Source organism: Hydrogenoanaerobacterium saccharovorans (assembly GCF_003814745.1).
GTDB lineage: Bacteria > Bacillota > Clostridia > Oscillospirales > Ruminococcaceae > Hydrogenoanaerobacterium > Hydrogenoanaerobacterium saccharovorans.
Genome location: NZ_RKRD01000001.1, coordinates 288,357 through 403,699, shown reverse-complemented (window position 1 = coordinate 403,699; position 115,343 = coordinate 288,357). Strand labels below are relative to the sequence as shown.

The window sequence follows — 115,343 nt, the reverse complement described above, 5'->3', positions numbered from 1 at the left end:
TGCAACACCCATAAAGCCTCTGCCGTTGGTCATATTTTCGGTAAACATCTGCGAATAGCCAATGGAAAGATGGGCACCCGCCATACCGCCGAGTATACCCGAAATCAACATAACCTGATATTTCATTTTATTAACATGAATACCCGCTGTTTCGGCAGCCATTGGGAAGCGGCCGACAGAGCGCAGCCTCAAGCCCCATACCGTACGGTAAAGCAAAAAGCTCATTACAAAAACCATAATAATGCCGAATATCTCCATCATTGACCAGTTGTTAAACAAACCGTTCAGGTATTTGTTATTGTCGAACAATGCAATGTGTAATTTAGGGATTGCAATGATTTTGGGGCTGGTAAAACTGCCTGTGGTACCCAAAAACTGTTTGATACCGAATTTAGTAATGGCAAGTGCCAGCATATTAATTGCTGTACCGATTGCGCAGATATCTGCTTTGTATTTGATGTGTGCAAACGCCATAATCATAGACATTACCGCACCCGCCACCATCGAAACGAGCAGTGCCAGCAGCCAGCTGCCGGTAAAAAAGCTGACACATACCGCTGCAAACGCACCTGTAAGCATAATGCCCTCGGTACCAATGTTAATGATATCTGCCTGCTGAGTAATTACCGCTGCAAGTGCTGCAAACAAAATCGGAGTAGCGGCTCGAATGGTAGCATAAATCAGCGTAAAGTCAAAGATTGAACTCAATTCCATTTAATAGCCCTCCTTTTTAATTTTGTTTACCGGGCAGTGCCGATTGTTCTTCTTTTTTTGCTTTGCGGCGTTTGTTAAATACAAACAGCGCTTCCATCGTTGCAAACACAATAAAGATTGCAATAATAGTATCTACAATGGACTTTGGTACACCGGTGTAACGCTCCATACCCAGTGCGCCCGATTTTAATACCGCGAGGAAAAATGCCATCAGCGGCACCATTTTGATATCGCTTTTTACAATCAGTGCTGCGAGCATGCCATCCATTGCGATACCGGAAGAGAAGTTATCCAAGAAGTAGCCGTATACACCCAGGATTTCGATTGCGCCCGCAATACCGCCTACCGCACCCGAAAGCAGCATGGCACGAATCATGGTTTTTTTCGGGTCGATGCCCACATATTCGGCGTGCAGGGGGTTCAGCCCTACACTGGTAAATTTGTAACCTGTTGTCGAGCGCGACATCAGCCAAAAGATAACTACCACTACTACAATTGCTATAAACAAACCTGTGTGTGCCTGGCTTGGCTTCATAAACTGGGTGAGTTTTACGCCATCTGCCACTGCAGGTGTTTGCGGAACGCCGGTTTTTGCGCTGAGCGGCCCGTTAACCAGATACGATGTAATAAATTTTGCGACATAGTTCATTAAAATGGTGACGCAAACCTCGTTGACGCCCAGCCTTGCCTTTAACGAACCGGGGATGTATGCCCATGCAGCGCCCACCACCATAGCAGCGGCAAAACAAAGGATGAGGTGAATGGGTGCAGGCAGCCCCTTAAAGGCGAAACCTACCCATGCCGCAGCCATTGCACCGAGGTACAGCTCGCCCTCAACGCCAACGTTGAACACGCCCACGCGCGACGAAATGACAAATGCGATAGAAGTGAGCAGCAGCGGTACAAACTTTTGCAAAGTTGTACCGAGGTTGAGCTTGCCCACAAATGCGCCCTTAAACAGCTGAAAATATGCTTCCAGCGGGTTGTACCCCAAAATGAGCATAACCACTGCGCCGATGAACATAGATACCACGATAGTAAGCAGAAGATTAATATACTTATTGTTTATTTTCATGATAATGCTTCGCCTCCTGCCTGAACTATTTTATCCGAACCTTCAGAGTAACCGCCCATCATGAGCATACCAATGTTATCTTCGTTGGCTTCCTCTGCGCTCATCATTCCGGTTATCTTGCCCTCGTACATTACAATGATGCGGTCGGACAAAGACAGTACCTCCTCAAGGTCTGCCGATACCAGCAGAATGCCTTTGCCGTTTGCTTTTACCTCGTTGAGGATTTTACGAATCGATTCGATTGCACCGATATCAACACCGCGGGATGGCTGTGATGCAATGAGCAATTTACCGTCTGCATCCACCTCACGCGCAACCACTATTTTTTGTGCATTACCGCCTGACAGCGCCTGTGTCAGCGCTAAGGGGTTGCGGGGGCGAACATCAAACTTTTCAATGAGTTTTTCAGAAAAGCTGCGGATTTCTTTGTGGTTTTGTATAATACCTTTTGCAAACGGTTTTTGGTCAATTTTCACCGCAACCATATTATCCATAATGGTCATACGGCGGTTCAGCCCACGCAGGTTTCTGTCTTCGGGGATGTGGGTAAGCCCTGCTTCGCGGATTTTTTTCGGCGACCGATTGGTGACGTCCACACCATCCAGCTTTACGGTGCCTTTTTCTACTTTACGCAGGCCAGCAATCGCCTCAATCAGTTCGCTTTGCCCGTTGCCGTCAATGCCGGCAATGCCCACAATTTCGCCTGCTTTTACATCGAGAGAAACCCCTCTTATTTTAGAAAGCTCTTTCTCACCTGAGGTCCATAGTCCATCCACCTGTAAAACGGTTTTGCCAACCTCTGCTTTTTTCTTGGCTACATTCAAGAACACTTCACGGCCTACCATCATTTTTGCAAGCTCTGCCGTATTGGTATCCTCTTTGTTCACGGTATCTACAAATTTGCCTTGACGCATTACTGTAATACGGTCTGAAATTTCCATAACCTCGTTGAGCTTATGCGAAATAAATACGATGGATTTGCCGTCTGCTTTTAGGCTGTTTAGAATTTCGAAAAACTTTTTGCACTCTTGCGGTGTCAGTACTGCGGTAGGCTCATCTAAAATAACAATTTCTGCCCCGCGGTACAGGGTTTTTATAATTTCAACTCTCTGTGCTTCGCCCACAGAGATTTGGTCAATTCGTTTGTTCGGTTGAATATCCATATTATAAGTATCTATGTACTTTTGGATTTCTTTTTTTGCACTGTCAAAATCAATAATCATGTTCTTTTTCGGCTCAAAGCCCAAGATAATGTTCTCGAGTACCGTCAGCTCGTTGACAAGCATAAACTCTTGGTGAACCATGCCGATGCCATGTTCAATTGCGATTTTGGGCGTAAGGCCGGTTACCTCGCTGCCTTTTATTTTAATAACACCGCCGTCGTTTGCATAAATGCCGTAAAGCATTTTCATCATGGTCGATTTTCCGGCACCGTTTTCACCAATCAGCGAGTGTATCTCGCCTTTTTTTAAATTGAATTGTCCATTGCTGACTGCTTTTACCAACGCAAAGCTTTTTTCGATATCGGTCATTTCTACGATATATTCGTTCACCGACTCCACCCCTTCCGCCTGCTCTGGGCTACCGTACATTTCGTGGTTATTTATGAAGTGGCCTGTTTTTTAAAACAGACCACTTCGATGTCATTTTCTGTTCGTTGTATGAACTTATTTTCTGCCAAAACCTTCGTATGCATTAACTTTGATTTCACCGGATTTTACTTTGGCTTCCAGTTCGGTAATCTTGTCCAAAATATCCTGAGGGAATTTATCACCAAGTGCGGTTTTCATAGTAGACATATCGGTGAGGCTTACACCGCCGTTGCTGATATCCAAATAAGTGGTTTTTCCGCCCTCAAAAGTGCCTTTTACAACCGATTCAATTGCAAGATAGGTTGCCTGATCCACACGTTTGAGCATAGAGGTAAGGATAGAACCGGGGTAAACATCATCTTGATTGAGGTCAACGCCAACTGCAAATTTGCCCTGCTCTTTTGCAGCCTCCAAAATACCTGTGCCTGTACCGGATGCAACGTTCATAACAATGTCGGCACCCTGGCTGTACTGCGCAATGGTAAGCTCTTTGCCTTTCAGGGGGTCGTTAAAAGTACCTGCGAAAGATTGGAGAATTTTAATTTCAGGGTCGACGTATTTGGCACCCTGCTCGTAACCGATAAAGAAGTCATGCAATACGGGGATATCCATACCGCCGACCCAGCCAATGGTTTTGTCTGCATTTACACCCGGAATATCTGTTTTGGTTGTAAACATTGCAGCAGCAGCACCGGCAAGAAAAGAGCCTTCATTCTGCGCAAAGGTTGAAGATACGATGTTGTCGCCTTCTACAACGCCATCAATCAAAGCAAATTTGGTGTTGGGGAATTCGGGGCAGTGTTTCGTCATAATCTCTTGGAACTGTGTAGAAACACCAATAACAAGGTCGTAACCGTCTGCTGCCATTGCAACAAAGTTCGATTCCCACTCTGTGGGTTCTTTGGATTCCATTTCTTTGAGTTCGATACCGAGTTCTTCTTTCGCTCTCAGTGCACCTTCATGTGCTGAGTCATTAAACGATTTGTCACCGAGGAAACCTGCATAAATCAGTGCAACTTTTAGGGGTTTATCAGCGGGTGCCTTCGATTCCGATGTGCCGGACTCTGCAGGTGCCGAGCTGCCAGAGGATTTGCTGCCGCAACCGGCAAACATTGCCATTACCAAGGTTAGTGCGAGCAAAACTGCTACTAGTTTTTTCATTTTCGTTCCTCCCTAATTTTAGGTTTCATTTATATGCATTTGCCAAATTGGCAAATTTCATATTGAATAAATAAAACGTTTTATTTCAGCTTGCGTTTCAATCGTTGATATTGATAAAACATTGTTAAAAGCTTATTTTGGATAGATAAAACGTTTTACTTGATTTATTTAAATATTATCACATTTTTTCAATTTGTCAATATTGCATTTTAAATTTTTATATAAACAGAAAATTTTAGTCATTTAGCACTAATCACCTTACCGATACATAGAAAAACTGACCAAATAATTGCTTTTGTCTTAAATTTTTTGCATTTTAGCTTTTTTATCAGCAGTTTAAGCCTGTTTACTATTTTTGTCTTTACCTGTATAATAAATTCATATTTGGCAAATTGATAGAAAAACAGGTGAGGTAAAGTGCGTACAACAATCAAAGATATTGCTGCCAAAACCAATTTGTCAGTGACAACGGTTTCTTTGGTGCTTAACAACAAGCCTTCTAAAATATCGCAAAAAACCAAAGAATTAGTGCTTAAAACTGCAAAAGAGATGCACTACCGCCCCAACCAACTTGCAGTAAGCCTTATAAAAAAACGTACCAAAACAATAGGGCTGATTGTATCGGATATCCGCAACAATTTTTTTTCTTCGCTTGCAAAAGGGATTGAAGACGAATGCAGAAAAAACGGTTGGACGCTGATTCTTTGCAATACCAGCGACAATCATCAGCGCGATATTGAATACATCAATGTGCTTGCCAGCAAAAGCGTGGATGGAATTCTTTATTGTATGTCGATTGACAGCAATCTTGAAAATTTTAAACAGAGTTACGACCTACTGGGTACACTGAATATTCCCTTTGTTATGATTGATCGCTCGTATCCCGTGCCAAACCCCGCCATTGTTCGGCTGGACCATATTCGGGGCGGTTATATGGCAACGCGCCACCTGCTGGAGCTTGGGCACAGGCAAATTGCCTGCGTTACTGGGCCTAATTATTTGGAGGATTCACGCGACCGACTGCATGGTTATAAAAAAGCGCTTGATGAAGCCCATATCACGTTTGATGAAAGTTTGATTTTTGAAGGCGGGTACGATATGAACAGCGGAATAGCAGCTGTTGATGCTTTATTTGGCAAAAAATTCACTGCTATATTTGCTTTTAACGATATGATGGCATACGGCGTTTACAAAGGATTGAAAGCGCACGAGCTTCACGTCCCCGCTGACATTTCCGTCATCGGTTATGATGATATTTTTCTTTCAGAAATCTTAGAAGTGCCCCTTACCACCATCAAGCAGCCGATTGGTTTAATGGGTTGTGCCGCAACCAAAAAACTGATTGCTATGATTGAAGACAAGCCTCTTGCAGAAAAAACCACCATCTTTGAGCCTGAACTCATTGTACGCAAAAGTACGGCAGCATACAAGAATTAAACAAATGAAAAAGCCATAAAAATGATGTGGAAAATCACATCATTTTTATGGCTTTTTTGCATATTTTCCTATCAATGTATCTATAGCTACATCAAGGTCATTTGAAACAAAAATGCGTTCTATATCTGCTACGGACATTTTTAATTTTCGTAAAAGAACAATTTGCTTGAAATAATACATACTGTAAAAAAAGAGATAGTGTCACCATATATCATGCTATAACATAAAATAAATAAATTGACGATAGTTTCGTTAACACAATATAAGGAGAGACCATTATGGAAAATTATTCAGGTATGCCTATGAATCCCATGTCTGAAAACATGATACGCCCGGAAAATATGGCAGGAACAGAAAATAAAATGCCGCAAGAGAATATAAACTCTGATTGTTACATAAGAGTGTACCCACACGTTCAAGACATGGTTAATTCAATCAGTGACGAGGACATGTATTATTTAACAGAAGAAGACATAACTTATTTAACAGATGAAGTGGCTCGCAGAAGTAATATAACCAACGATCCTCCAGCGGGGCATAACCCGTTTTCAGCAAGAGACTTTGCAAGAGCTCTCATTATTGGGAGTCTGTTTGACCGGCACAGGAGGCACAGAAGGCGTAGATTCAACCCGTTTTTTCCCTTCTTCTTTCCGTTTTAATATATTGTAAATCGAAAGCCGAGGCGTGTAGCAAAAAAACTCTGCATGCCTCGGCTTTCCTTATCTTGTAGATTATCCCATTCTAACTCATAGCATTATAATAATGAATATTTCACAGCATAGTTAATGGAATTATAAGCAATAAAAAAACCGCTTAAACGCAGTGTTTAAGCGGTTTTTGGCGGAGATGGAGAGACTCGAACTCTCGCGCCGGTTTCCCGACCTACTCCCTTAGCAGGGGAGCCCCTTCACCAACTTGGGTACATCTCCAAATTTAGCTGCCAATAAAAATATTATGTTTTACAAAAAGTAACTGGCGGAGAGGGTGGGATTCGAACCCACGGCTCTTGCGAGTCACTAGTTTTCAAGACTAGCTCCTTAAACCGCTCGGACACCTCTCCATTTTTCGTGACGCAAATTATAATACCATAAAATAATCATAAAGTCAAGGAAAAACCTTTTGTTCCAGTGATATCTACCAATTAAACAATGGTATATTCAAAATTTTGCCACAGTAAACGCATTCCCTCATCTGTTTCGGGGGGCAGCAACGCCATAGCAACGGTATTTTCTATCCCCTGTGCAGATACCAATACCGCATAGTCGCCGTTAATCTGCTTCACAATATATTCAATGGGGTTCATAGCGGTACTCCTTATGTAAAATGTCAATAATACTATTATAACACTTTCTAAGTAAAATCCAACCCATTTTTTAAAATTCATATTTTTATACTCCTAGTTGTTTTCGTATCCCAAACTTGTATGTACCCCTACCACATGGTATAATAATAAGGTTAACATAAACATGTTATCAAACCATCATTTGCTAGGAGGAGTTTTAATGAGCAAGGGTAATTTCTACATTACCACCCCAATCTATTATCCGTCCGACAAACTTCACATCGGACACAGCTACTGCACAGTAGCAACAGACACCATGGCGAGGTTTAAGCGAATGCAGGGGTTTGATGTCATGTTTCTCACCGGTACCGACGAGCACGGGCAAAAAATCCAGCAAAAGGCTGAGGATGCCGGTGTAACCCCACAGCAGTATGTCGACCACATAGTGGATGGCATTAAAGATTTGTGGAAGCTGATGAACATTTCGGAGCACCGTTTTATCCGTACCACGGACGATTACCATGTGGAATCGGTTAAAAAGATTTTTAAAAAGCTTTACGATAAAGGCGATATCTATAAATCTGTTTACAAAGGCAAATACTGCACGCCTTGTGAATCTTTTTGGACAGAAAGCCAGCTGGTTGACGGCAAATGCCCCGACTGCGGGCGCGATGTGATTGACGCCGAGGAAGAGGCATATTTCTTCCGTCTTTCTAACTACGCGGACAAGCTTGTTAAATACTACGAGCAACACCCCGATTTTGTAGAGCCTGCATCCCGCCTCAACGAGATGATTAACAACTTTATCAAACCAGGGTTGGAAGACCTTTGTGTGTCGCGTACCACTTTCGATTGGGGTGTTCCCGTCGATTTCGACCCCAAGCACGTGGTTTATGTTTGGATTGATGCACTGTCAAACTACATCACCGCACTGGGCTACGGCAACGATAAATACAATGACTTTGATAAATACTGGCCTGCCGATGTGCAGTTTGTCGGCAAAGAAATCACTCGTTTTCACACCATCATTTGGCCGGCTATGCTGATGGCACTTGACCTGCCCCTGCCGAAAAAGGTATTTGGTCATGGCTGGCTGCTGATTGACGGCGGTAAAATGAGCAAATCGAAGGGCAACGTGGTGGACCCTGTTGTACTTTGCGAACGTTACGGCGTGGATTCTCTTCGCTATTTCTTAATGCGTGAGTTCCCGTTTGGCTCGGACGGCGTGTTCACCAACGAAGCGCTCATCAACCGTATCAATGCCGACCTTGCAAACGACCTTGGCAACCTTGTATCGCGCACTGTTTCGATGGTGGAAAAATATTTTGGCGGCAAACTGCCGGTACAGCGCAAAGCCGATGTACTGGATGAGGAACTTATCGGCATGGCTAACGCACTGAAGGCAAAATACGATGCTTCGATGGAGCGCTATGCATTTCAGCAGGCTCTCATTGATGTTTTTAAACTGATTTCACGTACCAACAAATATATTGATGAAACGGCACCGTGGGTTTTGGCAAAAGACGAAGCAAATGCACCCCGTCTTGCAACGGTAATGTACAATCTTCTTGAATCCATTCGTATTGCAGCGGTATTGCTTTGCCCTGTAATGCCTGCAACTTCTGAAAAGATACTCAACCAAATTGGTGCTGCACAAGAACTGCGCACTTACGATAGCACTTCGGAATTCGGCAAACTCCCGTTGGATGTTGCTGTAACAAAGGGCGAGACGCTGTTTCCCCGCATTGATACAGCAAAAGAGCTTGCCCTGTTGGAAGAAGAACACGCTGCAAAACAAGCGGCAATTGCAAAAGCGCAGGCACCCAAGGCTGAGGCAAAAAAAGCTGTGCCGGAAGGTGTTGCAACCCTTATTACCATCGATGATTTTGCAAAAGTTGCGCTCAAAGTTGCTCAAATCAAAGAATGTATCAAGGTAGAAAAATCGGACAAACTGCTGAAATTGCAGTTGGACGACGGTACCGATACACTGCGTCAGGTAGTTTCGGGCATTGCATCATGGTATGCGCCCGATGATTTAATCGGCAAAAAAGTTGTGGTTGTATCCAACCTCAAGCCCGCTAAATTGCGCGGGGTAGAAAGCAACGGGATGATTCTTGCTGCAGATGCGGGCGAAAACGACGTTAAGGTACTGTTTGTGGATGAAAGTGTGCCCAACGGATCTACCGTCCGCTAAAATACACATTGTATAAAACGCATTAAAAATTATGGGGGCGGAGATTCATCTCCGCCTTTTTTCAACCAAGGGGGTTTTGCGATGTATCAAAATATCTTTGATTCTCACGCACATTATGACGACGAACGTTTCGAAGAAGACCGCCATGAACTACTCAGTAACCTATTTGCAAACGGTGTGCGCGGGATAGTCAATGCCGCTTCGAGCATGGAATCTTGCCAAACTTCGTTGGCTTTGGCACAGCGTTACCCGCAAGTATATTGTGCCGTGGGTGTTCACCCCGATGCGGCATACTGTTTTACAGAAGATGACCTTACAACACTCTCGCAATTGGCAAAGCAGCCGAAAGTGGTTGCTATCGGCGAGATTGGCTTAGATTATTACTACGACGATGCTTCCCCGCGAGAAGTACAGCGGGCCGTGTTTGAGCGTCAGTTACAGCTTGCAGCTGAATTGAATCTCCCTGTCATCATACACGACCGTGACGCTCACCAGGACACAATGGAGCTTCTGCACAAATACCGCCCGCACGGGGTACTACATTGCTACAGCGGAAGTGCCGAAATGGCAAAAGAAGTGCTGAAACTGGGAATGTACCTCGGTTTCACCGGTGTGGTAACCTTTAAAAACGCCAAAAAAGCAATTGAAGCGGTACAAGCCATCCCGCTTGACCGCTTGCTGATAGAAACAGACTGTCCTTACATGGCACCCGAACCCAACCGCGGCAAACGATGTGACAGCGGCATGCTGGTGCATACCGGCAGTAAGATTGCCGAAATAAAAGGGATTCAACCACAACACCTGTTTGATATTACCTGTCAAAATGTGTGTGAACTGTTTCATATCTCTATAGAGTGACCTTTAAACATAAAAAATACAGGGAGTAATTAAATTACTCCCTGTATTTTTATTTCGATGAACTTTCAGAAGAAGCAGATGATGAACTGCTGTTTTCAATATCCTCGCCTGATGATGTATCTTCTCCGTTTTCAGCGGCACTCTCGTCTTCCGAGGCAAGCTCGTCCTCATCAATGCTAGACACCTGCGGTGTCACAAGCTGTGCCTGGCTTGGGTCAACCCCTTGGGTATCGGGGCCGTCTTTAAGTGCTACAATGTTGTAGCCGCCCTTCACCTTTTTCAGTTCTACCAGCATGATTTTATCCGGCTCGGGCTCGTAGGTATTGCCTTCTGCGTCGGTCTGCCACAGGTTGCCCGGCGGGATATAGCCAACTTCAAGCGTATACAAATCACCTTTATGCGTAATCTTTAAAATTTTGGGGGTGTAAACCGCCATCTGTGTTGCAACGGGGATATTGTAAGCCTTTAGCTCCTCGTCGTAAACATAGCTGATTTCATAGTCACCAAAGCTTTTATGCTGCAACTTTACATCCGGCCCAAACAGCTTTGCTGCCTGAACATCTACATCGGTTGCAGGCAAAATAATCATGCCGTAATCGTCTTTTACAAACTGGTCACGGTCTTTTGAAAGCAGCGTGCTCCAAACCGACGATTGCAGCAGCATCAGCGGGTCTGCATTTTGCGGCGAATCAAAGGTTAATGGGTCAAACATAATCACCGGCAGAATAAAATGCTCCAACTTCTGCTTTTCTTTGGTGTTATCCAAAATCCTACCGGTCATGTTAATACTGGTAATCGCAACGGTAATAAACCCGATTACCGCCATTGCAAAAACCACAATACCGATGGTGCCAAGCGTTTTACGTTTTCTGCGGTTCATGGTTGTCTTTACAATACTCGATCTTTTATTTTCCATCCATACCTCCCACGGCAGTCGCCGCTTGCAGCCATTTTGGCCGATTGATAATGCTCAGTCTTAATTTTTTAAAGGGTTCATCGAATTTGCCCTTCGCCATAAACCAAATATTTATAGGTTGTCATTTCACGAAGCCCCATAGGCCCACGTGCATGCAATTTTTGTGTGGAGATACCAATCTCTGCACCAAAACCAAACTCGCCGCCATCGGTAAACCGTGTAGATGCATTGACGTAAACCGCCGCCGCATCAACTCGCTGCATAAATTTTTGGCTGTTTTCGTAATCGCGGGTAACAATACATTCGCTGTGGCGGGTGCTGTAACGCGTAATGTGTGCAATTGCATCGTCCACATTATCTACCACACGCACCGCAAGAATATAATCTAAAAACTCTGTAGCATAATCTTCTTGGGTTGCAGGTGCAACGCCCTTAAGAATTGCGCGGGTACGTTCACATCCAAGCAGCTTGACATGTTTTTTGGCAAGTGCCTGTGCCGCCTGCGGCAAAAATTTTTCGGCAATATCCTTATGCACCAATAATGTTTCTGCCGCATTGCAAACCGAAGGGCGCTGTGTTTTTGCGTTTACAATAATATCGGTTGCCATAGTAAGGTCGGCATTGTAATCTACATATACATGGCAGTTGCCTGTGCCTGTTTCGATTACCGGAACGGTGGCATTCTGCACCACAGCCCGAATCAGCCCCGCACCGCCGCGCGGTATGAGTACATCGAGGTACCCCGAAAGGCGCATCATCTCATTTGCACTCTCACGCGAGGTGTCTTCCACAAGCAAAATGCAGTCGGCAGGCAGCCCAGCCTGTGCAATGGCGTCGCGCATAATGTTTGCAAGTGCGGTATTCGAGTAAATCGCCTCTTTACCGCCGCGTAAAATACAGGCATTGCCCGATTTAAGGCACAATGCCGCTGCATCTACCGTGACATTGGGGCGTGCCTCAAATATAATACCGATCACGCCCATTGGTACACGTGTTTTTACTATACGGATACCGTTTGGACGGGTAGCACCGCCGAGTACCTCGCCTACGGGGTCATCCATCATAGCAACGCTGTTCACCGCAGAAACAATGCCATTCAGGCGTTCCTTGGTGAGTGTCAACCTATCTATCATTGCGTCACTCATGCCGTTTTCGCGTGCCGCCACAATATCTTCTGCGTTTGCTGCTATAATTTCATCGCAGCGTTTTGTCAGCTGTGTACCGATTGCGTACAGTGCAGTATTTTTAAGCCCTGCATTTGCGGCAGCAAGTGTATAAGACGCCTGTTTCGCACGTTCGCCCAGTTTTTGCATGTCAGTCATAGATGGGCCTCCTTTCTCCAAATCTGCATCTGTCAATATCAAATTAATAATTACGTATTCCTACTTTTGTACTTTATTGGCTACAAAATGAGTTCCCAACGGTTTGCCCTCAAACAGGTCGTAGAGCTTTTTCGGGTTTTTACCGTTGATAATCGCCATATCCACACCGTTGGGGCAGGCAATTTGCGCGGCATGTATTTTAGTGAGCATACCGCCTGTACCGCGGTTAGAGCCCGCTCCGCCTGCTTTTTCGGCAATGCTTTCATCCAGTTCTTCCACACGCGGTATCAGTTTTGCATGTGGGTCTTTACGGGGGTCTGCATCATATAGCCCGTCAATATCGCTCATAATCACCAGTGCATCGGCGTTGGTTAAAACCGCAACCAGTGCAGAAAGCGTATCGTTATCGCCAAACTCGATTTCTTCAACCGAGACAGTATCATTTTCGTTTACTACAGGGATGGTGTTCATCTGCATCAGCCGCTCAAAAGCATTGATACAATTTTCTTTTCGAGCATCCGATTCAATCACATCGCGGGTAAGCAAAACTTGCGCCACATTGTGGTTGTATTCAGAAAAAAGCTTATCGTACATATACATCAGTTCGCACTGACCAATGGCGGCAACCGCCTGCTTGGAGGGCGTATCGCTCGGGCGATTTTTCAGCCCTAATTTACCCACACCAACCGCAATTGCACCGGAAGATACCAATATAATTTCTTTCCCGCTGTTTTTGATGTCGGACAAAACCTGAACCAACTCTTCTATCCTGCGGATATTAACAAGCCCTGTTTCATGTGTCAGGGTGGATGTTCCAACTTTAATTACAACTCTTTTTGCGTCTTGAAAACAACTCACAATGTGTTCCCCTTTTATGTTTCAATTCTTTTATTATAACACGGAAAGGCAAGTGCCTGCAAATGGCAAACATCAGCAAGAAATCCCCGCCGTTTGCAGTAGATCCACACGCAACTTGACGATACGTTGTTCATCCATTTCTGCAACTGTAAGCCGCAGTGTGTCGTACACAAAACTTTCACCCACCTGCGGGATGTGCTCGAGGATTTCGAGTGCCCATCCGCCTACCGTGGAGTACTCGCATTCAAAATTCTTACACTGATACCCTATTTCTTCAAAGAAATCTTCAATATTGCAATCGCCCTGCACTTCGCAGCAGGTATCGGATATGCGCACTATGTCATGGGTAACCTCGTCGCTCTCATCCCAGATTTCACCTACCAGCTCCTCCAAGATGTCCTCCATTGTCACAAGCCCCAAAGTACCGCCATATTCATCGGTAACAATCGCCATGTGCAGTTTTTGCCGTTTAAAATCACTCAGCAGGTCAGATATCTTTTTAGAACGGTGCACATAGATGCAATTTCGAACCAAATCCTGGATATCTATGTTGTTTTTATGCACAAAGCAGTTGAGTAAATCTTTACCGTAGATAATACCAATAATATTGTCGATGGAGTTTTTATATACAGGGATGCGTGAATACCCATGCTCAACAGCGGCATTTAAAATGTCATTCAAATCATCGTCTATATCAATTGCTGTCATATCCACACGGGGGATGAGAATTTCTTGCACGGTAGTATCATCAAAATCCAGCGCCGATTGGATAATATCGCTCTCTTGCTCGTCGAGTACCCCTTCCACCTCACTGTTTTGGATGATAGTCTTCAGCTCTTGCTCCGTTACAGACGGGTCGGTCTCTGTACGCTTTGACTTTACTGTTTTTTGCAGCGTAGTAAAGAACCATGCAACCGGTGATAGAACAATCTGTATAAAGTAAAGCGGCTTGGCGACGCGAAGCACAATGATTTCGGCATGCTCTTTTGCATAGCTTTTCGGCAGTATCTCGCCAAAGATGAGCACCAAAACAGTAAGTACAATGGTGGATACCGCAGCACCCGACGCGCCAAGCAGTACCGTTGCCGCTACAGTGGCAATCGAAGATGCCGAAAGGTTTACCACATTGTTACCGATAAGGATGGTGGATAATATGCGGTCAAAATTATCGACTATGCGCAATGCCAGTTTTGCATTGTCATTCCCGTCATCCGCCATATTTTGTATGCGGATTCTGTTCATACACGACAGCGCCGTTTCTGATGCAGAAAAAAATGCCGAAGCGGCAAGCAATAAAATCAATATAAAATACAAGACTGGACTGGGTGTGTCCAACTACCATCAACTCTACTTTCTCATTTTTAAAATTTTTGTCTTATATAAATATGTATGCGTAATTGTATTTTAGCAAACAAGGCGGAATTTCTCAACAGTTAAACAAAATAATTTACAGACCTGCAACAAAAAAGGGCATGAATACCGGTGTATCCATACCCTGCATTTTATTTTACACATAAATCCACTATCAATGTTACCAAAATGGGGGTTGCAATGATGACCGGTGGTTTTATCGCAAGCACAAGCAATTTTATCCGCTGAGTGCGGGTTACAGCAACCGTCTCCTCTTCCTCTGCCTCAGGCAATTCACTCGGTGGTGTATCCGGGTCGCCATCGGTTAATTCGGTCGCTTTGTTTACTGTTGCAGGGGGTACTTGCCTTACATTATAAACAGCCAACAGAACGGGCACCACAAGAAGCGTCCAGTATACGATGTTGATTTGTAAGAAACCTACAAGATTGACAGCCACATATGTAAGCGGACATGCCAAAAACCAAATAAGCGTATACAGCCGTTTGATTTTTTTGTCCTGTTTCTCAAGCTCTTTATCCAACGTTTTTTCGACATAGGACTACTCCCCTTTTTCGTTTCTGATGCTGTTGCGGTAGCTTTTTGCAAGCTGTTCTGTTTTATTCTCGCCAAAGCAGTAGTACACTTTATTCTTCAAATTATCGGGCAGATATTGTTGCGCCACCCAATGGTTGGGGTAATTATGCGGGTAAAGGTAGGTAAGCGCACGTCCCAGTTTTTGCGCCCCCGCGTAGTGCCCGTCCTTTAAACTTGCGGGAATGTCACCTGTTCTGCCCGCCTTTACATCTTCCATTGCTGCGTCGATTGCTACGATTGCAGAATTGGATTTAGGCGCGGTGCACATCAAAATCACAGCTTGTGCAAGCGGAATGCGTGCCTCGGGCAAGCCCAATTGCAAAGCAGAATCAACGCAGGCTTTTACGATAGAAACTGCCGATGGGTACGCAAGCCCAACGTCTTCACTCGCCATCACCAACAGGCGGCGGCAAGGCGAAAGCAGGTCGCCTGCTTCAAGCAGCCGTGCCAAGTAATGCAGTGCCGCGTTTTCGTCCGAGCCACGCACCGATTTTTGCAGAGCCGAAAGAATATCGTAGTGGGCATCGCCGTCACGGTCGTACTTCATTGCACTGCGTTGGCTTACTTGCAGCGCGTCTTCCATGGTTACCACGCGCGCACCTGTTTCGTTTGTCGGTGCCGCGAGCGTGCACATTTCTACCGCGTTCATTGCCTTGCGCACGTCTCCGCCGCAGCTTTGCGCAATGTGCTGTGCCACACCCTCCTCCAAAGAAATGGCACAGCCAAGCTCTTTTTCCATTTCACCAAAGCCGCGCATTACCGCAGGGATAATGTCCTGTGCATCAACAGGTTTGAATTCAAACACTGTGCTGCGGCTGAGGATGGCGTTGTAAACGTAAAAATACGGGTTTTCGGTGGTGGACGCAATCAGTGTAACCTGCCCGTTTTCTATAAACTCCAGCAAGCTTTGCTGCTGCTTTTTGTTGAGATACTGAATCTCATCCAAATAAAGCAGAATACCGTTCATCCCGCCGAATGTATCACACTCGGCAACCACATCCTTAATATCCGCGGTGGATGCAGTCGTTCCGTTTAGCTTAAACAGTTTTTTGCCTGCTGCTTGTGCAATGATACGAGCAACGGTGGTTTTACCCACCCCCGATGGGCCGTAAAAGATGAGATTGGGGATATTGCCGCTTTCCACAATGCGCCGCAGAACCTTATCGCTGCCCAATATGTGCTTTTGCCCCACAACCTCATCCAAGCTTTGGGGGCGTATTCTGTCCGCAAGCGGTGACGACATCATCTCATCTCCTCATCTTTAATAATCTTTCAAACAATCATCTGCGTTTTATTCGTACAGAGGGTATTTTGCGCACAGAGCATCAACACCTGTGCGGATTTCATCGGCTTTGTTCTCAAAGTGGGTAGCGGTTAGGTAGATAAATTCCGCAATCTTCTCCATATCCTCTTCGTTCATGCCGCGGCTTGTCACTGCGGGGGTACCAATACGAATACCGCTGGTGATGAACGGGCTCTGCGGGTCGTTGGGGATGGCATTTTTATTCACGGTAATGTACACTTCATCCAGCCTGTGCTCCAGTTCTTTGCCGGTAATATTCATATTGCGCAGGTCGAGCAGCATAAGGTGGTTGTCGGTATCGCCCGATACTAAATCGAAGCCTTTTGCTTTTAATGCATTTGCAAGTGCCTTTGCATTTTTAACAATCTGATGCTGATAAGTTTTAAACTCCGGTTTGAGTGCCTCGCCAAAGCATACCGCCTTGGATGCAATGATGTGCATGAGCGGGCCGCCCTGTGTACCCGGGAAGATTGCCTTGTCAATGGCTTTGCCGTACTGCTCTTTGCACAGAATCATACCGCCGCGCGGGCCGCGCAGGGTTTTATGTGTGGTGGTGGTAACAATGTCTGCATACGGCACCGGCGAGGGATGTTCGCCTGCGGCAACCAAGCCTGCAATATGCGCCATATCCACCATAAGCAATGCGCCAACCTTATCTGCAATTTCGCGCAGTTTTGCAAAATCTATGGTTCTGGGGTAAGCAGACGCACCCGCTACAATCATTTTTGGTTTGTGTTCTTCTGCAATTTTCAGTACATTGTCGTAATCGATCATGCCGCTTTTTGCATCCACACCGTAAGATACAAAATGAAAGTATTTACCCGAAACGTTCACGAGGGAACCATGGGTAAGGTGCCCGCCGTCTGCAAGGCTCATGCCAAGCACGGTATCGCCCGGCTGCAGCAGAGCAAAGTATACGGCAAAGTTTGCCTGTGCACCGGAATGGGGCTGCACATTGACATGCTCTGCACCAAACAGTTTTTTGGCACGTTCAATTGCAATATCCTCGGCAATATCAACACATTGGCAGCCGCCGTAATAACGTTTGCCTGAGTAACCCTCGGCATATTTGTTGGTAAGGATACTGCCCATTGCAGCCATCACCGCAGGAGAAACAAGGTTTTCAGAGGCAATCAGTTCAATATTTCTGCGCTGACGTTTCAGCTCCTTGTCCATTGCTTCTGCTACCTCGGGGTCGTATTTTGCCACCAGTCCGATGGAATTCATCATATCCGCGTACATAGTTCATCTTCCTCTCAAATTATTTCCGATTTCTACACACAATTTGTAATTATTATACCGCGAAAGCAGTCGATTCGCAAGTAAAATGCCCATACACCTTGTAAGTAGTACCAATGACTTTTATTGACTATCCCTCCCGCTACACCTATAATAGGAAGCAAGAATAAGGGGGGCGCAGAGTTGTATGAGTAAGCAAAAGATATTGCAGGTTTTGGAGCAGCAAAAAGGGAGTTATGTATCGGGCGAAGAACTGGCAGGCATGCTGGGCCTTTCACGGGCAGCTGTTTGGAAGTCCATCCGCTCACTCAAAGAAGAGGGTTACCATATAAACAGTAAAACCGGCAGCGGCTATTATTTGGATGAAAGCACCGATGCACTGCTTGAGAGTAAAATACGTGCTAATTTGCATACACAGCGGCTGGGCAGCCCGCTTACCATATACAAAACAGTCGATTCCACCAACATCCGACTGCGCACTGCCGCTTACGACGGAGCGCCCGAAGGCGCTGTACTTATTGCAGATGAGCAAACCGCCGGCAAAGGCAGGTTGGGCAGAAGCTTTTACTCGCCCAAACACAACGGCATTTATATGAGCGTTTTACTGCGCCCCGAACTGCCGTTTGATAAAATCCATTTTCTCACCATGCTCTCTGCCGTTTGCGTGGTTGAAGCAATACAAACAGTTACCGGACTTGTTCCGCAGATAAAATGGGTAAACGATATTTTGTTGGACGGTAAAAAACTTTGCGGCATCCTTAGTGAAGCAACCGTTGAGGGCGAAAGCGGCAAGCTGAATTTTGTAGTGGTGGGGATTGGCGTAAACATTGGCAGCACGCGGCAGTTCCCGGCTTTGCAAGGCAACGTTCCCGGCGCTTTGGGTGATTTTTCTTCGGCGGAGTTCTCGCGCTGTACACTGATTGCAGAAATTTTAAATAACTTAGAGAAATATTATTACCCCTATATCGAAACACAAGACAACAGCGCATTTTTATATAAATATAAAAAATGCCTGTGCTTACTGGGCAAACCGATTACCGTTGTACAGGGCAGTAAAACCTACCCTGCCACTGCGGTTGACCTTACACCGGAGGGCGGCTTACTGGTGCGAACAGAAAGCGGAGAATTTACAGAGCTGACTTCGGGTGAAGTAAGCATAAGATTATAATTTAAATATTAAAGCGTTTGAAGCAGTTGCGGCTTTCAGGCGCTTTTTTATTTGCACCCTCCATCCTGTTTTTACATAGAATGTGAATGATAGCCCACCATAGGCTTCAAAATTACCAAAACAAAAAGGAGCAGAAATTTCTATGGAAAATATGATTATGCTAAGCAGGATGGAAAGCGCCCCCGCCTTGCCAACCATGCCTGTTGTGCCTACCCCTCGTATGCCTGCCCCACCGGCTCCACAGGCACCGCGTACTGTGGCCGCACCGCCTGTTGTGCAGGAAGCACCTAAAATGCCCCCCAAACCAGAAATGTCTAACGTACATGGAGCAAACCAGATGAATAACATGGCTGAAATGTCCAATGTTCGCGGAACGCAGATGAGTAATATGCCTGAAATGTCTAACGTACGCGGAACACAGATGAGTAATATGCCTGAAATGTCCAACGTACGCGGAACGCAGATGAGTAATATGCCTGAAATGTCTAACGTACGTGGAACACAGATGAGTAATATGCCTGAAATGTCTAACGTACGCGGAACACAGATGAGTAATATGCCTGAAATGTCCAACGTACGCGGAACACAGATGAGTAATATGCCTGAAATGTCCAACGTACGCGGAACACAGATGAGCAATATGCCTGAAATGTCCAATGTTCAGGGAACAAACCAGATGAATAACATGGCCGGTATGCAAGAAATGCGTCAAATGGCAGCAACAACAATGCAAGATTGTTATATGCCTGCTTTGGCAATGGCATATGTCCCTATGCAAAAATGGCGCGGTATTTACGAACCTGATGTGGCGTTTGCCAGAGCTACTCTCTTTTCCGAGCTTGACAAGCCATTTATCGGTGAGGAGGTTCGATTCAGATGACCAATGAACAAAAAGTATTGTCTAATCGCCTAAAAGTAAGTGGTTTTATTCTGCTTGAAGTTGGTCTTTATCTTGATACACATCCCACCGACCAAGACGCACTTGCTTACTACAAAAAATACAACGACATTTATGACCAGACAAAAAAAGAGTACATCGAGAAATATGGTCCCATCATGCAAACCGACTATAACGGAGGCGACCGCTGGGATTGGGTAGACGGTCCATGGCCTTGGGAACATCAGGAAGAGGAGGGCTGACTTATGTGGAAATATCTAAAAAAATTACAATATCCTGTTAAGATTAAAACTCCGAATCCTGCCAGTGCCAAACTCATCCTTGCACAACTCGGCGGACCCGACGGAGAAATGGGTGCTGCAACTCGTTACCTAAACCAACGTTATGCAATGCCTTACGATGAAGGAAAGGCAACTTTAACCGATATTGGTACTGAAGAATTAGCACACGAAGAAATGATTTCGGCGCTTGTGTACCAGCTGACACGCAACCTTACACCAAAGCAAATCAAAGAGAGCGGATTTGATACCTACTTTATCAATCATACTACCGGCATCTACCCGAGCGATGCAAACGGTACGCCCTTTACCGCGGCAACACTGCAGTCTACCGGTGATACGATTACCGACTTATTTGAGGACATGGCAGCAGAACAAAAAGCCCGCACTACCTATGATAACATCCTGCGCCTTGTTGATGACCCCGATGTACGCGATGTCATCAAGTTTTTGCGTGAGCGCGAAATCGTGCACTTCCAGCGCTTCGGCGAAACCCTGCGTATCGCACAGGAACGTCTTGATTCCAAAAACTTCTATGCATTTAACCCCGCATTTGATACGCCCAGAAGATAATCCCAGATGAATATCCCCCTCGTTCTTATGGCAATTACATAGGATGGGGGGATATTCTTTGTTGAAGAAACACTAAAAAAGAATCCGTGCGGTTTGCACGGATTCTTTTACATAAGGCATTTTTGCAGAAACATACGAATGTTGCCCTCTTCGCTTTTTCGGTCTGCCCCATGTCTCCCCATACGGTCGCATAAGCCAAGCAAAGCAATTTCTTCAATATCGGTTTGATTTTTCATCGTTTCAATATCCGCAAACGGCATGGAACGAACCACAAAAAGAATTTGCATATGCCACCTTACCAGGTTTGCCACTTGTTCAATAAAATGCTCATCCTCAATAAATTCCAGCAAAAACTGTCTTGCTTTTTCGGCGCCTACCTTATCATGGTCGTAAGATATAATTCGGTCTTTTTTCATTCGCGTTGTATATGCTTTGCCAATATCATGCAGCAAAGCAGCCCACATAAATGCATGAGGGCTTTTGCTATTCATTTTTACTTTTGCTGCCTCATCAATTACCAACATAGTATGGTTCCATACACTGCCCTCGGGATGATGCTGCATGGATTGCGGGGTGTTTTTGAGTTTGCTCAGCATTGTAAACGGAAAAACCGAAAAAAACAGGTTGTCTTGTATTGCATTAAAATATTCAGAGGGCTGCTCATCGGTTAACAGATGCTCGTTCATTTGTTTGAACATTAATTGCTTGTCACTCATTTTTTCTTCTCATCATTAGTGTCTTTTAAGCCAAATACCGCTCTTGCACTTTCCGCTTGCGGGTCATGCTTAATGTTTTTTGAGTGAAACTTGCCGTCCGATTTTTTGCCGTTTTTGGTGCTTCTTTTACTATTATCAACGTTCATATTCATTCTCCAATCCAAAGATTTTTATTAGTTTATGAATTTCAAGCTGTTTTATGAAACCGAAATCAATATTTGTACCAACCAACGCTACAGCCGTTTTTCCAGTTCATTCAAATCGGTTATCGGCGGGGTACATGTATTGTTTTCACAAATATAATAAGCGGTTTTACCGTCTTTCAGCCCGTAATCCTGCAAAAACTCTAAAATCTGCCCAGTTGAATCGTCTTCGGTAGGTTTTTTCACCAAAACCACTGTGTTAGGCAAAAAGTGCTTGCGCAGCACTTCCTTCAATATATGCAAATCTTCTTGATTCTTCGCCACACATACAACTTCTCGGGTTGGGTAAAGGGCAAGCATTGCAGCCATCAGCCCAAAGCTGAAGCCTGCAGGATAATGCTCCATACCGGATGTCAAAAAATTCAGCTGCTTTTCGGCAAGCTCTTCAAGCCGAGGTTCACCTGTCAATTTAGCAAGCCGTATCAATACATATCCAGTAACCGAATTACCGGAAGGAATTGCACCATCGTAAGTTTCTTTGGGGCGAAGAATAAGGTTTTGATTGTCTTTACCATAAAGAAAGAATCCGCCGTTTTCTTCATCTGCAAACAGCTCTGTTATCTGCTGAATATAAAACAGCGATTTTTCCAAATATTCCGCCTTAAAGGTTGCTTCGTAAAGCTCAAGCGATGCCCATGCAGTAAAGGCATAGTCATCCAAGTACCCTATTCCCATTGTTTCGCCATCGCGGTAACGTACACTCAGCCTACCATCTTTTAAAGTGAGGTTTTGTGTGGTAAACTCCATCGCTTTTTCTGCTGTTTGAAGGTAAATTTCATTTCCAAGTACCTGATACGCTTTTGCAAATGCACCAATCATTAAAGAGTTCCATGATGTCAAAATCTTATCGTCTTTGTGCAACTTTGTACGGGTAAGGCGATAATCGTATATTTTTTTGCAAAGAGCTTCGATTCTTTCGTCCGATTTACTATAGGCATAGTTGCCGATTAAATTGGGGATATTGCTGCCCTCAAAGTTACCCTGTGGGGTAATATCAAAATAGCCGTTAAAATAGGCTCCTTCATCTTCGCCCAGTATTTCAATAACCTCTCTCGGTTCTAAAACATAATATTTGCCCTCAATCCCCTCGCTGTCTGCGTCTTGTGCACAGTAAAAACCACCTTTTTCGCTCATCATTTCTCGTTGAACGTAAAGCAGTGTCTTTTCGGCAATGCGCCGATACAGCTCGTTTTTGGTAAGCTGGTATGTTTCTAAATAGGTTATGGCAAGTAAGGCATTATCGTACAACATTTTTTCAAAATGTGGAACCAGCCATCGCTCGTCGGTAGAATAGCGCGAAAAACCAAACCCGACATGGTCAAACATCCCGCCCTTATACATTTGCTTTAATGTTTTTTCTACCATAAGCAATGCATTTTTTTCTCGTTCCAGCACACTCCATCTCAGCAAAAACATCAGGTTGTGAGGGGTGGGGAATTTAGGTGCTTTGCCAAAACCGCCATACTGTGGGTCAAAAGATTTTAACAAAAGGTTATATGCTTGTTCGACAAGTGCTTTTGATAATATTCCGTCGCTCGTTTGCTGCTCCTGCCTTTTCATATACTCAACGATTTTACCGGCAGACTCCAGCAGTTTGTCTTTTTCTTGTTTCCATTGCTGCGATACCGCCTCTAAAATCTCCATTAATCCTGGTATTTGGTAGCGCGTATGCTTGGGGAAATAGGTACCCGCAAAAAGCGGTTGTTGGTTGGGAGTCATCAAAATCGTCATTGGCCACCCGCCCGAGCCTGTAAGAGCTTGGCAAACATTCATGTAAACCGAATCAATATCGGGGCGTTCTTCTTTATCCACCTTAATTGCAATAAAATTGCGGTTGAGCATTGCCGCAACCTCATCATCTTCAAACGATTCGCGCTCCATCACATGGCACCAATGGCAAGTGCTGTAGCCAATGCTTAAAAAAATGGGCTTGTTTTCTTTTTGAGCCCGTGCAAATGCCTCATCACCCCACGGGTACCAATCCACAGGGTTGTATGCGTGCTGCAACAGATAGGGGGATTTTTCTGCTATCAGACGATTTGTTTTTTTGTTATCGGGTGCCATCTTATCACCTTTTAATATTTATTTTTGACCTTGGTTGTTAGTATGTGCAGTACCAAGCAAAAAAATAAATATGCAGGGCATATTCTACTATGAATACACCCTGCATGTTTTTATTTGTTCTTTTTTAAAATGTCAAAATCTCGCTGAATAAGCCAATGTCTTCTTGAAGTTGTAATACTGCTTGTTCTTCATCCCGCTCACGAATGGATTTGATTATTTTTAAATGTTCTTCTATGCCCATTGAAAATTCTGTTTTGTGCCATCGGTTCCAATGAAACTGTGCATAAGCTCGCGTGAGAATATTCATGCTGTCTTTCAGTTTATCGTAAATATACCGATTTTGAGCATACGAATTTAAACGAAGATGAAACCTGATGTTGTTGTTCCAATGCTTCCAAATATCCACTTCATCGGCAGCAGTACAATTTTGCCGTGTATACATCTCCAACTCATCAATGTCGGTATCCAACATTTTTTTAACGGCTGTGCGAACACATTGGCTTTCCAAAATAACTCGATACTCGATTATATTTTTGATATCCATTTCTGTTATTCGAACAAGTTCATACCCGTAACGCGGAATGCTCCGCAGTATCCCCTCATTACACAATTCAATCAATGCATCCCGTACAGGAGATTTACTTACCTCATACTTTTCAATCAGTCTTTTTTCTCTGATAATCGTATCCTGATTGTAATTGCCTTGTAAAATATCGCTCAGCACAGCATTATAGATTTTGTTCTTCAGCGAACCGCTTTCTGCCATTGTGGCTCTCTCCTTGTACGCATAGAGCAGACATCCTGCAAATACTCTACTTATTTAATGGTTATTTTCCAATCATAATATTGAGGATTTCAACATCTGTGGCTTTCATCCCCACTCTACCCATCCTGCCCAGATTTTGAATGGTACGCTCCACATCCCCCTGCACCAAACCCTCGCCCGATTGAAACACACGATTTTTTCTGCCCATCAAAAAGCCCATAATGCCCGCATCAACCGCAGATGCGATTTTTGCCGCACACGATGGCTTTGCACCGTCGCAAACCATTCCCCCAATGTTGCCGATGGTGTTAACAATGGTTTTTGAAATTTCGTTATAACCCCCGCCGTACAGGTATGTAATACCGCAACCCGCCCCGCACCCGGCACTGGTTGCACCGCAGTAAGCCGAAAGGCTGCCGATATACTTTTTTTGGTGAATGGATACGAGGTTGGCAATTACCAAAGCACGGTACAGCTTTTCTTTACTTACCCCAAGTTCATGCGCATATTCGATTACAGGCAGCGAAACGGTCATCCCTTGATTACCGCTGCCCGAATTGATGACAACCGGCAAGGCACAGCCGCTCATACGGGCATCCGAGCCCGCAGCGCTTTTTGCCCGTGCGCGCACCCTCACATCATTGCCGTAAAACTCCAGTAACGTTCTGCCCACCTCGGTACCGTAGCTGTTTCGCAGCCCTTCGTCTGCAATCGCTGTGTTCATTTCAATTTGTCGGTCTAAAATCTCCTTGATGTCCTCAATGTGCACGGTATTGGCAAATTCAACAATCTCTTTTATATTTAGCAAAGATTTATCGCCGGCTTCTTCTGCTTGCGAGATATCATCCTGTGAAAAAATGATTGTTCCGTTTTTCGTAATCTTAGTAATATGTGTGTGCTTGCTTTTGATTTCTACCGATGCAGATTGTTCCCCCGCCCACACTTTTGCAATGATGTATAGATTTTCTTCGTTTTCAATCAGGTCGCATCTGCAATAACCGTCCGCAACCAGTGTTTTGGTTTCTTCAATATGCTCGGGTGTTATGGACTGGAGCACCTCTAAATTTTTATCTGCCCTACCGCCTACAACACCCAGCACCGCCGCAACATCAATGCCCTTTAATCCCCCCGAATTTGGTACGGTAACGCCTTTTACATTTTTAATGATGTTGCCGCTGCATTGCATTTCGATGAAATGCGGCTTGCACCCTAAAACATCGCGCGCTTTTGCTGCCGCAAATGCAATTGCAATCGGTTCGGTACAGCCAAGCGCCGGCACCAGTTCACTTTTTAAAATTGCCAGATATTGATTGTAAGTGTGCTTTTCCATGTAGCGATTCGTCCTCTCTTACATTAACGACAGATAGAATGATAAAGCCCCTCAAAAATCAGCTTACCTACTACAGAACCTCCATCAATCAAACCAATGCTTTTTTCACCGTAATAAGCTGCCCTGCCATGCACCGATTTCATCGCCTTTGTGCTCTCTGAGCCTTCGGCTGCTGCATCGTATGCCGCTTTGAAGGCTGTTTTTGCATCTTTTGCACTGTTCGCCTGTAGAGCCTTTACTGCAGGGAACAACGCATCCAATATGGTTTTTTCACCGGGCTTCGATTTTGCTTTATCCATAATTTTTTCTACACCCGCATTGAGTGCATCGGCAACTTCGGATAGAGTTGCTTCTTCTTTGCCTTTGAGTGACTTTGCCATTCCCATCAAGCCAAACGAGGTGATGGTACCCAGCGACGATGGCGCAGCTTCATTAAAAATCGTACTGGATTTCAGCAGAAGTTTACCAAGGTCTTTTTCATCAGCAGCAGCAAAATAGTCTGCCACTGCTTTATAGCCGTTGCTCATTGAAATGCCCAAGTCTCCGTCACCGTTTTGCTGGTCAAGTTCTATCAGATAATCCTTATTCTCCGTCATCACATCGCTGATAAAAGCAAATGCTTGTTTTAAAGATACTGCATTCATTTCTTTCCCTCCTACTTGTTTGCGTTGGTGTAAAACGGCGTAGATGCGGGGCTTCGCAGCAGTTCTTTCAGCTGTTCGTCTAATTTAAGCACTGTTATGGACAAACCCGCCATCTCCATAGAGGTTGCAAATTCGCCGATATGAGGCATATAGACAGTGATGCCTTTTTCTGCAAGCAAATGATGCACCTTGCGGTAAACAATCAGCTGTTCCTCAAGCGGGGTTGCACCCAACCCGTTTACCATAACCGAAACTTCATCGCCTTTTTGCAGCGGCATATCTGCGAGAATCTTATCCAAAACAGTCTGCGCAATCTCGTCGGCAGTCATCATTTTGCGCACTTCAATACCACGCTCGCCGTGAATACCCATACCAATTTCTATTTCATCATCCTGAATAGAGAATGTCGGCTTACCCACCTCGGGTACAATACAAGGCGAAAGTGCAACGCCCATGGTTCTGATATTTGCCAAAGCTTTTTCTGCAACAGCAGTTACTTCATCCAAACTCATCATTTTTTCGGCTGCTGCACCTGCAAGCTTAAACGCATAAACCATACCGGCAACTCCTCTGCGTTTATCTGCTGTTTCTTTGGGGCTGGACGCAACATCGTCTTTAACGCGCACCGTTCTGGTTTCCACATCATCGAATTCCACCAATTCGCATGCCATATCAAAGTTCATATTATCGCCGCCGTAGTTGCCGTACAGGCACAGCACACCGCTGCCGTAATCGCATGCCTTTATCATATCCGCCATCTTCTGCGATGAGGGGGATGCAAACACATTGCCCACTGCACAGCCATCCAGCATCCCCTGCCCCACATAACCCAAAAATACAGGGAGATGCCCGCTGCCTCCTGCTGTTACAATACCTACCTTGCCCTTTTGCACTGGGGAGTTGGTGAGAATAACCCTTTTATCATCGTTTAAAAGTTTAACGCGGTCGCCATATGCAAGAAGAATCCCCTCTACCGTTTCATCTACAAAATTTTCGGGACGATTGATAATTTTTCTCATAGCTTCCTCCGTTTTCTCCCAAATTACAGATCAAACTGAACCACCGTGTTGTTTAACCTGCGCTCGGGTTCGTTCTATTTTGTTGTTATGCGCCCAAATAAGCTCGTTTTACTTCCGGGTCGTTTAATAGGTTTTTGCCTTTGCCCTCAAGAATAACGTCACCGGTTTCCAGTACATATCCCCTATCTGCAATCGAAAGAGCCATAGATGCGTTCTGCTCGATGAGCAGAACAGTTTTGCCCTTATCCCTGATTTTGAGAACCAGCTCAAAGATTTCTTCTACTATAATCGGTGCAAGTCCAAGCGAGGGTTCGTCCAGCATAATAATATCGGGGTCCATCATCAACCCTCTTGCAATGGCGAGCATTTGCTGTTCACCGCCAGAAAGGCTGCCGCCGCCCTGTGTTGTACGCTCTTTCAGCCGTGGAAAAAGCGTATAATTCATTTCAATCAATTCTTCAATTTTATCTTTTTTTAACGACGGGTTACCAAGTGTACCGGTAATTAAGTTCTCGTAAACTGTCAGTGCAGGGAAAATCCTTCTGCCCTCGGGTACATGGCTTAAACCCATTTTAACAATTTTATCGGGTGCTTTTCTGGTAATGTCCTCGCCTTTAAAGGTAATTTTACCCCTCGCTTTTTCTACCAAGCCCGAAATTGACATTAGGGTTGTGGTTTTACCTGCGCCGTTACCCCCGATGAGAGTAATAATTTCGCCCTGTTTCACCTCAAGGCTAACGTTCTTGAGTGCGGTTATGTAGCCGTAATTTACCGAAAGGTTTTCTATTTTAAGCATTTGCTTTAACCGCCTCTCCTGCAATAATACCCTTGCCGAAATATGCCTCATGCACATGCTGATCCGCTTTAATTTCATCGGGTGTGCCTTCTGAAATTTTTTGCCCGAAATTGAGCACCAAAATACGGTTGCATGAGTTCATAACAAACTTCATATCGTGCTCAATTACCGCAATGGTATAGCCGTCTTGGTTGAGCTGCTTGATAAAATGCATCAGCTCTTGTGTTTCCAGCGGGTTCATGCCTGCTGCGGGCTCATCGAGCAGCAAAATTTTGGGGTCAAGGGCAAGTGCTCTTGCAATTTCAACCTTACGCTGTATTCCGTAGGCGAGGTTGCCAGCCATCGTATCTCTGTATTCAGCCAAACCCACCTTTTCTAAAATCTCAAGCCCTTTTTGCACCGCAAATTCTTCATCTTGTTTATACGTTTTTGTGTGCAGAATAGAATCGAACATATTGGTTTTGGTGTGGATATGAAAACCGATTTTCACATTCTCCAACACAGACATGTATTTAAACAACTGGATGTTTTGGAAGGTTCTCGCCATGCCTTTTCGTGCAATTTGCTCAGAGTGCAGCGATGATATCTTCTCGCCGTCCAACCAGATTTCGCCCTTTGTGGGCTGATAGATACCGGAACAAATGTTGAAAAAGGTGGTTTTCCCTGCGCCGTTTGGGCCGATGATACCAAAGATATCCCCTTTGTTGATGGACATATCAACCCCCTCAACCGCTTTTAACCCGCCAAAATATTTACATACGCCTTTCGCTTCAAGAAGAGCACTCATGCGCGCACCTCCTCTTTCTTTTGTCTCACAGATTTTGGTTTGGATATTTTACCGCCTGCGAGGATACTATCGGACGCACCGACTAATCCCTGGGGTCTCCACCACATCATTACAATGATAAGAATTGCGTAGGCAATCATTCGCCACTGACCAACCGGTCTTAAAATTTCGGTTAAAAAGTTGACGATAACCGAACCAAAAATGGGACCGACCAAAGTACCCTGACCGCCGATGATAACCATGGAGAGAATGTTAAAACCTTCATCCAAGCTAAAGAACGTAGAATCGATGAACCTGACATAGGGGGCATATGCAGCACCCACAACGCCCGCCCAGAAAGCACCGTACATAAAGTTGAGTGCTTTGTATTTCGAGGTTTCAACCCCTAAAGATTTGGCTGCGAGCTGATCTTCTCGAATCGACATCCATGCTCTGCCCAACCTGGATTGAATCACCCTGCTTGTGACAAACACAAACAAAACTGCAATTGCAAGAAAGATATAGTAATATGTTTTTGAGTTTTTGATTTCAAAACCAAAGAGGACAGGAACCGGAATGCCTTTAATGCCCATCGGCCCACCTGTCAGCCATTCCCAGTTCAGTGCAATCAGGCGAACGATTTCAGAAAAGCCGAGCGTTACTATCGAAAGATACATGCCCTTCATTTTTAAAGTGGGCAGTGCAATCAGTAAGCCGATAACCGCCGTAACTAAGCCTGCAACCGGCAGCAAAATCCAAAAATCGAGCCCCAGTCTGGTTGCCAGAATTGCCTCACAATAGGTGCCGATGCAGAAGAAACCGGCGTGTCCGATGCATGTCTGCCCACTGTAGCCGTTGATTGCATTGAGCGAACCGGCAAGTGTTGCGTACATCAGGATACGGCACAGTATCCCCATCACATAGCTTTTTGGGAAAAACACCGGAACAAAAAGGAGCAGTACCAACAATACCAGCAGACAGGCAAGCTTATGTTTTTTGGTAACAGCCTTACATTTTTCAATTATTTCTGACATTATGGGCGTACTCCTTTCTTGGAGGCAAAGCCTTCCGGTTTGATGATGAGTACCAAAATGAGGAAGCCAAACGCAAAAATATCGCGGAAACTGGCTGACGAAACGGTGATACCAAGGTTCTCAATAATGCCAATGCACAAACCGCCCAACGCAGAGCAGCGAATATCGGTTAGCCCGCCCAAAACCGACGAGGAAAATGCCTTCATACCCATAGAGCCACCCATGGTAGCGCTTAGAGTTTGATAATATATTGCAAGGAGCATACCTGCAACGCCGCCAAGCCCGCAGCCGATGCAGTTACCGATCATCGCGGTTCTTTTCACATTTATGCCCATCAGATAGGCTGCACCTTTATCTTGGCTGACCGCACGTAATGCAATGCCCCATTTTGTCTTATTAAAAAACAGAGAAAGAAGAACGGCCAATACAACAACCGTTATAATTACAATAACCTGTACCATAGAAATTTGCACTGTACCAATATTGAAAAATTGGTTTTCAACCACATTCAGCATTGGTTTTTGATTTGGACCAAAGATGATTTGAGCAAGGTTTTTAATCAGCATACTGGCACCGATGGTGCAAATAAGCGATATATGCCTTGGTGCATTAAAAAACCGCTCGTAACAAACCTTGTAAACAAACATACCGATCAGCCACGATGCAAGAAAGCTTGCAAGAACGCCTAGCAGCAAATTGTTTCCCACTGCCTCGAAAACATAAAAAGACGCGAATGCACCAATCATAATTACTTCACCGTGTGTGAATGTAACCATTCCTACCACGCCAACAACAACCGAGTATCCAATTGCCATCAGCGCGTATATGGCGCCTTGACACAATCCGTTGATTAACTGATTGAGAAAATACTCCATAAATACTCCTCCCGAAACTTAGTTTAACTGCCTGATACTCGAAGTGCTTTGCAATCGCAAATATTGCAAAGCACTTCGGTAACAGATTTTTAGAAGAATGTCGTGGTAGAATTACTCTTTTGAGTAATCAAAGCCCTCTTTGACAACGTATTTGCCGTTTTCGACGCCGCAAATGAGGTACTGTCTTGTAATATCGCCTGTTTCGTTGAATTTAATGGGGCCTGTTACACCCTTCATTTCAACTTTGGCAAGGTTGTCGCGGATGGTTTGTCTGGTTACTTCGCCGTCTCCGCTTGCTTTAATCGCCTCTGCAATCAGGTTAACACAGTCGTAAGCACAAGCGGGATGGATGGTAGGCTCAAAGCCTGCTTTAGAAACAAACTCGTCTTTCCAAGCGGTAATATCGGCATCCGCAGGGTCAAAGAAAAACGGTGAGGTGAGAAGCAACCCCTCTGCATTTTTTCCACACAGATCAATCAACTGCTGTGATGTACCCGGGCCCAGTGTAGTGATAGGAATATCCCAACCTGAGGATTTGATTTGGTTGATAATTTGGGGAACCGCACCCTGATCCATAATACAAATCGTATCGGGGTTTGCAGCTTTTAATTTTGTAATTAAGGAGGAGAAGTCTTTTTCGTCCTGTACATAACTTACCGTTTCAACAAGTTCCAAACCTTCAACATCTGCCTGTTTTTTAAAGTTATCGTAGCAGGATTTGCCCCAGTCGCTGTTGATGTAGATAACACCCAATTTTTTAGCACCCATATATTTTTTAAGGATATATTTTGCATAGAAGGGGGCTTCGCCGTCCTGACGACCCATGATGCTGAAGCAAAAATCGCTCATGCCTGCATAATCGGGGTTTGAAGCTGTGGGAGAAAGCTGAACAATGCCTGCCTCATCAACAATTGGTGCGTTTGCCATGCAGGCACCCGAGGTAAAGTCACCTAAAATCGCCATCACCTCTTCATCGTCGGCAAATTGTCTTGCAAGGTCAGAGCTTTCTTTTTGGTCGCCCTTAGAGTCTTTGACTGAAAGCTCCAACTTGTAGCCGTTTGCACCACCGGCAGCGTTGATTTTGTCAACCGCCATCTGCATAGCAACTTCAAAGCCTTTTCCGTATTCGGCATTTGTACCGGTTAACGGGGCAAGCACACCAAGCTTGATTGTGCGTTTTTCAGCAGGAGCCGAGCCGTCCGCCGCCGGTGCAGAACCGGATGACGGAGTGGATGCGCACCCTGTAACCAATGCTGCAAGCATCAATACGCTAAGAACCAGTGCAAGTAACTTTTTCATGATTTTCTCCTCCTTGATTGTAGTCTTGTTTGTTAACAAAACCAATTATCTTATGGGACTATTTATGAAAATGCAATTTGCAGCAATCACAGCCTTTTGCAATGGTATCGGTCAAATCCAGTTTTAAACCCATAGCCTCTGCAATACCTCTGTCGCCGTCCATTGCAATGTCACAAAGTTTTGCACATCTTTCATCGCTGAAACCAAGCTTTTTCCATGCATTTACCAACGCGCAGTAGTGGAAGTCCACACTTACATCGTCATAAGTGGCTTTGATGTTATCCATCTCAAATGTTTTAATACCGATTTCACCCAAAAAAGCATCTTTAAAATCTTCGCAGTTGTTAGGGTCTTTACAAGCTGCTTTAAAGCCTGCGCCATGAATACCGCCGCAGCGTTTAATTGCTTTTCTTGTGAGGCCTTCTGCATCCAGCCCTGCTTTTTCTGCCTCGTCGTAAATCAGCCCCATCCAGGTTGCTCTGTGCTCGATTTGAGCTCTGTTGATATCAATTTTCTCTTCGCTGATTTTTGCTGTGTTTTTAATGTTAGACATAGTTTTACTCCTCCAAAATTTAGATTTATTTTGAATCGCAATTCCAGCGTTTCATGCATTTTGTACTGATTTGCTGTAATTTCAGGCTTTATTAATATATCTTTAATATGTTACTGATAATATCAGAGTAGCGACTAAAATGCAACATGTTTACCTCAAATTCCATAGAATGCATTAATATTTTGCAACTAAATTGTGCATTATTTTTATCAGGCTCGTTTTAATACCTGTTTCTTCGCAATATCAAATATTGACAATCTCATTTTAGCTGTTATCATAAAGATATATTTAATATTGGAAAGGTATGTAAGGTGTTGTCAAAATGGCAAACGAAAGCAGCTTAAAATCGAAAATATATGCAGCCGTATTCGACAGTATTATTAAAGGCGAATACGGACCGAACGACGTACTCAGCGAAAAAGGATTGGTAGAAAAATTCAATGTAAGCAAATCACCGGTGCGTGAAGCTTTGATTGAACTTTGCAACGAAGGGGTTTTGCGCAGCATCCCCCGCTATGGTTATGAGGTCATCCGCCTTACCGACCGCGATGTGCAGGACATTCAGCGTTTTCGCTTGATTTTGGAGTGCGGCTGTCTCGAACAATACTGGGACATGATTACTCCAGAACATATCGAGCATTTAGAGCAGATGCTCGCTGAAGATTATCAGGGAAGTTTAGAGCACGATGCTCTCATCCATTGGGCAAAAAATACCAAATTCCATCTTGCACTCATCTCATGTTTTCACAACGAGTACATTTATCGCAGCCTAAAAGCCTCTTTAACTACTTTAAGCCGTGCTTATGCACAGTTTTACTGGGATAAATGGCATAAAACTGAGTTTGTCAGCTTTGCAGGAGGGCATAAACAGTTTTTGGAACATTTGAAAAACAATGATAAAGAAGCTGCTGTGCGCACCCTGCAAAAAGATATCAGCGGGTTTGAGGACTTGGATGCAAAATAGTATAAAAAACAGCGGAGTAAAAACTCCGCTGTTTTTTTATACGATATAGATGATTTTAGCATTGCCTAGTTTCTCTTTTATTTGCGTGCGAAAAAATTCTTCTGCTTCTGCACGTATCTGCGGGCGGTAGCAGTATTTGCCGCGCCCGCGCACGGTCATTTGTTCTTTATCGTAAAGTTCAACTGCATTGGGGAATGCTTCGTTATTAATCATGCGGTGTACATAACTGTACGTCATAAAAATAATCTCGATAAATAAATATTTTTTTGCTTTTTCAGAAAGGCTCTCTTCCAGCTGAATAATCAATTCCGAGTACATTCGGCGCCAGTCATCCACCAAAACTACAGGAGCAATCAGAATACCGGCGGGGTAACCCGCCTCACACATCCGGTTGATGGCATGAATGCGATCTTTAAGCGGTGACGTACCAAACTCTATTTTGCTGATAATTTCCTGCGGGTTGACACTCATACGAAAGAGTACACGTCCGTTATGGTTCAGGCTAAGTAACGGTTCTACCATATCAAACTTTGTGGGGAACGTGATAAAGCCTTTCTCACTTTTGCAAAAATGATGAATCGTCCACTCAAGATTTGATGTGATGGTGTTCTCTAAAACCAAATCGCTGTTGCTCCCAATTTCAAAGGTGAGTGGGCGGTCGCTGTTATTTGCGGTTTTAATCAGTTTATCCATCATCTGTTCGCGGTTTACAAACAACCGCAAATAAGAGCATTTGTTGTAGTTGCATACCAAATAGCAATACAGGCACATGGCGCTGCATCCCGATGAGGTGTACGGCACAAGGTAATCGGATATTTTATGATTTTCTACGTACTTGTGCGTTTTTCTTGTACCTATAATCAAATTGCGTTTCATCTTTGCAAACTCAGAATTCTGTTTTGTTTGCATTTCTTCAATACGGTTATGGCTTTCTATTTCTATCCAGGGGATATCTTTAAACTTTTCGTGCAGTGCCTTGCCAAGCTCATAATTCAAACTATCAGGCTCATAATACACGCTGTCAAACTTCATACTATCACTCCTTACTGCAATAGTATAAGCAACTTGCGCTATTATATTGTGTTTATTCTATTTTTTTATTATTTTACCCTCGCGCAAAACGATTTCGGTCATATCAATGCCGAACTTACGCTGACACTTTTTGATAAGCGGCAATTCTTGCTGCGTTACGATTGATACCGAAAGCCCTTCAGATTCACCTCGCCCGGTTCTGCCAGCACGGTGCAAATAATCCATGGGGTCATCCGAAATGCTGATGCTGAACACAGCAGATACCTGCTCGATATGCAGCCCCCGTGCAGCAATGTCGGTTGCAATCAAAAGCGGCACCTTGCCGCTTGAAAAATCGGCAATCGCTTTTTGGCGCTCCTGCTTGTTCCCTGTTCCGTGAATAAATGTTGCATCTAATTTGTGGTACTTCAGCTTAGCGGCAGCAACCTCTGCTTCTTCGGGCTTATTGATGAACACGAGTGTACGTTGCGGATGAAGTATAGAAATCAGTTTACGCAATGTCTCCAATTTCTCGCGTGACTGCACCACAATGTATAAATGCTGTATCTTTTCGGGTATTTTGAACGTGTCAGCAGTTTTCACCAGTTCAGGCTCTTTTGCAATCATACCCGCCTGCTCCAAAGTTTTTTCAGAAATACTGGCAGAAACCAAAACGATCTGTGTATCTCTCATCACCGCTTTGCGAATTGCCTTTACCCCTTCGATATTCTGCTTGTCCAACATTTTGTCTGCTTCATCAATAACGATTGTATTTACTGTATGTGCCGTTATTTTTTTCTTTTGAATCAGTTCTATAATTCTTCCGCAAGTGCCGATAATAATTTGCGGTTTTTCGCGCAGCTTTTCGATTTGCCCTTTTATGTTTACGTTGCCAAATATCACCAGGGATTTTAGGGGAACACCCGAATTTTCAGCCAATGCCTCTACCTGACGGTGCACCTGCATGGCGAGCTCCTGTGTGGGCACCAAAACGAGCAGCTGTAATGTTTTGGAAGGGGCTGTTTGTTTGGCGAACAGCGGCAGAAGGTACGCAAGCGTTTTACCCGACCCTGTCTCCGACTGTATGACAACATCTTTATTCTCCATCAGCTTCGGAATTGCCATCTCTTGAATCGCAGTTGGTTTATCTATTTGCTGTACGGCAAGCGCTTTTACAATCTCATCTTTTAATCCCAATGCTTTAAAATCCATAGTAAACCTCATTTTTCTTATAAATTAGTTGTATTAACATGATATCCAAATCTAATGTGTTTTTCTTATCAGTGTATCTGTCTTTTACTTTGATGTCAATAAATCAGCATTCTTTTCGATTTGAAATTGTTAATTGGCAAACTTACAATCAACAACAAAAACCCCTGCCGTTGGAGATCGGCAGGGGTTTATTGTTACGGGTTTATTAACTTTTAAAAGCTAATTATTTGCGTTTTGCAACAGCGATACCTGCAACAGAAACTACAGCCAAAGCAACAGCCAGGCCTACGAAATCGTTAGCGCCGGTATCGGGGTTTTTCTCACTGCCGGTAGAAGGTTTCTCTGTTTCAGAGCCTGTACCAGGAGTTGTGGTGTCAACAGATTTCAGCTCTATGTCAGAAACAACATATTTGCCGAGTTTGTTGGTTTTGATGGTGAATGCAGCAGCATCTTCATCATATTTAGCATCTTTCAAAGCAACCAATTTGCCGTTCTCGTTAGAGTAGATGTAAGGAGCTACCATTTTGCCGTCTTTGTTCTCAATCATCTCAGCAGGGATGGTGAGAGTACCGGTTCTGCGGAAAGTTTTGTTGTTGCCTGCGAAGTAGTAAACAGAGAGGTTAGCCTCGGGGTTTTTGTCCTCAAGAGCAGTGTCCTCAGTGTCCAATCTCAGGAACAGGTCTTTCTGACCGGAAGCATTTACTGCAAATACTACATCATCTTCAAATACCATCTCAACATCTTCGCAATCGTCGAAGCTGACAATCTGGCCTTTGATTACGCTGTAAGTAGCAGCATTATCTGTCTCGTAAGCGATATCTTTAGCAACTGTAGCTACAGTAGCATCCAATTTGCCAGAATCGATTACATAGTTTTCTTTGCCGTATACGTTTACAGACATCTCAAAAGCTACGCCTTCCATCTGGAATTTGTCAGCTGTTTTGAATGTGATGTAAGCTTTCTTTACGTCACCGTCTTTTTTGATTACGAAAGCAGGTTTGGAAGCAATGTAGGAAGCGCCTTCGTCGATTACAGTTCTGATTTTGTAGTTATCAAGATCAGACAGAGAATCGATGTTGCCGTCTGCATCGTTTACAAGCATGTAGTAAGTAGCGTTTGCTTTCAGTGTGCCGTCTTTGTTCAATTCGCCGTCAACCATTTTGTCATCTTTGTAGGTAAGCAATTTTGTGTCAACATGAATGTTATTCGCTTTGCCTTTTGCATCAGCTGCAATGGCAATCGTTGTCATGCCAAAAGCAAGAACAACCGCAAGTACAAGAGCAAGTACTTTTTTCATTGTGTATTCCTCCGTTTATTTTTTGTCTGCTAAGGGAGCTCTCCATTTCCCCCTTAACGTAGTTTTAGTATACATGCACAGGTTACAAATGTCAATACTTTTTAGTCTCTATTTGTAACTTTTTTGTAACCAATCATTTTATAAATGCATATATGTTTAAATAAAAATGGTATTAAAACGAAAAGTTGTGTAGTTTTTAAATAATATGCATCCGCACATATTACAAATTGTTATTATTCCCAAGATGTTCCTAAATTAGTTTTTCTCTGTCATTTAACCAGTTTTTTCAGGATATTACTATTATAAAAAGCACCTGAGCTGTATACACTCAGGTGCTTTTTTATACAATTCTTTACCAAATTAAGTCCAGTGTTTTTACGTTCAGCCGGTAAGTAACATCCTTGCGCTCTACTATGACATGAATTTTTTCTTTCAGCTCATCATCCTCCAAAACTTTGCCCAGTAATTCTTTGGTGGGGTTGATGGCAATCGGGTTGCCTACAAGTTTAAACATCGAAAAATCACCCGTGGTATCTCCATAGGCATAACTTGCAGAAAGGTCAATCTCATGTTTTTGCGCCATTTCAAGCACAGCTTTGCGCTTGCTTGCAGAATCCCACATCGGTATAATCTCCCCATTGTATACACCATTGCTGCCCACTTGGTAAATAGTGCCCTTGTAGTCATCCATGCCATATTTTTGCGACATTTCACGTACTAATTCTACCGGAGAGCCCGAAATAGCAATCACTTTATGTCCTTGCGCCTTGTGCCATTTGATACGGTCGCGCGAATAGGTATAAACACGCTCACCTTTTTGCTCTATTACTTTATGCGCAATGTAAGCAATATGAAAAGATGCGGTATTAATCACGGTATCCGTATAGATATCCACCATTTTTTGCAGATATGTATCGTAATCACCTAAACGTTTATCCCATTTTATAAAAGCGGGTTCTACCTCACTGTACCATTTGCTGTCATCAATCAACTCATATTTTATCATTTTTTTAAACATTTCGCTAATTAAGCCCTCACGAGATATTGTACCGTCAATATCGAAAAAAGCTGCGCAGTTTGCCACATCAATCACTCCTTTTACCCTTGCAATTTATTCATTATTATGCACAATACCCAAACAGATATGAACCAGTTTCATTTTTAACTTGCATTTTTGAAGAAAGCGGCAGTACGGAGAACGCCCCTTACTACCGCTCGTTTTTTCGTTGGTATGTTTTTTACTAAGCTTAATATTTGCTGCCAAAATCGGCAAACTGGGGTGCTATGGTGTCGTCTTCCTCACTATCAGGATAATATCCGCTATCCTTTAGCTTGAATTTGCTAACCAGCGACCGCAGCATCTGCGCTTGTCCGCTTAATTCTTCACTCGCAGCCGCACTCTCCTCGGCAGTGGCAGAGTTTGTCTGCACCACATTGGAGATTTGGTCTACACCTTGCGTTACCTGATTAATTGAATTTGCCTGTTCTGATGAAGCAACAGAGATTTTGTTCAAAGCATCAATAACACTGACTGCGCCTTCCACCACCGTCGTCAATGACTTGGCTGCGCCATCCGCCAGTTTCGTACCGTTTTCTACTGCCGCAATGGAGTTTTCAATCAGCGCTGTGGTGCCTTTTGCTGCCTCTGCACTTTTTGATGCAAGATTACGCACTTCATCTGCAACCACTGCAAAGCCTTTGCCCGCAGCCCCTGCACGTGCCGCCTCAACCGCTGCATTGAGCGCAAGAATGTTTGTTTGAAACGCTATATCTTCAATTGTTTTGATGACCTTGCTGATTTCTTTGGCTGAGTCATTGATTTGCGCCATTGCCTCAATCATTTGCTGCATTTTTTGGTTGCTTTCCATCATTTCGTTGGCAACAACGCTGGCATTGTTGCTTGCTTCAGTGGCATTTGCTGCATTATCTTTTACTTGGTGTGATATTTCATTGATGGTTGCTGCAAGTTCCTGCACTGAACTTGCCTGCTCGGTAGCACCCTGTGCAAGTGCCTGTGCTCCGCTGGATACCTGCTCGGAACCACTGGATACTTGCTCGGATGACTGATTGATTTGACTCATCGCATCGTTGAGCGACTCAATTATTTTTCCTGTTGCCGTTTGTATTGGTATAAAATCTCCTCTGTAAGTCTGGGTTGACTGCACCGCTAAATTGCCTTGTGCCATCTCGCCCAATACAAAAGTCATATCTTGTACCACTCCGCTTAAATCATCAACCAATGTTTTTGTGGAGTTCATCAATACGCCCGTTTCATCTTTTCTGTCGGTTACAAAAACGGGGGATGCTAAGTCTCCTTCAGATAGCCTTAAGAGGCGATTGCTGCATTCTATAATGGGCTTTCCGATTTTATTGGCAAAAAGTATGGCTGCAATTAAGCCGACGATTACAAACACAGCCATTAAAATACCGGTGATAACCATAGAACGATAGAAGTTACCTAAAAAGTCTTTTTCCTTCGCAGCCACTCCGAGGCTCCAATGGTTGGTGTGGCTGATAGGAGCAAACCCCTGCACCCATTCTTCGCCCCTGTATTGATATTTACCATAACCTTCTTTGCCCGAAATCATATCCGATTCTATCTTGGAAATAGCGGCCAAAGAAGAATCCGACTTGGCATCGGCAATGCTGTTTTCTTTACCGACAACTGTCAAATCTTTATCTGCTACATTGGTACCGTCTTTATTCAATATGTAAGCATACCCCGACTGACTGATGTTGATATTGCTTACAATGTCATTTAAAAAATTTTCGTTGGGTACAAAATAAATAACACCTATTACCGTAGTCCCCGGCTTTCCGTCCTTCCATAACGGCGCCGAAATTAAAAAGGTAGTTTTACCCGTAATTTTGCTGGTGGTGGGGTCGCTAATGTATTTTTCGCCTTTTATCGATGCCTTAAAATAGTCTCTTTCAGAGTAATCATTTCCGTCAAAAAGGCTGATACCTTGTGCATTCAGCAAGTTTCCTCGTTCAAAATTATGATTTTTTGCACGCAGGTCAATTGCTTCTTTCTTTTCCGTTAGCGGCACATCCGGATCTGCAAGCAGCGAGATGCTGCCGGTTTCAAGCGCAACATTTTGGATTGCCCTAATTTCTGCAGCAACTCGGTCAGCAGAAACAACAGCTGTTTCGGTTAAATTTTGCTTTAATACAGATGAAACCGTATTATAGTTTAAATAACTGCTTGCTATGCCAAATAAAATGCTTAAAAGGATTACAAGAGATAAAATTACCATAATGATTTGAGACCTTATGCTTTTCATACGATGACACACTTCCTTTTTTAATAAAATAAATTTCGAATGTTATAATGATTTCATAAATGGGAAAACAATTGGGTAGATTTAACAATACTATATTATATTTTTCTACATATTGCAATACAAAAGTTGATATTAATTAAAATAGTGACAAAATCGTTCATAATATTGCATTTTTAGTCAACTATACATTTTTAATTTTGTGTGGAACACTATTTTATAAGAAATTTATTTTTTGATTTCACTTATAAAATGAAACTACCATTGATTAAAATACTTGAACTTGATTAGTCAGAATATGGATTTGCTGTGCCTTTCAGTTACCATAAAAAAGTGCAAAATACGGGTAATATTTTCTCTTTAAGGATGCACCCGCATTCTCTGTTAAGATTATGTACTGTAAAAACACAAAAGAGCCTATGAAACATAGACTCTTTTGTGTTTTTACAATATATGAACCATGTCAATTTCAGACATCACTCGGTTTTTGATTGTTGATTAAACTCTCACTTGCATCGGTTGTGCTCATTACTCTTATAATAGTTTCTCATATAGTCTAAAACAAGACAACCCATAGTTCTCTAAGCCAAGGCTAACAGTTGTTATATATTTGAAACCGCACTTTTCGTACAACCCAATTGCCGGTACATTTTTTTCATAGACGTCTAAGCGTAAAGCCTTGATTTTCGAATTGCGTCCATGTTCGGCAGCGAATGCGAGCATCTCCTGTCCAATTCCCCGCTTCCAATGACTTGGGCTTACAACAAATGTATAGAGCACCAACACGTTCTCATAATTTAATTCAACTTGCCACGAAGCTGTTAAATAGGCTGGTTCTGGCTTATGACGTAGTATCATCGATCCGATAATTTCATCATTATCTGTAGCCACATACAAGCAACCTTCTTTTATACCATCTATAGCATTTTCACGAACAGGATAAACGCCTTTTTTCCACCCAGGATAATTGGTTGTAACCGCCAAATAATCATTCAAATCGTCATATAACCGTGCCAAATCATCAATATCTTCTTCTGTCCCCAATCGGATTGTCACTCTTATAATCCACCATTCTTTTATATGTAAAATATAAATAATTTTTACTTCATCATATCACGGATAAAACAAAAAGTCATGTATGAGTTCAAACCTCATACATGACTTTTTCATGGTCGGAGTAGCGGGATTTGAACCCACGGCCTCTTGGTCCCGAACCAAGCACGCTACCATCTGCGCTATACCCCGTAAAAGAAAACTGCTCCGCCCTTAGTGGAAGAAGCAGTTTTGGTTGCCCGACTAGGATTCGAACCCAGACAAACAGAGTCAGAGTCTGTCGTGCTACCTTTACACAATCGGGCAATATGTGTAAGCTGTGTATTAAACAGCTTTATTATTATACCCTGCGCCAATTATTTTGTCAATCCCTTAACTGTTGAAAAATTATTTTTCGGGTAAAAACTTTGAATAATCTTTTAATTTTTTCTGTTTTATCTACATTATCTTGTAAAGTACGACTGTTGCTGATAAAATAGTAACTAAAGAGGTATACTAACAACAATTCGCGGCAATTGCCGATAATAGGAGGTAATATAGAATGGCAACCGAACATTTTAATGAAGAAACTTTTGAGCAAGAGGTTATTGGCGGAAACGGCATAGCTCTTGTGGATTTTTGGGCAGAATGGTGCGGTCCGTGCAGAATGCTAGGCCCAACCATCGACGAACTTGCCGATGAACTGGATGGGAGCGTGCTGGTAGGCAAGGTTAATATTGACGAGCAAAGCAACATTGCTGCACGTTTTAACGTTATGACTATCCCAACCGTGATTTTATTTAAAGATGGCGAAGAAGTCGACCGCTTAGTTGGTTTTTTACCCAAACAGCGTTTTATAGACCTTGTTGAAAAAGCAAAAGCATAAATATTGCGAAAAGAACGGACAAGCCAGCAAGCTCGTCCGTTCTTTATTTTTGTATTATTAGATACAATACAAATTAGTATCCCATGCCGGTATATACGAGAAATGGCGAAGATAGAGCTGATACAATGGGTTTAGTTTGTGAACCTGCAGAGGCAGTGAAAAAATGTCTTCGTTGCGGTGATAAACTGAAATACATAGCTTGGGTTGATGTCTTTTTATTGTGTTCTCACACCCTTTTAACGCCTCGCATTCTGCGCCTTCCACATCCATTTTGATATAACTTGCGCGATTGCCGCTTAAAATATGGTCCACCGAAGCTACGGGCACCACACGGTTTCCGTTTTGTGACAATGCCGAATTACGCCCTGCTTTCCCTGCAAAACGCAGCTCTGTTTGGCAACTCCAAGCTCCTAAATTATGGCACTGTACATTTACAAGGTTCAATGCCTTAACTTTATCTACCAGTTTGGAATAAGTTTTTTTATCGGGTTCAAAAGCGGTTATGCTTTGGTATGTTCTTTTGGTATGGGTTAAAAACTCCTCTATCGTGTCGCCTCGGTATGCGCCCAAATCAACATAATCTTCATTTAAGCCTAGGTTTAGCAATTGATATGCTTCGAATACACTTGTCTCGCACTCTTTTAAATAACACAGCTTACCGCTGATTTTATAGTTTAAAATATTTGCATAAACTTTTTTAGACTGGTCATCGGCAAGCAAAGAATAAACCTGTTCTATCTCATTCCAATGCTGATGCAGATAATCCATATCAAATAAGGTACCATCTACAATAACCGGTACATCGGGTGCAACGGTTTCGTACTGGCTGTCAATTTTATAAATTCTGTCCAGCACATCGTTTAATTGCGTAGCAAACGAAACGGCAACCATAAAGTCTTTGTATTTCGCACACACTTCACTGTATTTCAGTATTTTATAACCCGCAAAAGAATGTCCGCGTACAAATTCGTCGCTTGCAAAAATATCTGCAATTTTAATATGTTTTTGTTTGCACACGTCCAATATTTTTTGAGCCCCGTCCCCCATGCCGTACAAAACGATAGGTTTGCCGCAAGTACGCATCCTGTCCCACACGCTTTCGTTCTCGGTAAGCAGGGTTTTCAAATCTTGCATGTTTTTTATCCTTTCAAACAATCTGAGGAAGGCTGTTTTATGTGTTCTGCACAGGGTACACCCATAAAATTGCGGATTTTGTCTGCGTTATCGTGGGCATCCTGAATGCCGTTTTGATAGAGCTTTTGCATCCCTTGAACGTTTTTTTCGAAACTTGCAAAAGGAATCGGCTTTTGCGGGGCCAACACCAAAACTCTTTCCTCTTTTTCTAGCTGCTCTATAAAGCGGAGGGTATCGTTGTACAAGTTGTGGCGGTTTTCCATCGCCTCTATAAACTTTGGGTATCGCCTGTAATATAGCTTTCGTAAGCCTGTGTATCCTGCCGGCTTTTTAATAAAACCGCGCGGCTGAGTAAGAATAATCACATTTTTCTCATACCCTTTTTCCATAGCATGCTTAATTGGAATGGAATCGCCAATTGCGCCGTCGAGATATTTTTTACCGTTTATGGTAACGATTTTTGCTACCAACGGAATCGAGCTGGATGCGCGGACTACGGCAAAATGCTCGCGGCTAACAACCTCTTTACTGAAATATTCGGTTTTTCCCGTCTCAATATTGGTAGCACCAACTTCAAAATCAACTGTACTGCTCTCAAAAGCATCAAAATCGAATGGATCGAACTTATTTGGGATTTGATTAAACACAAAATCCATACCGAATATAGAGCCGTGCAGCAGCAGATTACGGTAACCGAGATACCGCGGGTTCATAAAGTTTTGCAAAATAACTCTGCCTGCCCTGCCCGCCTGTTTGCTGATGTAAGAAGTTGCGTTGCACGCACCTGCAGATACCCCAACCACATACTCAAATTGGATACCGAGTTCGAGCATTGTATCGAGTACCCCTGCCGTATAAATGCCACGCAAGCCGCCCCCTTCTAAAACCAATCCAGTTTTCATCAAAGATACCTCCAGTTGTCACAAAAGAGGGGGCGGATTTTAATCCGCCCCTGCTTTATTATTAGAACATATAGCTGCCCTCAGGATTGTAGAGAATATGACCGTCAATTTTGAGTTCATCCAACGCTTTTAATTGCGCTGCAATGTCATCTTTTGTATACTCTTTGTTGTTTTTTTCTGGAATTTTTTTATCTGTATAAGCTTGTACAAAAGGCAACAGCTTTTGTTTTGTTTTGCTTTGTGCCGTGCGCAATGAATTAAGTACAGTATCGTATGGGTTTTGAACGGGATTGGTAATCCCTGCAGCCTGATTGCCTGCACCCCATACCGAGGGCATAGAATTGACTGCTATAGTACTTTCGTATGCATATGGTTTACCCAAGTGTTTGGGACCTTCGCTCTCCATCACAGCGCTGACAGGAGCAGCAACCGCAAAACGGGCACCTTTCGAGGTAACAGCATCATCCATTTTTGCGACAAAATCATTTAATGCCTGGTCCCATGTTTTCCCCTGTGTATCGCCGAAAGTGGCAAGGTTCATCCCGGTTGCATTGGGGAACTGTACACCGTCTGCAATCACCATCGCAACACCCGCATCAACGCATTCTTTTGCCAGTTCAATATTATAATTCTGCGCTTGGGTGCTGTAAGGGTTGAGCCATGGTTTACCGCCTTTGTCTGCGAAATTATCAAGCCACAACATCTCCTGCCCTTGATAATGTACAGCAGCTTCTGTATTTTTCTTGGGCATAATGTGGTCTTTAAAAGTATGCAGCCTTGCAACAGGCTGTATTTTGTGTTTTTTAAGTGTTTCGGTAAGTGCTTTTAAATCGATGGGATTTTGTGTAACTGCGGCGGAATCTTGTGCTGTAGCGTTTTCTGTGTTATAAAGCACCTTACCGGTATCGTCCTTCACATCAAAAAGCAGCGCATTATATCCAGCCGCTGATGCCTGCTGCAGCATTGCCTCCAGTTTGGCAGAATCTTTCACCAGCGCGAACGGCGCATACACTGCCTTTAAAGCAGAATTTACCGCCGGGGTTTGCTCTTCTGGTTTTGATCCAGAAGGCACTTCTTCGGGCTGAGAGGATGGCTGCGGCTGAGAACTTGATGATTGAGAAACGGCAGGTTGCCCTGTAAGAAGGTCATAGATAGGCGGGTAAACAAACCAACCTACTACAAACAGCCCCGCAAGCAGCGCAATCGTACCCGCTACGGCTAACGGTGAATACGATTTGCTGCGGTTTTTTTGGTATATTCTGCTGTTGTACCGTTTAATCTTAAAGCCCTTTGACAATATTTCCACCGCCTGTTAGTTTTACTTTACTGTAGTAGCTTATGCAGGGTTGTCCTTTTTTAGAACGGTAGCTGGTGCCCAACAAGGCCATACATAGCAAGAGCCACCATTCCAAGATACATCAAAGTTATAGGGAAGCCGCGAAACGATTTGGGAATATCACTGAGTACCAATCGGCGTTTGCCTTCGTATACCATCAATGTTGCAATGGTAAAACCGATACCGGAACCAAAACCAAATCCTAAAGTTTTTGTTAAGTTAAAGTTCTGATCTGCCGATAAGAATACTGAGCCGAGCAATGCGCAGTTAAAAGTTGAAAAAGTCAGCAACTCACCGTATTTTTTATACAAAACGGGAGAAAATTTCTTCATTGCAAGGTAAACACAAACATAGATTATAGTAATAACCAAAACAAAGAAAAACGGACGATAATAAAATTTCAGCTCTTTTTCTTTAAAAAAGGCATTGATAAAATACGTTGCTATAGAAGAAAGTGTTGTCATGATGCTAAGCAAAACACCAAAACCGATAAGATTTTTACCAACCTTTAAGTTGTTCAGCATACGGCTTGTGCCCAAAGCACGTGAGAACACTACATTTTCGAGAAATATAGCTGTCATTGCAAGCGTTGTAAATTCAGCAAGAAATCTCATCGCGTTACCTCCTCGCCTACCAGCGCCATAGCCGATTGTTTTGCACGCATGCGGTGTTTTTCAACCAGTTTGCGAATAAACTCCCGCAAAAAGCTGCAAATTGCAGAGAACATGCCTACCAGCATAAAGCCTGCAAAAGGCAACACTGCAGCAGAAATTTTAAATGGCAACGGTACAGGCAAGCCCCATAAAGTGTTTGCATACAGCAGTTCTCTTACAGCAGAAATCAGCAATATTGCAACTGCAAAACCAATGCAATAAATTGCCCCGTCTGCCACTACTTCAAGATGAGATTTTTTCACCGCTATCTTTTCACCGCGCGAAAACAGCACCGAATTGAACACCATCAGCGAAAAGTACATGCCCATAGAATCGAATATCGTTGGCGATATTGGGCTTACAATCAGCGCCGATGGAATTAAAAGAAGCGAGGCAATAAGAGAATATACCGGTATGCGCAGCCACTTAGGAATTGCATTTTTTATAAAAGATGCAATGAACATTGTGGGTATCGTAACGATTGCGAGGGTAACAGAGAGTGCTACCGCGGTTTTTACCGATGTGGATGCAACCACAACGGGTGCAAGCAACAACCCCCCAACTAAGACAGGATTACGAGTTATGATGCCGCTAAACCTGTGCAGGGGCTTTGTGCGGCTTTTGTATTGTGCGCGTTTTGTTGCGTTTCTTCGGCTCAAAATTCATCCTCCTTAGTATTCTCAGAATAAATTCGCTTACTCTGTCAATCACCGGAGCAAAAGCGTTCATCAATAAAATAGCAAACATCACCGTCTGTTCATATCCCCCGTAGCGGCGGAATAGCATAGTAACCACAGCCGAGATAATACCGTAAAAATACTTCGATAATCCCCGCTTGGGCGCCGTAACCGGGTCGGTAAGCATAAACACCGCACCGAACATTAATGAACCGGAGAGCATCTCCAGCACAACAGAAGAAAACCCCGAAGTTGGAATACGCGGAAAACAGTAAGCCATCAATGCCGTGGTTGCCAAAAAGGAGATCGGCACCTGCCAACTGACGGTTTTGCGAAAAATCAGGTATATCAGACATGTTGTAAGCACTAAGATATTAGTAGCACCCATTGGTCCTGCAAAGTTGCCCGTTATCATATCCAATGTGTTAATAACAGGTACACCGCCAAGTTTCAGTGTATGGGCAGAGCCTTCCACCAATTTTGAAGTTATTTCACCGAATGCTTCGAGTTTCATCAGCGGTTCGGGGTATAAAAACACCTTATCGGGCCAACTGATTGCCATAAGAGCAAATGCACCCGCGGCAGGGTTAAATAAATTTTGTCCCACACCGCCAAAAGGTTGTTTTACAAAAATTATTGCGAACAAACCGCCGATAATTACAATATGATATGGAATAGAAGCAGGTAAAAGCAACGGCAGCATCATACCCGTAACAACCGGAGAAAAATCGCGCAGATTGATTTTTTGACCACGCAGCAAAATACATAAAATATCTGCCGCTACACAGGTACCCACCGATACCAAACCCAGCATGGCGGCACGTTCGCCGTAAAAATAAAATGCCATGAGGTAAAGCGGCAGCAGCGCTATAATTGCATCTCCCATTACCGTACGGTTTGTTTCGCGTGCTTTGATGTGAGGAGCATTATGGTCTTTTAGCAGCATCGTGCTTCACTCCTTTCCTTCTCGGCAGTTTGGCGCGTGCCTCCTTAATATTAGCAGCAATATCAAGATTTGCAGGGCAAATATACGAGCAGGTACCGCAGCCAATACAACGATCAATATCGTAAAAATACAATTCTTTTGTTTTACCATGTTCAATGCATTTATTAATGTAAAAAGGGGTAAGGTTTTCAGGGCACACGTCCACACACCGCCCACAACCAATGCATTTATAGTTACGTTCCTTGGTGTCCTCGTTAAAGGCAAGTATTGCACGGGTAATGTTGGTAACAACGGTATTGTCAGGGTCTTTGCATGAAATACCGGTCATTGAACCGCCCAGAATGATGGTATTCGGCTCGGAAGAAAGCCCGCAGCGCTCAAGCACCTGCATAATGGGCATTCCGATGGATACTTCAAGATTCGTGGGATTGGCAATGCAGTTGCCCGCAACCGTAATAAAGCAGCTTGTTTGTACTTTACCGCGAATTGCTGCGCGTGCCAAATGAATGAGTGCCCCCACCCCCACCAGCAAAATGGGGCGGTATTCCTGAAATTCATCACTGATGCGGTATTCGGCAGGATATCTGCCGCGAATACGCCTCACTTCGATTTCCTCAATTTTATTAGGTATTTTTACCGAAAGGTCGGTAATGTTTTTGTAAACCGCAAAAAACATATTTTGGGCACCAACAGCCGTTTTTGCCAACTGAAGCCCTTTTACGGTAAGTTCCGGTTTTTTCAGCAAGGGGTTGATTTGGCTGGATATATACGGTTCATCATCCGAAGCGTCACCCACAACGGCTGCAACACCGGTATCATGTGCCATGGCTAATTTTTGGTACAGCGGAATACCGTCTCGCTCGTCCACAATTTTGGCGAGCCGAGCTATTTCAATCACCTGCTCAGGGGTCAACTCATCCGGCGGCGGATAAAGTGTGTGATCGAAGGTGATGTTGTTTGTATTTACATTAAAGAATTTGCGCAGGTCGCGGCTAAGCGCGGGTTCCTTGCGCTGTTCCAGAATAATACCTCTTGTAAAAAATCCTGCCATCTTTTCGAAATCACCTACCAATTCTATAATGGGGATGCTGTATTTATGTGTTTTGAATTGCTTGACCAACATAAGCTGAAAGCAGTGCTTACCGGTACTGATTTACAGCAGTATCAACTTACATATGAAAAAATAAATTACAATGACGCCGATACGAAGTCGGCACTCATCCATATTTTAGACCGTGCACGCCTGGAAACAGGGTATGCCCCTGCCTCCGGTAAGCTTTTTGTCGAGATTTATCCGCTCGGTGACGGATGCATTATCTATTTTACTTGCGGAGAGGGTATCCTCCCCATAGGGTTATCTGATATTGCTTTAACAGTTGCACAGGGCTACTTCCCGAGAACCACCGAAAATCATCTTTCCATCACAGAGCCTTTAATTTTTACTTTTGAAAGCTGTGATGTGATGATTACTGCTTGTACAAAGCTGTTTTCGTTGTATTGCCACCGCGTACGTAAAAGTGCGCTGTACTACTTTTCGGGATATTACCGCTTGATTTTATATCCGCTTGATGGGAAAGGCAGCCTATCTGCTGCATTTTTATGTGAATATGCACAGCCTACAGGGCGCGGGGAACTCACAGCAGCTTATATAGCAGAGTACGGCGTCCCTATTGCAGAAGAAAATGCAATTGATAAAATATCTTACTTTTTTTCGTAAATTCGGCTTACTGTCCCGAAGCATCTCTGAGCTGCTCAATCGCCTGCTTATAATCCGGTTTACCGTAAACGGCACTGCCTGCTACCATAATGTCAACACCGCTTTGTGCTGCCATCTGAATGGTGTTAACATCAATTCCTCCGTCTGCCTGAATCAGAACAGGCAGCCCCTCTGCGTCAATTTTACTGCGCAGGGTACGTACCTTGGGCATCATATCCGCCATAAATTTCTGCCCGCCAAAACCCGGCTCCACCGTCATCACCAATACCATATCAATCAGGCTCAGGTATGGGAACACCACCTCTGCAGGTGTTTTTGGTTTTATGGCAATGCCTACTTTCTTGCCCAGGCTGCGTATTTTATCAATTACTCGACGCACATCGTAATCTGCCTCGTAGTGAAAACAGATCAAATCCGCACCTGCTTGTGCAAAAGCCTCGGCATAGGTATATGGGTCTTGTATCATAAGATGTACATCAAAAAAAATGTCTAGGTTGGGGCGCAATGATTTAACTACACATGGGCCGATGGTAATATTGGGTACAAAACTTCCGTCCATAACATCGATGTGCAGCCAATCGGCACCTGCCTTTGCCACTGCATCGGATTGTTCCAAAAGCTTGCCAAAATCGGCAGATAAAATAGATGGTGCAATTTTAATCATATAAATACCTCTTTTCTTGAAGTATAGTCAAATATCGTATAGTACAGACAATTTACTCACATTATATTCTAAACCACCAAAGCCCTTTCCGTCAACAAAATAAGGCAAATTAACAAATCATTCATGTTTTTTTGTAAATTTCTTGCGATATTTTCTGCAAATACACGGTATCCCGGTAAAATACAGCAAAAAGCCCAAAGCCGCGGAGAAAACTCCGCGGCTCATATCTGATGCGCAGGCATTACATCGGGCTATTCACGGGCATACCTGCCACCCTCTGCCGCGCCACGCTAGCTGTAATATGAATTTCACACTACATAAGCATTCTATGCGAGGCATTCATTCGTCGCGACAACTCGGCACACGGACGGGCAGGTGCAAAAAAGGGCGGACAACGTTGTCCGCCCTTTAATCTTGGAGGATTTCAAGCACTATTCTAATAAATTATCAGCTACTGAAGAAAGGAAAAAAAATTATTTGCGTTGTTGCTTTGCTTCTGCTGCGGCACTATTTGTTGGGCAGCAATATCCTCTCCGGTATCTGCCAGCAAAGAGATCACCACTTCGAATGTGCTGTCTCTTTTGCCTGATGTTCTTCTAAAAACGGTAAGGGTTACTTTATCACCGGACTTGAAATCTTTCAGGTAATCACGCAGGTCACCAAGCGAAGTTAAGTCTTTACCGTCAATTTTTGTAATAATATCACCTGCAACTACGCCTTTTTTTTCAATGTCCGAGCCCGGCTCGGTGTTAAACACCATAAAGCCGGTGGGCACATTGTTGTATCGTGCAAGTGTTTCATCTATTTCTCTGCCTGTAATGCCAAGCTTCACTCTGCCTGTTACTCTTCCGTTGGCAATAAGGTCATCAATAATCGGCTTCGCCTCAGAAATAGGGATTGCAAAACCTAAGCCCTCATATTGAGTAGCGGCAATTTTAGAGGAATTGATACCAATTACCTGGCCAAAAGTATTGACCAAGGCGCCGCCCGAGTTGCCCGGGTTGATTGCCGCATCGGTTTGAATGCAGTTCATGGTATAACCTGCATCGCTGCTTTTAATCGGGCGGTTGACACCTGAAATGATGCCTTTGGTGACTGAACTTGCAAATTCCAGCCCTCCCGGGTTACCAATAGCGATAACATCTTCACCTACCTGAAGCTGCTTAGAGTCGCCAAACTCTGCTGCAGTCAGGTTATTGGCAGCAATTTTAATCACAGCAAGATCGGTATTGTCGTCTCGTCCAACCAGTTTGGCTTCATATTCCTCGCCGTTGTAGAGAACCACTTTGATGCCGCTTGCACCTTCTACCACGTGTGCGTTGGTGATAATGTAGCCATCTGCCGACATAATAATTCCGGAACCCTCGTTGGTTTGTATTGCGCCCGAACCTCCGAAAAATTGGTTGTTTGCATCTGCCGCAGCGTAAACCACAACACCTACTACAGAGGGCTGCACTTTTGCAGCAATTTGTTTGGTGGTAAGGCTGCCGTCCGGTGCAATTGTCTCACTGGGTTTAGGTACATCGTTAATATTCAGCCCAGGGGAACCAACCTCTGGTACAGAAGCGTTCTGTGAAGAACCTGATTTATCAAAAACATTACCCTGTACAATATTCCAAACGCCATACCCTGCCATACCGATTAATGCAATTGCAAACATCGAGCACACAATGGCAGTAAACACCACAAGCCCTTTGCGTTTTTTCTTACCGTGCTTTTTATTGTCGGCGGTATTATCGTATTCTGCAAAGTTCCATTTGTATTCTTCATCCGCTTTTTGCTGCCCTTGCGTATCGCCTGCATTGTTCGTATAGTTTGCTTTATAATTTGCACTGTAATCGGTACGTCCGTTGTTCCATCCGGTTTTAGGGTTATACTGGTTGTAGGAATTTTGCTGCGAAAATTGCCAGTCTGTGCCGGTGTTGCCGCCTGTTGTTTTATACGGGTCGCTTTGCGGCGGGTTGGGCGGCGCAGAACTTGTATGTTCCTGATTGTCTTGCGAATGAATTTCATTTTTCTTTTCATTCAAATTGTTGTCGTTAAAATCGCTCATATCGAAAACCTCCCCGCGAGTAACTCGCTGCTTGTTTATTAGCTTAAAATGATTATATCGAATAAATATGAAAATAAAATAAACGGCTTTTAAAAAGATTACACATTTTTTGTGATGTTTTTATGTTTATTTTGGCTTAGATGTTAGCTTTGTGAACCTTTTCTTAATATCCCTTTACTTGTTTTCGCGGTTGGCAGGGCAAATTCAAACTCACAATATTCCCCTTCCACACTGCGGACAATGATATCGCCTGCGTGCAGATTGATGATGGTACGCACGATGTGAAGGCCAAGCCCCACGCCATTTTTATCAAGACTGCGTGATCGGTCTGATTTATAAAACTTTTCAAACACATGCGGTATTTCTTCTTTTGGTATACCATCGCCCGAATTTCGGATGCCGACATAAGTAAACCCGCCCTCAACACGATAATTAAATTCGATGTATCCGCCTTGGTTAACAAATTTAACAGCGTTATCTATCAGATTGTATACCACTTGATGAATCAGGTCGGAATCAGCACTCACCATAAACTTGCCTCGATCCAATCCGCGTATCTCAAGCTGCTTGCTGTCAATTTTTTGCTCAAAGGTAAATACGGTTGTACAAATCGTCTCATTGATATCAAAATCAACAGGCGAAAGCTTTAGTTCACCCGACTCCATTCGTGCAATGTTGAGCATGGAACGAACCAAACGTGCCAAGCGGTTGACTTCATCGGATACGATGCGCAGATATTTATCGCGTTTATCTTCGGTGATGGTACCGTCGAGAATGCCATCGATAAAGCCGCTGATGGTGGTCATAGGTGTTTTGAGTTCATGCGATACATTGCCTATAAAGCTGCGGCGCACCGATTCGGTACTCGCAAGTGAGGTAGCCATATTGTTAAACGCAATGGCAAGCTGTCCCACTTCGTCGTAGCTGGTTACAGGTACTCTTACGGTAAAATCGCCTTTGGCAAAGCTTTGTGTAGCGCCTACCATTTCGCGCAAAGGTTTTACCATACGCGAGGTGACAAAATAAATAACGATAAAGCTGATAACAATGACTGCTAAAGAACTGATTGCAAACATATTTAGTATTTCAACCAAAAAATACTGCAAACCGGATGCCGAAGATGATACAAAAATATAAGCAACGGTTTGCCCCGAGGGATGCTTCAGCGGCAAAGCCACCGAATAAAAATTATTTTTGTATACTCCGCCCAGCTTGCCCGTTTCTTTGTATTCGCCGTTTGCTTCAACTTTTTGGCGAATCGATTCCGGTATGATATAGGTAAAGTGGCTGCAATTGCCCTTTTCTGTACAAAGCAAAGTTTTACCCTCGGTGTCGGTAAGAAAAATAGTTGCATCTATGGCATTACCAAGGATAGTATACCCTGTTTTTAGCATATAAGAGCTTACCTCTTTGTACTCGTTTCGCCTGTACTCCGTCTCGGTAAGCGCAAGCGCCTGGCTGGCATTTCGCATTAGCAGCTTTTGCTTGTCAAGCTTAAAAAACTGCGCAGCAAATACCATTAAAATAATACCCAAAATTGTAATGCTCGCAAGAATAATTGACGAGCATATGGTAAAATATTTCGAGAGCAGACTTTTTTGCATCAACAACTCAAACCTTTACATCTAATCTACAGGAAGCAGGGCGCGCCCAAAGCGCGCCCTGTTATTGTTACTATCGGGCTTTTTACATCACCCTGTTATTCTTTTACTTCAAACTTGTAGCCAACGCCCCACACTGTCTTGAGCGCCCATTTATCCGAAACGCCCTCTAACTTTTCACGCAGGCGCTTTACATGAACGTCAACCGTACGGCTGTCGCCGTAATATTCAAAGCCCCATACCTCGTCGAGCAATTGGTCACGAGTGTAAACACGGTTGGGGTTGCTTGCAAGATGAAACAGCAGCTCCAGTTCTTTCGGCGGTGTATCAACCACCTTACCGTCCACTTTCAGCTCGTATTTTGTCATGTTCACCACAAGCTTATCAAACGATACTTCTTTTACATTGTTTTCGGTGGCTGTTTTGCCGGTACGGCGCATAACCGCCTTGATGCGCGCAACAATTTCTTTTGCATCAAATGGTTTTACCACGTAATCGTCTGCACCCAACTCTAAACCAAGCACCTTATCAAAGGTTTCGCCTTTTGCAGTAACCATAATAATGGGCAGCTCCGATTTTTTACGGATTTCACGACACACCTGCCAACCGTCCAGTTTGGGCATCATCACATCCAGCAAAAGAATATCGGGATTTTCTGCGCCGAACTTGGCAAGCGCTTCCTCACCATCGTACGCAAGCACCACCGTATAGCCCTCTTTTTCGAGGTAAAGCCGCAATAATTCGCAAATGTTTTTATCATCGTCCGCAACCAAAATTTTACCCATTGACATAGTCTTTTCCTCCTCTTATTTACGTCTTTTATAGCATCTGTTACAGATATTGTTTTGCATAAAAATGGATATATTCCAAGATACTACTTATATTATACTTTAATTGTGAACAGATAAGTGAAAAAATTATAAACCTTTTGGGGCGATATCTTGAACATCACTTGTTTCTCAGCGAGTTTCTATGTATAATTATAAATTGTAATTGATGCATTGTCATCACATTTTGATAAATTTTCAGAGCGAAAGGACTTATACGTATGAAACTGGGTATTGTGGGGTTGCCTAATGTAGGCAAAAGCACATTGTTTAATGCAATTACCAATGCCGGTGCCGAGAGCGCAAATTATCCTTTTTGCACCATTGAACCAAACGTAGGCGTTGTTGCCGTACCGGACAAACGCCTGGATAAGCTTGCCGAGATGTATGATCCCGACAAATACACCCCTGCCGTAATTGAATTTGTTGATATTGCGGGTCTGGTAAAAGGTGCCTCTAAGGGGGAAGGTTTGGGCAACAAGTTTTTGGCAAATATCCGCGAGGTGGATGCTATTATCCATGTGGTACGCTGCTTTGAAAGCACAGAAATCATCCACGTTGACGGCGAAATCGGCCCCGCGCGCGATATAGAAACCATCAATCTCGAGCTGATTTTTTCGGATATAGAAATTGTACAGCGCCGTTTGGACAAGGCTACTAAAATGATAAAAGCCGATAAAAAATATGCAGGTGAGGCAGAAGTGCTGGGTGCACTGCTGAAGCATCTTGAAGAGGGCAAACCTGCCCGCGCCTTCGCCGATGATTCGGACGATGCAAAAGAAGTTTTGGCAACCACTCCTCTGCTTTCGGGCAAGCCTGTCATTTATGTAGCAAATATGTGCGAAGATGATTTTATCAATAATATTGAAACCAACCAATATTATAAGCAAGTTTGTGAAATTGCAAAGGCAGAAAACGCCCGTGTTGTTCCCATCTGCGCTAAAATTGAGGAAGAAATCTCCGATATGTCCAAAGAAGACAAGGCGATGTTTTTAGCTGAGCTCAACCTCACCGAGTCGGGGCTGGACCGCTTGATTGTACAGAGTTACGACCTGCTTGGGTTGATTTCGTACCTCACAGCAGGCAAACAGGAGGTTCGCGCATGGACCATCTCTAAGGGTACCAAGGCACCGCAGGCTGCGGGTAAAATTCACTCTGACTTTGAAAAAGGCTTTATTCGTGCCGAAGTAATTGCATTTGATGATTTGGTGGCATGCGGAAGTATGACCGCAGCAAAAGAAAAAGGGCTGGTGCGCAGCGAAGGAAAAGAGTATGTTTTTCAGGATGGCGACGTTGTTTTATTCCGCTTTAACGTATAGCCCTCCACATTGTATTGAAACAAATATCATGAAGGAATGGCAGGCAGCACATGTGCTGTCTGCCATTCCTTTTTGCATGCCATAAAAAGGCTCTGAACTTTGTGCAGTTTTCACCTTGTTCTTTCATACAAAAAGTGGTATTTTGTATCTGATTTCGGTTTTTTTAGGAGGTGGGAGCTTTGACAACAGTACCTAAAATTCGATTATTATGTGGGTTGCTTGCGCTGTTATTTCTTGTGCTCTCACTTTTTTCTTTTATCGGGCAATCTAATAACGGTGACGGCATTTATGAGGAGCTTTTTCACGAGTGCAAAGCGGCAGCCCCTGTGCAAGAAATACTCACCGAACAAGATGCCGCAATACCTGCCCGTGTGCTTGCCAATGCAGAAAAACAACCCCAGCTGACGCGCAGCCAAAGCATACGCCTGCAAAAGATCGCAGCCTTTCTTGTATTCAGTTTGCTTGGCTTGTTCTGCCTGCCTTCAGGTATCCGTTCAGAGTTTTTATCTGTTCAAAAAGCACCTATGTGCATCAGTGAGCTGTTAATCCTTTTCGAGCACCAATCTGACGGCAAAAAATGACTCTCTACTATACTGTAATGGTTCTTTGACAACAAAATATTGAGGGAGTTGTTTTCTATGATTATTAGTACAACTGGATTTCAGTTTATTTCTATCATCATCGCAGTATGTGCTTTTGCTGTGGCGGCATGGCTTTATAAATGGGTCAATGCCCAACCTTCCTCCAATGCACGAATTGCAGAAGTGGGTACTTTAATACGCAGGGGTGCAAATACTTTTTTAAAACAGGAATACGCCGTACTTGCAAAGTTCGCAGTGATTGTAGCAGTTGTTATCCTGCTGTTTTTGCCTAAACCCATCTGGAATAATAATGTGCTCGAAAACGTCACCATGGCAATCTCGTATCTTGCCGGTACGGTTTTTTCAGCCATTTCGGGTAAAATCGGTATCCAGATTGCAACCATTGCCAACGTCAAGGCAGCAGAAGCTGCCAAAGAAGGCATTAAACCTTCGTTTATGGTGGGCTTTCGCGGCGGTGCTGTAATGGGTATGGCAGTGGTTGGCAGCAGCCTTTTGGGTGTTGCTGCGGTTTTGATGATAACAGGCAACACCACTGCTCTGCTCGGGTTCAGTTTTGGTGCAAGTTCGCTGGCTCTATTTGCAAAAGCAGGCGGTGGTATCTTTACAAAAACTGCCGACATTAGTGCCGATTTGGTGGGCAAAGTTGAACTCGGCATCCCTGAGGACGACCCGCGCAATCCCGCTGTTATCGCTGACAACGTGGGGGATAACGTGGGTGACGTTGCCGGCATGGGTGCAGATTTGTTTGATTCCAACGTTGCTTCCATCGCAGCCGCGCTTATTATGGGGGCTTCATTGGACGGCGGTGTCAGCGGCAAAAATACAGCGGTTGTATTTTGCTATGCCGCAATCGGTCTTCTTGCATCTATCATCGGTGTAGCTACTGCAAAAATCGGTAAAAACGGCAACCCTACCCGTGCACTCAACAGCAGCACCTATGTCACCACCGCAATTTTTGGCATTTTAACAGCTGCGGCCACTGCTTTGTTTGGCTTTGAGTGGCGTATTTGGGGCGCCAGTGCAGTAGGCCTTTTGGTTGGCGTTATCATCGGCATTGCCAGCGATTACTTTACCGATGACAGCAAACGTCCGGTGCATTACGTGGCAAATGCATCCAAATCCGGCCCTGCGTTTACCATTTTGTCCGGTATATCGTACGGTCTTATTAGCACATTACCCGCTATGGTGGGTATTGCTGCTTCTGCACTGATTGCATATAAACTTTGCGCCCCCATCGGCGAGGGCTACGCGATGTTCGGCATCTCGATGTCCGCAGTTGGTATGCTTTCGATTGTCGGTATGATTATCTCCAATGATGCATACGGCCCGATTGTTGACAACGCACGAGGCTTAGCCGAAATGGGCAATCTCGGCGATGAGGTGCTTGAAACAACCGACCAACTCGACAGTGCGGGCAACACCGTAAAAGCAATTACCAAAGGGTTTGCCATCGGTGCGGCAGGCCTAACGGTTATTGCACTGCTGGGCGCGTTTATGAGCGAAGTAAACGCAGCAGCGATTGAGCTTGGTCTGCCAACCATCAACGGCTTTGACGTGATGGACCCTGTTGTATTCTTTGGTATGCTCATCGGCGCGGCTATCCCCGCTGTGTTCTCGGCAATGCTCATTCTGGGTGTTGACCGTAATGCGCAGCGTATGGTTACCGAAATTCACCGCCAGTTCAAAGAGATTGTGGGCTTAAAAGAAGGCAAAGAAGGCGTTGTACCCGAATACGACAAGTGCATCCAAATTGCTACCACAGGTGCCATTAAAGAGTTGATTCCCGCAGGTTTAACTGCCATCATTTCAACACTGGTTGTGGGCTTTGTCGGCGGCGTTCATGCCATCGGCGGTTTCTTAACAGGCAATATTGTAAGCGGTTTGATTTTTGCACTGTTTATGTCCAACGCAGGTGGCTTATGGGATAATGCCAAAAAGTACATCGAATCCGGCCATGAAGGCGGCAAGGGCAGTGAGGCACACAAATCTGCTGTTGTAGGCGATACGGTAGGCGATCCGTTTAAAGATACCGCAGGTCCTTCCATCAACACACAAATTACCGTAGTTTCGCTTGTGGCATCGTTGATGTCTACCTTGTTCCTAACAATGTCTTTGTTCGGCTGATACATAAAATTTTAGGGCAGAGGAAAAACCTCTGCCCTTTTTGTTGTACCTATTTAAAAATTTATACCTCTGCTTTGATATGATGTTTTTCTACAAAGCCTGTGAGTATGAGGGTAAGCGCACCGTCACCAGTAACGTTGCAGGCAGTACCAAAACTATCTTGCAGTGCAAAGATGGTGAGCATCAGCGCAAGTCCGGCTTCATCAAATAGAAGTACACTGCTAATTAGCCCCAACGAAGCCATAACTGTCCCACCGGGAACGCCCGGAGCACCAATGGCAAAAATACCAAGCAAAATAATAAAGATAATCATTGAGCTGACACTTGGAAGCTTACCGTACAATATTTGTGATACTGTCATAACAAAAAATGTCTCGGTGAGCACCGAACCGCAAAGATGGATATTTGCAAATAGCGGGACACCGAAATCGATGATATCGGAGCGCAATGCATCGGATTTACGGGCGCTTGTAAGCGCTACCGGCAGGGTTGCAGCCGATGACATCGTACCTACCGCGGTAAGGTATGCCGGGCCATAGTGTTTAAATACGCGTGCAGGGTTTTTGCCGGAGTAAGCACCCGCAACACCGTACAGCAAAGCCATCCAAATAAAATGCCCTACAATCACAATCAAAATTACGCTGATAAACACAGGCACTTGTTTGGTAATGGAACCCTCATACGCAAGGGTTGCAAACGTGGTGCCGATGAACAACGGCAAAATAGGAATCACGATTTTGGATACAATTGTAAGCACAATATTCTGGAACTGATCCAACAGTTTTTCAAACAGATCAGATTTCGTCCAAGCAGTGGCGAGGCCAATTACGATAGAGAACATCAGTGCACTCATAACCGACATAACAGGCGGAATTTGTAAATCAAAAATTAATTTTGGTAGTTCGCGTAAACCATCTGCCGCCGGTTGAATGGTGAGGTGGGGAATTATCGTATAACCAGCGATGGTTGACAATGTTGCCGCACCTACCGACGATACATAAGCCAGCACTATGGCAAGTGTCAGCAGCTTGGATGCATTACTTTTCAGCTTAGCAATGGATGGTGCGATAAACCCGATGATGATGAGGGGGACGATAAAAAAGATGATTTGGCCAAACAACGATTTTACCGTAACAATGATGTTCATAAGCCATACGGGGCTATAAAGCCCTATAACTGCACCTAAGAACACGCCTACGAGCAACTTAAAGATCAAGCTGTTGAGTACCTTTTTCATTGATGAATCCTCCTGTTGTTTTTAGATAATCTCCAGTATCATATGTAGGAATAAAAGCCCTACTGCAAACAAAATAATGGGGCGTATAAACTTTTCGCCCTTTTTGACCGCAAGGCGTGCGCCAAGGTAGTTGCCCCCGATAGCACAAATTGCAGCAGGAATGCCTACCGCATAAATCACCTTAGCATTGATGATGTATGCTGTGAGTGCCGCCAAGTTGGATGCGAGATTGACTACACGCGCATTGCCCGATGCATTGAGCAAAGAAAAGCCAAGCACACCGGTAAAAGCAAGTGTTAAAAAAGTGCCTGTGCCCGGCCCAAAAAAACCGTCATAAGCACCAATTACTAAGCCAATTGCGGCTGCAACAAGGTAAAGTTTGGTGCCCTTAAGCCGAGGTTCGGGTTTTGCTGCGCCGAAGTTGCGGTTAAACAGTAAAAATACTGCTACTATCGGCAATATTACCAGAAGACTATACTTTAAGTAAATTTCATCAAGATACACTACAAGCTGTGCACCGCACCACGAGCCTATTAGCGCACCTACTACCGAACACGCTGCTGATTTATACTCAATACAACCGCTGCGGGCATACTTTACCGTTGCAATAAGCGAACCGAAACTGGAGCCAAACTTGTTGGTTCCGTACGCCAAATGCACCGGCAGCCCCGCAAACAAGTAGGCAGGCAGTGTAATAATGCCCCCGCCCCCTGCAATTGAGTCAACTATACCCGCCACAAAAACCAACGGGCACACAATCAGCAGCGTTAATCCATAGGTTTCCAAAGGAATCCCCTCCTAATTACAGATAAACGCATGATAACATATTATAGGATAAATTTCGACACCCGAACTTGTGGATATACCTGTTCAAGCTCCTGCTTACGAGGTGGATTGGTGCCGTCTATCATCACCGATGCCGTACCAAAACTTGCTGCGACGCGCACACACTCATCAATTGCTTTGCCTTTATGATAGGAAAGCAAAAAACCCGCGAGGGTACTGTCTCCCGCACCCACTGTGGATTTTACATGTACCTGCGGTACCTCTGCGCGAAGGAGTTGGTAATCCGAACCTTCTCCCCCAGAGTAAAGCACACCGTCGCCGCCCATGCTAAGTAAAATATGCTGCACCCCTTCGCGGTGAAACCTTGCAAAGGCAGCAGCCAATTTTTCGTGAGTATCCAAAGTTTCGCCTGTCATCAGTTCCAACTCCTCAAGGTTGGGTTTGATAATCCACGGGCGAATGGCACAGATATCGCATTCTTTTACCGAGCTGGTATCCACAGCCAAAACCGCACCTTTGCTCTCGATGAAAGCACACAAATCAATAAACTCGGCTTCACTCAGCCCAATGGGGTTTTTGCCTGCAACTACCGCCAGTGTCCCCGGGGTAATCATCTTTGCCAAGTGTGCCTTAATCTCGTCGATTTGGGCTTTACTTACCGTAAAGCCGGGGCGAGCCAATCGAATCATCTTGTCATCGGGCAGTACCAAGCTGATATTTTCACGGATTTCGCCCGATAAAAATACAGCATCATAATCAATAGCATCTGAGTCAAGACGGCTAAAATATTTACGGCGATTGTTTTCTCCTGCTAAAATCAGCGTTTTACAGGGGCAGTCAAAAGCTTTGAGCACCCGCGCCACATTTACGGCTTTACCCGCAGCTTCGCACTGCTCGCCCAGCACCTGATTGTACTCCCGCTCCAGCCCATCAATCCAAAGGGTGGTATCTAAAGCGGGGTTCAATGACAGTGCTATAAAACGTTCTATTCTCATCAAACCTAGCCTCATTTTCTGTCATATTCTATTTCCATTTTCTATTATATGGGTTTTGTTTACCGATATCAACCAAATAATGCAAAAAGAGGGCAGAATTTCATCTACCCTCTTTTTTAATCATATATTTTATTATTTCAAGTCCAAATCCAACGGCTCTAAATTGCCGTTTTCGTAGCGCTTGTTCAGCTTAACAACCAATCCGGATAGTGCCAAAACACCAATCAGGTTTGGTATTACCATCAGTGCATTAAACATGTCGGACATGCTCCACACCAAATCCACTTTCATCAGCGAGCCCAAGATGACAAATACTACCACAAGCAAAGAGTAGAATTTGACTGCTTTTTTACCAAACAGATATTTTACATTCACTTCGCCGAAGAAGTACCAGCCAATGATGGTTGAAAATGCGAAAAACAGCATACAAATAGCAATAAAAATATTGCCCGCACTGCCAAACACCGAGTTAAATGCGTTTTGAGCCAACGCTGAACCGGTTTTGCCCGATGAGAGGGCACCGGTTGTGATGATAACCAATGCAGTCATCGTAAGCACAATAAAAGTATCGATAAACACACCAATCATAGCAACAACGCCCTGCTCACAGGGGTGCTTTACCTTTGCCATTGCATGTGCATGCGGTGTAGAGCCCATACCCGCCTCGTTTGAGAACAAGCCGCGCGCTACCCCTAAGCTGAGAGCCTTTTGCACGGTAGCGCCTACCACGCCGCCTGCCATAGCCTGCGGATTAAACGCCAGTACAAATATTTGTACAAATGCATTGCCCACATTCCGCCAATTAAAAATAAGTACAATCAGTGAACCGAGTACATACAAAACCGCCATAATCGGTACAATTTTTTCGGTAACCGATGCAATACGCTTTGCACCACCGATAAAAATAAACGCCGCTACTGCCGCAACAAAAATACCGACAATCAGTGGGTTCACACCAAATGCCGTTTTAAAGGCATCTCCAATGGAGTTTGACTGCACCATATTGCCCATAAAACCAAGCGCAAGGATAATGGCGACCGAGAAAAAGCCTGCCAAAAATGTACCAAACTTGCCTTTAAACTTTGCCTTTATGTAGTAGACAGGGCCGCCTGTGATTTCGCCGTCCACACGGGTTTTAAACTGCTGTGCCAATGTTGCTTCTGAATAAATGGTTGCCATACCAAAGAATGCAGAAAGCCACATCCATAAAATTGCACCCGGCCCGCCGGATGCAATTGCGGTTGCCGCGCCTGCGATATTGCCCGTGCCCACCTGTGCCGCAACTGCAGTTGCCAACGATTGGAACGAGCTCATACCGTCTTCATTCGCTTTATCGCCGCGCAGCTTAATGTTGCCAAAAACGGCTTTCATGCCTTCTTTAAATTTTCTTACCTGCACAAATCGCAGGCGTACAGTAAAATAGATACCGGTGCCACAAAGCAGAAATAGCAGTGCGAAATCCCACAAAAAGCCGTTCACCACTTTGACAATGTTTGAAATTACCTCCAACCAAAACACTCCTTAAAAAAAGTGCCGACGACCTTTGACCTCGCACGGCGTACAACTGTTTCTGTACCGTGATATTATAGCAAAAAAATGACGGTTACACAAGGTGCTTCCGTCATTTTCTTCAAATTGATTTGCCTTGTTTTGTTTATTCTTGATGGCTTTGCAACACCTGCTGTGCCAATAAACGCAGGTCATCAAAGGTGCAAAGCGTACCCGCCTGCCTACGAAAGCCCGCTGCACCATGCACCCCGGTGAGGTACCATGCTGCATGTTTTCGTGCCTCGCGCATGGCAACACGCTCGGTTTTATACTCGCATGCAAGGCGAATATGCTCCAACATAACCTCTACTTTTTCTTCAAGTGTCGGCGGTGGGAGGACAGTTCCGTCTTTAAAATAAGCATCAATTTGCCGAAACACCCACGGGTTGCCCAGTGCGCCCCTGCCAATCATAATCAGGTCGGCACCCGTTCTCTCATACATTTCCACTGCGCTTTGTATGTCCACCACATCGCCGTTGGCTATTACGGGTATAGAAGTTACCGCGCGTTTTACCTGCGCAATCATATCGATATCAACCGGCGGTGCATACATTTGCTCGCGTGTACGCCCATGCACAGTAATGGCGGCGGCACCGTTTTGCTCGGCAATTTTGCCGAACTCTACCGCATTTACGCTGTCATCATTCCACCCCTTGCGAAATTTTACGGTCACAGGCACATCCACTGCATTTACTACTGCCTTGGTAATTTCACCCGCAAGTTTTGGGGTTTTCATCAATGCACTTCCGCCCCCATTGCCCGCTATTTTGGGTGCAGGGCAGCCCATGTTAATGTCGATAATATCGGGGTTGTAGCTCATAGCAAGCTCTGCCGCCTGCGCCATCGTAAGCGGGTCATCCCCGAACAGCTGTACCCCTATGGGGCGCTCGGCATCGGACACAACAAGCAATTCCGCTGACTTTTTACTCTGAAACGTCAGCCCCTTGCTGCTTACCATTTCGCCTACCACATAGCACGCGCCAAATCGCTTGCATATTTCACGAAATGCACGGTCTGCCGTGCCCGCCATTGGCGCGAGAGCGGCGGTTCGGTTGATTTCTACATTGCCTATTTTGATTGTTTGGTTCATTCTATTGTTCCTTTATTCGTTTAGTAAATCTTAATTTTCGAGAGCATACAGTGCCGCACTTTTTGCATGGATTTCTGTTGTATCAAACAACGGAGTGGGCGTGTCGCCGTTTTGAATGAGCATCCCAATTTCGGTACAGCCGAGAATAACTCCTTGTGCGCCTTGCTCTGCCAGTTTGTCCACGATTTTGAGAAAACCCGTTTTTGATTCTTTTGAGATGATGCCCACACAGAGCTGATGGTAAATTGTATCGTTGATAAATTCTCTGTCATGGTCATCCGGTATCAGTACATCGATATGCTGTACCACCAACTTGCTTTTATAAAACTCCTGTTCCATTGTATATTTTGTGCCCAACAGTGCCACACGGGTGATGCCGCTTTTTATAAGCTCGCGTGCAGTCACTTCGGCTATATGCAAAAGAGGGATGGACACACTGCTTTGTATTTTATCGGCAACCTTGTGCATCGTGTTGGTGCAAATCACAATGAAATCAGCTCCTGCTTTTTCAAGGCTTTGTGCCGCCTGCATTAAAATGTGCGCGCTTTTCTCCCAATTTCCGCTTGCTTGGCATTGTTCAATTTCATCAAAATCTACACTGAATAAAATGCATTTTGCCGAATGCAGCCCGCCAAGCTGCTCTTTTATGGTACGATTGATGATTTGGTAATATCCAACCGTGCTTTCCCAACTCATTCCACCAATTAAGCCAATTGTTTTCATGCTTTCTCCTTTACATCATTGATTCTATTTGTTTTCATTTTAGCAAATCAAAAACAAAATCACAATGTTTTGTGGTATACTTATTGTGGAATAATTTTTGAAATAATATAATCGTACAATAAGAAAATAAAAAGAGGGATATACAATGAAAATGCTTGCAGTCGATGGAAACTCGATTTTGAACCGAGCCTTTTACGGCATAAAACTGCTCTCCACCAAAGACGGTACTTATACCAATGCCATTTTTGGCTTTTTAAACATTTTACTGAAAATCACTTCGGATGTTGAGCCTGATTCTGTTGCCATTGCGTTTGACATGAGAGCGCCGACGTTTCGCCACAAGCGCTACGACAACTACAAGGCACAACGCAAGGGCATGCCCGAAGAACTTGCCCAGCAAATGCCTATTTTAAAAGAACTGCTGGGTTACCTCGGCTACACATTGGTGCAGTGTGAAGGGTACGAAGCAGACGATATTTTGGGTACACTCGCCGCTGCCTGCACCAAAAATAAAAATGAATGCGTCATTGCAACAGGGGATAAAGACAGCCTGCAGCTGATTGGCGATTATGTCACCGTGCGCCTTGCCACCACAAAGATGGGGCAGGCAGATTCCACCTTGTACGATACCGAAACGTTCCGCGAACGCTACGGCATCGAACCCATTCAACTCATCGACCTAAAAGCAATTATGGGCGACAGCTCGGATAACATCCCGGGCGTAAAGGGCATTGGTGAAAAAGGTGCAACTCAGCTTATTTCGCAGTACGGCTCAGTGGAAAAAATCTATGAACAGATTGACACCATTGATGTAAAGCCTGCTATGCGGCAAAAACTGATTGCCGACCGCGAGATGGCGTTTCTCTCAAAAGAGCTTGCAACGATTTATTGCGAAGTGCCGGTCTGCACCGACTTTGACTGCTATAAGCGCGGTGAAACTCAACATGCCGAGGCGGCACGCCTGCTTGCAAAACTAGAAATGTACAAGATGATAGAACGTCTCAACATTAATGCAGACGGTGCTGCGACTGTTTCTGAAAACGGACTGCCTGCAGCTCCCGCGCCCATGCTGGTTGTTACCGAGCTGGAGGAAATGCTGCGTACACTGGACGATGCACAGGATGCGGTTATCGACTTGATTTGTCGATGGGAGGGCGATACCTTTTTACGCTGTGCAGTTGTATACGATAAAAAAGTTGCATTTACCGAAAGCCGTACTATTTTCAACCGTTTCTTGAAAGGGCAGTGGAAAATTCGCACTGAAAACGCAAAAGAACTACATCGTTACTCGTTTATCAATCGGGTACCAATACAAAACATCGCTTTTGATACTTTGATTGCCGGATATCTGCTCAACCCCAATTCCACCAACTATACCCTGCCCGCGTTGGCTGCAAACAACAATGCACAAAGCTTTGAGCTGAAAGGCGAAATCCCCGAAGCCTTTGATGAAATGGCAGCTGACTGTGCAGTGTTTACTTCGCTTTGCGACAAACTGGCAGAAGAAATCAGCGCAAATGGGCAGGAAGATCTGCTTTATAACATCGAACTTCCGCTTGCAAAGGTACTTGCCTCTATGGAGGTAATCGGTTTTGCCATTGACAAAGAGGCGCTTACCTTATTCGGTAAAGAACTGGATGTGGACATTGAGCGGTATCAAAAGCAAATCTACGAGCATGCAGGCAAAGAGTTTAATATCAATTCGCCGTCACAGCTTGGGGACGTTCTTTTTGTAGACTTGGAACTCCCTGCCAAGAAAAAAACAAAAACCGGTTACTCTACCAATGCCGATGTGCTTGATTCCCTGCGTGGCAAGCACCCGATTATCGAAAATATTTTGGAATACCGCAAACTGACTAAACTGAAATCCACTTATGTAGACGGTCTATTGAAGGTAGTGCACGAAGACGGGCGCATTCACAGCAGTTTTCAGCAAACCGAAACGCGCACAGGTCGCATCAGCTCTACCGAGCCAAATCTGCAAAATATCCCTGTACGCACCGAAATCGGCAGCAATTTGCGCAAATTTTTTGGTGCTAAAACCGGATGCAAATTGGTGGATGCGGACTACTCCCAAATCGAACTGCGTGTTTTGGCGCACATTTCGGGAGACCAAAATATGTCTGAGGCGTTTCGCACGGGTGAAGATATTCATACGCAAACCGCGTCGCAGGTATTTGACCTGCCCCCCCTGTTTGTTACCCCCACCATGCGTTCGCGCGCAAAAGCGGTCAACTTTGGTATTGTCTACGGCATCTCGGCATTTTCGCTTTCGCAGGATATCGGAGTTAGCGTTTCAGAAGCAGACCAATACATCAAGGGCTACCTGAAAACCTATTCGGGAGTTAAAATGTATATGGAAGACACGGTTGCTTTTGGCAAAGAGCACGGCTACGTTGCCACCATGTGGGGCCGCCGCCGTTACCTGCCCGAACTAGCAAGCAGCAACCACAACCTGCGCAGCTTTGGCGAGCGCGTTGCTATGAACACCCCCATTCAAGGTTCGGCAGCAGACATCATCAAAATTGCTATGGTACGCGTTTATCATCGTTTAGAGGCAGAGGGCTTGCAGGCAAGGTTGATTTTACAGGTGCACGATGAATTGATTGTAGAAGCACCTGTTGATGAAGCGGAAAAAGTACAGCAGATTGTAAAAGAGGAAATGGAGCACGCAGCCAGCTTGAATGTTCCGCTTATTGCTGATGCCAAAGTAGGTACAACATGGTTTGATGCTCACTAGCAACTACCCGAAACATCACAAAAAAGTGAACTAGAAAGAGGTACTGCATGAATCTTAGGGCACTTCATCACGTTGCCATCATCGTATCGGACTATGAAAAATCGAAGCATTTTTATGTTGATTTGCTTGGGTTTAAAATCTTGCGCGAAAATTACCGCAAGCACCGTAGCGATTATAAGCTGGATTTAAAATTCGGAGACAGCGAGCTTGAGATATTCTGCATACCAAACAGCCCTGCCCGTGTCACCCAACCGGAGGCATGTGGGTTAAGGCATTTGGCGTTTGCGGTGGATTGCATTGAGGACGTAATCTTAGAGCTGAATGAAAAAGGCATTGAAACCGAGCCTGTGCGCATTGACGAATTTACAGGCAAAAAAATGACTTTCTTCCGCGACCCCGATGGTTTGCCGCTAGAACTGCATGAATAGCAATTTATAAAAAAGGATGGTGCACCACGATGGCACAAGATTTTCAAATTTCAATTTCTCCCCAAATGGCAATAAGCGAACTGATTGATACAATTGGACGAAAAAGCTTTACCGGTGAACTGATTGACTACTACACAATTTCGTGTGCCAACGATGCTGAGGTGATTGTAGCTGTTTTTGAAAAACTCTTTTTTCGTGCAGGCAACCGCGTAACACTCACTGTTACCATCCATAACATCGATGGGGTTACCCATGTTCATTCGGTTGGCGGAGGCGGAGGAGATTGTCTTTTTCGTTTTGACTGGGGTGCCGCAGACAGCTTTTCTGAAATGCCTTACAACGCTCTTTCACGCTATCTCATTAAATAACACAACTGAGGAGATTATAAATTACGACATTATTTTAATGGACGCGGATGACACTCTTTTTGATTTTGAAAAAGCAGAAGAGTTCGCCTTTCGCCGCGCGATGCAAGAATTCCTCTTGCCTTACAGTGAAGATCACCGATTGCTTTACCGCAAAATCAACCAAAGCCTTTGGGAAGCACTGGAGAGAGGCGAAACTACGCAGAACGACTTAAAAGTCGACCGTTTTCGCCAACTATTTGAACAACTAGGGTACATGGTAGATTGCCAAGATTTCAATCACCATTTTTTAAACGCTTTAAGCGACGGCTATTTTACCTTTTACGGAGCAGCAGAACTTTGCAAAACACTGTATGAAAAAGGCTGCAAACTTTACATTGCAACCAACGGCATTGGTACAACACAGCGCAAACGCCTGGCATATTCCGACATCTGCAGTTACATAGCAGACATCTTTATTTCAGAAGAACTGGGGTATCACAAACCGCGGGGCGAATTTTTTGATGCATTGTTTGAAAAGTTGGATATCACCGACCGCAGCCGTGCTATTTTATTGGGCGATTCGCTCACTTCGGATATGCAAGGAGGGAAAAATGCGGGTATAAAAACTTGCTGGTATAACCCTAAGTATAAACCTTGCTCTAGTCAAGAACTTTGCGACAATGAAATCCACAACCTTACCGAATTTATTCCGATTATAACAGGATGATTTACTTGCATTAAACACAATTTTATAATATAGTAATTTTTGAATACGTTTTTGTGCAGACTCCATTTCTATGTTGCATGCCCATCAGGGCATCTGTGCAAACGCGTTATTTTAGCGAACACACTTAACACCATTTTTTAAGCAATCGTATAAAAAAGGAGATAGATCAGTGGACATAGAAGGGCGAAGTATTACCATTACATCGATGAAACCAGAGCACATAGAACGCCTTGCAGAGATTGAAACCGAGTGTTTCAGTACACCTTGGAGTTATGAATCGCTTGCGGCAGAGCTGAGCAACCCGCTTGCTGTTTTTCTTGTAGCAGAATACGAGGGCAACCTTGCAGGTTATGTAGGTATGACTCAAGTGATTGACGAGGGTTATATGGCAAACCTTGCCGTAACACCAAAATACCGCCGGCACGGTGTTGCACATGCCTTGCTTGAAGAATTAATGCAGCATGCAAGAGAGCAAGAACTCAGCTTTATCACCCTAGAGGTGCGTAAATCCAACGAAGCAGCACGTCACCTGTACGAAAGCTTTGAATTTGAGGTTGCAGGCGAACGCAAGCAGTTTTACGTCAATCCGGTTGAAGATGCCCTCATTATGACACGTACATTCAAATAGAATAGGAAGTATCAGTTTGAAAATATTAGCAATCGAATCCTCCTGCGACGAAACAGCAACCGCCATAGTCGAGGATGGACGCGAGGTGCTCGCCTCTGTAATCAATTCTCAGGTGGCTGAGCACCAAAAATACGGCGGTGTTGTGCCCGAAATTGCCTCGCGCCGACATGCTGAAAATATAGTGGAAATCACCGAAAAAGTATTAGCCGACGCCAACATGTCCCTCAGCGAAGTAGACGCTATTGCAGTTACTTACGCACCGGGGCTGATTGGCGCGCTTTTGGTTGGGGTGAATTTTGCAAAAGGTCTGTCACTTGCAAGCGGCAAACCTCTTATTCCCGTACATCATATCCGCGGGCACATTGCGGCAAATTATATTACTCATCCCGATTTAAAACCGCCTTTTCTTTGCCTTGTCGTATCGGGGGGGCATAGCCATATCATTGAGGTAAAAGATTATACCGAATTTAAAACCATTGGCAAAACACGCGATGATGCGGCAGGCGAGGCATTTGACAAAGCTGCCCGTTCTATGGGCTTTTGCTACCCCGGCGGCATTTATATTGACAAAGCCGCACAGCTGGGCAACCCCAAAGCATACAAGCTTCCCATCCCGCATGTGGACGGCAGCCCATACGATTTCAGCTTTTCGGGGCTGAAAACCGCTGTGATTAACCTCGTGCATAATACAACCCAAAAGGGCGAGACTATCGATAACAATGACCTTGCGGCATCATTTCAGCATACTGTATGCAAAATTCTTACGGACAAGCTGATGCTCGCGGCAGAGCATTCCGGCTACAAAAATATAGTAGTTGCAGGCGGTGTATCGGCAAACAGCGGTTTGCGTGCATCACTGCAAGCCGCATGCAAAAGCCACGGCTATCGGCTGTATCTCCCTGCTCTGTCATTATGCGGTGATAATGCGGCAATGATTGGTGCTCAGGCGTATTACGAGTACCTCTGCGGTAATGTTGCCGATTTATCTTTAAACGGTTGTGCTTCTGTACCCATTGGTGATGCAGCACCGTGCTTACACAAAAAAGTTGATTAAACTATAGCAGCACTAAAATTTCATTTCATTGGGAGGACATCTTATGAGTAAAAACTTTGTCTGTGTTTTATCTGCAATGTTTCTGTTTCTTGGTATTATTATCGGTTTTCTGTTAGCTCCTGCAAAAAAAGGTGTTTACTGCGGTAACCACAACGGCAACCACTACATCACCCCGCCCAATGAGCCGGATTGGGATGATCTTGAAAATGATGAGGATGATTTACCATTTTAATTGAAAATTTTTTGTTACTTTTTTAACAAAATGTGAACTTTTGGCTTTTTCCAATTGAAATTTGTATTTTTAAAAGGTATAATGTATTTGTGGAAAATTTGGTTTAACCGACTTAAGTCGGCTGAAAGGAGATAAAATTATGGCACTAACCAAAAACAAAAATGTGCTCACTTGGGTAGACGACATGGTCGCCCTGTGCAAACCTGACCAAGTCGTCTGGATTGACGGCAGCGAAGAACAGCTTGCTTCTTTAAGAAAAGAGGCTATTGCTACCGGCGAAATGGAAGAGCTCAACCAAGAAAAGCTCCCAGGCTGTTTGCTGCACAGAACATTGCAGAACGACGTTGCCCGTGTAGAATCCCGCACTTTTATCTGCTCAAGAAAAGAAGAAGATGCAGGCCCAACCAACAACTGGTGCGACCCCAAAGAAATGTACGCAAAACTAACCCCAATGTATGATGGCGTTATGAAAGGCCGTACAATGTACGTTATCCCTTACTCCATGGGTCCTATCGGCTCAGCCCTTGCGAAAGTAGGCGTAGAGCTCACCGACTCTATCTATGTTGTTTTGAACATGGATATTATGACCCGTATGGGCAAGGCTGCTTTCGAAAATCTTGGTGAGACCTCCAACGATTTCGTTCGCGGACTGCACTCCAAAGCAAATGTCGACCCTGAGAACCGTTATATTGTTCACTTCCCAGAGGATAACACCATTTGGTCTATCAACTCGGCTTACGGCGGCAACGTTTTGCTCGGCAAAAAATGCTTTGCACTGCGTATTGCTTCTTATCAGGGCAAAAACGAGGGCTGGATGGCTGAGCATATGCTTATTCTCGGCATTGAAAATCCTCAGGGCGAGGTTACTTATATTACTGCTGCATTCCCATCTGCTTGCGGTAAAACCAACCTTGCTATGCTCATTCCTCCCGAGATCTATGAGAAACAAGGCTACAAAGTTTGGACAGTGGGCGATGACATCGCATGGCTGAAACCCGGTAAAGACGGTAGACTTTACGCTATCAACCCCGAGAATGGTTTCTTCGGTGTTGCACCGGGCACCAATACAAAGTCCAACCACAACGCACTGGAATCCACTAAGAAAAACACCATTTTCACCAACGTCGCTCACAACCTGGAAGACAACACTGTTTGGTGGGAGGGTCTTGATAAGAATCCGCCGGAGAATGCAATCGACTGGTTGGGCAAACCTTGGAACGGCAAAACCTCTACCGAAAAAGGTGCTCATCCCAACTCTCGTTTTACTGCTCCTGCAAAAAACTGCCCTTGCATCAGCAAAGAATTTGACAACCCCGAGGGTGTGCCAATCTCTGCAATGATCTTCGGTGGCCGCCGCGCTAAAACAGCTCCGCTGGTTTACCAGTCCCGCAGCTGGGAGCATGGTGTGTTCGTAGGTTCCACTATGGCTTCTGAAACAACTGCTGCTGCAACCGGTGCAGTTGGTGTTGTTCGCCGCGACCCAATGGCTATGCTGCCGTTCTGCGGTTACCATATGGGCGACTACTTTGCACATTGGCTGGAAATGGGCGAAAAACTCGGCGACAAGGCTCCTAAAATCTTTAATGTTAACTGGTTCAGAACCGACGATGAGGGGCACTTCATTTGGCCGGGCTTTGGCGATAACATGAGAGTTCTGATGTGGATTGTTGACCGCTGCAACGGTAAAGCCAACGCAGTTGAAACACCAATCGGTTACGAGCCCAAACCGGAAGATATCAACATTAAAGGCTTGGATATTGACCTTGATACGGTTAAAGATTTGTTGAATGTTGACATTGACCTCTGGAAAGAAGAAGCAAAAGGCATCCATGAGTTCTACGCAAAATTCGGCGACAAATTGCCGAAACCACTTGAAAAAGAGCTTGCTACTCTGGAAGCAAACCTTAATAAATAGTTTTTATGTAATTTACTGCAATACCCCCCGATCGAATTTAATTCGGGGGGTATTTTTGTGTTACTTTGTAACAAGTACTAATATCCCAAACTCCCGATTGTGCAATTAGTCACTTTTTACATTTTTATTTAAAAAGTGTTGCAAATTTATAGTGTTTTATGCTAATATTTAATTGTACACAATCTGTTAATAGTAATACTTATGACCTGTCTATTGGATTGTACGGATTTATTTTCGCTGCAATTCCAGAATAAACATGAAACGGGAGGGTACTGTAATGTCAGGAAAAAATTTGAACGTTAAGGAGCGAGGCGGCTTGGAACATTATTTTCAGCTCAAAGAGCACGGAACCACTGTTAAAACAGAGATTGTAGCGGGCTTAACTACTTTCTTTACCATGGCGTATATTATCTTCGTTAACCCCAACATGCTGTCCATGGGCAATAGCCAAATTTTTAACGGCGTCTTCTTTGCTACATGTATTTCCGCTTTCATCGGTACAATTTTAATGGCTTTTCTTGCTAAAATACCATTTGCACAAGCATCCGGTATGGGGCTTAACGCATTTTTCGCGTTTACCGTTATGCCCGCTATGATTAAAGTTACAGGTAAAGAGCTCGACGTCATAGGGCAATACCAGTGCGCACTGGCACTCGTATTTATGTCTGGTTTGCTGTTTATATTTATAACCATTATTGGTGCACGTGAGGCAATTGTAAGAGCTATTCCTCAAAATGTCAAAATTGCCATCAGCGGCGGTATTGGTTTGTTCCTCGCGTATCTGGGGTTCCAAAGTGCTCACATCGTCGTACCCGACCCTGCTGTACAGGTTGGACTGATCAATTTTTCAGCATTGGGCGACCCTGAGATGCACTCCACCGTCATGGGCGCAATCCTTGCCATTCTCGGTGTGTTTATCATTGCTGCACTTTATAAACTCAAGGTAAAAGGGTCTATCCTCATTGGTATCATCATTACAGGCGTTCTTGCCTACTTCCCTTTTGGGGTAGCAACTATGCCCGAATCATTCTCGATTAACTTTGCAGCACAAGCAAAAGATTTTATGGATGTTTCTTTCTTAAAACTTGATTTTGGTACTTTGTTTGCAGGACAAAACCTGCTTTCTACCATAACAACTGTACTGGTACTTATCTTATCGTTCTCGATGGTAGATATGTTTGACACCATCGGAACATTGCTTGGCACAGCCGGCCAGGCAGGTTTATTGGATGAAAAGGGAAACATGCCCCGTATGAAACAGGCTCTGCTCTCCGATGCCATCGCAACAGCATCCGGCGCACTGCTTGGTACCTCAACCGTAACTACTTTTGTTGAATCTACATCGGGCATTGCAGAAGGCGGCAGAACAGGGCTTACCTCTGCAACAACTGCAGGCTGCTTCTTACTTGCATTGGTTGCTGCCCCGTTTGTAGGTCTTATCCCCGGCGTTGCCACCGCACCTGCACTGATTTTTGTAGGAGCATTGATGATAAGCGGGCTAAAGAATATGGATTTTGATGATATTTCTGAAGCAATCCCCGGTTTCTTAACCGTAGCTATGATGCCGCTGACCTACTCCATTGCAAACGGTATCGGCTTTGGTTTGATTTCGCACTGCGTAATTAAGTTGCTGAGCGGCAAAGTGAAAGAAACTTCTTGGATTACCTGGTTGCTTTCGTTCTTCTTTATTTTAAAATTCTTCCTTGCTGTATAATTACAACTAGAGCAAAAAGCGCACCCATCTTTTGATGGGTGCGCTTTTCCATTTAAAACTGCATTGTTACCACTTGTTTTGACGTATTGGTTTTTGCCATATCAATAATACGCTGGTTACGGCTGCCGCGAAATGTCAGTGTAAGGTCGCGTTCTGCAAGCACAAAGCGTCCATCAACCAAAATATCGGTATCGTCAAGCAGCTGCCCCACGGCAGCGTTGGTTTTAGCCATAGCAACAAGCTGCTCGTAGGTATAACCGGAGTAAGTCATCAAACTCAGCCCACGTTTTTTAACTTCCAGCGCCAACTCATGCAGTGCCTGCGGCTGGCAAAAGGGTTCCCCGCCTGAAAATGTAACCCCAGAAAGCAGCGGGTTTTTATCCAGTTGTGCTGTAATTTTGCCCAGCTCACAGTCGTAGCCCGCCTCAAAATCGTGCGATTGTGGGTTATGGCAGCCCTCACAGTGGTGCGGACAGCCTTGTGTAAAAACAACCAACCGTATTCCCGGTCCATCTACAATGGATTCCCGCACAATGCCTGCTATTCTTATCGTTGTATCCATCCAATTCCTCTTTTCCATGAAAAAGGACGGATAAACAATCCGTCCTTAGAGCAGCATTTTGGGCAAAACTAAATCTTTTCGGGCTCTAACCCATGCTTTACACGGTCGTGCTCTTCTGCACGTTTTGCATTATTAAAACGGTCTACCGTACCAACCAAATAACCTGTAATTCTGCGGATTCTCTCAAATCCGATCCCCTCGCCTACTGTCTGTGTGTTGCTGTTCATTATTCTGTCCTCCTCTTAATTAACTGCATTTATCGTTCTGTCTTTTTCTTCGTTTATATCGCCGCAATAACCGCACGTGTCTGCATTTCCGTGGTAAACACCCAGTTTACGCAGCACTTCCACGCTTACGCCTTCTCCCTCACGTCTTCCGCAGCGAGGACAAATCTCATCAATAATACCGGTATAGCCGCACACCGGGTCACGGTCTACAGGGTGATTGATAGAGCCGTAGCCAATACCGTTTTCTTTCATACAGCGCACCACTTTTTCAAAAGCATCCAAATTTTTGCAAGGGTCGCCGTCCAACTCCACATAGGTAATATGTCCGCCGTTTGTTAACGCATGGTAAGGCGCTTCCAGTTTTATTTTTTCAAACGCTGATATATTATGATAAACGGGTACATGGAACGAGTTAGTGTAGTAATCACGGTCTGTTACGCCTGCGATGACACCGTATTTCTTTTTATCAATGCGCACAAAGCGCCCTGATAAACCCTCGGCAGGAGTTGCAATCAGAGAATAGTTGAAGCCGGTACGTTTTGTCTCTTCATCCATCCGCTTTCTCATATAACCAACAATATCCAGCCCTAAATTTTGCGCCTCTTGCGATTCGCCATGGTGCTTGCCAATCAGTGCTTTCAAGCACTCTGCAAGCCCGATAAAGCCAATTGTAAGTGTACCGTGCTTGAGCACTTCCCCTACAGTATCGTTCGCAGAAAGCTTATCGGAATCCAGCCAAATCCCTTCGCCCATTAGGAAAGGATAGTTTTTCACTTTTTTCGCCGCCTGTATCTCATAACGTTCCATCAGTTGTTCACACACCAAACTGATTTTACGTTCCAAATCCTCAAAAAACAAGTCTACATTGCCGTTTGCTTTAATTGCCATTCGCGGCAGATTGATCGAAGTAAAACTGAGGTTACCTCTGCCCCCTACCACCTCGCGAGAAGGGTCGTAAGCATTTGCCATAACGCGGGTACGGCAGCCCATATAAGCCACTTCTGTGTTGTGGTCGCCTTGTTTGTAGTACTGTGCATTAAACGGCGCATCGAGGAACGAAAAGTTGGGGAACAGGCGTTTCGCCGATACGCGGCAAGCCAATTTAAACAGGTCGTAGTTCGGGTCGTTGGTATTGTAGTTGATGCCCTCTTTCACCTTAAAGATATGGATTGGGAAAATAGGTGTTTCGCCGTTACCCAAACCCGCTTCGGTTGCAAGCAACACGTTTTCAATCACCAGCCTGCCCTCAGGCGAAGTATCGGTGCCGTAATTGATGGAACTGAACGGAATTTGAGCACCCGCACGCGAATGCATGGTGTTAAGGTTGTGCACAAATGCCTCCATCGCTTGGTATGTAGCTCGCCTGGTCTCTTTATTGGCATATTTTTTTGCCATAGCCTGAACTTTTTTTATATCATCAGCAGGGATTACTTCTTTCAGTAACTCTGCCTCGTTTTCATGATAACCGTTATCATATGCCAAAATGGGGCTGATGTGATGCTCTTGCTCAATACGTTTGCATAAATCTTTTGCTGCGCTTAAGCCGTCTTCTACCCCGCACAGAATCTCCATTGCTTTGCCAAGATTGCTTAAATACAGTTTGCGATAAGTTTTTGCAACACCTTTTGACATCCCATAATCAAAGTTTGGTATGCTCTGCCCGCCATGTTGGTCGTTTTGATTGGATTGAATTGCGATGCACGCAAGTGCCGAATAGCTTTGAATGTCATTGGGCTCTCGCAAAAAACCGTGCCCTGTAGAAAAACCACCCTGAAACAACTTTTCAATATCAATTTGGCAGCAGGTGGTTGTTAAGGTTAAAAAGTCAAGGTCATGAATGTGGATGTCACCCTCTATATGTGCCTTGGCATGAACGGGGTTGAGTACAAACATTTCGTAAAATTGTTTTGCACCCTCGCTGCCGTATTTCAGCATGGTACCCATTGCGGTATCCCCGTCAATATTCGCATTCTCACGCTTTACATCGTTATCAGAGGCATCTTTAAAGGTAAGTTCTTCGTACACCTTCATCAGCCTGGTATTACTCTCTCTCACACGGGTGCGCTCTGCACGGTACAGAATGTATTCTTTTGCGGTGCGGGCGTGCCCCTGCTCAATAAGTACTTTCTCAACAGCATCTTGAATTTGCTCCACAGTAGGGCTCTCGGTGTGCATATGGTTTTCGAGATAAGCCACAACATCCTTCGCTATTGAGAGTGCCATTTCTTTATCCTTACCGCCCAATACTTCCGCAGCTTTGTAAATGGCCATCGCAATTTTTTCAATATCAAACGGCACACTGCGTCCATCGCGTTTTATAATGTTCGTTATCATTCTGTTTTCCTCCGAAAGTTGTTCTGTTTATCAAATCATCACTACATTTATAAGTAATACTATATTCTTACCACAAGATATAGTGTTTATAAATTTGCTACCCGTTTATCATATCTCTTTCTTGTAATCTTGTCAATTGGCAAAACTACCATTTTTAGTATCATTTTTATTTTCCATACTACATATAGTATTTATTTGTTTTTTATAAACACATTTTTGAGGCATAAAAAGGAGGGCATTTCGCCCCCCTTTTAAAGGAATTTCAAATTATACTAAATGTAATTATTTGGAATTCCTTATAGTTTATAAAACATATATTCTTTGTTTCTAGAAAAATTCGGGATGCATTTGGGAGACAACCTTCAGCGCGTCTTTATCTGCTACCACAATAAGATGAGGATGAAGCTGCAAGATGGATGCTGGCACCTTTGGAGTAATGGGGCCAAACAAAGCCTTTTCCATGATATCAGCTTTGCCCTCGCCCGATGCCAGCAGAACGATGCTTTTTGCCTGCATAATTGATTTTATACCCATCGTAATTGCCTGCTTGGGTACATCATCGATTGAATCAAAGAAACGGGAGTTTGCATCGATCGTTTTTTGTGCAAGATTCACCAGATGAGTTTCCTGCTCAAACGCCTCGTCAGGCTCGTTAAACCCAATATGCCCGTTATTGCCGATGCCAAGCACCTGCAAATCAACCCCGCCCAAATCGTGGATATGTTTGTCGTAGCGCTTGCATTCGCGTTCAATATCGGCAGCCATACCGTTGGGTACGCTGGTATTAGAGCGGTCGATATTAATGTGGTTAAATAAGTTTTCGTTCATAAAATAGCGGTAGCTTTGGTCGCTTTGCGCATCCAACCCCACATATTCGTCAAGATTGATAGACTTGACCGCTTTAAAATCCAAGTCACCTTTTTGATACCATTCAATTAATTGCTTGTACATCCCCACGGGAGTAGAACCCGTTGCAAGCCCAAGCACGCAATTGGGGTGCAATATCACCGTTGCACTTACGACATTTGCCGCTTTACGGCTTAAGTCACTATAATTTTTTGCCATAATTAACTTCATCTTAAAAAGCCCCCTGACTAAAGTTTTTTCTTATTATAATTTATACTAACATTTATAACCAATCTTGTCTATGCACGGTTGTGTGCCTTTTTGTACCTATCTGCTATTTTGAAATAATACCAATCCCTTTTTGCAGTGCAATCGTGCCTGTCCGCATCACTTCTTTAATACTGTAAGGCTTCAGCAAATCTTCAAGCAGCTCCAAACGTTCGGCTGTATCAGAAATTTCGATGGTGAGAGTAGATTTGGAAAGATCCACAATACGTGCATCCATAATTTTAACTATATCAATAATTTCACTGCGTGTTGCACCAGATGCCCCCACTTTAATTAACATTAACTCACGGGTAATAATGTCATCGGGGGCAAGCGAGCGCACGCGAATAACATCAATCAGCTTGTTGAGCTGTTTTTCTACCTGTTCTACAATATAATCATCGCCATTTACCACAATGGTCATACGCGAAATATTTTTATCCTCGGTGACGCCAACAGCAAGGCTTTCAATATTAAAACCACGGCGTGCAAACAGCCCCGATATACGGGACAGTACGCCCGCCTGATTCTCAACCAATACTGATAATGTATGTTTCATAGCGTTCCTCCGTTCAATCCGTTGCGCAGTTCGCCTCGGGGCTGATGGCACATTGCAGCAAATATGGTTTGTCGCTTTCAAGCATCCTATCAATGGCATGCTCAACCTCGGTGTCGCTGCACACAAACGCATTGTTTATTCCGTAAGCATCTGCAATCTTGCAAAAATCGGGGCTGCCGTCAAGGTTCACCGCAATGCAGTTGTGCTGATAATAGATATCCTGAAGCTCACGCACCATACCAAGCCGATTGTTGCACATCACTACCAGTTTAACGGGTACACTGTGCTGGCACATGGTTGCAAACTCCATCATTTGCATTTGCAGCGAACCATCGCCGCATACCGCTACAACCTGTTTTTCGGGCGCGGCAAGCTTTGCACCAATAGCGGCAGGCAGCGAGTACCCCATTGTGCCCATACCGCCCGATGTCAGAAATCGCCCCTCACGAAGATTGATACCCTGTGCAGACCAAATTTGGTTTTGCCCTACATCTGCTACATAGATGCTGTCACCTTCCATTTTGTGCGAAAGCAGAGATACCAATCTGTTCGGATTAACGTAACCGCTTTGCGAAGCAATAATCGGCGGCTTCTCCTGCCGTTTCCAATCACGCAAAGCATCCAGCCAGTCCGCTGTTTCAAGCGTTGGGTTCTGCTCCAATATCTGTTTCAGTACCTGTTTTGCATCCCCCACAAGAGGAATGTTTGTCTCCATATTCTTCCCGATTTCAGCCGGGTCGATGTCTATATGAATGATACGTGTACACCGTGCTATCAGCCCTGTATTGGACATAGCACGCTCCCCCACTCTTGCACCAATGATAATAAGCAGGTCGGATTCATGAATGGCTTTGTTTGCAACAGAACAGCCGTACATGCCAAGCATGCCAAAATAAAGCGGATGCTCTGTGGGCAGCACACCAAGCCCCATCATAGTAGACACTACGGGAATACTGCATTGTTCTGCAAGCTGCTTTACCTGTTTTGTTGCCCGTGCACCAAATACGCCCCCACCCGCACAAATTACCGGCTTGCGCGCTTGCTGCATAGCATTTAGTACACGTTTAAGCTGTGCTGTATTGCCTTTGGTACTGGGCTTATAGCTGCGAATAGACACTGTTTGCGGGTAGTCGAATTCTATCATGTTTTTTTGAACATCAATCGGAATATCAATTAAAACAGGGCCTTGTCTACCGGTAGACGCAATATAAAAAGCCTCTTTGATGCGTTGCGGCAGCTCTTGTGCGTTCTTAACCAGAAAACTGTGTTTGGTAAACGGCTCAGCTGCGCCTGTTATGTCAGCTTCCTGAAATACGTCCCGTCCCAACAGTTCGGTAGATACCTGGCCTGTAATCGCTATCAGCGGGACAGAATCCATATATGCAGTAGCAAGTGCGGTAATCAAGTTGGTAGCACCCGGGCCGGATGTGGCAATACAAACCCCCGGTTTGCCTGCAATTCGTGCATAGCCGCTCGCTGCATGCCCTGCGTTTTGTTCTTGTCTTACCAAAATGTGCCGAATAGAGGAATGTGCCAGCTGGTCGTAAAACGGACAGATTGCTGCACCGGGGTAACCAAATACAACCGATACTCCTTCCATCTCAAGCGACTTGACAATGGCTTGTGCTGCAGTTATCACACATAATCTTCCTTTCAGCATGAATAATAGTAACTTTTATTATATGCTTTTTTATCGGTTGTTTCAATCTTTGTTTTCACACTGTCCAAATTTATCAAGCACAAAATTCGCTCTTTTTAAACACTATAATAATTGACAGCACATTGCCGAACGAGGTAGAATAATAGATAAGTTGCGGCGCAATGAACAAGGAAGGAATATTACTATGACGATAAAAAAACTCATCGCCTTGCTGCTCGCTTTTGCGATGCTGCTTGCTGTACCTGCCTGCTCAAAAAAAGAGAAAGATACAGGCAGCGCAGGCACTTCCGAATCGGAATCTATGGACGAAAACGGGAATTTTCCTGTGAAGTTTGAAAAAGCACGCATTAAAGAAGCACCGGAGCGCGTTGTATCACTGTCTCCTTCGCTGACAGAGATTATTTGCGACCTGGGGTATTTTAATAAGCTTGCAGGCGTAAGCGACTATTGCACTTACGAAAACGAAGATATTGACGGTCTGCCCAAGGTTGGTACCATCAACGCACCCAAGATGGAAAGTATCGAAACAATAAAACCCGATGTTGTCTTAACTTCATCCCCTTTTATTGAAGCTGACCTTGTTAAGCTGCAGCAAATGAATGCCGTAGTGGTAGTGCTGCCGCGCGCAAAGAGTATGCAGGAGTTGGAGACGCTTTATACCGATGTAGGCAGAATTTTTGAAGGTGAAACCGACGGCGCTGCCAAGGGTAAAGCTTTGTTCAGTGAGCAAAGCGCCCGTATAGATGAAATTGCCGCAAAAATAAAAACTGCCACCGTTGACAAACAGCCCGTGGCTGCCTACCTGCGGCTTATGCCCCTTACCCTTGCTACCGGAGACACCTTTGAAGGTCAACTTCTTGAGGCAATCGGGTTTAAAAACAGTGCGTCCGCATACGGGGAATGGATTTACCCGCAGGACAAGGCAATTGATTTAATGCCTGATGTGTTGTTCTACGACAAAGCAATCGGGCTGGAAGGGGTAAAAGGCTCGCAAATTTACAATACCACGCCCGCATACGCAAATTCAAAGTGTTTTGAATTTGACTTTGAGGTGTTTGAACGGCAAGGTATTCGTATGTTTGATATGCTTGAGGATATGGCAAAACAAGCTTGCCCCGAAGCGTTTGCCGCGCAGGAGTAAAATCAAATGCCCGCAGAGTCATTTTGGGTTCTGTCGGGCATTTTTTACAAATTATATCTTGTTCAACGATTGTAAAATATGAACTATTATGGTATTATATTGATTAAAGGACTATTTTGCATTTGTTTTGCTCTGCCCCTTTGGCAGAGTTATTTTCTTTTTTGGGGGGGAATTTGTGTTAAAAATAAATGCAACCAAAAAAACGGTTCAACATATCATTCTTGCCAGCCTTATTCTTGCCATTATAATTTATTCCTTTTATGATTTTACTCATTTGGTTAACAACAAACTGAGAGCCCAAACCCAAACGCTGCTGCAAGAAAATAATCAAAGAATCATCAATACACTCGAAAAAAGAATTTCGGATATGTTTTATACCCTAAACGCAATATCTATTTTTGTTCGGGAAGACCCTGACTTGATAAGTGACCGCACACTCAAAGTTTTAGATAAACAAACAAATATCAACGATTTTCATTCCCTCAGTATTATAACTAAAGATGGTAAAGGTTACCAAAGCAATGGAAAAATGATTGATTGCAGCAATTCGGATTTTTTTATTAAGTCAATGACAGGGGGAAACTGCGTTGCATCCTTAGAGTGCCCTGCAACAAACAGCGCAGAACACATTGTGTTTTCGGTACCCATTTATAAAAACGACCATATTGTAAGTGTATTGGCAGGTTTTTGCAGTACAAATATTTTTTCTGAACTTTTAGATATTGAAATTTTTAACGGTAAAGGTTATACATACATCATTAAGCAAAACGGACAGATTATCACACAATCCATGTTCCAAAATGATTGTTCCAATTATATTGACCTGCTCAAAAATCAAGAGTTCGAGCGCAGTTACAGTCTAAATAAATTTGTGGGAGATATGGCAGAAAATAAAAGCGGCATTATGCGCTATTTCAAAAACGGCGAGCCGCACATTGCAAGTTATGCTCCCGCAGGTGTGAATGACTGGTATGTGCTTACCGTAGTGCCTGCCCGTTATGTTGGCTCTCAAACCGAAGATATTTCGCACTATGCGCTATTCCTGGTGCTGAAAGAGCTTGTTGTGTTGCTTGGGCTGCTAATTTATGTTGTATATATGCAACGGTGTAATACCCGTGAACTCACCGATACCAACCAGAAATTCGAGGCACTCACAGCCAATATCCCGGGCGGAGTATTCCGCTATGCTGCTAACGAAGATTGGACTTTCGACTTTATCAGCGAAGGGCTGCTGCAATTGTTTGGCTGCACCGAAAAGCGCTTTCGCGAACGCTTTGACAACCGCGTAATGAATATGGTATACCAACCCGACCGTAACCGTGTTTTACAGGATATAAATACACAGTTTGCCCGGAAAGACAGTTACAAGCTTGAGTTTCGTATTGTCAGCGAGGATGGAAAAATACATTGGTTGTTTGACCGAGGGCAGCTTGTAAAAGACACAAGCGGCAGATATTGGGTTTATGTGGTTGTAATGGATATTACTGCAACCAAACTGGCTACCGAAAAATTGAGGTTGAGCGAAGAACGGTATCGCATCGTCAGCGAACAATCACACAGTGTTATTTTTGAGTATAACCTTGATACCGATGAAATCTTTTATACCAAAAATTTCGAAAAAAAGTTTGGTTATCCACCTGTAACACATCATTTTCCTCAAAGTAATATACAAAATAACATTGTTTATTCCGATGATCAACTTCAATATAAAAATTTTTTTGCCTCCATTATAAGCGGAGAAAAAAATTATGATGAGATGGAGTGCCGCATATTAAAAAGTGACGGTGGCTACCTGTGGTGCCAAATTCAAGTATCGCTTATTCGGGGTGATGAAAGCCGCCCCTTAAAAATTGTAGGCAGAATAACCGATATTGATAAATCCAAACGCGAGAACGAAAGGCTCAAAGAAGCATCGCAGCGCGACCCGCTCACAAAACTTTACAACAAAGCCGCTACTCAAACGCTCATCAGCAATTTTTTGCAAGATGAGGGCTGCGACGGTTTTCATGCTCTGCTTTTTATTGATGTGGACAACTTTAAAGGAGTTAACGACAATCTTGGGCATTTATTCGGCGATGCCGTACTTTCGAGAATATCGCAAAATATGCTACAGCTGTTTCACCCTGCCGATATTATCGGGCGCATTGGCGGAGACGAATTTGTGGTATTCTTAAAAAATGTCGGTTCCCGTGAAATAATTATGGAAAAAGCAAACGACCTTTGCAAGGTATTCCATGAAATTTATACCGGTAACGACCAAAACTATCGCATCTCCGGCAGCGTCGGCATCGCAATTTACCCTACTGACGGCAGAACATACAAAGAACTCATTAAAAATGCCGATTTTGCCCTGTATCTTGTCAAGAATTCGGGTAAAGACCGTTACGCATTTTATAAAAGTGAATAAAAATCAAAAAACAGGGGTTTCCGATTGGAAGCTCCTGTTTTTTTGTATATCAATTATGGGGTATTATTTGCAAATTAGCCCGCCGATTATCTGATGCACATCATCAAATTTATTTTCAATCATGTAATCTTCAATGCCCTTAATAATTTCAGGCATTGCAGTGGGGTTAACAAAAGTACCCATACCCACTGCAACGGCAGTTGCGCCCGCAAGCAAAAATTCAATTGCATCTTCGGCACGAAGAATACCGCCCATACCAATGACAGGTACGCTTACGGCGTTTGCAACACGGTAGGTCATATACAACGCAACTGGTTTTATTGCAGGGCCGGAAAGCCCGCCGGTAAAGTTACCGATAATTGGCTTTCTGGTTTTAATATCAATTGCAATTGCAGTGAATGTGTTGATAAGTGAAATAGCGTCTGCGCCCGCTTCTTCCGCTGCCCTTGCCATCACCGTTATATCTGTAACGTTTGGCGAAAGTTTTACAATCAGCGGCAGTTTTGTGCTGCTGCGCACCGCTCCAATTACTTCGGCAGCAAGTTTTGGGTCGGTACCAAACGCTACCCCACCCTCGTTAACGTTGGGGCAAGATATGTTCAGCTCTATTCCCGAAATCCCTTGCACTTCATCCAATCTTGCAGCAAGCTCTGCATATTCTTTTACCGTTTTGCCTGCCAAGTTTACGATGATCGGGGTGTTAAACTGACGCAAAAACGGCATTTTCTCATGAATAAACACATCTGCACCGGGGTTTTGCCAGCCGATAGCATTGAGCATACCTCCAGGTGTTTCGCAAACACGCGGGCCGGGGTTGCCCGCAGTTTCGTTCATCGTTACCGATTTGACAACAATCGCGCCCAGCTCGTTTAAATCCATATAAGGGGTGTATTCTTCGCCAAAACCAAAACAGCCGCTCGCCGGCATAACAGGGTTTTTCATTTTAATACCTGCTATTTCAACGCTCATATTGGGTTTATTCATCGAAGAACACCTCCTCACCGTAAAATACAGGGCCGTCGCTGCATACGTTTTTGTAGTGGGTACCGTTCGCATCCTTTACGGTTGTTACACAACCTTTGCAGGCACCAACTCCGCAAGCCATGCGTTCCTCCATCGAAACCTGCACAGGCACACCGTATTGCTTTGCCAGTTTTACCACCGCCTTTAGCATTGGTACGGGGCCGCAGCTAAAAATGCCGCATGGTTTTTCGTGCTGCAAAGCACGCTCTAACGGTGCAGTAACAAAACCGCACTCACCTACGCTGCCGTCCTCGGTAGCTACCTGCACAGTTATGCCAAGTCGCTCCAACTCATCCAAGCAGTACACATTGTCCTGATCGCGTGCACCAAATACCATCGACACCTTAAGCCCTTTTGCTACAGCCGTCTGTGCAAGGAATATTACAGGTGCAAGGCCGATTCCGCCTGCTGCAATGATGATGCTTCCGCTTTCAGGCAATTGATAGCAGCCTGAACCCAAAGGTGCCATCATGTCCACGAAATCGCCCGGCTTGCGGTCTGCAAGCCAACGGGTCCCTTCTCCTTTTACGTGAAAGAGAAAGCTAAGTTTATCATCGTCAATTTTAGAGATAGAAAGTGGACGACGGGTGATGCTGTAAATTCCACCCCCGCAGTAGATATGCGCAAACTGCCCCGGTTTGCAAATTTTAGTAACCTCTGGTGCCAGTACCGTAAGGCTTGCTACATGGGGGGCTACCATACGTGTTTCCACAACGGCAAATTCCTTTTTCATCTTTGTTCCTCCAACTTGTGAGCTGTTTTTTCTTGTATTATTATATCAGCTTTTGTGGATAAGCACCACCATCAATTTTACAGCACCATAACAAAATTATCGGGTATCTGTCGGTTTAGTTTATCTTGCGTACAAAACACAGCATCAAAGTTTTCTGTACTGGTATACTGATAAAATCCGCGCTTGTTCAATTTATCAGCATCAGCCAGCAAATACCGATGGTTGGTGTTTTTAAGTGCGATTCGTTTCATGATAACGCTTTCCATTTCATTGGTATAAGCAACCGAATTTTCTAAATCTACCCCTGAGCAGCTTAAAAATATATGGTCAAAATAAAATTGGTCCAGCATTTCCTGTGCGATGGGGCCGATGCTCATGCTATGGTTTGAAGCAAATTGCCCACCTATAATATAAATCTCTGCAATCGGGTTTATCAGTTTGCGCACAATCAGTTCGTTGTATGTAACAATCTTAACTTTTCTGTTTGCCAAATAATCGATCAAAGGCACCATGCTGGTTCCTGCATCCAAAAATACACATTCTCCGTCCTTCACAACCTGTGCTGCATGTCTTGCAACCATACCTTTTTCTGCATCATTCATAGTTACTATCTCATTAAACCAAGTGCTATACGGTGCTTGCTCGCAATCACAAACGCGTGCCGCCCCACCCTGTACACGCTTTAATTTACCTTCGTTTTCAAGTTTTTCAAAATCTCTGCGAATTGTTGTATCTGAGACATTCAGCTCTTTTGCAAGCGTTGTTAAACCAATAATTCCTCTGTTGTTCAACTGGTTTATAATAAACATTGCCCGTTCCGAGGCGATCATAACCGCTCTCCTCCCTATCTATTTTTTCGATGCATAGGTTATATCTTATTATCATTTAGTTTATCTCTTATTCATTCCTTTTTCAACCATTATTACCCATTTTTAACAAATTTATTAAGGTTTCGATAGTTTTATTATAAACTTCTTATGACCAATTCATCTTCAATTCATAGACAAAATTTATAATATGATTGGAATATTTTACTTGGAAGAAGGTGGTTTCATGTTTCATATACTAGTTGTAGAGGATGAAAAAAACTTACGGAAATTGATGTCTACGTGTTTGGAACACGCAGGCTATCGTGTATTTGGGTGTGAAAATGGGTTGCGCGCATTGGAAGTTTTAGACTGCCAGCACATCGACTTGATGATATGTGACATTATGATGCCGGAAATGGACGGGTATGAACTTACCCAAGGGTTGAGGCAAGCCAATTATGAACTGCCTATTTTAATGGTAACCGCAAAAGAAACTTTCGAAGATAAAAAGAAGGGGTTTGAACTGGGTACCGACGACTACATGGTAAAGCCCGTGGATATGAATGAAATGCTGCTCAGAGTTTCCGCACTGCTTCGGCGGGCAAAAATCGTAAGCGAACACCGCATGGTGATAGGCAAGGTAACGCTTGACTGCAACACCCTTACCGTTACTACCCCGTCCGATACGATTGAATTGCCTAAGAAAGAATTTTATCTGCTGTACAAGCTGCTCAGCTACCCTCAGCAAATTTTTACACGTCAGCAGCTGATGGACGAAATTTGGGGGTTGGATACGGCGAGCGACGAACGTACTGTTGATGTACATATTAAGCGACTGCGTGAAAAATTTGACTGTTTGGATGAGTTTGATATTGTCACGGTACGAGGGCTGGGTTACAAGGCGGTGAAAAATGTATGAATATAAAACAGCGCCTTCTTAAAGCAATCCATGCACCATCCATTCGCAGCCTGTTTGTTTTTTCTGTCTTTGCCATTCAATTAGTTTCTTGCAGTGTTACGGCTTTGGTGGTTTGGTATTTTAACATGCTGCGGTCACCTGCAGAAGTAATTCTCATCTGTCTTTTTATTGGCAATATTCTCACTGCCTTACTCTCCAGACGGTTTACAAATTCATTAACTCAGCTTTCAAAATCACTTGAAGAAGTTGCAAAAGGTAATTTTAAAGTACAGCTTAAACCAAAAAAGAATATCAATCATATCATGCGTGCTGTATTTCATACCAGTGAAGTAGAGCAGATGGTTGAAAGTTTTAACACGATGGCGGAGGAACTGAGGCACAATGAATACCTTCGCAAAGATTTTGTACGTAATGTGTCCCACGAGTTTAAAACACCTATTACATCAATACAAGGCTTTACCAAACTGCTGAGCGACGAAAATCTGCCCAGAGATGAATTTTTACGATATACTGAAATCATTATTGAAGAAACAGAACGGCTTGCAAACCTTTCAAATAATCTGCTTAAAATGTCTCAAGTTGAAAACAGAACCATTCCCGAGCAAAAAAGTTCTTTCTCTTTAGATGAACAGCTGCGCAGAACACTGCTGATGTTAGAGAGGAGCTGGGAAGACAAAGAATTGATTCTAGAACTGGAACTTGATGAAATCCAATACATAGGTTACCGCGATTTACTGCAGGAGGTTTGGATTAACCTATTGAACAATGCCATTAAGTTTTCAAACCAAGGCGGCACATTGGGCATATTTCTGCAACAAAGCCGAGGAAATATACAGGTAACCATATCAGATAATGGCGTGGGCATTTCTGAATCTGCCCAAAAGCGTATTTTTGAACAATTCTATCAGGCTGATGAATCACGCACACACCACGGCAACGGTCTTGGGCTTGCAATTGCAAAACGCATTGTAGATTTAAGCAACGGGACAATCTCTGTTGAAAGCCAGCTAGGCAAAGGCACCGTCTTTACGGTTTGCCTGCCCGCTACATCAGAAAAAGCATAAAAAAGACGATGACGGGAAAGCGACCGTCATCGTCTTTTTTATAGATTATCAAACCTTGTTTAGGGGATAAACTATTGTGTAACAGCAAGCGGCAGTGATGTGGAGAAACATCACTGTCCATTCGCCGTTGTGGGAGAAATTTTCAATTCATGGAGGAATTGAAAGTACATCGCCAACTGCTGCATTTGCACTATTGCAACAGTACCTTTTGGCTTGATATTAGATTACCCCGCCAGTGTGAATCTACTGTGAACTTCAGGCTACAATCTTACTACATTTAGTTACAAAATAATATATGAATACACAAAAAAGCAGTACCGACGGAGACCGGTACTGCTTTTTAAGCCTATTTACAAGAGGCGTGTACAAACATTATTTGCGTTTTGCAACTGCAATGCCTGCAACAGAAACAACAGCCAGAGCAACAGCCAGGCCTACGAAATCGTTAGCACCGGTATCAGGGTTTTTCTCTGCGCCATCTTTGGTTTCTTCGCCTTTTTCATCTGTAGCAGCTTCAGTTTTCAACTCTACATCAGAAATAACATAGTTGCCGAGTTTGTTTGTTTTGATGGTGAATTTCTCATCATCCAAATTGTATTTAGCGTCTTTGCAAACAGACAGTTTGCCGTTGTTTTTCTCGTAGATAAACGGAGCAACGAGTTTGCCGTCTTTGCCTTCTGCTGCTTTTACAGGGATAGTGAGAGTACCGTTGCGGCGGAAGGTTTTGTTGTTGCCTGCAAAGTAAACGATGGTCAAGTCAGCGTTGGGGTATTTGTCCTCAAGTGCTTCGTCAGAATCGTCCAATCTTAAGAACAGGTCTTTCTGGTCTTTTGCATTTACTTCAAAGGTAACTTCGTCGTCGCCGAACTCCAGCTCGCAGTCGTCTTCGATATCATCGAATTTTACGATAGGGCCGTCAACTTTTACATAGGTTTTAGCTTCGGTCTCGCCGTATTTTACTTCGGAGTTTGTAAACAGAGTGATGGTTTTTTCATCTTTTGCATCTGCATCTTCATCGTTGTTCAACAGAATCTTGCAGTTAGAATCGTCACCGTAAACATTGATCTCCATGTCGAGGTCTACCTCTTCCATGTTGAACTTGTCAGCAGTCGAAAAGGTGATAAATGCCATTTTCTTAGAAGCATCTTTTTTTTCATCTATTTGTTTTACTGTTTTAATTACAAAAGAAGGTTTAGATGAGATATAGGAAGCACCCTCATCAATGCTGGAGCGAACCTTATAGTTATCAAGGTCGGACAGCTTTGTAATGTCAACCTCTTTGTTAGTTTCTTTGTCTATTGCTTTAACTTGAATATAGTAGGTCTCGTCTGCAGAAAGAGAGCTCGCATCTGCTTTATTGAGGGTAGTCAATTTGTCGTCATCATCATCGTAAGTGTAGTAGCCGCTGTCAATTACTCTGATTCTCATTGGCTTGGTGTCTTTGGCTGCAAATGCTACGGTGCACATACCAAAGCACATTACAACAGCCAAAACAAGAGAAAGTACTTTTTTCATTGTTTATTCCTCCAAAATTTTATTATAGGTTTGCGGTTCTCCGTTCACCGCTGATCCTGTAACGATGATACGGGTGCTGTATGAACCTAAGATGAACTTTTCGGAGGTTTGAGAAAATTTTGTAAGAAATCTGTAATCTATTGGTCACTTTTTATTTTTAGTGTGAAAATAATACTCAGCCCACCGGCTGAATTGTTCTCTGCCCATATCTTACCGCCATGCGCGCGCACTATTTCGCGGCAGATAGCAAGCCCAAGCCCCGCAACACTTCTTCCCGCATCCGAAGTATAGAGCGGTTCAAAAATGCGCTCAAGCATTTCTGGCGAAACACCTGTGCCGCTGTCGCTGATGCAAAACTGCACCGTTTTTTTATGTTGAACACAAGTTACATTGATACTGCGGTTGTTTTCGCCAAAATGCTTGATACTGTTGCTGATGATGTTGCCGAATACCCGCCGCAGCTTTGCAACATCCAAACACAGGCAAACCTGCGGGCAATCTGTATTCACCGTAAAATCCACCTTCATCTGCTCGAGTTCATCACGGTAGTCTGCCGATAGAATGCGGCAAAGTTCTTCCACCGTAATTGTTTGCAGCTTGAGTGTTTTTTGCAGATTGCAGCTGAGGTAATCATCAAATTCTTCAATCAAGTCTTTGATGCAAACTGATTTATCGTAGATGGTTTTGATATACCGCGTTTCACGCTCTTGGGTAAGCCCGCCTTTTTGCAGACGCTCCGCGTACCCCATTACAGAGGTAAGCGGTGTTTTAATATCATGCGAAATCGATGCAATAATGCGGTTTTGCGTCTGCTTTTCTCTCTCAATATCACAGGTAAGCTGTACAAACTGGTTTTGCAGCTGACCAATTTCATCTTTTTTATTTACTGGCTTGGGCTTGATACCGTTTTGATAATCTTCCATCTCTTTTTTCAAGGCCTCAACGGGACGCACCACTTTTAAATAAATGACAAATGTAACAACCGCCAGCATCAGTGCAATCAGCAGCAGCTCAGCAAACAGCAGGTTGCGGTAGTTGGCACGATGGAGCGCAAGCTGAAGCTGATTAAAATTTTTCGGTATGTCATCCGATACCAAAAACAGATAATATGCCATTAAAAAACAGAAGTTCGTAACAAATGCGATTAAAATAGTTAAGGTAAGCTTATAACGAATACTGATATAGCGCTTTTTCAGCTTCATCGTACATCACCCGATGGCTTAACCAGTTTGTAGCCTACACCCCAAACTGTTTTTATGTACTCATTATCGGGGTCGATTTTATCGCGCAGGTTTTTGATGTTCACTGCAACAGTGCCGATATCGCCATAATCCACGCCCCAAACCCCGTTGAATATCTGCTCTCGTGTTAAAACCTTGCCTGCATTTTTAATAAAATAGTAAAGCAGGCGAAACTCCCGCGGAGACAGGGCAACCGCCTCGCCGTTTCTGAATGCTTCAAGGCTGTCTTTTTTAAGCTCAATGCCGCCAAAGGCAAGGCTGTCGTTGGTATCGCTGAGCATGGTACGCTTTTCACGGCGCAAATGTGCTTTTACACGTGCAACCAGTTCTTCCACAACAAATGGTTTAAAGATATAATCGTCGCCGCCCATCTCCAAACCCAGCATGGTATCCAACGTGCGGTTTTTGGCTGTTACAAAAAGTATGGGACAGGTGACCGTATCACGTATTCTGCGGCACAGCTCCAACCCGTCCATTTTTGGCATCATCACATCCAAAAGTATCAGCGAAATATTTGCTGTTGACTTTAAAAGCGCCAATGCCTCTTCGCCGTTACCGCAAACCGCAGTTTCAAATCCCTCATCTTCCAGTGCATCCGACATCAATTCCGCAATGGCATTATCGTCATCCACAATTAAAATTTTCTGCATTCTTTCCGCCCCTCTTTGTAGTGCTTTCTTATCTATTATATCAGTTAAAGATAAAATTGAAATGCGGTAATAATTAAGAAACCTTAACTATTACTCCATTACTCTTTAACTTTTAAAAGCTATACTGGTAACATAACGATAATAAAGGAGGAAAATAGATGAAACAGCATCTTAAAACGGTACTTGCGGTAACACTTGCAGCAACTATGGCAGCAGGCAGCACCACAGCTTTTGCCGTACAAGCCAAAGCTGCAGACCAAACCGACTGGACCCCGCCTGTGCTTAATCATATCAGTATTGATAAAACCACTGTCGGTGCATCCGGTGTTTTCACACTCACTGTAAAAGCTGCCGATGATAAGTCCGGCATCAAAAATGTTTCGGTAACGTTCCGCAACAGCAGCAACGACCATACCATCAGCGCAGTCATGCTATCGAGAGATTACGATGCAGCTACAGATGTTTACCAAAAAGAAGTTACCATCCCTGCTTTTGAGCCTTCAGGCAACTTTGTTCTGCACAGCGTTACGCTAAACGACAATGCAAAGAACTCTCAAACCTATTCCGCGCAAGGCAGCCTTTCAAAAGCAAACCACAATCTGCCTTTAGAACAGGAACTCGGTTTTGCTGTAACCCAGCAAAAAGAAACTGGCAAAGCACCTAAAATCAGCAGCATTGCCCTTGATAAAACCACAGTTTACGGCAACAACAATGTGTATGTTACCGTTAAAACCGATACCGCTGCTGCGATAGATCGCATTGCACTCACCTTTAAAAATGAGGACAGCGACCGTACACAGATACTTACTTTGCAAGAAACCAACCGCATTGCCGCCGGCGTATATCGCGGCAACATTGAAATAGAACAATATGAACCTGAAGGTGAATTTGTACTAAAAAGTGCTATGCTGACGGATAAAGCAAAAAACAAAGAAAAGTATCTGCCCCAACAAGAAATTGAGGATGACAAAAAATGGGACTACTTCGCATTGCCTCAAGAGCCGAGCTTTACCGTAAGCAATAAAAATGCAGACAATATCGCACCAACGCTCACAAGCGTCAGCATTGACAAAACAACAGCAAATGCAGGCGGTAAAATTGTTGTTTCGGCAAAGGCAAACGACAATCTCTCGGGTGTTAAGCAAATATCGGTTCGTTTTAAAAATAAAAGCAACGACCGTATACTAGCGGTTTCTATGCTCAGCAAAAATGATTACAATCCATCAACAGGCTGTTATGTAAAAGCCCTTGATATTGGAAGACACGAGCAGGCAGGCAACTTTGAACTGTACCGTGTTTTGGTAAGTGATGAAGCAGGCAACCGCCAGTACTACGGCCCCGAAAGCGAGCAAGATGACCACTGCGAATTTGAACTGCTGCCACAGGAGCCTCACTTCCAAGTTGAAAGCCAGGGCAAAGCTGCTGACACCACTGCGCCGGAGCTGGACAGCGTAACATTTAACCAAGCAGGTGTGGACGCACCCGGAAAGCTGACTGTGTCGGTGAAAGCAAGCGACGATCATTCGGGTATCCGCCGCATTTATCTCCGCTTTAAAAACGAAGAAAACGGGCGCAGCATGAGCATCGGATTTTCGCCTAAAGATTATAACCCTATTACCAAATGCTATGAAGGCACTCTCTCGATAGAAAAAAATGAGAGAAGCGGTACATTTGATTTGGTAAGCGCCAAGGTTACCGATAACGCGAAAAACAGCACAACCTATTGCCCCAAAGATATTATGGATACTGACGATGAAGAGGAAGATAGAGTGAAGCTCCCCCGCGATGTTGGTTTTTATGTAAACGGCAAAGAAGATTAGCAGATATGAAAACAGACCGGTTCAATATGAATCGGTCTGTTTTTTATGAAATAACAACAAAACAAAAACAGGGTACTCATTGAGTACCCTGTTTTTTGGTGAGCCACCGGAGATTCGAACTCCGGACCCTTTGATTAAAAGTCAAATGCTCTGCCAACTGAGCTAGTGGCTCTTGTTTTTCGGAACTTATTTATTATATCAGCTAAATAACCGCTTGTCAACTGTTTTTCCCTAAATTTTTGCTTGTTTCTATAATACAAACAAGGTAAAATAGATGTAATAGAGAAAGGCGGTGAAAAACGATGAATTCTAAAACGGATACGCCCATTCGCTTTCTCAAAGGAGTAGGCGAAAAGCGGGGGTTGCTTTACGGTAAGCTCGGCATTTTTACAATAGAGGACCTCATTCACTATTACCCGCGCACTTACATCGATTTTTCGCAGCCGCAAGCAATTGCAAGCGCCCCGTATGACAAGCCCTGTGCTATTGTGGCAACCGTGGTGGCTAAAACCGGCGAACAGCGCATTCGAAAAGGGTTATCGCTGTTTAAGGTCACAGTTACCGATGGTGTATCGGATATGATCATCACCTTTTTTAACGCCAAATACACGGTGGATGCGTTAAAACCGGATACCGAATATTTGTTCTATGGCAAAGTGGCAGGGCGGTTAACCCGCCGTGAAATGTCTGCACCCATGGTAATGGTTTATGATGAAAGCCAAACTTTTCTGTCCATCTATCCGCTCACCGCAGGGCTTTCTTCCAAACTGATACAAACAAATGTAACACAAGCACTTGAGCTGATTCAAGACAGCATTGCAGACCCCATCCCCAGTGACCTGCGCCGCCGCTACGAGCTTTGTCACAGCACTTTTGCCTTATGCAACATTCACCAGCCTGCATCCGACCATGCGCTTGAAATCGCACGCAAACGGCTGATTTTTGAAGAACTTCTTGTCCTCAACCTCGCCATGTCATTTTTGCGCACCGGCAGCAAAACCGAAACAGGTACAAAAATGGGTGACATATCGTTGAAACATTTTTATAATACCCTCCCTTATACCCCTACCAATGCACAAGCGCGCGTGATTGCAGAATGTACATCTGACTTGTGTAAGGATGTACCTATGAACCGGTTGATACAAGGCGATGTTGGCTCGGGCAAAACCTTGGTGGGTGCAGCTTGCGCTTACTTTGCCGTACAAAACGGCTATCAAACTGCTATGATGGTGCCTACAGAGATTTTAGCCGAACAGCATTACCGTACACTTACTGCCCTTCTCAGCCCCGTGGGCATTCGATTGGGGCTGCTTACCGGCTCGCTTACCGCCGCACAAAAACGCAACGTTAAAGCGGCTCTTGCAAATGGTGAAATCGATTTTATTGTGGGTACCCATGCGTTAATTCAAGATAATGTCTCATTTCACAATCTCGGCCTTGTCATAACCGACGAACAGCACCGTTTTGGTGTGGCACAGCGGCTGACTCTATCCCATAAAGGCAGCAACCCGCATGTACTGGTTATGTCTGCAACCCCTATCCCCCGCACACTGGCGCTGATTATTTACGGCGACTTAGATGTTTCGATTATCGATGAACTGCCCAAGGGGCGTCAGCCCATCAAAACTTATGTGATTGATTTACCCAAACGCCACCGCGCTTATGGTTTTATGAAAAAGCTCCTTGATGCGGGGCAGCAGGGGTATATCGTATGCCCTTTGGTAGAGCAAGGCGAAACCGACTTGGGGTTAGAATCGGCTACCGAATATGCACATAAACTTGCAAAACAAGATTTTAAAGGCTACAGCGTAGGCTTGTTGCACGGCAAAATGAAGCCTGCCGAAAAAGATAAGGTAATGCGTTCTTTTGCCGAAGGCAAAACGCAGTTGCTTGTTTCTACCACTGTCATCGAAGTGGGCGTGGATGTACCGGGTGCAACGGTTATGCTGATAGAAAACGCAGAACGTTTTGGATTAAGCCAGCTTCACCAACTGCGCGGACGCATCGGGCGGGGCAGCAAAGAAAGCTTTTGCATCCTTGTATCGGATAGTGACACCGAGCGGCTTTCTGTAATCAAAAATACTTTAGACGGATTTAAAATATCAGAGGAAGACCTAAAACTGCGCGGGCCCGGTGACTTTTTCGGCAGCCGTCAGCACGGCTTGCCACAGCTTAAAATAGCCGACATGCTCACCGATATAAAATTGCTGCGCCTTGCGCAAGACGCAGCTGCCGAACTGCTCGCCGGTGACCCTGCTCTTTCGCAGCCTGCCCATATTTTGCTACGCGGGCAGGTGCAAAATATGATTAAAAATGCAAGTATCTAGAGGTAACTGAATGAAACTATTAAAACCGGTGTTATCGACACATTTACAGCAAAATGTCGATTTTTTTGCAACTATGCTCTGTGCCCAACGCGATGATACGAGCATCGAACATACCCATTTTGTTGGTTGCGATGTTCCAAATATTCGAACCGAAAAACTTGATTTTAACGACTGTTTGTTTGAAAACTGTTGTTTTACTGCTTGTCTGATGCCCAAAAGCTCTTTTAAAGATGTAATTTTTCGTAAATGCGATTTTTCAAACATCGACCTTACGGAATGTTTTTTTCAGCGTGTAACATTTGAAAGCTGCAAGCTGATGGGGGCAAGCTTTACCGATTGCAGCCTAAACCACACCCATTTTACAAACTGTAACGCCCGCTATGCCACGTTATTTCGCGCAATGCTGAAAGGCGTAGCGTTTAATGGCAATGATTTATCGAACTGCGTGATGCAGGAGATGACCATTCGCTACGCGACCTTTTCTGACTGCAACCTTCGTTCGGCAGAGTTGTTTCGTACCCCATTAAAAGGGGTAGATTTATCATCCTGTAATATTGAGGGCATTGTGCTTGGAGGCGATGAACTAAAAGGGCTGATTGTGAACGCCATGCAGGCATGCGATTTATCAAGGCTGTTGGGGTTAGTGATTAAAGAATAAATACAATTTGTAATTTTATAAAAGAATAAACCGACCGTAATATTACGGTCGGTTTATTCTTTTATTTTGCTTTATCTTGAATCTTCTTCATTGGTTTTACCACAGCTACTGTAATCAGCGGTGTAACAATGGCTTCTGGTATTCCATTAACTAAAATGGATGTGCCCAAAATTGCCCAAATTACCTGATTGCCGTTTGCCGCAGCGTATGGTTCGGCAAAAAACACGAGAATACCGAGCAAAACAAGCAATGTGTTGGTGAGAGAACCGCAAACACCTGCAACCGCAGCCGCTTTGCCCACACTTCCTGTTTTATCGTAAATCTTCTGGTACAGTTTTGAAGATACAATGCCAATCAAAATTCTAGGTACAAAGCAGATAATCAAGCTGCACATCGCAAACCAAACTGCTTTGAGGGCATCGCCCTGGGCAAGGTTTACACTGTAAAACGGGCTAAAAACGAATGCTACCGGCGGAGCATACATTGTAAACCATAAAAAGCTTACAAACCCGAATACCGCGCCTAAAAATGCACCCGCACCTGTTCCCATTAAAATTGCGCCGATTACTACGGGGATTTGTGCTAACGTTGCCACAATTGGTCCTCCAAACGGGATGGACCCCAGCGGCGTAAACCCCATGATGAACAGGATTGCCGACAGCAGCGCAAGCTGCGTCAGCTTTTTGATTTTTGCAGAGTTTGTTGACATAAAATTTTCCTCCTCGCTACTGCTCCCTATGGGATGCAGTGCAGATAAATTTATATCATCAGACCGCTAAGCCATAATACCGAGCATAGTTATGGTACATCGTTAGTATACCCAAACCGTTACATATGTAACCTACACAGGCATTATTGCTCACACTCTGAAAATATTAACTTTTTAATTGATGTTTTTTTTGTAAAGTGCATATAAACCGTCTAACAACAGGTTATCATCCCGGATGATTTCGCAGGTGCAGTACGGTAAAATAGCATTTACCAAACCGCCGCATGCAATTACTGTGGCTTCTTCGCCAAGGGCAGCCTTGTAACGCTGTATCATGCCATCAATCATACTGGCAGCCCCAAGAACAACACCCGATTTCATACAGTCGATGGTATTCGTACCGATGGGGTGTTTCACTTCATCATCCAAACTTATCTGCGGCAACTGGGCTGTTTTGCTGCTAAGTGCATCCAGTGCAATCATCACACCCGGCATAATCGCGCCGCCGCGAAAGCCCTTTTCCTTATCCACTACCGAAAGTTTTGTGGCTGTACCAAGGTCGATAATAATGGCGGGCAAGGGGTATTTTTCCATAGCACCCACGGCGGTAGAAAGCAAATCTGCCCCCAGTTGCCCAGGGTTATCTATTTTAATGTTGATTCCTGTTTTAATACCCGGCCCCACCGATAAAATGTGCACCGGTTTTACTAAACGAACTGCATTTTTAAGCACAGATGACAGCATAGGTACCACCGATGAAATAATGGCACCTTCGATTTTATCCTTATTATAGTTGTAAAGCTCCAAAATATCTTTGATAACCACGGCATATTCAAACTCGGTACGAGTAGTATCGGTGCTGATGCGGGATACAAACAACAGTTTATTTTTTTCGTATCCGCCGATTACTATGTTCGAGTTGCCGATATCAATGGCTAAAATCATAATATATCTCTACCCTTTCGGAAAATCTGCCAAACTATCAACAATAGTTTATAGCATTTTACCTAGGTTGTCAACTTTCGGTTTGGCTCTCTATTGCGATGATGCTTCGTTGTACATCCATTTACGCAAGCATAAAAAAAGGAACGCAGCAGCGTTCCTTTTGCTAATTCAATATATCGATTGTTCTGTTATTCTACTGCAATAATGAAATAGTAAACAGGCTGCCCTCCGCAAAGCATGGTCAGTTCAACATCTTCAGGCAGTTTTGCGCGAATGGCTTGCTCTACCTCTGCCGCCTGCTCTTCGGTAACATCGCTGCCATAGTATACGCTCACAAAAGCGGTATCTTTTTTCAGCATGCCTTTTGTCAGCTTTACGGTTGCTTTGATAAGATCATTGCTTACAAATGCAAGTTTGCCGTTTTCAAGCGCTAAAATCTCACCTTTTTTGATATCGTGTCCATCAAAATCGGAATCACGCGCAGCAAAGGTAACCGAACCGGTTGTCACTTTTTCATACGCATCCGTCATGGTCATTTGGTTTTGGTTTGAATCCGCTTCAGGGTCAAAGTTAAGCATAGCCGTCATACCCTGCGGTACGGTGCGTGTTTGCAGAACACAAACTTTTCTGTCTGCAAGCTTGATGGCTTGTTCCGCAGCCATAATAATATTTTTATTGTTCGGCAATACAAATACCGTTTTTGCAGGAGTAGCATGAATTGCTGTAAGAATGTCTTCGGTAGATGGGTTCATTGTTTGCCCGCCGCTGACGATATTGTCTGCACCCAACTCTTTAAAGATATTTTGAATGCCCTCGCCTGCAGCTACCGCAACAAATCCGTATTTACGGTCGGGGTCAACAGGAACATACTCGGGTGCCAGCTCTTTTTTCTGCTTCGCTTGTTTTTTCTTTTCAAACTGCTCGCGCATGTTATCAATTTTCATGTTGATAAGGTAGCCGAATTTTAACCCCTCCTGCATCGCGGTACCGGGGTTATCGGTATGGACATGACATTTGATGATTTCATCATCGTCAACAACTACCGCACTGTCACCAATCGATTCCAGAAAAGCACGCAGTTTTAAAGCATCTTCAGCGTCCTCTTTTTTAACCACGATAAATTCGGTGCAGTATGTAAAGGTGATATCCTCGCCTTCATACTCTGCAGCCGCATCTCTGCTGCTTTCGTCCCATGAAACGGCAATCTTCTGCTCTGCAGCAGTGTTTTGAATGATGACATTATCACGGAAAACGCTCATCATGCCTTCAAAGATCACAAGCAAACCTTTTCCGCCTGCATCTACCACACCGGCTTTTTTCAGCACCGGCAGCATCTCGGGGGTTTTATCGAGCGCGTCTTTTGCAGCATCAATAATTTCACTCCATACAAACACAGGGTCGTTGTCTTTTTTGCAAACTACTTTTGCACGTTCGGCTGCATAACGCGCAACCGTGAGGATGGTACCCTCGGTTGGCTTCATAACTGCTTTATAAGCAGCCTCCACACCCTTTGTAAGGGCATTGGCAAAGTCGCTTCCGTCGGCACTTTGCTTGCCTGCAAGCCCCTTGGAAAAGCCGCGGAACAGCAGCGACAATATAACACCCGAGTTACCGCGTGCACCGCGCAGCAAAGCAGATGCTGCTGTCTGCGAAGCCTCGGCAACCGTGGTGTTGTTTTCTAATGTACTAAGTTCACGGGCGGCCGCCGTAATGGTCATTGACATATTCGTACCGGTGTCTCCATCCGGCACCGGAAAAACGTTCAGAGCATCAACAGCCTGTTTTTGGTTTTCTATATTATGCGCCGCAGATATAAACGCATCACGCAATTGTGATCCTTCTATCACGAATTAACACTCCTTTTAAGGTTAAATTGCCTTACTCTGTCTTCATAGAATCGACAAATACGTTGACACGTGCAACCTCCATACCGGTTGCCTCCTCTACCGTATAGCGTACTTTATTGACGATACTTTTGACAATAACGGCGATGTTCACGCCATAAGTAACCATAATGTGCAAATCGACTACCAACTTACCGTTCGAAATACGCACACGCACGCCTTGGTCCAGCGCTTGCTTTTTAGTGATAACCGACTTAAGGCTCTGTTTTGCATCGGTTACCGCCATACCTGAAACGCCAAAGCATTCCGATGCAGCATGACCGACAAGGTTTGAAAAATATTCTTGCGAAATATTTGTTTCTCCCAGATGAGTTTCAAGCTTAACCAAAATTAACTCCTCCTTTGTGGCAAATACCGTTTACCATTGTTCTATGTTGTAAAATATATCCTGCTCTGTTGCAGGGGCTTCAAAAAATGTATCGCGCGAGAATGATACCATACCGCTGCGGTACATCAGCGGTACAAACGGCGTAAACTTATCAAATACGCCCATAAATTGTTTTACATCCATTGTGCCCGCCATCATTGCATTGTTGGCGGTAATCAATTCTCCATTCTCGATATTACCGAAACCAAGCTTTGATTTTGGAGTAAGCAGGGCAGTAAGGTTCATGTTATTGTACAATTTAACCTCCCCCAAATAGAGGTCAAAATTCCATTGTGCCAGTGCCGTTTTATACTCTTCAAATGCTTTGGTTTCAATTACAAGTTCAATCCCAAGTTCCGAAAAGTTTTTTTGTAAAACCTTTGCCACCTGCATTTTACTTGCATTTTCTGAATTCACTAAAATCCGCAAGCGCAGCCTGCCTTGCCTTGTGGTGTAATAGCCCTCACTGTCCTTGCTTTCGGGCTTATATCCGAGTTCTTCCATCAGTGCAGCCGCCGCCGTATAATCCTGCTCCTGTTTGTAATTCAACTTGGTAACCTCATCCCATTTGGGATTAAAGGGTGTGTGCGCCTCTGCAGCGCGCAATGCATAAGTTCCGCCAACCAATTCTGCACGGTTGATGCAAAGATTAAGCGCTTTACGCATGCGTGCATCTGAAATAAGCTTTTTCGTACTGTTGATTCCAAGGTAAATCAAATGGTTTAGTGGTACCGATTGTGTGCTAATCCCAAGAGATAACACCTCGCTGCTGGATAGATCGGAATAGACATAATTTATTGTACCAAGTTTCAGGCTATAAATCAATGTATCTTTATCTAATTGATTCACCAATTCGATTGTCTTGATTTGGCTTTTATTCCCGTCAAACCAGTTTGGATTCAACGTTAATTTTACGTCTTCTCCGCTACCCTGAAGGATATAACGACCGCTGCCGATGGTTGGATTTTTTTCGCTGACGATAGGGAACGTAAGCAGGTTGGCAAACAGGCGGTCGGGCGCACGCAACGTAAATACCACTGTGCGGCTATCTGCAGCCGTTACCTCACTGACACCGCTGAGCAGCCCAAAGTAGCTGTTACCCTCGGTAAGCACCTGATGCGCCGAATACACTACATCGTTCGCCGTAACAGGCAAACCATTGCTGAAATGAACTCCTTGTTTGATTGTCACGGTACATTGCTGCGGTGTAAGCTGTATATCCTCTGCAATGATGTTATGCGGTTTGTACTGCTGATCTAGTTTAACAAGCGGATCGTAAAGCAACGAAATTACATTTAAGTTCATCGTGCTGACAGCAAGATAAGGATTTAAAGAATCCGTATTATTATATGCAATTTTCAGCGTATCAACAGCACGCTGCACCGATTGATTTTCTGTTTTGCCCTCATTTTGCAAGGACGCCCCAATAAAACCACCCGTTTCGGCTAATTTAAGCTTGCACCCTGAAAGCAAGGTGAGTAATAAGACAAACGATATTGTAATCGCTGTAATTCGTTTGGTCATAGGTTCCTCCAATAAGCAAACATCTTTAGTACCCTTTATTTTACCCCATTTTGCAACTTAGAACAAGTACCAAATGTTCTTATTTACTGTTTACATGGAAAAGCGGCAAAGCCTATTTTGGGCTTTGCCGCAATGCTGTGCTGTTTTCAGCTAGTTTTTGGTAATTACCGGGGCTCTACAATCAGTTTAATTGCTGTACGCTCTTCCGAATCGATTACCACATTGACAAAAGCGGGGATACAGATGAGATCAATGCCGGCGGGAGCAAGATAACCTCTTGCAATCGCCACAGCTTTTATCGCCTGATTGGATGCACCAGCACCCACAGCTTGAACCTCTACCGCACCCTTTTCTCGGATTACACCCGCTATTGCACCTGCTACAGAGTTTGGAACAGATCTTGCCGAAACTTTTAGCACTTCCATGTTGAATCCCTCCTGCTAATACCGCACGATGTAAGATAATACCACACTTTCAGACAATTTGCTTATTCCTATCATATAGCATTTTGGAAAAAGTTGCAAGTAAAATATAGGAAATTTTCATTATTCTTTTATGGAAACTCTATAAATTTTAGTCGTTTTGCCAGTCTTCTCATTTATTTCGGCAACAATTCCGTTGATTTGGCATGCTCCATCGGCATTATCAAAGCGGGTGGGCAGGTGTGTCTTCAGCCTACGGATGGCAAGTTCCGGCTTCACCCCCAGAACCGACACACTGGGGCCGCACATACCTAAATCGGTAATGTAACCCATCCCCTGCGGGTAAATTTGCTCATCTGCTGTTTGCACATGCGTGTGCGTACCAAAAAGCAAGCTGACTCTGCCGTCGAGATAATAGCCCATTGCCAGTTTTTCACTGGTGGCTTCTGCATGAAAATCTACAATTTTTACTGTAGCATCAATCTCAGACAACAGCCTGTCCATGCATTCAAACGGATTTTCGAGATTTTCCATATACACTACGCCTTGCAGATTGATGATTGCCACACGGTAGGACAGCATATCGTAGATGTAATAGCCAAAGCCATGCGCGGTAGGGTGATAGTTTGCAGGGCGAATCACCCCAATATTTTGATCAAGCAGGTCATTAATTTCGCGGCGACGCAGACCATGGTTACCGGTAGTGATAACATCTACCCCTGCTTCAAACAAAGCACTTGCAGAGCTCGGCAGAATACCATTGCCCTCTGCAGAATTCTCACCGTTTGCAATACACAAGTCGATTTTATGTTCACTTTTTATTTTATAGAGATGCTGCCGTACCATATCACAGCCCGCCTGCCCTACAACATCCCCGATAGCCAAAACTTTCATGTATCTGCCCTCTCAATCTTACTATTTCATACATTTATTATAGCGCGAAACTTAATATTAGGAAAGAGCGGTTTACCTTATATTGCAAAAAGGGCCCACCGCAGCACGGTGAACCCTCTTTTCTACTACTGCTCTTTCATCATTCGCTTGTATTCTTCAAATTCTGCATAAATCTCTTTGCTTGGCTCAGCGGTTACTTTGCTTACAATATAAATGCACAAGCAAGAAACAATAAACGCAGGCAGCAGTTCATATACAGAAAAAATACCGCCCAGTTTTGATATCAGTACCTTCCATAATACGACCGTTACACCGCCGCCTACCATACCGGCAATTGCGCCTGCAAGGTTGATGCGTTTCCAGTAGAGCGAAAAGATGATAAGCGGCCCAAATGTTGCACCAAAACCCGCCCACGCAAACGATACGATTCGGAATACCGAGCTGTTAGGGTTAAGTGCAAACAATGCCGCAACCACTGCAACCGAAACCAACGTGATGCGGGATACCTTCATAATTTCTTTTTCGGTTGCTTTTGGCTTAACTAAGCCCTTAAAAAAGTTTTGTGCCACCGCAGAAGATGCAAGAAGCAGCTGAGAATCGGATGAACTGATTTGTGCTGCAAGGATGCCGCACAGCATCACTCCGGCTAGAATCGGCAGTAATCCCGTATCCAGCAGGCGTTTGCACATTTCGATAAAAATATTCTCTACTGCGGCACCTGCTAGCAAAGTAGGATACAATGCCCTACCAATAATACCGATTAATACTGCCATTATAAGCGAAATCACGCACCAGGTGGAACCAATGCGACGGGATTTTTTCAACTCGCGGGCATCTCGGATTGCCATAAATCGTAGCAAGACGTGCGGCATACCAAAATAGCCCAATCCCCATGCCAAGCCAGACAGTATTTTAATAATATCAAAGTTCAATGCAGCCCCTGTTTCTAAACTGTTGATTTGGAACAGGCTGAGGTAGCCTTCGCGCGCACTGCCATCTGCAATCACCTGTGCAAAACCGCCCGCAGCGTTTGCGCCAATGGTAACAATTGTAATGAGCACCACAAACATGAGTGTACCCTGCACAAAGTCAACAACACTTTCTGCCAAAAAGCCCCCCACAACTGTGTACACCACAACAATAATTGCCGATACAACCATAGAAGCTGCATAATTAAAGCCAAAAAGCGATGCAAACAGCTTACCGCATGCCACAAAGCCCGATGCTGTATACACGACGAAAAATAGTAAAATGAACAATGCCGCTATGTTCATTAATATCTTTTTACTGTCATGAAAACGGTTCGAGAAATAATCCGGTACGGTAATTGAGTTTTTTGCAACTTGCGTATAAATACGCAAAGGGCGTGCGGTAAATACCCAGTTTAGATAGGTACCCAATGCCAAACCAACCGCAGTCCATGCAGCATCGGCAAGGCCTGTGGCGTAAGCAAGCCCAGGCAGACCCATCAAAAGCCATCCGCTCATATCGCTCGCCTCTGCGCTCATCGCAGTTACCCAAGGGCCAAGCCCGCGCCCCCCTATGTAAAACTCTTCACTTGTTTTATTATGCTTGCCAAATAGTATACCAATCGCCACAATCAGCAACAAATAGCCGATCATGGAAATAAGCATCATAACCTCCTTAGTACTCATACAGCCCCTCCTAGACAAATATTATTCTTGACATTATATCACATTTTACCGCATTAAAGCGATGACTTGTCTTTTTTGTTTACAATTTATTTACAATATGACGGTATCTATCTTTTAGAAACACATACATAACAAAATATAATACACACAATGCCTGATAAATATAAATTTATAAGAAAAAGGCGAGTACAAAAGTACTCGCCTTAAAAAGACAATATAAAACCGAATTATTTCAGTTCTACGGTTGCGCCAGCCTCTTCCAGCTTTGCTTTCATCTCGTCAGCATCAGCTTTGGAAACGCCCTCTTTAATTGTTTTGGGAGCACCGTCAACAATCTCTTTTGCCTCTTTCAAGCCCAAACCGGTCATATCTTTAACCAGTTTGATTACGCCCATTTTAGAGCCGCCAGCACTGGTGAGGATAACGTCGAATTCGGTTTTTTCTTCAGCAGCTGCAGCAGCAGGAGCAGCACCACCAGCCATCATAACAGGAGCAGCAGCAGAAACGCCGAATTCCTCCTCGATTGCTTTTACGAGCTCAGAAAGTTCGAGAACAGTCAGAGTTTTGATTTCTTCAACAAATTTTAAAATTTTCTCAGAAGCCATGTTAGCTTACCTCCTAATATTATTTCGCATTCAACGATGCGATGCGCTTATTGCGCTTATGTTGCATAACCGATTGTTATGCGGGTTCTTTTTCTGCGATTGCGTTAAGAGCAACAGCCAAACCACGGATGTTACCGTTAAGCGCGCTAAGCAGCATGCAGAGGAGCTGCTCTTTGCTTGGCAGTTTGGACAGAGCCATAACTTCCTCAACGGAAATTGCTTGACCATCCATAAAGCCAGCTTTAATAGTGAATTTACCTTTCGATTCTTCTGCATATTTACCCAGAATTTTTGCAGGTGCAACCGCATCATCTGTGGATACAGCAAGAGCGGTTGTTCCCTCTAATACAGAGCAGATATCAGCCAAACCTGTATCTTGTGCAGCAAATCTCAGCAATGTGTTTTTTACTACTTTGTACTCAACACCAGCCTCACGCAGCTCTTTACGAAGCTTTGTATCGTTGGTAACAGAAATACCTTTATAGTCAACCACAACGCCTGCAGCAGCGCCATTTAGTTTTTCTTTCAGTGCCGCTACAATTTCCTTTTTGTCTTGTAATACTTTCTCACTTGGCAAAATCGTTCACCTCCTGATATAACGAAATATATCTATCAAAATCACTTAGTAAAACAAAATGATTTTAAACGCATTTTTGGGCAATAAAAAAACTCCTTCCGCATCCACCGCAGAAAGAGCACAATCAATCAACACAAACCTTGTTTTGTTCGATCATTCTTTCCTCGGCAGGCGGTTACCCATTATGTCTTACGACACCTGCTGTCTATGGAACTATGACAGCTTTATTAGTATAAGCTGTTTTAGGGGTTTTGTCAAGCATTATTTTTAAAAATAAGAAAAGCGCCCCCCAACTTGCGATGGAGAGCACTCGAAAGCTTTATGCGCCGTACTTAGAAGTATTAATCTTAACGCCGGGGCCCATTGTTGGAGATACCGCACAGGATTTGATGTACTGGCCTTTTGTAGCAGCCGGTTTGGCTTTTACAAGAGCGCCCATCAAAGCATCAAAGTTCTGCTGAAGTTTCTCAACACCAAAGCTTGCTTTGCCGATCGGGCAGTGAACAATGTTTGTTTTGTCCAAACGATACTCAATCTTACCTGCTTTTGCCTCAGTAATTGCTCTCGCAACATCGGGTGTAACAGTACCGGCTTTGGGGTTTGGCATCAGTTTACGGGGGCCAAGGATTTTACCGAGACGACCAACAATACCCATCATGTCAGGTGTTGCGATAACCAAGTCAAAATCCAAGAAGTTCTCGTTCTGAATGCGTGCCATCAAATCTTCGGCACCTACAATTTCTGCACCTGCTGCCTCAGCAGCTTTTGCAGCATCACCTTTTGCAAAAACGCAAACGCGAACATGCTTACCTGTTCCGTGGGGCAGTACAACCGCGCCTCTAACCTGCTGGTCAGCCTGACGGGAATCTACGCCCAGTCTAACGTGCATTTCAATGGTTTCGTCAAACTTTGCTTTCGCTGTTTTTGTGCAAAGATCAAGAGCCTCAGAAGCCTCATACAGCTTAGAGCGATCTATCAGCTTAGCACTGTCAATATATTTTTTTCCATGTTTCATACTAGTTCTCCTCCCTCAGAAGTGGTATTTACGGATTGGTTTCCTCCCACCTGAGAACATTAGTCTTCTACTACAATACCCATGCTGCGGCATGTACCGGCAATCATGCTCATTGCTGTTTCAACAGATGCAGCATTGAGGTCGGGCATTTTCATTTCAGCAATTTTTCTGACCTGCTCCTTGGTGATTTTAGCTACCTTTGTCTTGTTTGGTACACCGGAAGCTGTCTCGATTTTGCACTCTTTTTTAATGAGAACCGCAGCCGGCGGTGTTTTGGTTACAAAGGTGAAGGAGCGATCTGCATACACAGTGATAACGACAGGGATAATAAGACCGATGTCGTTCTTTGTACGCTCGTTAAATTCCTTTGTGAAAGACATAATGTTTACACCATGCTGACCCAGCGCCGGGCCTACCGGTGGTGCCGGTGTTGCTTTACCGGCTGGTATCTGTAGCTTAATATAGCCTGTTACCTTTTGAGCCATAGTTTTGCACCTCCATAGATTACGTGGTAAATGGCGGAATGAACCTCTACTCATTCCTCCCACAGACTGTACAAAATAGTACAATCTACGTTTGTGCATTTATCATGCACGGCCGACGCTTCGATTAAAGCCCCGACTCCTACTAAAAGATTAATTTTCCAGTTGCGCCTGGTCAAGTTCGAGCTCCACGGGGGTTTCGCGTCCAAACATAGATACAACAACTTTTACCTTGTTCTTGTCCAAATCCAGTTCTTCCACTACACCGGTAAAGCCTTCCAGCGGTCCATCCACAATGGCAACAATGTTGCCTACTGCGTAATTCACCTCTATCTGCTTTACTTCTACACCCAAAGCCTCAACCTCTTCGTCGGTTAAGGGTACGGGCTTGGAAGCAGGCCCTACAAAGCCTGTTACGCCGCGTGTATTACGCACAACATACCAGCTGTCGTCTGTCAGAACCATTTTTACAAGCACATAGCCAGGAAAGATTTTGCGTTCCACTTCACGCTTTTTGTTGTCTTTAATCTCCGTTACAGTTTCCGTCGGTACACGCACCTCGGGTATCAAATCCTGCAACGAGCGATTTTCGACACTCTTTTCAATATTTGTCGCCACCTTGTTCTCGTAACCCGAGTAAGTGTGGATGACATACCATTTTGCGTTTTCAGCCATTCTTAAAATCCCTCCACGCTGTTAAATCTTTGTACTATGATTTAAGCGTTATTTAGGACTAATCGGACCAACCCTGTAAGAACAGCGTCAAGTCCCCAGATGAATGCGCCAAAAATTAAGCAAACCACAATAACAACAATGGTGTTGTTGATAATGGAGCTTTTGCTTGGCCACACAATCTTTTTGACTTCACCCTTCATGTCCTTAAATGATTTGCCCATTTTCTTAAAGAAACCCGGCTTGGATTTTTTCTCACTAGACGCTTGTTCAGCCATAATTAAATCCTTCCTTTCGCCTACTTGGTTTCTTTGTGAGCTGTGTGTTTCCTGCAGAATCTACAATACTTATTCATTTCGAGCCTGTCAGGATCATTTTTCTTGTTTTTCTTTGTGTTGTAATTACGCTGTTTGCATTCTGTGCAAGCTAATGTAATTTTAACCCTCATATCGGCACCTCCTGATTGACGGAATTTTTTGCCTCCCTCGTAAAGGAAACGCTACTAAAAGTGAACATAAAAAAATAAACCTTTTAGAGGTACTTAACAGTTTAGCACACACTGTGCAAGCCGTCAATCATTATTTACAAATTTGCCATTTTAAACAAAGAATATGCCGCTGCAGCGCACACAGTTGTACAAGCCATGACATATCGGAATAAAATGTGTAAAAAAACTGCTTAACATGCGGTTTTAAAGGCAAAAATATTGATTTTTTGCATATTCTTATGTTAGAATAGAATATCGTATGATATACATTATCATGAAACATTGAACATAAACAATTATAAAGGTGTGACCGAACCATGTCAAAGCTTTCTGTCGCTATTATTTTCGGCGGCGTTTCCAGCGAACATGAGGTTTCGCTCGTCTCCGGTTCCTCGGTAATCCGCAACACTCCTACTGACAAATACGATATTACTATGCTCGGCATCACCCGCGACGGGCGCTGGCTGCGCTACAGCGGGCCTGTTGAGCTGATTGAAGAAGATAAATGGGCAGACAGTGCCTTTGTTACCCCCGCGTTCATCTCGCCCGACCGCAGCCACCATGGGCTTGTTGTACTGCATGAATCTTCATACGAAATTGTCCGCCTTGACGCAGTATTCCCTGTTCTGCACGGCAAAAACGGAGAAGACGGCACCATTCAGGGGCTTTTTGAAATTGCAGGCATCCCCTATGTAGGCTGCGACCCTCTTGCCAGCGCTATGTGCATGGATAAAGCCGTAACTCATACTATTTTAGAAGATGCGGACATTCCGCAGGCAAAGTGGAGTGCGGTACTGCAACAAGATTTTAAAGACTTTCACACAATCGAGGCAAACCTTGCCTATAAACTGGGGTACCCCATGTTTGTAAAGCCTGCTAACGCAGGTTCATCTGTGGGTATCTCGAAGGCAAAAGATAAGGCTTCGCTCAAAGCAGCGCTGGAGCTGGCGTTTCAGCACGATAAAAAAGCCGTTGTCGAAGAGTTTATCGACGGTGCCGAGGTAGAATCTGCCGTATTGGGCAACGATGACACCATTGTTTCGGTTTTAGGCGAAATTGTACCCTGCAACGAGTTCTACGATTACGAGGCGAAATACCAAAATGCCGCGTCAGAGCTGCATATTCCAGCGCGCATTGATGAAAAAACAACCGCACAAATCCGTGAGACAGCGGCAAAAGCTTACCGTGCACTGGGTTGTTCGGGGCTTACGCGCATTGACTTTTTTGTAAAACGCGATGGCAGCGGAATTATTTTGAATGAGCCAAACACCATCCCGGGCTTTACCTCCATCAGCATGTATCCCAAACTGATGGATGCAACCGGTATCCCTTACTCCGAGCTGATCGATAGGCTCTTTACATTGGCAATTCAAAAAGCTTAGCCGCATCCCGTAATAATTTACAATGACCGGTGAATATGTTTTTTAAGAGTATGTTCACCGTTGCACATACAGAACGAACACATCGTGTTGCAAAAAAGCATCTCACTTTGTGGTATTAGTTGTTGCGCATTTTTCATTGTAAATTATTGTTTAGGGGGCTGATTATTTTGAACAGCAAACCAATTGGTGTATTCGATTCTGGCATAGGCGGGCTTGCGACTGTACGTGAACTGAAACGGCTGATGCCGAATGAAAATATTATTTATTTGGGCGATACTGCCCGAGCACCTTATGGCTGCCACAGTAAAGAACTGGTATCTGCACATGCTTTGCAAGGCTTGGAGTTTCTTCAAAAGCAGGATGTAAAACTGCTTGTATCTTCAAGCGGTACTGTGAGCACGGTGCTTAGCGATAGCGCAATAAAAAAGCTGGCTGTTCCATATATCAGCATTCTTTTGCCCTGTGCGCAAGAGGCTTGCGCAATGAGTGTACACGGCATCATCGGCATCATCGGTGCAACAGCCGCAGTTCGCAGCTCGACATTCGGCAAAGCGATCCGCAACATCCGTACCGATGCAAGAATCATCGGCAAAGCTTGCCCGCTGTTTTTAACATTTGCAGAAAACGGCATCGTGCAACCGGACAACCATCTGCTGCGGCTTGCTATCAAGCAATACCTTGAGCCACTGCTGCTGGAAGGCATTGATACCCTGATTTTGGGCAGCCCTCACTATTCCCTGCTGTTTGGGGCTATCTCTGAGGTTCTTGATTACAGCATTACTCTGGTGGACTGTGCAAGCGTTACCGCACGCTACGTGCAAAGTTACCTGTTGCAGAACAATGAGCAGAACGAGGGTGAAGTAAAGCCAACTGTTTGGCAGGTTACAGATGCACCCCAAGATTTTATAGATGTATCCAAATTGTATTATGGAGAAGAAATACAACAAAATGTTAAAAAAGTTAAATTGTAATTTGCGGGCCGAAAAAATTGTTTCAAGTGCAAAACAAAAGCGATTTTTATCTGCCCTGCAAGGGAAGGATAAATCCAATTGAAGAAGGATGTATTAATCAATATTCGCGGTATTCAGTACCACGATAGTGATAAAGAAGTTGTAGAGCTGATGACCGTGGGGCGTTTTTACCGCAGAAACGGCAGCTACTACATTAGCTATGATGAGTCGGAGGCTACCGGATTTGAAGGCAGCAAAACCACGCTAAAGGTAGATGGCGGTGACAGCAAAGTAACCATGCTGCGCAGCGGCGCAAACAAGTCTCAGCTTATTATTGAAAAAGGCATGCGCCACCAATGCCATTACGATACCGGCTACGGCCCGCTGATTATGGGGGTTTCCGGCGGCCACATTGTATCTTCGCTCAATGACGAAGGCGGCGATTTGAATTTTAAATATACCCTTGATTTCAATGCCAGTATGGCGAGCGAGAACGAGGTTTTTATAAACGTAAAAGAACAAAAACATGCACAGGAATAAAAAATTGTATTTGCAAAGGTTTGTACCGATAAAATCAAACTGTTATTTACCGTTTCAATATTCTATCAGTTTGGCAGATACAGTACAAAATTCGTTTGCAAATCTGGAGGTTAAAAATTAAATGGCAAACTACGTAAAACTGGCAAGTGAAGAAATCAAGGAAATTATGATGAGCGCACTGGGTAAGCTGGTTGCAGATAAAGAAATTCCGGCAATCCCGCTGCCCCCGTTCTCGGTTGAGATACCAAACGACACAACCCACGGCGATTTTGCAACCAATCTTGCTATGGTGTCGGGCAAGGCTTTTAAAGAAGCTGGCATTAAGTTTAATCCGCGCGAATTTGCAGGCAAGCTGTGTGCGGCGGCTATTTTGGACGGCACACTGTTTGACCGCTGTGAGGTAGCAGGCCCCGGTTTTATCAATTTTTTTCTTTCACCAAAATGGTTCGCCTCTGTTGTTAAAGATGTGGTGGACTGTGGTGCAGATTTCGGACGCAGCGACTACGGCAAGGGCGAAAAGGTCATGATTGAATTTGTGTCGGCAAATCCCACCGGGCCAATGCATATGGGTAACGCACGCGGCGGTGCACTGGGCGATTGCCTTGCCGCTGCAATGGATATGGCAGGTTTTGATGTTACCCGCGAGTTTTACATCAACGATGCAGGCAACCAGATAGAAAAATTCGGTATCTCGCTGGAAGCAAGATATTTACAAATTTATCTCGGTGAAGACGCCGTTGCCTTCCCTGAAGACGCCTATCACGGAGAGGATATCAAGGAACGTGCACAGCTTTTTGCCGATGTATACGGTGACCGTTTTGTAAAAGCAGACCCAAAAGAAAGGCAAAATGCTCTGATTGAATTTGCTTTGCCTAAGAATATTGAAAAACTACAAAACGACCTGGGATTGTACCGTATCAAATACGATGTGTGGTTCCGTGAAAGCAGCCTGCACAACAGCGGTGCTGTAAAAAAAGCATTGGATGAACTAACTGCAAAAGGCATGACTTACGAAAAAGAGGGTGCTCTTTGGTACAAAAACAGCGATGTTATGAAAGAGCAGCTGCTCAAACAGGGTAAAACACCCGAGCAGATTGAAGAACTCGGGTTAAAAGATGATGTTTTAGTGCGTGCAAACGGCCACCCAACCTATTTTGCCGCGGATATCGCTTACCATTACAATAAATTCGTTGTACGCGGGTTTGACCGTGTCATCAATGTTTGGGGTGCCGACCATCACGGGCATGTAGCACGTTTAAAAGGCGCAATGGACGCAATCGGATTAAACGGCGACAAACTGGACATTGTATTGATGCAGCTTGTACGTTTGATGAAAGACGGACAGCCCTATAAGATGAGCAAGCGCAGCGGCAAAGCGGTTTCGCTCACCGATCTGATTGAAGATATCCCCATTGATGCAGCACGTTTCTTCTTTAACCTCAGCTCACCCAACTCCACATTGGATTTTGACCTTGACCTTGCAGTGGAACAGAGCAGCCAAAACCCTGTTTATTACGTACAATATGCGCATGCCCGTATCTGCAGTATTCTTAAAAAGCTAGAAGCAGACGGCGTAACCCCGCGCGGATGCACTTTGGATGAGCTTTGCCTGCTTACTCTGCCCGAAGAAATTGAACTGATACGTGCACTTGCAGAATACCCCAACATGCTTGTTGAAGTAGCCAAAAACTACGACCCCGCACGTATGACCCGCTATTCTATGGATTTGGCTACCGTATTCCATAAATTCTATAACTCCTGCCGTGTAGCAGATGACAATGAAGCATTGATGTATGCACGATTGACCTTGTGCATTGCAGTAAAAAATACCATTGCCAACGTTTTGGGATTAATGAAAGTATCTGCACCCAAAAGCATGTAAACGATAAATTGGCGTTAAAAGAATAAACGCAATGATTTAAGGAGTGACCTGAAAACTATGGATTTCCCTTTTCAGCAACCTCTGCCGGATTTTAGCAGTCCGTATTGCGGAAAGCTGATTATTCCCAAAGGGACTCTATGTGAGCCGTTTGGCGAAACCGCGTTTCTGGATTTAATCACTCTGTTTGCTGAGCAGGGGCTTAAACAGAAAGCTGCGGGCGCAAAATACCTGTTTTGTGATAATTTCTCCAGCCTTGCAGGCATTCGCGCTGCTATGTTCAGCAGTTGGC

Annotated in this window: 109 protein-coding genes, 5 tRNA genes, 1 pseudogene and 1 other annotated feature (2 of these 116 cut by a window edge); of the genes and pseudogenes, 35 read left to right on the top strand and 80 right to left on the bottom strand. The window is 44.2% G+C overall.

The window, feature by feature from the left end:
- From EDD70_RS01880 to EDD70_RS01865, 4 genes are all read right to left on the bottom strand, one after another.
- Positions 1 to 714 carry the 5' portion of an ABC transporter permease gene (locus EDD70_RS01880; protein WP_092753561.1) on the bottom strand. 219 nt of this gene lie to the left of the window's left edge, so only the first 714 of its 933 coding nucleotides appear in the window; its start codon is at positions 712 to 714; its stop codon lies beyond the left edge, outside the window.
- 16 nt (positions 715 to 730) lie between these two features.
- Positions 731 to 1,789, bottom strand: a complete 1,059-nt coding sequence (locus EDD70_RS01875; RefSeq protein WP_092753563.1) for an ABC transporter permease — start codon at positions 1,787 to 1,789, stop codon at positions 731 to 733.
- Positions 1,786 to 3,342: an ABC transporter ATP-binding protein gene (locus EDD70_RS01870; protein ID WP_341465118.1), complete on the bottom strand. Its 1,557-nt coding sequence runs from the start codon at positions 3,340 to 3,342 to the stop codon at positions 1,786 to 1,788. The genes EDD70_RS01875 and EDD70_RS01870 overlap by 4 nt, the downstream gene beginning before the upstream one ends.
- A gap of 114 nt (positions 3,343 to 3,456) precedes the next feature.
- Positions 3,457 to 4,542: a BMP family lipoprotein gene (locus tag EDD70_RS01865; protein WP_092753567.1), complete on the bottom strand. Its 1,086-nt coding sequence runs from the start codon at positions 4,540 to 4,542 to the stop codon at positions 3,457 to 3,459.
- Positions 4,543 to 4,959: 417 nt separating this feature from the next.
- Here EDD70_RS01865 and EDD70_RS01860 point away from each other — a divergent pair, with 417 nt between their 5' ends.
- Positions 4,960 to 5,979 carry a LacI family DNA-binding transcriptional regulator gene (locus tag EDD70_RS01860; RefSeq protein WP_092753571.1) on the top strand — a complete coding sequence of 340 codons (1,020 nt, stop codon included), beginning with the start codon at positions 4,960 to 4,962 and terminating at the stop codon, positions 5,977 to 5,979.
- 278 nt (positions 5,980 to 6,257) lie between these two features.
- Positions 6,258 to 6,638: a hypothetical protein gene (locus EDD70_RS01855; protein ID WP_092753573.1), complete on the top strand. Its 381-nt coding sequence runs from the start codon at positions 6,258 to 6,260 to the stop codon at positions 6,636 to 6,638.
- Positions 6,639 to 6,817: 179 nt separating this feature from the next.
- Here the strand turns inward: EDD70_RS01855 and EDD70_RS01850 are convergent.
- The 3 genes from EDD70_RS01850 to EDD70_RS14855 form a co-directional block, all read right to left on the bottom strand.
- Positions 6,818 to 6,908, bottom strand: a tRNA-Ser gene (locus tag EDD70_RS01850).
- Between the two features lie 44 nt (positions 6,909 to 6,952).
- Positions 6,953 to 7,039, bottom strand: a tRNA-Ser gene (locus EDD70_RS01845).
- An 81-nt stretch (positions 7,040 to 7,120) separates the two neighbouring features.
- Positions 7,121 to 7,282, bottom strand: coding sequence for a hypothetical protein (locus EDD70_RS14855; RefSeq protein WP_162840859.1), 162 nt, complete (start codon positions 7,280 to 7,282; stop codon positions 7,121 to 7,123).
- A 199-nt stretch (positions 7,283 to 7,481) separates the two neighbouring features.
- Between EDD70_RS14855 and metG the strand changes: the two genes are divergently transcribed.
- The gene (gene metG, locus EDD70_RS01840) at positions 7,482 to 9,455 is read left to right on the top strand and encodes a methionine--tRNA ligase (protein ID WP_092753575.1); all 1,974 of its coding nucleotides are present in this window, start codon (positions 7,482 to 7,484) and stop codon (positions 9,453 to 9,455) included.
- Between the two features lie 81 nt (positions 9,456 to 9,536).
- Positions 9,537 to 10,313, top strand: a complete 777-nt coding sequence (locus EDD70_RS01835; RefSeq protein ID WP_092753577.1) for a TatD family hydrolase — start codon at positions 9,537 to 9,539, stop codon at positions 10,311 to 10,313.
- A 49-nt stretch (positions 10,314 to 10,362) separates the two neighbouring features.
- Here the strand turns inward: EDD70_RS01835 and EDD70_RS01830 are convergent, their stop codons facing one another.
- The 7 genes from EDD70_RS01830 to glyA all read right to left on the bottom strand — a co-directional run bounded on the left by EDD70_RS01830 (position 10,363) and on the right by glyA (position 17,899).
- The gene (locus tag EDD70_RS01830; RefSeq protein WP_092753579.1) at positions 10,363 to 11,229 is read right to left on the bottom strand and encodes a hypothetical protein; all 867 of its coding nucleotides are present in this window, start codon (positions 11,227 to 11,229) and stop codon (positions 10,363 to 10,365) included.
- 77 nt (positions 11,230 to 11,306) lie between these two features.
- Positions 11,307 to 12,551, bottom strand: a complete 1,245-nt coding sequence (locus tag EDD70_RS01825) for a glutamate-5-semialdehyde dehydrogenase (protein WP_092753581.1) — start codon at positions 12,549 to 12,551, stop codon at positions 11,307 to 11,309.
- A 60-nt stretch (positions 12,552 to 12,611) separates the two neighbouring features.
- Positions 12,612 to 13,412 (bottom strand): glutamate 5-kinase, encoded by an 801-nt coding sequence (gene proB / locus EDD70_RS01820; protein ID WP_423230125.1) that lies wholly within the window; start codon positions 13,410 to 13,412, stop codon positions 12,612 to 12,614.
- 69 nt (positions 13,413 to 13,481) lie between these two features.
- Complete coding sequence (locus EDD70_RS01815; protein ID WP_279220871.1) at positions 13,482 to 14,711, bottom strand: hemolysin family protein; 1,230 nt, start codon at positions 14,709 to 14,711, stop codon at positions 13,482 to 13,484.
- A 200-nt stretch (positions 14,712 to 14,911) separates the two neighbouring features.
- Complete coding sequence (locus tag EDD70_RS01810; protein ID WP_092753587.1) at positions 14,912 to 15,301, bottom strand: hypothetical protein; 390 nt, start codon at positions 15,299 to 15,301, stop codon at positions 14,912 to 14,914.
- Positions 15,302 to 15,319: 18 nt separating this feature from the next.
- On the bottom strand, positions 15,320 to 16,597 hold the full coding sequence (locus EDD70_RS01805; RefSeq protein ID WP_092753589.1) for a replication-associated recombination protein A: 1,278 nt from the start codon (positions 16,595 to 16,597) through the stop codon (positions 15,320 to 15,322).
- Positions 16,598 to 16,645: 48 nt separating this feature from the next.
- On the bottom strand, positions 16,646 to 17,899 hold the full coding sequence (glyA, locus tag EDD70_RS01800) for a serine hydroxymethyltransferase (protein ID WP_092753591.1): 1,254 nt from the start codon (positions 17,897 to 17,899) through the stop codon (positions 16,646 to 16,648).
- Between the two features lie 184 nt (positions 17,900 to 18,083).
- Here glyA and EDD70_RS01795 point away from each other — a divergent pair, with 184 nt between their 5' ends.
- The 4 genes from EDD70_RS01795 to EDD70_RS01780 all read left to right on the top strand — a co-directional run bounded on the left by EDD70_RS01795 (position 18,084) and on the right by EDD70_RS01780 (position 20,813).
- Complete coding sequence (locus EDD70_RS01795; protein WP_092753593.1) at positions 18,084 to 19,064, top strand: biotin--[acetyl-CoA-carboxylase] ligase; 981 nt, start codon at positions 18,084 to 18,086, stop codon at positions 19,062 to 19,064.
- Between the two features lie 142 nt (positions 19,065 to 19,206).
- Positions 19,207 to 19,944, top strand: a complete 738-nt coding sequence (locus EDD70_RS15110; protein WP_243116504.1) for a spore coat associated protein CotJA — start codon at positions 19,207 to 19,209, stop codon at positions 19,942 to 19,944.
- Complete coding sequence (locus EDD70_RS01785) at positions 19,941 to 20,204, top strand: spore coat protein CotJB (protein WP_092753595.1); 264 nt, start codon at positions 19,941 to 19,943, stop codon at positions 20,202 to 20,204. Before EDD70_RS15110 ends, EDD70_RS01785 begins: the two co-directional genes overlap by 4 nt.
- Positions 20,205 to 20,207: 3 nt before the next feature.
- Positions 20,208 to 20,813: a manganese catalase family protein gene (locus tag EDD70_RS01780; protein WP_092753597.1), complete on the top strand. Its 606-nt coding sequence runs from the start codon at positions 20,208 to 20,210 to the stop codon at positions 20,811 to 20,813.
- A gap of 107 nt (positions 20,814 to 20,920) precedes the next feature.
- On the opposite strand, the gene EDD70_RS01775 is transcribed toward EDD70_RS01780, so the two are convergent.
- The 13 genes from EDD70_RS01775 to EDD70_RS01720 all read right to left on the bottom strand — a co-directional run bounded on the left by EDD70_RS01775 (position 20,921) and on the right by EDD70_RS01720 (position 32,878).
- Positions 20,921 to 21,529 (bottom strand): HDIG domain-containing metalloprotein, encoded by a 609-nt coding sequence (locus EDD70_RS01775; protein WP_092753599.1) that lies wholly within the window; start codon positions 21,527 to 21,529, stop codon positions 20,921 to 20,923.
- Positions 21,526 to 21,675 (bottom strand): CPC_1213 family protein, encoded by a 150-nt coding sequence (locus EDD70_RS14850; RefSeq protein WP_162840860.1) that lies wholly within the window; start codon positions 21,673 to 21,675, stop codon positions 21,526 to 21,528. The genes EDD70_RS01775 and EDD70_RS14850 overlap by 4 nt, the downstream gene beginning before the upstream one ends.
- An 87-nt stretch (positions 21,676 to 21,762) precedes the next feature.
- The gene (locus EDD70_RS01770; RefSeq protein ID WP_092753601.1) at positions 21,763 to 23,796 is read right to left on the bottom strand and encodes a thioredoxin domain-containing protein; all 2,034 of its coding nucleotides are present in this window, start codon (positions 23,794 to 23,796) and stop codon (positions 21,763 to 21,765) included.
- A gap of 124 nt (positions 23,797 to 23,920) precedes the next feature.
- Positions 23,921 to 24,562 carry a GntR family transcriptional regulator gene (locus tag EDD70_RS01765; protein WP_092753603.1) on the bottom strand — a complete coding sequence of 214 codons (642 nt, stop codon included), beginning with the start codon at positions 24,560 to 24,562 and terminating at the stop codon, positions 23,921 to 23,923.
- Between the two features lie 61 nt (positions 24,563 to 24,623).
- The gene (locus EDD70_RS01760; protein ID WP_092753605.1) at positions 24,624 to 25,892 is read right to left on the bottom strand and encodes an L-cysteine desulfidase family protein; all 1,269 of its coding nucleotides are present in this window, start codon (positions 25,890 to 25,892) and stop codon (positions 24,624 to 24,626) included.
- A 23-nt stretch (positions 25,893 to 25,915) separates the two neighbouring features.
- Complete coding sequence (locus tag EDD70_RS01755; RefSeq protein ID WP_092753607.1) at positions 25,916 to 26,536, bottom strand: dihydroxyacetone kinase subunit L; 621 nt, start codon at positions 26,534 to 26,536, stop codon at positions 25,916 to 25,918.
- A gap of 11 nt (positions 26,537 to 26,547) precedes the next feature.
- The gene (locus EDD70_RS01750; RefSeq protein ID WP_092753609.1) at positions 26,548 to 27,555 is read right to left on the bottom strand and encodes a dihydroxyacetone kinase subunit DhaK; all 1,008 of its coding nucleotides are present in this window, start codon (positions 27,553 to 27,555) and stop codon (positions 26,548 to 26,550) included.
- 85 nt (positions 27,556 to 27,640) lie between these two features.
- On the bottom strand, positions 27,641 to 28,351 hold the full coding sequence (locus EDD70_RS01745) for an ABC transporter ATP-binding protein (RefSeq protein ID WP_092753611.1): 711 nt from the start codon (positions 28,349 to 28,351) through the stop codon (positions 27,641 to 27,643).
- On the bottom strand, positions 28,344 to 29,138 hold the full coding sequence (locus EDD70_RS01740; RefSeq protein ID WP_092753613.1) for an ABC transporter ATP-binding protein: 795 nt from the start codon (positions 29,136 to 29,138) through the stop codon (positions 28,344 to 28,346). Before EDD70_RS01740 ends, EDD70_RS01745 begins: the two co-directional genes overlap by 8 nt.
- The gene (locus EDD70_RS01735; RefSeq protein WP_092753615.1) at positions 29,135 to 30,151 is read right to left on the bottom strand and encodes a branched-chain amino acid ABC transporter permease; all 1,017 of its coding nucleotides are present in this window, start codon (positions 30,149 to 30,151) and stop codon (positions 29,135 to 29,137) included. Before EDD70_RS01735 ends, EDD70_RS01740 begins: the two co-directional genes overlap by 4 nt.
- Positions 30,151 to 31,026 carry a branched-chain amino acid ABC transporter permease gene (locus EDD70_RS01730; protein ID WP_092753617.1) on the bottom strand — a complete coding sequence of 292 codons (876 nt, stop codon included), beginning with the start codon at positions 31,024 to 31,026 and terminating at the stop codon, positions 30,151 to 30,153. Before EDD70_RS01730 ends, EDD70_RS01735 begins: the two co-directional genes overlap by 1 nt.
- 111 nt (positions 31,027 to 31,137) lie before the next feature.
- Complete coding sequence (locus EDD70_RS01725; RefSeq protein WP_092753619.1) at positions 31,138 to 32,325, bottom strand: ABC transporter substrate-binding protein; 1,188 nt, start codon at positions 32,323 to 32,325, stop codon at positions 31,138 to 31,140.
- 58 nt (positions 32,326 to 32,383) lie between these two features.
- On the bottom strand, positions 32,384 to 32,878 hold the full coding sequence (locus EDD70_RS01720; RefSeq protein ID WP_092753621.1) for an L-2-amino-thiazoline-4-carboxylic acid hydrolase: 495 nt from the start codon (positions 32,876 to 32,878) through the stop codon (positions 32,384 to 32,386).
- Positions 32,879 to 33,200: 322 nt separating this feature from the next.
- Here EDD70_RS01720 and EDD70_RS01715 point away from each other — a divergent pair, with 322 nt between their 5' ends.
- Entirely contained in the window at positions 33,201 to 33,842 is a 642-nt protein-coding gene (locus EDD70_RS01715) for a GntR family transcriptional regulator (protein WP_092753623.1), read from the top strand.
- A 36-nt stretch (positions 33,843 to 33,878) separates the two neighbouring features.
- Here EDD70_RS01715 and EDD70_RS01710 read toward each other — a convergent pair whose 3' ends face one another.
- The 8 genes from EDD70_RS01710 to EDD70_RS01675 form a co-directional block, all read right to left on the bottom strand.
- A complete protein-coding gene (locus tag EDD70_RS01710; RefSeq protein WP_092753625.1) occupies positions 33,879 to 34,874 on the bottom strand; it encodes an SPL family radical SAM protein in 996 nt (331 codons plus the stop codon).
- A gap of 57 nt (positions 34,875 to 34,931) precedes the next feature.
- Positions 34,932 to 36,065: a DEAD/DEAH box helicase gene (locus EDD70_RS01705; protein ID WP_162840861.1), complete on the bottom strand. Its 1,134-nt coding sequence runs from the start codon at positions 36,063 to 36,065 to the stop codon at positions 34,932 to 34,934.
- Positions 36,066 to 36,288: 223 nt separating this feature from the next.
- The gene (locus EDD70_RS01700; RefSeq protein ID WP_092753629.1) at positions 36,289 to 37,362 is read right to left on the bottom strand and encodes a hypothetical protein; all 1,074 of its coding nucleotides are present in this window, start codon (positions 37,360 to 37,362) and stop codon (positions 36,289 to 36,291) included.
- 352 nt (positions 37,363 to 37,714) lie between these two features.
- Positions 37,715 to 38,446 (bottom strand): HAD-IB family hydrolase, encoded by a 732-nt coding sequence (locus EDD70_RS01695; protein WP_092753631.1) that lies wholly within the window; start codon positions 38,444 to 38,446, stop codon positions 37,715 to 37,717.
- A 163-nt stretch (positions 38,447 to 38,609) separates the two neighbouring features.
- A complete protein-coding gene (locus tag EDD70_RS01690) occupies positions 38,610 to 40,646 on the bottom strand; it encodes a methyl-accepting chemotaxis protein (protein WP_123810993.1) in 2,037 nt (678 codons plus the stop codon).
- Positions 40,647 to 41,177: 531 nt separating this feature from the next.
- Positions 41,178 to 41,705: a GNAT family N-acetyltransferase gene (locus tag EDD70_RS01685; protein WP_092753633.1), complete on the bottom strand. Its 528-nt coding sequence runs from the start codon at positions 41,703 to 41,705 to the stop codon at positions 41,178 to 41,180.
- A 107-nt stretch (positions 41,706 to 41,812) separates the two neighbouring features.
- Positions 41,813 to 41,888: transfer RNA gene (locus EDD70_RS01680), tRNA-Pro, on the bottom strand.
- A 40-nt stretch (positions 41,889 to 41,928) separates the two neighbouring features.
- Positions 41,929 to 42,002, bottom strand: a tRNA-Gln gene (locus tag EDD70_RS01675).
- 235 nt (positions 42,003 to 42,237) lie between these two features.
- Between EDD70_RS01675 and trxA the strand changes: the two genes are divergently transcribed.
- Positions 42,238 to 42,561: a thioredoxin gene (gene trxA, locus EDD70_RS01670; RefSeq protein WP_092753635.1), complete on the top strand. Its 324-nt coding sequence runs from the start codon at positions 42,238 to 42,240 to the stop codon at positions 42,559 to 42,561.
- Positions 42,562 to 42,618: 57 nt separating this feature from the next.
- Here trxA and EDD70_RS01665 read toward each other — a convergent pair whose 3' ends face one another.
- The 7 genes from EDD70_RS01665 to EDD70_RS01635 all read right to left on the bottom strand — a co-directional run bounded on the left by EDD70_RS01665 (position 42,619) and on the right by EDD70_RS01635 (position 49,260).
- Entirely contained in the window at positions 42,619 to 43,695 is a 1,077-nt protein-coding gene (locus EDD70_RS01665; RefSeq protein ID WP_242943105.1) for an FkbM family methyltransferase, read from the bottom strand.
- 5 nt (positions 43,696 to 43,700) lie between these two features.
- Complete coding sequence (locus tag EDD70_RS15200) at positions 43,701 to 44,597, bottom strand: patatin-like phospholipase family protein (RefSeq protein ID WP_205408594.1); 897 nt, start codon at positions 44,595 to 44,597, stop codon at positions 43,701 to 43,703.
- 61 nt (positions 44,598 to 44,658) lie between these two features.
- Positions 44,659 to 45,894 (bottom strand): putative glycoside hydrolase, encoded by a 1,236-nt coding sequence (locus EDD70_RS01655; protein WP_162840862.1) that lies wholly within the window; start codon positions 45,892 to 45,894, stop codon positions 44,659 to 44,661.
- Between the two features lie 59 nt (positions 45,895 to 45,953).
- On the bottom strand, positions 45,954 to 46,547 hold the full coding sequence (locus EDD70_RS01650; protein WP_092753641.1) for an Rnf-Nqr domain containing protein: 594 nt from the start codon (positions 46,545 to 46,547) through the stop codon (positions 45,954 to 45,956).
- Positions 46,544 to 47,245: an Rnf-Nqr domain containing protein gene (locus EDD70_RS01645; RefSeq protein WP_162840863.1), complete on the bottom strand. Its 702-nt coding sequence runs from the start codon at positions 47,243 to 47,245 to the stop codon at positions 46,544 to 46,546. The genes EDD70_RS01650 and EDD70_RS01645 overlap by 4 nt, the downstream gene beginning before the upstream one ends.
- Positions 47,178 to 48,209 carry an RnfABCDGE type electron transport complex subunit D gene (locus EDD70_RS01640; RefSeq protein ID WP_092753647.1) on the bottom strand — a complete coding sequence of 344 codons (1,032 nt, stop codon included), beginning with the start codon at positions 48,207 to 48,209 and terminating at the stop codon, positions 47,178 to 47,180. The genes EDD70_RS01645 and EDD70_RS01640 overlap by 68 nt, the downstream gene beginning before the upstream one ends.
- Positions 48,190 to 49,260, bottom strand: coding sequence for a 4Fe-4S binding protein (locus EDD70_RS01635; protein ID WP_162840864.1), 1,071 nt, complete (start codon positions 49,258 to 49,260; stop codon positions 48,190 to 48,192). The genes EDD70_RS01640 and EDD70_RS01635 overlap by 20 nt, the downstream gene beginning before the upstream one ends.
- A gap of 45 nt (positions 49,261 to 49,305) precedes the next feature.
- Here EDD70_RS01635 and EDD70_RS01630 point away from each other — a divergent pair, with 45 nt between their 5' ends.
- Positions 49,306 to 49,926: an adaptor protein MecA gene (locus EDD70_RS01630; protein ID WP_092753651.1), complete on the top strand. Its 621-nt coding sequence runs from the start codon at positions 49,306 to 49,308 to the stop codon at positions 49,924 to 49,926.
- A gap of 7 nt (positions 49,927 to 49,933) precedes the next feature.
- On the opposite strand, the gene rpe is transcribed toward EDD70_RS01630, so the two are convergent.
- From rpe to EDD70_RS01610, 4 genes are all read right to left on the bottom strand, one after another.
- Positions 49,934 to 50,590, bottom strand: a complete 657-nt coding sequence (gene rpe, locus EDD70_RS01625) for a ribulose-phosphate 3-epimerase (protein WP_092753653.1) — start codon at positions 50,588 to 50,590, stop codon at positions 49,934 to 49,936.
- A gap of 451 nt (positions 50,591 to 51,041) precedes the next feature.
- Positions 51,042 to 52,643: a S1C family serine protease gene (locus tag EDD70_RS01620; protein ID WP_092753655.1), complete on the bottom strand. Its 1,602-nt coding sequence runs from the start codon at positions 52,641 to 52,643 to the stop codon at positions 51,042 to 51,044.
- A 143-nt stretch (positions 52,644 to 52,786) separates the two neighbouring features.
- Positions 52,787 to 54,247 (bottom strand): HAMP domain-containing sensor histidine kinase, encoded by a 1,461-nt coding sequence (locus EDD70_RS01615; RefSeq protein WP_242943106.1) that lies wholly within the window; start codon positions 54,245 to 54,247, stop codon positions 52,787 to 52,789.
- A gap of 95 nt (positions 54,248 to 54,342) precedes the next feature.
- A complete protein-coding gene (locus tag EDD70_RS01610) occupies positions 54,343 to 55,035 on the bottom strand; it encodes a response regulator transcription factor (protein WP_092753659.1) in 693 nt (230 codons plus the stop codon).
- A gap of 257 nt (positions 55,036 to 55,292) precedes the next feature.
- On the opposite strand from EDD70_RS01610, the gene ychF reads away from it, so the two are divergent.
- From ychF to EDD70_RS01595, 3 genes are all read left to right on the top strand, one after another.
- Positions 55,293 to 56,390 (top strand): redox-regulated ATPase YchF, encoded by a 1,098-nt coding sequence (ychF, locus tag EDD70_RS01605; protein ID WP_092753661.1) that lies wholly within the window; start codon positions 55,293 to 55,295, stop codon positions 56,388 to 56,390.
- 179 nt (positions 56,391 to 56,569) lie between these two features.
- A complete protein-coding gene (locus EDD70_RS01600) occupies positions 56,570 to 56,971 on the top strand; it encodes a hypothetical protein (RefSeq protein ID WP_092753663.1) in 402 nt (133 codons plus the stop codon).
- Positions 56,972 to 57,028: 57 nt separating this feature from the next.
- Entirely contained in the window at positions 57,029 to 59,116 is a 2,088-nt protein-coding gene (locus EDD70_RS01595; RefSeq protein WP_092753665.1) for a sodium-translocating pyrophosphatase, read from the top strand.
- 61 nt (positions 59,117 to 59,177) lie between these two features.
- On the opposite strand, the gene EDD70_RS01590 is transcribed toward EDD70_RS01595, so the two are convergent.
- From EDD70_RS01590 to EDD70_RS01565, 6 genes are all read right to left on the bottom strand, one after another.
- Positions 59,178 to 60,353, bottom strand: a complete 1,176-nt coding sequence (locus EDD70_RS01590) for a dicarboxylate/amino acid:cation symporter (RefSeq protein WP_092753667.1) — start codon at positions 60,351 to 60,353, stop codon at positions 59,178 to 59,180.
- Positions 60,354 to 60,374: 21 nt separating this feature from the next.
- The gene (locus EDD70_RS01585; protein ID WP_092753669.1) at positions 60,375 to 61,139 is read right to left on the bottom strand and encodes a TSUP family transporter; all 765 of its coding nucleotides are present in this window, start codon (positions 61,137 to 61,139) and stop codon (positions 60,375 to 60,377) included.
- A gap of 41 nt (positions 61,140 to 61,180) precedes the next feature.
- Positions 61,181 to 62,134, bottom strand: coding sequence for a 1-phosphofructokinase family hexose kinase (locus EDD70_RS01580; protein WP_242943139.1), 954 nt, complete (start codon positions 62,132 to 62,134; stop codon positions 61,181 to 61,183).
- Positions 62,135 to 62,266: 132 nt separating this feature from the next.
- The gene (locus EDD70_RS01575; protein ID WP_092753673.1) at positions 62,267 to 63,643 is read right to left on the bottom strand and encodes an alanine/glycine:cation symporter family protein; all 1,377 of its coding nucleotides are present in this window, start codon (positions 63,641 to 63,643) and stop codon (positions 62,267 to 62,269) included.
- Positions 63,644 to 63,788: 145 nt separating this feature from the next.
- Complete coding sequence (gene dusB, locus EDD70_RS01570; protein WP_092753675.1) at positions 63,789 to 64,772, bottom strand: tRNA dihydrouridine synthase DusB; 984 nt, start codon at positions 64,770 to 64,772, stop codon at positions 63,789 to 63,791.
- A 30-nt stretch (positions 64,773 to 64,802) separates the two neighbouring features.
- The gene (locus EDD70_RS01565) at positions 64,803 to 65,495 is read right to left on the bottom strand and encodes an aspartate/glutamate racemase family protein (RefSeq protein WP_092753677.1); all 693 of its coding nucleotides are present in this window, start codon (positions 65,493 to 65,495) and stop codon (positions 64,803 to 64,805) included.
- A gap of 145 nt (positions 65,496 to 65,640) precedes the next feature.
- Here EDD70_RS01565 and polA point away from each other — a divergent pair, with 145 nt between their 5' ends.
- The 9 genes from polA (at position 65,641) to EDD70_RS01520 (ending at position 75,280) form a co-directional block, all read left to right on the top strand.
- Entirely contained in the window at positions 65,641 to 68,235 is a 2,595-nt protein-coding gene (gene polA / locus EDD70_RS01560; RefSeq protein ID WP_092753679.1) for a DNA polymerase I, read from the top strand.
- Positions 68,236 to 68,282: 47 nt separating this feature from the next.
- Entirely contained in the window at positions 68,283 to 68,663 is a 381-nt protein-coding gene (gene gloA2, locus EDD70_RS01555; protein WP_092753681.1) for an SMU1112c/YaeR family gloxylase I-like metalloprotein, read from the top strand.
- A gap of 29 nt (positions 68,664 to 68,692) precedes the next feature.
- A complete protein-coding gene (locus EDD70_RS01550) occupies positions 68,693 to 69,031 on the top strand; it encodes a DUF6054 family protein (RefSeq protein WP_092753683.1) in 339 nt (112 codons plus the stop codon).
- Positions 68,916 to 69,737 (top strand): YjjG family noncanonical pyrimidine nucleotidase, encoded by an 822-nt coding sequence (locus EDD70_RS01545; protein WP_278320590.1) that lies wholly within the window; start codon positions 68,916 to 68,918, stop codon positions 69,735 to 69,737. The genes EDD70_RS01550 and EDD70_RS01545 overlap by 116 nt, the downstream gene beginning before the upstream one ends.
- Positions 69,738 to 69,906: 169 nt before the next feature.
- Positions 69,907 to 70,365 (top strand): ribosomal protein S18-alanine N-acetyltransferase, encoded by a 459-nt coding sequence (gene rimI, locus EDD70_RS01540; protein WP_242943107.1) that lies wholly within the window; start codon positions 69,907 to 69,909, stop codon positions 70,363 to 70,365.
- Between the two features lie 16 nt (positions 70,366 to 70,381).
- The gene (gene tsaD / locus EDD70_RS01535) at positions 70,382 to 71,419 is read left to right on the top strand and encodes a tRNA (adenosine(37)-N6)-threonylcarbamoyltransferase complex transferase subunit TsaD (protein WP_092753687.1); all 1,038 of its coding nucleotides are present in this window, start codon (positions 70,382 to 70,384) and stop codon (positions 71,417 to 71,419) included.
- 43 nt (positions 71,420 to 71,462) lie between these two features.
- Positions 71,463 to 71,651, top strand: coding sequence for a hypothetical protein (locus EDD70_RS01530; RefSeq protein ID WP_092753689.1), 189 nt, complete (start codon positions 71,463 to 71,465; stop codon positions 71,649 to 71,651).
- Between the two features lie 139 nt (positions 71,652 to 71,790).
- Positions 71,791 to 73,566 carry a phosphoenolpyruvate carboxykinase (GTP) gene (locus EDD70_RS01525; protein ID WP_092753691.1) on the top strand — a complete coding sequence of 592 codons (1,776 nt, stop codon included), beginning with the start codon at positions 71,791 to 71,793 and terminating at the stop codon, positions 73,564 to 73,566.
- Between the two features lie 277 nt (positions 73,567 to 73,843).
- Positions 73,844 to 75,280, top strand: coding sequence for an NCS2 family permease (locus EDD70_RS01520; RefSeq protein WP_092753693.1), 1,437 nt, complete (start codon positions 73,844 to 73,846; stop codon positions 75,278 to 75,280).
- A gap of 52 nt (positions 75,281 to 75,332) precedes the next feature.
- Here the strand turns inward: EDD70_RS01520 and nrdG are convergent, their stop codons facing one another.
- From nrdG to ilvB, 6 genes and pseudogenes are all read right to left on the bottom strand, one after another.
- Positions 75,333 to 75,842, bottom strand: coding sequence for an anaerobic ribonucleoside-triphosphate reductase activating protein (gene nrdG, locus EDD70_RS01515; RefSeq protein ID WP_092753695.1), 510 nt, complete (start codon positions 75,840 to 75,842; stop codon positions 75,333 to 75,335).
- Between the two features lie 68 nt (positions 75,843 to 75,910).
- Positions 75,911 to 76,030 (bottom strand): annotated as a pseudogene (nrdD, locus tag EDD70_RS01510) (anaerobic ribonucleoside-triphosphate reductase); the annotation flags it as partial.
- Positions 76,031 to 76,084: 54 nt separating this feature from the next.
- Positions 76,085 to 78,403 carry an anaerobic ribonucleoside triphosphate reductase gene (locus EDD70_RS01505; protein WP_092753697.1) on the bottom strand — a complete coding sequence of 773 codons (2,319 nt, stop codon included), beginning with the start codon at positions 78,401 to 78,403 and terminating at the stop codon, positions 76,085 to 76,087.
- 327 nt (positions 78,404 to 78,730) lie between these two features.
- Entirely contained in the window at positions 78,731 to 79,480 is a 750-nt protein-coding gene (gene nagB, locus EDD70_RS01500) for a glucosamine-6-phosphate deaminase (RefSeq protein ID WP_092753699.1), read from the bottom strand.
- Positions 79,481 to 79,583: 103 nt separating this feature from the next.
- The gene (gene ilvN / locus EDD70_RS01495; RefSeq protein ID WP_092753701.1) at positions 79,584 to 80,075 is read right to left on the bottom strand and encodes an acetolactate synthase small subunit; all 492 of its coding nucleotides are present in this window, start codon (positions 80,073 to 80,075) and stop codon (positions 79,584 to 79,586) included.
- 13 nt (positions 80,076 to 80,088) lie between these two features.
- Positions 80,089 to 81,714, bottom strand: coding sequence for a biosynthetic-type acetolactate synthase large subunit (ilvB, locus tag EDD70_RS01490; RefSeq protein WP_278320591.1), 1,626 nt, complete (start codon positions 81,712 to 81,714; stop codon positions 80,089 to 80,091).
- Positions 81,715 to 81,919: 205 nt separating this feature from the next.
- Between ilvB and EDD70_RS01485 the strand changes: the two genes are divergently transcribed.
- Both EDD70_RS01485 and EDD70_RS01480 read left to right on the top strand, forming a co-directional pair.
- Positions 81,920 to 82,876 (top strand): ABC transporter substrate-binding protein, encoded by a 957-nt coding sequence (locus EDD70_RS01485; protein WP_092753705.1) that lies wholly within the window; start codon positions 81,920 to 81,922, stop codon positions 82,874 to 82,876.
- A gap of 175 nt (positions 82,877 to 83,051) precedes the next feature.
- Positions 83,052 to 85,283, top strand: coding sequence for a sensor domain-containing diguanylate cyclase (locus EDD70_RS01480; protein ID WP_162840867.1), 2,232 nt, complete (start codon positions 83,052 to 83,054; stop codon positions 85,281 to 85,283).
- Positions 85,284 to 85,346: 63 nt separating this feature from the next.
- Here the strand turns inward: EDD70_RS01480 and EDD70_RS01475 are convergent, their stop codons facing one another.
- From EDD70_RS01475 to EDD70_RS01465, 3 genes are all read right to left on the bottom strand, one after another.
- Complete coding sequence (locus EDD70_RS01475) at positions 85,347 to 86,267, bottom strand: dihydroorotate dehydrogenase (RefSeq protein WP_092753709.1); 921 nt, start codon at positions 86,265 to 86,267, stop codon at positions 85,347 to 85,349.
- Positions 86,260 to 87,039: a dihydroorotate dehydrogenase electron transfer subunit gene (locus EDD70_RS01470; RefSeq protein WP_092753711.1), complete on the bottom strand. Its 780-nt coding sequence runs from the start codon at positions 87,037 to 87,039 to the stop codon at positions 86,260 to 86,262. The genes EDD70_RS01475 and EDD70_RS01470 overlap by 8 nt, the downstream gene beginning before the upstream one ends.
- Positions 87,040 to 87,116: 77 nt before the next feature.
- Entirely contained in the window at positions 87,117 to 87,869 is a 753-nt protein-coding gene (locus EDD70_RS01465) for a DeoR/GlpR family DNA-binding transcription regulator (protein ID WP_092753713.1), read from the bottom strand.
- Between the two features lie 223 nt (positions 87,870 to 88,092).
- Here EDD70_RS01465 and EDD70_RS01460 point away from each other — a divergent pair, with 223 nt between their 5' ends.
- Together EDD70_RS01460 and EDD70_RS01455 are read left to right on the top strand one after the other, a co-directional pair.
- On the top strand, positions 88,093 to 88,767 hold the full coding sequence (locus EDD70_RS01460; RefSeq protein ID WP_092753715.1) for a response regulator transcription factor: 675 nt from the start codon (positions 88,093 to 88,095) through the stop codon (positions 88,765 to 88,767).
- Entirely contained in the window at positions 88,764 to 89,831 is a 1,068-nt protein-coding gene (locus EDD70_RS01455) for a HAMP domain-containing sensor histidine kinase (protein WP_092753717.1), read from the top strand. Before EDD70_RS01460 ends, EDD70_RS01455 begins: the two co-directional genes overlap by 4 nt.
- 372 nt (positions 89,832 to 90,203) lie before the next feature.
- Here EDD70_RS01455 and EDD70_RS01450 read toward each other — a convergent pair whose 3' ends face one another.
- The 3 genes from EDD70_RS01450 to EDD70_RS01440 form a co-directional block, all read right to left on the bottom strand.
- Positions 90,204 to 91,346: a hypothetical protein gene (locus tag EDD70_RS01450; protein ID WP_092753719.1), complete on the bottom strand. Its 1,143-nt coding sequence runs from the start codon at positions 91,344 to 91,346 to the stop codon at positions 90,204 to 90,206.
- Between the two features lie 137 nt (positions 91,347 to 91,483).
- Positions 91,484 to 92,548: a sensor histidine kinase gene (locus tag EDD70_RS01445; protein WP_092753721.1), complete on the bottom strand. Its 1,065-nt coding sequence runs from the start codon at positions 92,546 to 92,548 to the stop codon at positions 91,484 to 91,486.
- Positions 92,545 to 93,237: a response regulator transcription factor gene (locus EDD70_RS01440; protein WP_092753723.1), complete on the bottom strand. Its 693-nt coding sequence runs from the start codon at positions 93,235 to 93,237 to the stop codon at positions 92,545 to 92,547. Before EDD70_RS01440 ends, EDD70_RS01445 begins: the two co-directional genes overlap by 4 nt.
- 158 nt (positions 93,238 to 93,395) lie before the next feature.
- Here EDD70_RS01440 and EDD70_RS01435 point away from each other — a divergent pair, with 158 nt between their 5' ends.
- Positions 93,396 to 95,057: a DUF7743 domain-containing protein gene (locus tag EDD70_RS01435; protein WP_092753725.1), complete on the top strand. Its 1,662-nt coding sequence runs from the start codon at positions 93,396 to 93,398 to the stop codon at positions 95,055 to 95,057.
- A 96-nt stretch (positions 95,058 to 95,153) separates the two neighbouring features.
- On the opposite strand, the gene EDD70_RS01430 is transcribed toward EDD70_RS01435, so the two are convergent.
- Positions 95,154 to 95,229 (bottom strand) — tRNA-Lys (locus EDD70_RS01430).
- A 130-nt stretch (positions 95,230 to 95,359) separates the two neighbouring features.
- On the opposite strand from EDD70_RS01430, the gene recG reads away from it, so the two are divergent.
- Both recG and EDD70_RS01420 read left to right on the top strand, forming a co-directional pair.
- Positions 95,360 to 97,384 carry an ATP-dependent DNA helicase RecG gene (recG, locus tag EDD70_RS01425; protein ID WP_092753727.1) on the top strand — a complete coding sequence of 675 codons (2,025 nt, stop codon included), beginning with the start codon at positions 95,360 to 95,362 and terminating at the stop codon, positions 97,382 to 97,384.
- A 10-nt stretch (positions 97,385 to 97,394) separates the two neighbouring features.
- Positions 97,395 to 98,042: a pentapeptide repeat-containing protein gene (locus EDD70_RS01420; RefSeq protein WP_092753729.1), complete on the top strand. Its 648-nt coding sequence runs from the start codon at positions 97,395 to 97,397 to the stop codon at positions 98,040 to 98,042.
- Positions 98,043 to 98,103: 61 nt separating this feature from the next.
- Here EDD70_RS01420 and EDD70_RS01415 read toward each other — a convergent pair whose 3' ends face one another.
- The 15 genes from EDD70_RS01415 to rpmG all read right to left on the bottom strand — a co-directional run bounded on the left by EDD70_RS01415 (position 98,104) and on the right by rpmG (position 110,261).
- Positions 98,104 to 98,751, bottom strand: a complete 648-nt coding sequence (locus tag EDD70_RS01415; protein ID WP_092753731.1) for an ECF transporter S component — start codon at positions 98,749 to 98,751, stop codon at positions 98,104 to 98,106.
- Positions 98,752 to 98,925: 174 nt separating this feature from the next.
- Positions 98,926 to 99,696: a type III pantothenate kinase gene (locus EDD70_RS01410; RefSeq protein ID WP_092753733.1), complete on the bottom strand. Its 771-nt coding sequence runs from the start codon at positions 99,694 to 99,696 to the stop codon at positions 98,926 to 98,928.
- 188 nt (positions 99,697 to 99,884) lie between these two features.
- A complete protein-coding gene (locus tag EDD70_RS01405; protein ID WP_092753735.1) occupies positions 99,885 to 101,543 on the bottom strand; it encodes a DAK2 domain-containing protein in 1,659 nt (552 codons plus the stop codon).
- A gap of 31 nt (positions 101,544 to 101,574) precedes the next feature.
- Complete coding sequence (locus EDD70_RS01400) at positions 101,575 to 101,928, bottom strand: Asp23/Gls24 family envelope stress response protein (RefSeq protein WP_092753737.1); 354 nt, start codon at positions 101,926 to 101,928, stop codon at positions 101,575 to 101,577.
- Positions 101,929 to 101,958: 30 nt separating this feature from the next.
- The gene (locus EDD70_RS01395) at positions 101,959 to 103,491 is read right to left on the bottom strand and encodes an ABC transporter substrate-binding protein (protein ID WP_092753739.1); all 1,533 of its coding nucleotides are present in this window, start codon (positions 103,489 to 103,491) and stop codon (positions 101,959 to 101,961) included.
- A 164-nt stretch (positions 103,492 to 103,655) separates the two neighbouring features.
- Positions 103,656 to 103,916, bottom strand: a complete 261-nt coding sequence (locus tag EDD70_RS01390; protein WP_092753741.1) for a stage V sporulation protein S — start codon at positions 103,914 to 103,916, stop codon at positions 103,656 to 103,658.
- A gap of 120 nt (positions 103,917 to 104,036) precedes the next feature.
- Positions 104,037 to 104,807, bottom strand: coding sequence for a TIGR00282 family metallophosphoesterase (locus EDD70_RS01385; protein WP_092753743.1), 771 nt, complete (start codon positions 104,805 to 104,807; stop codon positions 104,037 to 104,039).
- 125 nt (positions 104,808 to 104,932) lie between these two features.
- Positions 104,933 to 106,462, bottom strand: a complete 1,530-nt coding sequence (gene putP / locus EDD70_RS01380; RefSeq protein WP_092753745.1) for a sodium/proline symporter PutP — start codon at positions 106,460 to 106,462, stop codon at positions 104,933 to 104,935.
- A 227-nt stretch (positions 106,463 to 106,689) separates the two neighbouring features.
- Positions 106,690 to 107,067 (bottom strand): 50S ribosomal protein L7/L12, encoded by a 378-nt coding sequence (rplL, locus tag EDD70_RS01375; protein ID WP_092753747.1) that lies wholly within the window; start codon positions 107,065 to 107,067, stop codon positions 106,690 to 106,692.
- Positions 107,068 to 107,143: 76 nt separating this feature from the next.
- Positions 107,144 to 107,644: a 50S ribosomal protein L10 gene (gene rplJ, locus EDD70_RS01370; RefSeq protein ID WP_092753749.1), complete on the bottom strand. Its 501-nt coding sequence runs from the start codon at positions 107,642 to 107,644 to the stop codon at positions 107,144 to 107,146.
- A 77-nt stretch (positions 107,645 to 107,721) separates the two neighbouring features.
- Positions 107,722 to 107,873: a sequence feature (ribosomal protein L10 leader region), on the bottom strand.
- A 90-nt stretch (positions 107,874 to 107,963) separates the two neighbouring features.
- A complete protein-coding gene (gene rplA / locus EDD70_RS01365) occupies positions 107,964 to 108,659 on the bottom strand; it encodes a 50S ribosomal protein L1 (protein ID WP_092753751.1) in 696 nt (231 codons plus the stop codon).
- A 59-nt stretch (positions 108,660 to 108,718) separates the two neighbouring features.
- On the bottom strand, positions 108,719 to 109,144 hold the full coding sequence (rplK, locus tag EDD70_RS01360) for a 50S ribosomal protein L11 (protein WP_092753753.1): 426 nt from the start codon (positions 109,142 to 109,144) through the stop codon (positions 108,719 to 108,721).
- Positions 109,145 to 109,294: 150 nt separating this feature from the next.
- Entirely contained in the window at positions 109,295 to 109,816 is a 522-nt protein-coding gene (gene nusG / locus EDD70_RS01355) for a transcription termination/antitermination protein NusG (protein ID WP_092753755.1), read from the bottom strand.
- A 41-nt stretch (positions 109,817 to 109,857) separates the two neighbouring features.
- Complete coding sequence (gene secE, locus EDD70_RS01350) at positions 109,858 to 110,091, bottom strand: preprotein translocase subunit SecE (RefSeq protein WP_092753757.1); 234 nt, start codon at positions 110,089 to 110,091, stop codon at positions 109,858 to 109,860.
- Positions 110,092 to 110,111: 20 nt separating this feature from the next.
- Complete coding sequence (gene rpmG, locus EDD70_RS01345; RefSeq protein WP_092753759.1) at positions 110,112 to 110,261, bottom strand: 50S ribosomal protein L33; 150 nt, start codon at positions 110,259 to 110,261, stop codon at positions 110,112 to 110,114.
- 356 nt (positions 110,262 to 110,617) lie between these two features.
- On the opposite strand from rpmG, the gene EDD70_RS01340 reads away from it, so the two are divergent.
- The 5 genes from EDD70_RS01340 to EDD70_RS01320 all read left to right on the top strand — a co-directional run.
- Complete coding sequence (locus tag EDD70_RS01340) at positions 110,618 to 111,682, top strand: D-alanine--D-alanine ligase family protein (protein WP_092753761.1); 1,065 nt, start codon at positions 110,618 to 110,620, stop codon at positions 111,680 to 111,682.
- Positions 111,683 to 111,849: 167 nt separating this feature from the next.
- The gene (murI, locus tag EDD70_RS01335; protein ID WP_162840868.1) at positions 111,850 to 112,653 is read left to right on the top strand and encodes a glutamate racemase; all 804 of its coding nucleotides are present in this window, start codon (positions 111,850 to 111,852) and stop codon (positions 112,651 to 112,653) included.
- A 78-nt stretch (positions 112,654 to 112,731) separates the two neighbouring features.
- A complete protein-coding gene (locus EDD70_RS01330; protein ID WP_092753765.1) occupies positions 112,732 to 113,172 on the top strand; it encodes a YwiB family protein in 441 nt (146 codons plus the stop codon).
- 121 nt (positions 113,173 to 113,293) lie between these two features.
- Positions 113,294 to 115,054: an arginine--tRNA ligase gene (argS, locus tag EDD70_RS01325; protein ID WP_092753767.1), complete on the top strand. Its 1,761-nt coding sequence runs from the start codon at positions 113,294 to 113,296 to the stop codon at positions 115,052 to 115,054.
- A 57-nt stretch (positions 115,055 to 115,111) separates the two neighbouring features.
- Positions 115,112 to 115,343: the 5' end (the start) of a hypothetical protein gene (locus EDD70_RS01320; protein WP_092753769.1), read on the top strand. It continues 527 nt past the right edge of the window; only the first 232 of its 759 coding nucleotides appear in the window; it begins with the start codon at positions 115,112 to 115,114; its stop codon lies off the right edge, out of view.

Excerpts from the sequence above, each read along its gene's own strand:
- EDD70_RS01875 (WP_092753563.1), bottom strand. The coding sequence starts at position 1,789 with ATGAAAATAAACAATAAGTATATTAATCTTCTGCTTACTATCGTGGTA.
- EDD70_RS01865 (WP_092753567.1), bottom strand. The coding sequence starts at position 4,542 with ATGAAAAAACTAGTAGCAGTTTTGCTCGCACTAACCTTGGTAATGGCA.
- EDD70_RS01855 (WP_092753573.1), top strand. The coding sequence starts at position 6,258 with ATGGAAAATTATTCAGGTATGCCTATGAATCCCATGTCTGAAAACATG.
- EDD70_RS14855 (WP_162840859.1), bottom strand. The coding sequence starts at position 7,282 with ATGAACCCCATTGAATATATTGTGAAGCAGATTAACGGCGACTATGCG.
- metG (WP_092753575.1), top strand. The coding sequence starts at position 7,482 with ATGAGCAAGGGTAATTTCTACATTACCACCCCAATCTATTATCCGTCC.
- EDD70_RS01835 (WP_092753577.1), top strand. The coding sequence starts at position 9,537 with ATGTATCAAAATATCTTTGATTCTCACGCACATTATGACGACGAACGT.
- EDD70_RS01830 (WP_092753579.1), bottom strand. The coding sequence starts at position 11,229 with ATGGAAAATAAAAGATCGAGTATTGTAAAGACAACCATGAACCGCAGA.
- EDD70_RS01825 (WP_092753581.1), bottom strand. The coding sequence starts at position 12,551 with ATGACTGACATGCAAAAACTGGGCGAACGTGCGAAACAGGCGTCTTAT.
- EDD70_RS01805 (WP_092753589.1), bottom strand. The coding sequence starts at position 16,597 with ATGTCGTCACCGCTTGCGGACAGAATACGCCCCCAAAGCTTGGATGAG.
- glyA (WP_092753591.1), bottom strand. The coding sequence starts at position 17,899 with ATGTACGCGGATATGATGAATTCCATCGGACTGGTGGCAAAATACGAC.
- EDD70_RS01795 (WP_092753593.1), top strand. The coding sequence starts at position 18,084 with ATGAGTAAGCAAAAGATATTGCAGGTTTTGGAGCAGCAAAAAGGGAGT.
- EDD70_RS15110 (WP_243116504.1), top strand. The coding sequence starts at position 19,207 with ATGGAAAATATGATTATGCTAAGCAGGATGGAAAGCGCCCCCGCCTTG.
- EDD70_RS01785 (WP_092753595.1), top strand. The coding sequence starts at position 19,941 with ATGACCAATGAACAAAAAGTATTGTCTAATCGCCTAAAAGTAAGTGGT.
- EDD70_RS01780 (WP_092753597.1), top strand. The coding sequence starts at position 20,208 with ATGTGGAAATATCTAAAAAAATTACAATATCCTGTTAAGATTAAAACT.
- EDD70_RS01775 (WP_092753599.1), bottom strand. The coding sequence starts at position 21,529 with ATGAGTGACAAGCAATTAATGTTCAAACAAATGAACGAGCATCTGTTA.
- EDD70_RS14850 (WP_162840860.1), bottom strand. The coding sequence starts at position 21,675 with ATGAACGTTGATAATAGTAAAAGAAGCACCAAAAACGGCAAAAAATCG.
- EDD70_RS01770 (WP_092753601.1), bottom strand. The coding sequence starts at position 23,796 with ATGGCACCCGATAACAAAAAAACAAATCGTCTGATAGCAGAAAAATCC.
- EDD70_RS01765 (WP_092753603.1), bottom strand. The coding sequence starts at position 24,562 with ATGGCAGAAAGCGGTTCGCTGAAGAACAAAATCTATAATGCTGTGCTG.
- EDD70_RS01760 (WP_092753605.1), bottom strand. The coding sequence starts at position 25,892 with ATGGAAAAGCACACTTACAATCAATATCTGGCAATTTTAAAAAGTGAA.
- EDD70_RS01755 (WP_092753607.1), bottom strand. The coding sequence starts at position 26,536 with ATGAATGCAGTATCTTTAAAACAAGCATTTGCTTTTATCAGCGATGTG.
- EDD70_RS01750 (WP_092753609.1), bottom strand. The coding sequence starts at position 27,555 with ATGAGAAAAATTATCAATCGTCCCGAAAATTTTGTAGATGAAACGGTA.
- EDD70_RS01745 (WP_092753611.1), bottom strand. The coding sequence starts at position 28,351 with ATGCTTAAAATAGAAAACCTTTCGGTAAATTACGGCTACATAACCGCA.
- EDD70_RS01740 (WP_092753613.1), bottom strand. The coding sequence starts at position 29,138 with ATGAGTGCTCTTCTTGAAGCGAAAGGCGTATGTAAATATTTTGGCGGG.
- EDD70_RS01735 (WP_092753615.1), bottom strand. The coding sequence starts at position 30,151 with ATGTCAGAAATAATTGAAAAATGTAAGGCTGTTACCAAAAAACATAAG.
- EDD70_RS01730 (WP_092753617.1), bottom strand. The coding sequence starts at position 31,026 with ATGGAGTATTTTCTCAATCAGTTAATCAACGGATTGTGTCAAGGCGCC.
- EDD70_RS01725 (WP_092753619.1), bottom strand. The coding sequence starts at position 32,325 with ATGAAAAAGTTACTTGCACTGGTTCTTAGCGTATTGATGCTTGCAGCA.
- EDD70_RS01720 (WP_092753621.1), bottom strand. The coding sequence starts at position 32,878 with ATGTCTAACATTAAAAACACAGCAAAAATCAGCGAAGAGAAAATTGAT.
- EDD70_RS01715 (WP_092753623.1), top strand. The coding sequence starts at position 33,201 with ATGGCAAACGAAAGCAGCTTAAAATCGAAAATATATGCAGCCGTATTC.
- EDD70_RS01710 (WP_092753625.1), bottom strand. The coding sequence starts at position 34,874 with ATGAAGTTTGACAGCGTGTATTATGAGCCTGATAGTTTGAATTATGAG.
- EDD70_RS01705 (WP_162840861.1), bottom strand. The coding sequence starts at position 36,065 with ATGGATTTTAAAGCATTGGGATTAAAAGATGAGATTGTAAAAGCGCTT.
- EDD70_RS01700 (WP_092753629.1), bottom strand. The coding sequence starts at position 37,362 with ATGAAAAAAGTACTTGCTCTTGTACTTGCGGTTGTTCTTGCTTTTGGC.
- EDD70_RS01690 (WP_123810993.1), bottom strand. The coding sequence starts at position 40,646 with ATGAAAAGCATAAGGTCTCAAATCATTATGGTAATTTTATCTCTTGTA.
- trxA (WP_092753635.1), top strand. The coding sequence starts at position 42,238 with ATGGCAACCGAACATTTTAATGAAGAAACTTTTGAGCAAGAGGTTATT.
- EDD70_RS01665 (WP_242943105.1), bottom strand. The coding sequence starts at position 43,695 with ATGCAAGATTTGAAAACCCTGCTTACCGAGAACGAAAGCGTGTGGGAC.
- EDD70_RS15200 (WP_205408594.1), bottom strand. The coding sequence starts at position 44,597 with ATGAAAACTGGATTGGTTTTAGAAGGGGGCGGCTTGCGTGGCATTTAT.
- EDD70_RS01650 (WP_092753641.1), bottom strand. The coding sequence starts at position 46,547 with ATGAGATTTCTTGCTGAATTTACAACGCTTGCAATGACAGCTATATTT.
- EDD70_RS01640 (WP_092753647.1), bottom strand. The coding sequence starts at position 48,209 with ATGCTGCTAAAAGACCATAATGCTCCTCACATCAAAGCACGCGAAACA.
- EDD70_RS01635 (WP_162840864.1), bottom strand. The coding sequence starts at position 49,260 with ATGGCAGGATTTTTTACAAGAGGTATTATTCTGGAACAGCGCAAGGAA.
- EDD70_RS01630 (WP_092753651.1), top strand. The coding sequence starts at position 49,306 with ATGTGTTTTGAATTGCTTGACCAACATAAGCTGAAAGCAGTGCTTACC.
- rpe (WP_092753653.1), bottom strand. The coding sequence starts at position 50,590 with ATGATTAAAATTGCACCATCTATTTTATCTGCCGATTTTGGCAAGCTT.
- EDD70_RS01620 (WP_092753655.1), bottom strand. The coding sequence starts at position 52,643 with ATGAGCGATTTTAACGACAACAATTTGAATGAAAAGAAAAATGAAATT.
- EDD70_RS01615 (WP_242943106.1), bottom strand. The coding sequence starts at position 54,247 with ATGCAAAAAAGTCTGCTCTCGAAATATTTTACCATATGCTCGTCAATT.
- EDD70_RS01610 (WP_092753659.1), bottom strand. The coding sequence starts at position 55,035 with ATGTCAATGGGTAAAATTTTGGTTGCGGACGATGATAAAAACATTTGC.
- ychF (WP_092753661.1), top strand. The coding sequence starts at position 55,293 with ATGAAACTGGGTATTGTGGGGTTGCCTAATGTAGGCAAAAGCACATTG.
- EDD70_RS01595 (WP_092753665.1), top strand. The coding sequence starts at position 57,029 with ATGATTATTAGTACAACTGGATTTCAGTTTATTTCTATCATCATCGCA.
- EDD70_RS01590 (WP_092753667.1), bottom strand. The coding sequence starts at position 60,353 with ATGAAAAAGGTACTCAACAGCTTGATCTTTAAGTTGCTCGTAGGCGTG.
- EDD70_RS01580 (WP_242943139.1), bottom strand. The coding sequence starts at position 62,134 with ATGAGAATAGAACGTTTTATAGCACTGTCATTGAACCCCGCTTTAGAT.
- dusB (WP_092753675.1), bottom strand. The coding sequence starts at position 64,772 with ATGAACCAAACAATCAAAATAGGCAATGTAGAAATCAACCGAACCGCC.
- EDD70_RS01565 (WP_092753677.1), bottom strand. The coding sequence starts at position 65,495 with ATGAAAACAATTGGCTTAATTGGTGGAATGAGTTGGGAAAGCACGGTT.
- polA (WP_092753679.1), top strand. The coding sequence starts at position 65,641 with ATGAAAATGCTTGCAGTCGATGGAAACTCGATTTTGAACCGAGCCTTT.
- gloA2 (WP_092753681.1), top strand. The coding sequence starts at position 68,283 with ATGAATCTTAGGGCACTTCATCACGTTGCCATCATCGTATCGGACTAT.
- EDD70_RS01550 (WP_092753683.1), top strand. The coding sequence starts at position 68,693 with ATGGCACAAGATTTTCAAATTTCAATTTCTCCCCAAATGGCAATAAGC.
- EDD70_RS01545 (WP_278320590.1), top strand. The coding sequence starts at position 68,916 with ATGTTCATTCGGTTGGCGGAGGCGGAGGAGATTGTCTTTTTCGTTTTG.
- EDD70_RS01530 (WP_092753689.1), top strand. The coding sequence starts at position 71,463 with ATGAGTAAAAACTTTGTCTGTGTTTTATCTGCAATGTTTCTGTTTCTT.
- EDD70_RS01525 (WP_092753691.1), top strand. The coding sequence starts at position 71,791 with ATGGCACTAACCAAAAACAAAAATGTGCTCACTTGGGTAGACGACATG.
- EDD70_RS01520 (WP_092753693.1), top strand. The coding sequence starts at position 73,844 with ATGTCAGGAAAAAATTTGAACGTTAAGGAGCGAGGCGGCTTGGAACAT.
- nrdG (WP_092753695.1), bottom strand. The coding sequence starts at position 75,842 with ATGGATACAACGATAAGAATAGCAGGCATTGTGCGGGAATCCATTGTA.
- EDD70_RS01505 (WP_092753697.1), bottom strand. The coding sequence starts at position 78,403 with ATGATAACGAACATTATAAAACGCGATGGACGCAGTGTGCCGTTTGAT.
- nagB (WP_092753699.1), bottom strand. The coding sequence starts at position 79,480 with ATGAAGTTAATTATGGCAAAAAATTATAGTGACTTAAGCCGTAAAGCG.
- ilvN (WP_092753701.1), bottom strand. The coding sequence starts at position 80,075 with ATGAAACATACATTATCAGTATTGGTTGAGAATCAGGCGGGCGTACTG.
- EDD70_RS01485 (WP_092753705.1), top strand. The coding sequence starts at position 81,920 with ATGACGATAAAAAAACTCATCGCCTTGCTGCTCGCTTTTGCGATGCTG.
- EDD70_RS01475 (WP_092753709.1), bottom strand. The coding sequence starts at position 86,267 with ATGAATAAACCCAATATGAGCGTTGAAATAGCAGGTATTAAAATGAAA.
- EDD70_RS01470 (WP_092753711.1), bottom strand. The coding sequence starts at position 87,039 with ATGAAAAAGGAATTTGCCGTTGTGGAAACACGTATGGTAGCCCCCCAT.
- EDD70_RS01465 (WP_092753713.1), bottom strand. The coding sequence starts at position 87,869 with ATGATCGCCTCGGAACGGGCAATGTTTATTATAAACCAGTTGAACAAC.
- EDD70_RS01460 (WP_092753715.1), top strand. The coding sequence starts at position 88,093 with ATGTTTCATATACTAGTTGTAGAGGATGAAAAAAACTTACGGAAATTG.
- EDD70_RS01455 (WP_092753717.1), top strand. The coding sequence starts at position 88,764 with ATGAATATAAAACAGCGCCTTCTTAAAGCAATCCATGCACCATCCATT.
- EDD70_RS01450 (WP_092753719.1), bottom strand. The coding sequence starts at position 91,346 with ATGAAAAAAGTACTTTCTCTTGTTTTGGCTGTTGTAATGTGCTTTGGT.
- EDD70_RS01445 (WP_092753721.1), bottom strand. The coding sequence starts at position 92,548 with ATGAAGCTGAAAAAGCGCTATATCAGTATTCGTTATAAGCTTACCTTA.
- EDD70_RS01440 (WP_092753723.1), bottom strand. The coding sequence starts at position 93,237 with ATGCAGAAAATTTTAATTGTGGATGACGATAATGCCATTGCGGAATTG.
- EDD70_RS01435 (WP_092753725.1), top strand. The coding sequence starts at position 93,396 with ATGAAACAGCATCTTAAAACGGTACTTGCGGTAACACTTGCAGCAACT.
- recG (WP_092753727.1), top strand. The coding sequence starts at position 95,360 with ATGAATTCTAAAACGGATACGCCCATTCGCTTTCTCAAAGGAGTAGGC.
- EDD70_RS01420 (WP_092753729.1), top strand. The coding sequence starts at position 97,395 with ATGAAACTATTAAAACCGGTGTTATCGACACATTTACAGCAAAATGTC.
- EDD70_RS01415 (WP_092753731.1), bottom strand. The coding sequence starts at position 98,751 with ATGTCAACAAACTCTGCAAAAATCAAAAAGCTGACGCAGCTTGCGCTG.
- EDD70_RS01410 (WP_092753733.1), bottom strand. The coding sequence starts at position 99,696 with ATGATTTTAGCCATTGATATCGGCAACTCGAACATAGTAATCGGCGGA.
- EDD70_RS01395 (WP_092753739.1), bottom strand. The coding sequence starts at position 103,491 with ATGACCAAACGAATTACAGCGATTACAATATCGTTTGTCTTATTACTC.
- EDD70_RS01390 (WP_092753741.1), bottom strand. The coding sequence starts at position 103,916 with ATGGAAGTGCTAAAAGTTTCGGCAAGATCTGTTCCAAACTCTGTAGCA.
- EDD70_RS01385 (WP_092753743.1), bottom strand. The coding sequence starts at position 104,807 with ATGAAAGTTTTGGCTATCGGGGATGTTGTAGGGCAGGCGGGCTGTGAT.
- putP (WP_092753745.1), bottom strand. The coding sequence starts at position 106,462 with ATGAGTACTAAGGAGGTTATGATGCTTATTTCCATGATCGGCTATTTG.
- rplL (WP_092753747.1), bottom strand. The coding sequence starts at position 107,067 with ATGGCTTCTGAGAAAATTTTAAAATTTGTTGAAGAAATCAAAACTCTG.
- rplA (WP_092753751.1), bottom strand. The coding sequence starts at position 108,659 with ATGAAACATGGAAAAAAATATATTGACAGTGCTAAGCTGATAGATCGC.
- rplK (WP_092753753.1), bottom strand. The coding sequence starts at position 109,144 with ATGGCTCAAAAGGTAACAGGCTATATTAAGCTACAGATACCAGCCGGT.
- nusG (WP_092753755.1), bottom strand. The coding sequence starts at position 109,816 with ATGGCTGAAAACGCAAAATGGTATGTCATCCACACTTACTCGGGTTAC.
- secE (WP_092753757.1), bottom strand. The coding sequence starts at position 110,091 with ATGGCTGAACAAGCGTCTAGTGAGAAAAAATCCAAGCCGGGTTTCTTT.
- rpmG (WP_092753759.1), bottom strand. The coding sequence starts at position 110,261 with ATGAGGGTTAAAATTACATTAGCTTGCACAGAATGCAAACAGCGTAAT.
- EDD70_RS01340 (WP_092753761.1), top strand. The coding sequence starts at position 110,618 with ATGTCAAAGCTTTCTGTCGCTATTATTTTCGGCGGCGTTTCCAGCGAA.
- argS (WP_092753767.1), top strand. The coding sequence starts at position 113,294 with ATGGCAAACTACGTAAAACTGGCAAGTGAAGAAATCAAGGAAATTATG.